98 protein-coding genes and 4 pseudogenes (1 of these 102 running past the window's edge) are annotated in these 115,343 nt (G+C 70.9%); 40 read left to right on the top strand and 62 right to left on the bottom strand.

The window, feature by feature from the left end; all coding sequences use genetic code 11:
- On the top strand, positions 1–601 hold the 3' portion of the coding sequence (locus JIG36_RS40250) for a response regulator transcription factor (RefSeq protein WP_203381724.1). Its footprint begins 50 nt before the window's first position; the window shows 601 of its 651 coding nt (coding positions 51–651); its start codon lies off the left edge, out of view; the stop codon is at positions 599–601.
- A 33-nt stretch (positions 602–634) separates the two neighbouring features.
- On the opposite strand, the gene JIG36_RS40245 is transcribed toward JIG36_RS40250, so the two are convergent.
- Positions 635–1,357, bottom strand: a complete 723-nt coding sequence (locus JIG36_RS40245) for an ABC transporter permease (RefSeq protein ID WP_203381723.1) — start codon at positions 1,355–1,357, stop codon at positions 635–637.
- Between the two features lie 56 nt (positions 1,358–1,413).
- Positions 1,414–2,061, bottom strand: a pseudogene (locus tag JIG36_RS40240) (ABC transporter ATP-binding protein); the annotation flags it as partial.
- Positions 2,062–2,177: 116 nt separating this feature from the next.
- On the opposite strand from JIG36_RS40240, the gene JIG36_RS40235 reads away from it, so the two are divergent.
- From JIG36_RS40235 to JIG36_RS40225, 3 genes are read left to right on the top strand one after another with little or no spacing between them, the layout of a single operon-like run.
- Positions 2,178–3,932 carry a histidinol-phosphatase gene (locus JIG36_RS40235; protein WP_307873104.1) on the top strand — a complete coding sequence of 585 codons (1,755 nt, stop codon included), beginning with the start codon at positions 2,178–2,180 and terminating at the stop codon, positions 3,930–3,932.
- Positions 3,929–4,432, top strand: coding sequence for a hypothetical protein (locus tag JIG36_RS40230; protein WP_203381722.1), 504 nt, complete (start codon positions 3,929–3,931; stop codon positions 4,430–4,432). Before JIG36_RS40235 ends, JIG36_RS40230 begins: the two co-directional genes overlap by 4 nt.
- Positions 4,433–4,453: 21 nt before the next feature.
- A complete protein-coding gene (locus JIG36_RS40225; protein ID WP_307873103.1) occupies positions 4,454–5,386 on the top strand; it encodes a methylenetetrahydrofolate reductase in 933 nt (310 codons plus the stop codon).
- A 69-nt stretch (positions 5,387–5,455) separates the two neighbouring features.
- Here JIG36_RS40225 and JIG36_RS40220 read toward each other — a convergent pair.
- A pseudogene (locus JIG36_RS40220) lies at positions 5,456–6,259 on the bottom strand (aldo/keto reductase); the annotation flags it as partial.
- A 171-nt stretch (positions 6,260–6,430) separates the two neighbouring features.
- Here JIG36_RS40220 and JIG36_RS40215 point away from each other — a divergent pair.
- From JIG36_RS40215 to JIG36_RS40205, 3 genes are all read left to right on the top strand, one after another.
- Positions 6,431–7,099 carry an NADPH-dependent F420 reductase gene (locus tag JIG36_RS40215; protein WP_203381721.1) on the top strand — a complete coding sequence of 223 codons (669 nt, stop codon included), beginning with the start codon at positions 6,431–6,433 and terminating at the stop codon, positions 7,097–7,099.
- A 137-nt stretch (positions 7,100–7,236) separates the two neighbouring features.
- A complete protein-coding gene (locus tag JIG36_RS40210; RefSeq protein ID WP_203381720.1) occupies positions 7,237–7,530 on the top strand; it encodes an MTH1187 family thiamine-binding protein in 294 nt (97 codons plus the stop codon).
- Entirely contained in the window at positions 7,527–8,204 is a 678-nt protein-coding gene (locus tag JIG36_RS40205; protein WP_307873102.1) for an HAD family hydrolase, read from the top strand. Before JIG36_RS40210 ends, JIG36_RS40205 begins: the two co-directional genes overlap by 4 nt.
- Before the next feature lie 172 nt (positions 8,205–8,376).
- On the opposite strand, the gene JIG36_RS40200 is transcribed toward JIG36_RS40205, so the two are convergent.
- From JIG36_RS40200 to recO, 3 genes are all read right to left on the bottom strand, one after another.
- Positions 8,377–8,895, bottom strand: coding sequence for a histidine phosphatase family protein (locus JIG36_RS40200; RefSeq protein WP_203381719.1), 519 nt, complete (start codon positions 8,893–8,895; stop codon positions 8,377–8,379).
- Between the two features lie 109 nt (positions 8,896–9,004).
- Positions 9,005–9,787, bottom strand: coding sequence for an isoprenyl transferase (locus tag JIG36_RS40195; RefSeq protein ID WP_203381718.1), 783 nt, complete (start codon positions 9,785–9,787; stop codon positions 9,005–9,007).
- A complete protein-coding gene (recO, locus tag JIG36_RS40190) occupies positions 9,784–10,560 on the bottom strand; it encodes a DNA repair protein RecO (RefSeq protein WP_203381717.1) in 777 nt (258 codons plus the stop codon). The genes JIG36_RS40195 and recO overlap by 4 nt, the downstream gene beginning before the upstream one ends.
- A 119-nt stretch (positions 10,561–10,679) precedes the next feature.
- On the opposite strand from recO, the gene JIG36_RS40185 reads away from it, so the two are divergent.
- Both JIG36_RS40185 and JIG36_RS40180 read left to right on the top strand, forming a co-directional pair.
- Positions 10,680–11,465: a DUF4097 family beta strand repeat-containing protein gene (locus tag JIG36_RS40185; RefSeq protein ID WP_203381716.1), complete on the top strand. Its 786-nt coding sequence runs from the start codon at positions 10,680–10,682 to the stop codon at positions 11,463–11,465.
- 7 nt (positions 11,466–11,472) lie between these two features.
- Positions 11,473–12,225: a thioesterase family protein gene (locus JIG36_RS40180; RefSeq protein ID WP_203381715.1), complete on the top strand. Its 753-nt coding sequence runs from the start codon at positions 11,473–11,475 to the stop codon at positions 12,223–12,225.
- Here the strand turns inward: JIG36_RS40180 and JIG36_RS40175 are convergent.
- The gene (locus JIG36_RS40175) at positions 12,196–13,638 is read right to left on the bottom strand and encodes an MFS transporter (RefSeq protein ID WP_203381713.1); all 1,443 of its coding nucleotides are present in this window, start codon (positions 13,636–13,638) and stop codon (positions 12,196–12,198) included. The genes JIG36_RS40180 and JIG36_RS40175 overlap by 30 nt on opposite strands.
- 86 nt (positions 13,639–13,724) lie before the next feature.
- Here JIG36_RS40175 and JIG36_RS40170 point away from each other — a divergent pair, with 86 nt between their 5' ends.
- A complete protein-coding gene (locus JIG36_RS40170) occupies positions 13,725–14,687 on the top strand; it encodes an Lrp/AsnC family transcriptional regulator (protein WP_203381711.1) in 963 nt (320 codons plus the stop codon).
- 220 nt (positions 14,688–14,907) lie between these two features.
- On the opposite strand, the gene JIG36_RS40165 is transcribed toward JIG36_RS40170, so the two are convergent.
- The 7 genes and pseudogenes from JIG36_RS40165 to JIG36_RS40135 form a co-directional block, all read right to left on the bottom strand.
- Positions 14,908–16,242, bottom strand: coding sequence for an acyltransferase family protein (locus JIG36_RS40165; RefSeq protein WP_203381710.1), 1,335 nt, complete (start codon positions 16,240–16,242; stop codon positions 14,908–14,910).
- A gap of 119 nt (positions 16,243–16,361) precedes the next feature.
- Positions 16,362–17,330, bottom strand: a complete 969-nt coding sequence (gene era, locus JIG36_RS52755; RefSeq protein ID WP_438870793.1) for a GTPase Era — start codon at positions 17,328–17,330, stop codon at positions 16,362–16,364.
- Between the two features lie 637 nt (positions 17,331–17,967).
- Positions 17,968–18,297, bottom strand: a pseudogene (locus tag JIG36_RS40155) (cytidine deaminase-like protein); the annotation flags it as partial.
- Positions 18,298–18,460: 163 nt separating this feature from the next.
- Positions 18,461–19,840 carry a hemolysin family protein gene (locus tag JIG36_RS40150; RefSeq protein WP_203381708.1) on the bottom strand — a complete coding sequence of 460 codons (1,380 nt, stop codon included), beginning with the start codon at positions 19,838–19,840 and terminating at the stop codon, positions 18,461–18,463.
- On the bottom strand, positions 19,840–20,301 hold the full coding sequence (gene ybeY / locus JIG36_RS40145; protein ID WP_203381706.1) for an rRNA maturation RNase YbeY: 462 nt from the start codon (positions 20,299–20,301) through the stop codon (positions 19,840–19,842). The genes JIG36_RS40150 and ybeY overlap by 1 nt, the downstream gene beginning before the upstream one ends.
- A 22-nt stretch (positions 20,302–20,323) precedes the next feature.
- On the bottom strand, positions 20,324–21,400 hold the full coding sequence (locus tag JIG36_RS40140; protein WP_203381705.1) for a PhoH family protein: 1,077 nt from the start codon (positions 21,398–21,400) through the stop codon (positions 20,324–20,326).
- Positions 21,401–21,540: 140 nt separating this feature from the next.
- Positions 21,541–22,941 (bottom strand): serine hydrolase domain-containing protein, encoded by a 1,401-nt coding sequence (locus tag JIG36_RS40135; protein ID WP_307873101.1) that lies wholly within the window; start codon positions 22,939–22,941, stop codon positions 21,541–21,543.
- Positions 22,942–23,003: 62 nt separating this feature from the next.
- On the opposite strand from JIG36_RS40135, the gene JIG36_RS40130 reads away from it, so the two are divergent.
- On the top strand, positions 23,004–25,376 hold the full coding sequence (locus tag JIG36_RS40130) for a beta-glucosidase family protein (protein ID WP_203381704.1): 2,373 nt from the start codon (positions 23,004–23,006) through the stop codon (positions 25,374–25,376).
- 142 nt (positions 25,377–25,518) lie between these two features.
- Here the strand turns inward: JIG36_RS40130 and JIG36_RS40125 are convergent, their stop codons facing one another.
- Together JIG36_RS40125 and JIG36_RS40120 are read right to left on the bottom strand one after the other, a co-directional pair.
- The gene (locus JIG36_RS40125; RefSeq protein ID WP_203381703.1) at positions 25,519–27,270 is read right to left on the bottom strand and encodes an ABC transporter ATP-binding protein; all 1,752 of its coding nucleotides are present in this window, start codon (positions 27,268–27,270) and stop codon (positions 25,519–25,521) included.
- On the bottom strand, positions 27,267–28,790 hold the full coding sequence (locus tag JIG36_RS40120) for an ABC transporter transmembrane domain-containing protein (RefSeq protein ID WP_203381702.1): 1,524 nt from the start codon (positions 28,788–28,790) through the stop codon (positions 27,267–27,269). Before JIG36_RS40120 ends, JIG36_RS40125 begins: the two co-directional genes overlap by 4 nt.
- 246 nt (positions 28,791–29,036) lie before the next feature.
- Here JIG36_RS40120 and JIG36_RS40115 point away from each other — a divergent pair, with 246 nt between their 5' ends.
- Both JIG36_RS40115 and JIG36_RS40110 read left to right on the top strand, forming a co-directional pair.
- Positions 29,037–29,405, top strand: coding sequence for an S-adenosylmethionine decarboxylase (locus JIG36_RS40115; RefSeq protein WP_203381701.1), 369 nt, complete (start codon positions 29,037–29,039; stop codon positions 29,403–29,405).
- A 3-nt stretch (positions 29,406–29,408) separates the two neighbouring features.
- On the top strand, positions 29,409–30,257 hold the full coding sequence (locus JIG36_RS40110) for a hypothetical protein (RefSeq protein WP_203381700.1): 849 nt from the start codon (positions 29,409–29,411) through the stop codon (positions 30,255–30,257).
- A gap of 121 nt (positions 30,258–30,378) precedes the next feature.
- Here the strand turns inward: JIG36_RS40110 and JIG36_RS40105 are convergent, their stop codons facing one another.
- Entirely contained in the window at positions 30,379–31,101 is a 723-nt protein-coding gene (locus JIG36_RS40105) for a 16S rRNA (uracil(1498)-N(3))-methyltransferase (protein WP_203381699.1), read from the bottom strand.
- Positions 31,102–31,244: 143 nt separating this feature from the next.
- Between JIG36_RS40105 and JIG36_RS40100 the strand changes: the two genes are divergently transcribed.
- On the top strand, positions 31,245–31,943 hold the full coding sequence (locus JIG36_RS40100) for a helix-turn-helix domain-containing protein (RefSeq protein WP_203381698.1): 699 nt from the start codon (positions 31,245–31,247) through the stop codon (positions 31,941–31,943).
- Here JIG36_RS40100 and JIG36_RS40095 read toward each other — a convergent pair.
- Both JIG36_RS40095 and JIG36_RS40090 read right to left on the bottom strand, forming a co-directional pair.
- The gene (locus JIG36_RS40095; RefSeq protein ID WP_203381697.1) at positions 31,934–32,590 is read right to left on the bottom strand and encodes a hypothetical protein; all 657 of its coding nucleotides are present in this window, start codon (positions 32,588–32,590) and stop codon (positions 31,934–31,936) included. The two genes, JIG36_RS40100 and JIG36_RS40095, sit on opposite strands and share 10 nt — an antisense overlap.
- An 18-nt stretch (positions 32,591–32,608) precedes the next feature.
- Positions 32,609–33,067: a carboxymuconolactone decarboxylase family protein gene (locus tag JIG36_RS40090; protein ID WP_203381696.1), complete on the bottom strand. Its 459-nt coding sequence runs from the start codon at positions 33,065–33,067 to the stop codon at positions 32,609–32,611.
- Positions 33,068–33,192: 125 nt separating this feature from the next.
- On the opposite strand from JIG36_RS40090, the gene JIG36_RS40085 reads away from it, so the two are divergent.
- The 3 genes from JIG36_RS40085 (at position 33,193) to JIG36_RS40075 (ending at position 36,857) form a co-directional block, all read left to right on the top strand.
- Positions 33,193–34,002: a sigma-70 family RNA polymerase sigma factor gene (locus tag JIG36_RS40085; RefSeq protein ID WP_203381695.1), complete on the top strand. Its 810-nt coding sequence runs from the start codon at positions 33,193–33,195 to the stop codon at positions 34,000–34,002.
- A gap of 195 nt (positions 34,003–34,197) precedes the next feature.
- The gene (locus JIG36_RS40080) at positions 34,198–35,280 is read left to right on the top strand and encodes a hypothetical protein (protein ID WP_203381694.1); all 1,083 of its coding nucleotides are present in this window, start codon (positions 34,198–34,200) and stop codon (positions 35,278–35,280) included.
- Between the two features lie 341 nt (positions 35,281–35,621).
- Positions 35,622–36,857 (top strand): hypothetical protein, encoded by a 1,236-nt coding sequence (locus tag JIG36_RS40075; protein ID WP_203381693.1) that lies wholly within the window; start codon positions 35,622–35,624, stop codon positions 36,855–36,857.
- A gap of 30 nt (positions 36,858–36,887) precedes the next feature.
- Here JIG36_RS40075 and JIG36_RS40070 read toward each other — a convergent pair whose 3' ends face one another.
- Genes JIG36_RS40070 through JIG36_RS40050 form a run of 5 tightly spaced genes read right to left on the bottom strand, consistent with a single transcriptional unit; the run spans position 36,888 to position 40,973 of the window.
- Positions 36,888–37,847: a quinone oxidoreductase family protein gene (locus JIG36_RS40070; RefSeq protein ID WP_203381692.1), complete on the bottom strand. Its 960-nt coding sequence runs from the start codon at positions 37,845–37,847 to the stop codon at positions 36,888–36,890.
- Positions 37,844–38,206: a hypothetical protein gene (locus JIG36_RS40065; protein WP_203381691.1), complete on the bottom strand. Its 363-nt coding sequence runs from the start codon at positions 38,204–38,206 to the stop codon at positions 37,844–37,846. The genes JIG36_RS40070 and JIG36_RS40065 overlap by 4 nt, the downstream gene beginning before the upstream one ends.
- Entirely contained in the window at positions 38,203–39,075 is an 873-nt protein-coding gene (locus JIG36_RS40060) for a DODA-type extradiol aromatic ring-opening family dioxygenase (protein ID WP_203381690.1), read from the bottom strand. The genes JIG36_RS40065 and JIG36_RS40060 overlap by 4 nt, the downstream gene beginning before the upstream one ends.
- 3 nt (positions 39,076–39,078) lie before the next feature.
- Entirely contained in the window at positions 39,079–39,858 is a 780-nt protein-coding gene (locus JIG36_RS40055; RefSeq protein WP_203381689.1) for a citryl-CoA lyase, read from the bottom strand.
- Positions 39,843–40,973, bottom strand: a complete 1,131-nt coding sequence (locus JIG36_RS40050) for a CaiB/BaiF CoA transferase family protein (RefSeq protein ID WP_203381688.1) — start codon at positions 40,971–40,973, stop codon at positions 39,843–39,845. The genes JIG36_RS40055 and JIG36_RS40050 overlap by 16 nt, the downstream gene beginning before the upstream one ends.
- A 186-nt stretch (positions 40,974–41,159) precedes the next feature.
- On the opposite strand from JIG36_RS40050, the gene JIG36_RS40045 reads away from it, so the two are divergent.
- Genes JIG36_RS40045 through JIG36_RS40035 form a run of 3 tightly spaced genes read left to right on the top strand, consistent with a single transcriptional unit; the run spans position 41,160 to position 43,701 of the window.
- Positions 41,160–42,545, top strand: coding sequence for an amidohydrolase family protein (locus tag JIG36_RS40045; protein ID WP_203381687.1), 1,386 nt, complete (start codon positions 41,160–41,162; stop codon positions 42,543–42,545).
- Between the two features lie 11 nt (positions 42,546–42,556).
- Positions 42,557–43,363: an IclR family transcriptional regulator domain-containing protein gene (locus JIG36_RS40040; RefSeq protein ID WP_203381686.1), complete on the top strand. Its 807-nt coding sequence runs from the start codon at positions 42,557–42,559 to the stop codon at positions 43,361–43,363.
- A 20-nt stretch (positions 43,364–43,383) separates the two neighbouring features.
- On the top strand, positions 43,384–43,701 hold the full coding sequence (locus JIG36_RS40035; RefSeq protein ID WP_203381685.1) for a hypothetical protein: 318 nt from the start codon (positions 43,384–43,386) through the stop codon (positions 43,699–43,701).
- A gap of 3 nt (positions 43,702–43,704) precedes the next feature.
- On the opposite strand, the gene JIG36_RS40030 is transcribed toward JIG36_RS40035, so the two are convergent.
- Positions 43,705–44,256 carry a MarR family winged helix-turn-helix transcriptional regulator gene (locus JIG36_RS40030; protein ID WP_236049186.1) on the bottom strand — a complete coding sequence of 184 codons (552 nt, stop codon included), beginning with the start codon at positions 44,254–44,256 and terminating at the stop codon, positions 43,705–43,707.
- A gap of 95 nt (positions 44,257–44,351) precedes the next feature.
- Between JIG36_RS40030 and JIG36_RS40025 the strand changes: the two genes are divergently transcribed.
- Both JIG36_RS40025 and JIG36_RS40020 read left to right on the top strand, forming a co-directional pair.
- On the top strand, positions 44,352–44,984 hold the full coding sequence (locus JIG36_RS40025; RefSeq protein ID WP_203381683.1) for an FMN-dependent NADH-azoreductase: 633 nt from the start codon (positions 44,352–44,354) through the stop codon (positions 44,982–44,984).
- Between the two features lie 93 nt (positions 44,985–45,077).
- On the top strand, positions 45,078–46,286 hold the full coding sequence (locus JIG36_RS40020) for a DUF4241 domain-containing protein (protein WP_203381682.1): 1,209 nt from the start codon (positions 45,078–45,080) through the stop codon (positions 46,284–46,286).
- Positions 46,287–48,074: 1,788 nt separating this feature from the next.
- Here JIG36_RS40020 and dnaJ read toward each other — a convergent pair.
- Both dnaJ and hrcA read right to left on the bottom strand, forming a co-directional pair.
- Positions 48,075–49,214 (bottom strand): molecular chaperone DnaJ, encoded by a 1,140-nt coding sequence (gene dnaJ / locus JIG36_RS40015; protein ID WP_203381681.1) that lies wholly within the window; start codon positions 49,212–49,214, stop codon positions 48,075–48,077.
- Between the two features lie 17 nt (positions 49,215–49,231).
- Positions 49,232–50,254, bottom strand: a complete 1,023-nt coding sequence (gene hrcA / locus JIG36_RS40010; RefSeq protein WP_203381680.1) for a heat-inducible transcriptional repressor HrcA — start codon at positions 50,252–50,254, stop codon at positions 49,232–49,234.
- Between the two features lie 164 nt (positions 50,255–50,418).
- Here hrcA and JIG36_RS40005 point away from each other — a divergent pair, with 164 nt between their 5' ends.
- Positions 50,419–51,018 (top strand): DUF4870 domain-containing protein, encoded by a 600-nt coding sequence (locus tag JIG36_RS40005; protein WP_203381679.1) that lies wholly within the window; start codon positions 50,419–50,421, stop codon positions 51,016–51,018.
- A gap of 33 nt (positions 51,019–51,051) precedes the next feature.
- On the opposite strand, the gene hemW is transcribed toward JIG36_RS40005, so the two are convergent.
- Entirely contained in the window at positions 51,052–52,254 is a 1,203-nt protein-coding gene (gene hemW, locus JIG36_RS40000) for a radical SAM family heme chaperone HemW (RefSeq protein WP_203381678.1), read from the bottom strand.
- 36 nt (positions 52,255–52,290) lie between these two features.
- On the opposite strand from hemW, the gene JIG36_RS39995 reads away from it, so the two are divergent.
- From JIG36_RS39995 to JIG36_RS39985, 3 genes are all read left to right on the top strand, one after another.
- Entirely contained in the window at positions 52,291–53,052 is a 762-nt protein-coding gene (locus JIG36_RS39995; RefSeq protein WP_203381677.1) for an enoyl-CoA hydratase-related protein, read from the top strand.
- A 59-nt stretch (positions 53,053–53,111) separates the two neighbouring features.
- Positions 53,112–53,978 carry a hypothetical protein gene (locus tag JIG36_RS39990; RefSeq protein WP_203381676.1) on the top strand — a complete coding sequence of 289 codons (867 nt, stop codon included), beginning with the start codon at positions 53,112–53,114 and terminating at the stop codon, positions 53,976–53,978.
- Between the two features lie 139 nt (positions 53,979–54,117).
- Positions 54,118–55,818, top strand: coding sequence for a PAS domain-containing protein (locus JIG36_RS39985; protein WP_203381675.1), 1,701 nt, complete (start codon positions 54,118–54,120; stop codon positions 55,816–55,818).
- Positions 55,819–56,740: 922 nt separating this feature from the next.
- Here the strand turns inward: JIG36_RS39985 and JIG36_RS39980 are convergent.
- The 4 genes from JIG36_RS39980 to JIG36_RS39965 form a co-directional block, all read right to left on the bottom strand.
- Positions 56,741–57,016 (bottom strand): GlsB/YeaQ/YmgE family stress response membrane protein, encoded by a 276-nt coding sequence (locus JIG36_RS39980; RefSeq protein ID WP_202992677.1) that lies wholly within the window; start codon positions 57,014–57,016, stop codon positions 56,741–56,743.
- An 81-nt stretch (positions 57,017–57,097) separates the two neighbouring features.
- Positions 57,098–58,978: a translation elongation factor 4 gene (gene lepA, locus JIG36_RS39975; protein WP_203381674.1), complete on the bottom strand. Its 1,881-nt coding sequence runs from the start codon at positions 58,976–58,978 to the stop codon at positions 57,098–57,100.
- Between the two features lie 381 nt (positions 58,979–59,359).
- Positions 59,360–60,289 carry an MOSC domain-containing protein gene (locus tag JIG36_RS39970; protein ID WP_203381673.1) on the bottom strand — a complete coding sequence of 310 codons (930 nt, stop codon included), beginning with the start codon at positions 60,287–60,289 and terminating at the stop codon, positions 59,360–59,362.
- Between the two features lie 179 nt (positions 60,290–60,468).
- On the bottom strand, positions 60,469–61,002 hold the full coding sequence (locus JIG36_RS39965; protein ID WP_203381672.1) for a DUF4240 domain-containing protein: 534 nt from the start codon (positions 61,000–61,002) through the stop codon (positions 60,469–60,471).
- A 54-nt stretch (positions 61,003–61,056) separates the two neighbouring features.
- On the opposite strand from JIG36_RS39965, the gene JIG36_RS39960 reads away from it, so the two are divergent.
- Together JIG36_RS39960 and rpsT are read left to right on the top strand one after the other, a co-directional pair.
- A complete protein-coding gene (locus JIG36_RS39960) occupies positions 61,057–62,025 on the top strand; it encodes a phosphotransferase family protein (protein ID WP_203381671.1) in 969 nt (322 codons plus the stop codon).
- Between the two features lie 139 nt (positions 62,026–62,164).
- Positions 62,165–62,431, top strand: coding sequence for a 30S ribosomal protein S20 (gene rpsT, locus JIG36_RS39955; RefSeq protein WP_203381670.1), 267 nt, complete (start codon positions 62,165–62,167; stop codon positions 62,429–62,431).
- 473 nt (positions 62,432–62,904) lie between these two features.
- Here the strand turns inward: rpsT and JIG36_RS52750 are convergent, their stop codons facing one another.
- The 5 genes from JIG36_RS52750 to JIG36_RS39930 all read right to left on the bottom strand — a co-directional run bounded on the left by JIG36_RS52750 (position 62,905) and on the right by JIG36_RS39930 (position 68,913).
- The gene (locus JIG36_RS52750) at positions 62,905–63,369 is read right to left on the bottom strand and encodes a hypothetical protein (protein WP_236049162.1); all 465 of its coding nucleotides are present in this window, start codon (positions 63,367–63,369) and stop codon (positions 62,905–62,907) included.
- Positions 63,366–64,349: a DNA polymerase III subunit delta gene (holA, locus tag JIG36_RS39945; RefSeq protein ID WP_203381669.1), complete on the bottom strand. Its 984-nt coding sequence runs from the start codon at positions 64,347–64,349 to the stop codon at positions 63,366–63,368. The genes JIG36_RS52750 and holA overlap by 4 nt, the downstream gene beginning before the upstream one ends.
- A gap of 208 nt (positions 64,350–64,557) precedes the next feature.
- A complete protein-coding gene (locus JIG36_RS39940; RefSeq protein ID WP_236049161.1) occupies positions 64,558–65,292 on the bottom strand; it encodes a GNAT family N-acetyltransferase in 735 nt (244 codons plus the stop codon).
- A 100-nt stretch (positions 65,293–65,392) separates the two neighbouring features.
- On the bottom strand, positions 65,393–68,074 hold the full coding sequence (locus JIG36_RS39935) for a ComEC/Rec2 family competence protein (protein ID WP_236049181.1): 2,682 nt from the start codon (positions 68,072–68,074) through the stop codon (positions 65,393–65,395).
- A gap of 68 nt (positions 68,075–68,142) precedes the next feature.
- On the bottom strand, positions 68,143–68,913 hold the full coding sequence (locus JIG36_RS39930) for a ComEA family DNA-binding protein (protein WP_438870792.1): 771 nt from the start codon (positions 68,911–68,913) through the stop codon (positions 68,143–68,145).
- Between the two features lie 1,003 nt (positions 68,914–69,916).
- Between JIG36_RS39930 and JIG36_RS39925 the strand changes: the two genes are divergently transcribed.
- Entirely contained in the window at positions 69,917–70,666 is a 750-nt protein-coding gene (locus JIG36_RS39925) for a putative protein N(5)-glutamine methyltransferase (RefSeq protein WP_203381861.1), read from the top strand.
- Positions 70,667–70,717: 51 nt separating this feature from the next.
- Positions 70,718–71,803 carry a DUF1444 domain-containing protein gene (locus tag JIG36_RS39920; protein WP_203381666.1) on the top strand — a complete coding sequence of 362 codons (1,086 nt, stop codon included), beginning with the start codon at positions 70,718–70,720 and terminating at the stop codon, positions 71,801–71,803.
- Here JIG36_RS39920 and JIG36_RS39915 read toward each other — a convergent pair.
- The 7 genes from JIG36_RS39915 to pepN all read right to left on the bottom strand — a co-directional run bounded on the left by JIG36_RS39915 (position 71,721) and on the right by pepN (position 78,706).
- Complete coding sequence (locus JIG36_RS39915) at positions 71,721–72,575, bottom strand: DegV family protein (RefSeq protein WP_203381665.1); 855 nt, start codon at positions 72,573–72,575, stop codon at positions 71,721–71,723. The genes JIG36_RS39920 and JIG36_RS39915 overlap by 83 nt on opposite strands.
- A 45-nt stretch (positions 72,576–72,620) precedes the next feature.
- Positions 72,621–73,034 carry a hypothetical protein gene (locus tag JIG36_RS39910; protein WP_203381664.1) on the bottom strand — a complete coding sequence of 138 codons (414 nt, stop codon included), beginning with the start codon at positions 73,032–73,034 and terminating at the stop codon, positions 72,621–72,623.
- Positions 73,035–73,227: 193 nt separating this feature from the next.
- A complete protein-coding gene (locus JIG36_RS39905) occupies positions 73,228–73,857 on the bottom strand; it encodes a histidine phosphatase family protein (RefSeq protein ID WP_203381663.1) in 630 nt (209 codons plus the stop codon).
- Between the two features lie 85 nt (positions 73,858–73,942).
- Positions 73,943–74,332, bottom strand: coding sequence for a ribosome silencing factor (gene rsfS, locus JIG36_RS39900; RefSeq protein WP_203381662.1), 390 nt, complete (start codon positions 74,330–74,332; stop codon positions 73,943–73,945).
- Positions 74,333–74,372: 40 nt separating this feature from the next.
- Complete coding sequence (gene nadD / locus JIG36_RS39895) at positions 74,373–74,978, bottom strand: nicotinate-nucleotide adenylyltransferase (protein WP_307873100.1); 606 nt, start codon at positions 74,976–74,978, stop codon at positions 74,373–74,375.
- Positions 74,979–75,036: 58 nt separating this feature from the next.
- Positions 75,037–76,161: an ATP-binding protein gene (locus JIG36_RS39890; RefSeq protein WP_307873099.1), complete on the bottom strand. Its 1,125-nt coding sequence runs from the start codon at positions 76,159–76,161 to the stop codon at positions 75,037–75,039.
- 49 nt (positions 76,162–76,210) lie between these two features.
- Positions 76,211–78,706: an aminopeptidase N gene (gene pepN / locus JIG36_RS39885; protein ID WP_203381660.1), complete on the bottom strand. Its 2,496-nt coding sequence runs from the start codon at positions 78,704–78,706 to the stop codon at positions 76,211–76,213.
- A 203-nt stretch (positions 78,707–78,909) separates the two neighbouring features.
- Here pepN and trpS point away from each other — a divergent pair, with 203 nt between their 5' ends.
- Positions 78,910–79,872: a tryptophan--tRNA ligase gene (trpS, locus tag JIG36_RS39880; protein ID WP_203381659.1), complete on the top strand. Its 963-nt coding sequence runs from the start codon at positions 78,910–78,912 to the stop codon at positions 79,870–79,872.
- Here trpS and JIG36_RS39875 read toward each other — a convergent pair.
- From JIG36_RS39875 to JIG36_RS39825, 11 genes are all read right to left on the bottom strand, one after another.
- Complete coding sequence (locus JIG36_RS39875; RefSeq protein ID WP_203381658.1) at positions 79,861–80,277, bottom strand: GNAT family N-acetyltransferase; 417 nt, start codon at positions 80,275–80,277, stop codon at positions 79,861–79,863. The genes trpS and JIG36_RS39875 overlap by 12 nt on opposite strands.
- Positions 80,278–80,333: 56 nt before the next feature.
- Positions 80,334–81,830, bottom strand: coding sequence for a GTPase ObgE (gene obgE, locus JIG36_RS39870; protein WP_203381657.1), 1,497 nt, complete (start codon positions 81,828–81,830; stop codon positions 80,334–80,336).
- 72 nt (positions 81,831–81,902) lie between these two features.
- Entirely contained in the window at positions 81,903–82,160 is a 258-nt protein-coding gene (gene rpmA, locus JIG36_RS39865) for a 50S ribosomal protein L27 (protein WP_203381656.1), read from the bottom strand.
- 8 nt (positions 82,161–82,168) lie between these two features.
- Entirely contained in the window at positions 82,169–82,483 is a 315-nt protein-coding gene (rplU, locus tag JIG36_RS39860) for a 50S ribosomal protein L21 (RefSeq protein ID WP_184953202.1), read from the bottom strand.
- 177 nt (positions 82,484–82,660) lie between these two features.
- Positions 82,661–83,197 carry a hypothetical protein gene (locus tag JIG36_RS39855; RefSeq protein WP_203381655.1) on the bottom strand — a complete coding sequence of 179 codons (537 nt, stop codon included), beginning with the start codon at positions 83,195–83,197 and terminating at the stop codon, positions 82,661–82,663.
- A 132-nt stretch (positions 83,198–83,329) separates the two neighbouring features.
- Positions 83,330–86,599, bottom strand: coding sequence for an Rne/Rng family ribonuclease (locus JIG36_RS39850; protein WP_203381654.1), 3,270 nt, complete (start codon positions 86,597–86,599; stop codon positions 83,330–83,332).
- A 154-nt stretch (positions 86,600–86,753) separates the two neighbouring features.
- A complete protein-coding gene (locus JIG36_RS39845) occupies positions 86,754–87,521 on the bottom strand; it encodes a TIGR03936 family radical SAM-associated protein (RefSeq protein WP_203381653.1) in 768 nt (255 codons plus the stop codon).
- 2 nt (positions 87,522–87,523) lie between these two features.
- The gene (locus tag JIG36_RS39840) at positions 87,524–89,467 is read right to left on the bottom strand and encodes a TIGR03960 family B12-binding radical SAM protein (RefSeq protein WP_203381652.1); all 1,944 of its coding nucleotides are present in this window, start codon (positions 89,465–89,467) and stop codon (positions 87,524–87,526) included.
- A 20-nt stretch (positions 89,468–89,487) separates the two neighbouring features.
- The gene (locus JIG36_RS39835; RefSeq protein ID WP_236049160.1) at positions 89,488–89,871 is read right to left on the bottom strand and encodes an STAS domain-containing protein; all 384 of its coding nucleotides are present in this window, start codon (positions 89,869–89,871) and stop codon (positions 89,488–89,490) included.
- Positions 89,871–92,369 carry a SpoIIE family protein phosphatase gene (locus JIG36_RS39830; RefSeq protein ID WP_307873098.1) on the bottom strand — a complete coding sequence of 833 codons (2,499 nt, stop codon included), beginning with the start codon at positions 92,367–92,369 and terminating at the stop codon, positions 89,871–89,873. Before JIG36_RS39830 ends, JIG36_RS39835 begins: the two co-directional genes overlap by 1 nt.
- A gap of 13 nt (positions 92,370–92,382) precedes the next feature.
- Positions 92,383–93,180 carry an alpha/beta fold hydrolase gene (locus tag JIG36_RS39825; RefSeq protein WP_203381651.1) on the bottom strand — a complete coding sequence of 266 codons (798 nt, stop codon included), beginning with the start codon at positions 93,178–93,180 and terminating at the stop codon, positions 92,383–92,385.
- 168 nt (positions 93,181–93,348) lie between these two features.
- Here JIG36_RS39825 and JIG36_RS39820 point away from each other — a divergent pair, with 168 nt between their 5' ends.
- Together JIG36_RS39820 and JIG36_RS39815 are read left to right on the top strand one after the other, a co-directional pair.
- Positions 93,349–94,452 carry a hypothetical protein gene (locus JIG36_RS39820; protein ID WP_203381650.1) on the top strand — a complete coding sequence of 368 codons (1,104 nt, stop codon included), beginning with the start codon at positions 93,349–93,351 and terminating at the stop codon, positions 94,450–94,452.
- A gap of 29 nt (positions 94,453–94,481) precedes the next feature.
- Positions 94,482–95,942, top strand: coding sequence for a cryptochrome/photolyase family protein (locus JIG36_RS39815; RefSeq protein WP_203381649.1), 1,461 nt, complete (start codon positions 94,482–94,484; stop codon positions 95,940–95,942).
- Between the two features lie 3 nt (positions 95,943–95,945).
- On the opposite strand, the gene JIG36_RS39810 is transcribed toward JIG36_RS39815, so the two are convergent.
- The 3 genes and pseudogenes from JIG36_RS39810 to JIG36_RS39800 form a co-directional block, all read right to left on the bottom strand.
- On the bottom strand, positions 95,946–96,620 hold the full coding sequence (locus tag JIG36_RS39810; protein WP_203381648.1) for a lysophospholipid acyltransferase family protein: 675 nt from the start codon (positions 96,618–96,620) through the stop codon (positions 95,946–95,948).
- Between the two features lie 149 nt (positions 96,621–96,769).
- On the bottom strand, positions 96,770–99,889 hold the full coding sequence (gene ileS / locus JIG36_RS39805; RefSeq protein WP_203381647.1) for an isoleucine--tRNA ligase: 3,120 nt from the start codon (positions 99,887–99,889) through the stop codon (positions 96,770–96,772).
- A gap of 212 nt (positions 99,890–100,101) precedes the next feature.
- A pseudogene (locus tag JIG36_RS39800) lies at positions 100,102–101,312 on the bottom strand (alkaline phosphatase D family protein).
- Positions 101,313–101,401: 89 nt separating this feature from the next.
- On the opposite strand from JIG36_RS39800, the gene JIG36_RS54430 reads away from it, so the two are divergent.
- From JIG36_RS54430 to JIG36_RS39780, 4 genes are read left to right on the top strand one after another with little or no spacing between them, the layout of a single operon-like run.
- Entirely contained in the window at positions 101,402–102,403 is a 1,002-nt protein-coding gene (locus JIG36_RS54430) for an ArsR/SmtB family transcription factor (RefSeq protein ID WP_203381646.1), read from the top strand.
- A 29-nt stretch (positions 102,404–102,432) separates the two neighbouring features.
- The gene (locus tag JIG36_RS39790) at positions 102,433–103,410 is read left to right on the top strand and encodes an ABC transporter ATP-binding protein (RefSeq protein WP_236049159.1); all 978 of its coding nucleotides are present in this window, start codon (positions 102,433–102,435) and stop codon (positions 103,408–103,410) included.
- Positions 103,407–104,177, top strand: coding sequence for an ABC transporter permease (locus tag JIG36_RS39785; RefSeq protein ID WP_236049158.1), 771 nt, complete (start codon positions 103,407–103,409; stop codon positions 104,175–104,177). The genes JIG36_RS39790 and JIG36_RS39785 overlap by 4 nt, the downstream gene beginning before the upstream one ends.
- A 49-nt stretch (positions 104,178–104,226) precedes the next feature.
- On the top strand, positions 104,227–105,012 hold the full coding sequence (locus JIG36_RS39780) for an ABC transporter permease (protein ID WP_203381645.1): 786 nt from the start codon (positions 104,227–104,229) through the stop codon (positions 105,010–105,012).
- A gap of 48 nt (positions 105,013–105,060) precedes the next feature.
- Here the strand turns inward: JIG36_RS39780 and ndk are convergent, their stop codons facing one another.
- Positions 105,061–105,489, bottom strand: a complete 429-nt coding sequence (ndk, locus tag JIG36_RS39775) for a nucleoside-diphosphate kinase (protein ID WP_203381644.1) — start codon at positions 105,487–105,489, stop codon at positions 105,061–105,063.
- 128 nt (positions 105,490–105,617) lie between these two features.
- On the opposite strand from ndk, the gene JIG36_RS54835 reads away from it, so the two are divergent.
- The gene (locus tag JIG36_RS54835) at positions 105,618–109,031 is read left to right on the top strand and encodes a VOC family protein (protein WP_438870791.1); all 3,414 of its coding nucleotides are present in this window, start codon (positions 105,618–105,620) and stop codon (positions 109,029–109,031) included.
- Positions 109,032–109,234: 203 nt separating this feature from the next.
- Positions 109,235–109,768 (top strand): GNAT family N-acetyltransferase, encoded by a 534-nt coding sequence (locus JIG36_RS39765; protein WP_203381643.1) that lies wholly within the window; start codon positions 109,235–109,237, stop codon positions 109,766–109,768.
- A 43-nt stretch (positions 109,769–109,811) separates the two neighbouring features.
- Here JIG36_RS39765 and JIG36_RS53675 read toward each other — a convergent pair whose 3' ends face one another.
- From JIG36_RS53675 to JIG36_RS39750, 3 genes are read right to left on the bottom strand one after another with little or no spacing between them, the layout of a single operon-like run.
- Complete coding sequence (locus JIG36_RS53675) at positions 109,812–110,324, bottom strand: DUF4233 domain-containing protein (RefSeq protein WP_203381642.1); 513 nt, start codon at positions 110,322–110,324, stop codon at positions 109,812–109,814.
- Complete coding sequence (locus JIG36_RS39755; RefSeq protein ID WP_203381641.1) at positions 110,321–111,646, bottom strand: bifunctional folylpolyglutamate synthase/dihydrofolate synthase; 1,326 nt, start codon at positions 111,644–111,646, stop codon at positions 110,321–110,323. The genes JIG36_RS53675 and JIG36_RS39755 overlap by 4 nt, the downstream gene beginning before the upstream one ends.
- On the bottom strand, positions 111,643–114,276 hold the full coding sequence (locus tag JIG36_RS39750; RefSeq protein WP_203381640.1) for a valine--tRNA ligase: 2,634 nt from the start codon (positions 114,274–114,276) through the stop codon (positions 111,643–111,645). The genes JIG36_RS39755 and JIG36_RS39750 overlap by 4 nt, the downstream gene beginning before the upstream one ends.
- A 68-nt stretch (positions 114,277–114,344) precedes the next feature.
- Here JIG36_RS39750 and JIG36_RS39745 point away from each other — a divergent pair, with 68 nt between their 5' ends.
- A complete protein-coding gene (locus tag JIG36_RS39745) occupies positions 114,345–114,998 on the top strand; it encodes a hypothetical protein (protein ID WP_203381639.1) in 654 nt (217 codons plus the stop codon).
- Positions 114,999–115,343: the final 345 nt, after the last annotated feature.

The following is a 115,343-nucleotide window of genomic DNA, read 5'->3' as shown; positions in this document are numbered from 1 at the left end:
GATCCGCGCGATCCTCGACAACGACGACGGCATCGAGGTCGTGGCCGAGGCGGCGGACGGGGCGGAGGCGGTCGATCTCGTGCGGCGGCACCGGCCCGCGGTCGTGCTGCTCGACATCCGCATGCCGCGCCGGGACGGGCTGTCGGCCGCGGCCGAGATACGCCGCGTGATGCCGGAGACCGGGGTGCTGATGCTGACCACGTTCGGTGAGGACGAGTACATCGTCAAGGCCATCGCGGCCGGCGCGGCCGGGTTCCTGCTCAAGTCGAGCGACCCGCGCGAGCTGACCGCGGCGATCCGGGCGGTCGCGGCGGGCGCGGCCTACCTGTCGCCGCGGGTCGCGCACCGGGTCATCACCGAGCTGGCCGGGCCGCGTCTCGGCACGGGCGCGCAGGCCCGGTCGCGGGTGGAAGCCCTCACCGACCGGGAGCGCGAGGTGCTGGCCCTGGTCGGCGAGGGACTGTCCAATGCGGAGATCGGGCGGCGGCTCTTCCTGGTCGAGGGCACCGTGAAGGCGTACGTGAGCAGCCTGTTGAGCCGTCTCGGCGTGCGCAACCGCGTGCAGGCGGCGATCGTCGCCTACGAGGCCGGCCTGGTCTAGCGCCCTGTTCCCGGCCGGAGTGAAGGTGAGACGCTAGGCGTCCTTCTTCATCAGCAGCATCCGACCAGCCACCGCGGCCGCGACCGCCCAGGCCGTGAGGATCAGAAGCCCCACGACGGAGCCGTCCCGCAGGAAGTGGTCTCCCGCCACGCCGGGCATGGCGTCGGCGATCCCGTTGAGCACGGCGATGTCGGGCACTTGAAGCAGCGGTGGCACCGCGACGACCAGCATGAGCAGGACGACCAGCGTGACCACCGGCCCGCGGAACGCCGCACCGAGACCGACCGCCAGCACGCCGAGCAACGCCAGGTAGAGCCCGATCTTCGCGGCGGTCGTCAGATCGAGCCCGCCGCCGGAATCCATCAACGACGTGGCCACGGCGGCGCCGGCCACCCCGGCCACCACGCCCGTGACGAACGTGACCGCCGCGACCACCGCGCACTTGGCGAGCAGCAGCCGGCCCCGCGACGGGATCCAGCTCAGCGTGGCCCGGATCGTCCCGGTCGAGAACTCGCTGGTCATCACCAGCATGGCCAGTGCCAGGAACGCCAGCTGCGCGAAACCGAGCGCCATGACCGCGACCGTCCCGGCCGTGGCCGTCCCCTGATCGTCCAGGTCACCGTTGTTGGCGTAGAGCGCGTACTGCCCCGACCCCGCCGCCATCAGCACCAGCGCGGCGACGAGCGCCCACCAGACCGTACGGGTGGTCCAGAGCTTGATCCATTCGGCGCCGATCGCGGCCCGCAGCAGAGTCATCGGAGCGTGGTCCCCTCGGTGAGCTGGTAATAGGCGTCCTCGAGCGAGGCGTGCCCGGCGACGATCTCGTCGAGCGGCGCGTCCGCGATCAGCCGCCCGCGCCCGATGACGATCAGGTGGTCGGCGGTCACCTGCATCTCGCTCAGCAGGTGACTGGAGACGAACACCGTGCGTCCCTCGGCGGCCAGACCGCGCATCAGCCCGCGGATCCAGCGCACGCCGTCCGGGTCGAGCCCGTTCACCGGCTCGTCGAGGATGACCACCGGCGGGTCGCCCAGCAGCGCGCCCGCGATCCCGAGCCGCTGCCCCATGCCCATCGAATAACTCCCGGACCGTTTCCGCGCTGCCCCGGTCAGACCCACCGCCTCGAGCACCTCGTCCACGCGACGCGCCGGGATCCCGTTGCTGCGGGCCATGGCGAGCAGGTGGTTGCGGCCGGTGCGGCCCGGGTGCACGGCCTTGGCCTCGAGCAGAGACCCAACCTTCAAGAGCGGTTTCCCGTACGAGCAATAAGGCCGTCCATTGAGGAGGGCCCGCCCCGAGGTGGGCCGGTCGAGGCCGAGGATCATCCGCATGGTGGTCGACTTGCCGGCGCCGTTGGGCCCGAGGAAGCCGGTGACCCGCCCGGGACGGATCTCCAGATCGAGCCCGTCGACGGCGGTCACCGGGCCGAATCTCTTCGTGAGTTTCTCCAGCGTTATCAGCACGATCAGTGACGCTAGGAGACCACGCAGCGCTCACACCCGACCCGAACGGCAGCCGCCCGTACTGACGAAAGTAAGGCCCGGTACATGCACTGTTGATCTATCACGACGAATGTGTGCCCGAGTACGCATGCATCCATCTGTGGGAGATCACCGATATGGGTCACGGTCACGACCACCATCACGACCACGCGCACGAGTCCGCCGGCGGCGACGTTCCCGCGGCGCTCGACATGAGCATCCCGGACAGCGAACTGTCACCGTCCGACGTCTCGCGTCGTGGCTTCCTGCGGGGCGCCGGCCTGCTGGGCGCCGGCGCGGCCGCCTCCGTGCTGGCCACCCCGACCGCCGCGCAGGCCGCGGGTCTGCCGCACAGCCACGGCCCGGCCGGTGGCGGCACCGAGAAGGGCGGGTTCACCTGGCTCGCGGGTGACCACCACATCCACACCCAGTACAGCTCGGACGCCCAGTACCGGGTGATCGACCAGGCCCGGCACGGCCGCGCGTTCGGGCTCGACTGGGTCGTCATCACCGACCACGGCAGCGTCGCGCACGCGAAGATCGGCGTCGAGAAGGTGAACCCGGACATCCGGGCCACCCGCGAGGAGCTCCGGGACCTGCTGACGTTCCAGGGTCTGGAGTGGAACATCCCGGCCGCCGAGCACGCGACCGTGTTCGTGGCGCCGAGCAAGCACGAGGTCGAGGTTCTGAAGCAGTTCGAGAACAACTACGACGGCAACCTGCTGCCCCCGACCAACACCCCCGAGCAGAACGAGGCCGCCGCGATCGCCGGCATCAAGTTCCTCGGCTCCCAGGTGCGGGCCCGCAAGGTCGAGGCCGCGTTGTTCCTGGCCAACCACCCGGCCCGCCGCGGCATCGACTCGCCGCACGAGATCCGCAACTGGCGCGACGCCGACCCGTCGGTCGCCGTCGGCTTCGAGGGCGCGCCCGGCCACCAGGCCGCCGGCATCCCCGCGCCGAACGGCCGGGGCGGCGCCCGTGGCTACTACGACAACAACCCGTCGGCGGCGTCGTTCCCGGGGTACCCGCTGGAGAGCTACCGCACCTGGGGCGGCTTCGACTGGATGACCTCCACCGTCGGCGGCCTCTGGGACAGCCTGCTCGCCGAGGGCAAGGCCTGGTGGATCACGGTCAACTCGGACTCGCACGTCAACTATCTGGACCAGTCGGACCGGGGCCCCGGCAGCGACTTCGACGCCAACGGCAAGTACAACGACCCGGTCTACACCGGCAAGACGCTGACCACGGCCGGCGACTTCTGGCCCGGTTTCTACGGGCGTACGAACGTGGGCGCCACCTCGTGGGGCTACAAGCAGGTCATGGACGGCCTGCGTGCCGGCCGCGTCTGGGTCGACCACGGCCGCCTGATCAAGAACCTGGACGCCCGGGTCCGGGTCGCCGGCGACCGCCGCGGCGCGACCGGCACCCCGCTCGGCGGCGTGCTGCACGTCAAACGCGGCACCTCGACCGAGATCACCCTCGACATCGACCTGCAGGACGTGCCGAACTGGGCCCAGTTCGTCCCGGTGCTCAAGCGGGTCGACGTCATCGTGGGCACGGTGACCGGCCCGGTCGCCGACAAGGACGCCTTCACCGCCCCGAACACCAAGGTGGTCAAGTCGTTCGAGATCTCCTCGTCGTCCAAGCGCATCTCGCTGACCTACTCGTTCGGCCGCCTCGACAAGCCGTTCTACGTACGCGTCCGGGGCACCGACGGCAACCGCACCCAGCCCGGCCTGATGGGAGCGGCGGTCGACCCGGTGGGCCCGAAGCTGGACGTGGTGGGCGACGCCGACCCGTGGGGTGACCTGTGGTTCTACACCAACCCGATCTGGGTCCTCCCCAAGTGAGTTTGTACCGCCCGGTTTCTCGGAGTCTCGCGGCGACCGGGGTCAGCCTCGGTCACCGCGAGGTCTCCGAGGCCGACCACTGGATCCTCTCGCTCGACCCGGCGCCGGCCCTGGCCTGTACGCATCTGGTGCAGGCGCCGTTCCCGCACGTCGCGGTCAGCGTGGTCTCGTCGTCCTCGTTCGAGACCACGGACGAGCTGCGGGCCGGTGCCGAGGCAGCCGCTTCCGGCAAGTTCGGTCGCGCCGTGATCTTCGCGGGCTCGGCGGAACTGACCGGCCGGCGGACCGTCGCCGAGATCGTCTCGTCGACGGCGATCGACCGGGTCGAGGTGCTCGGCTCGGGCGTGGCCGACGACGACGCGGTGGTGGACACCCGCGATTTCGTACGGCCTCAGTACCGTTCCGGCGACCTCGTTCTGGTGACGATGCCGGCCGCCGGCGGGGTGCTCGTGCCGTTCGAAACGCGGGAACCCACCCCCTGCTGCGCCGACCACGCGTGACCGGTTCTCTACGCTGGGCCCGTGTCACGTAACTCGTTGCAGTCGAAACTCGCCGAAGCTCAGGGCGGGGTGATGCTCTTCAGCATCACCCCGCCCCGTCGCGCCACCGCCCCCGAGCGGGTCAAGGAGATAGCCGAGATCACGGTCGGCCGCCTGGCCGGTCTCGACCTCGACGGCCTGATCCTCTACGACATCGACGACGAGTCGGACCGCAATCCCGAGGAACGCCCGTTCCCCTACCTGCCGACGCTCGACCCCGCGTCGTTCCACACCGACCACCTCGGCGACTGGGACAAGCCGGTGGTCATCTACCGCTGCGTCGGCAAGTACGCCGAGCCCGACCTGCGCGCCTGGCTGGCCTCCTCGGCCGGCTCGGACGACATCCTGACCGTGCTGGTCGGTTCCTCCTCGGGCACCAAGCCGGTGCGGACGTCGCTGCGCCGGGCCCAGCAACTGCACCGCGAGGCCAGCCCCGCCCTCCCGCTGGGCGCCGTCGTGATCAGCGAACGCCACGCCCGCCACGGCGACGAGCACCTGCGCATGCTGACCAAGCAGGAACGCGGTTGCGGCTTCTTCATCTCCCAGGTCGTCTACGACCTCAACGAGACGAAGAACCTGGTCTCCGACTACTTCTACGCCTGCCGCGACGCCGGCATCACCCCGCGCCCGGTCATCTTCACCCTGTCCCTGTGCGGTTCCCCCAAGACGCTGGAGTTCCTGGACTGGCTGGGCGTCGAGGTCCCACCGTGGCTGGCCACCGAGCTGCGCGAGTCATCCGACCCACTCGAGACGTCCCGCCGCGAGTGCCTGTCCATCGCCCGCGACCTGAGGGCGTTCTGCACCCGCCTGGGCATGCCGTTCGGCTTCAACGTCGAAAGCGTCTCCATCCGCAAGGCCGAGATCGAGGCCAGCACCGAACTGGCCCGAGAGATCACCACCCTGCTCCGCTCCTGACCGTCCCGGCTCGGCGTCGCGATGCGGCGCCGAGCTCCGTGGCGCTCGGGCCGGCTGGGCCAGCTCCTTCACTTCCTGATCGGACAGGCGGATCGCACCGGCGGCGATGTTCTGCTCCAGGTGGCGTTCGTCGCCGGTGCCGGGGATGGCCAGCACGTTGTCGCCCTGGTGCAGCGTCCAGGCCAGACGGACCTGGTGCGGGGTGACGCCGTGGGTGGCGGCCACCCGGGCCACAACCCCGTCCACGGCGGAACCGGCGCCGTCCTCACGGTTCGGGCCGGCGATCGCGAAGAACGGGACGAAGGCGATACCGCGCGAGGCCAGGGCGGCCGGCATGTCGGCGTCGCGGCGCAGGTCGAGGGCGAAACTGTTCTGGACGCAGGCGACCGGGGCGATCGTGGCCGCCTCGTCGACCTGCTCCAGGGTGGCGTTGGAGATGCCCAGGTGACGGATCAGGCCTTCTTCCCGCATTGCGGCCAGGGCCGCGAAACGGACGGCGACCGAACCCTCGCGACGGGTCAGGCGCAGGTTCACCAGGTCGAGGCGGTCCACACCCAGACGGCGCAGGTTCTCCTCGACCTGGGCCCGCAGGCGCGCGGGGGTGTCGGCGGTCTCGAACTCGCCCGACGGCAGGATGCCGGGGCCCACCTTCGTGGCGATGAACAGCCCGGGTGCGTACGGGGAAAGGGCTTCTCGGATCAGTTCGGTGGCATACCTCGCCGGGCCGGCGCCGCGGTCGAGGATGCCGCCGGGCGAGACGTAGAAGGCGGCGGTGTCGATGTGGTTCACGCCCAGCTCGACGGCGCGCCTCAAGACCCTTACGGCCACCGTACGGTCGGGGTTCGGGGTCAGGCGCATCGAGCCGAAGCCCATGCGGTTGACGGAATGGTCGCCGAGGGTCCAGGTGCCGGCCGCGTCTGCTGTGATCACTGCGGGAACGCTAACCGCGAGCGGGCCCGGCCGCAGCCCCGCGCGTGATCTGCGAGACAGGCCCCGGGTTGTCAATCACGGAATTCGGGTCGGCGGTGCCGGGTTGTCGCGGTCATGACGACGATCGGATTCATCGGTAGCGGGAACATCGGCGGCACGGTGGCGCGGCTCGCGGTCGCGGCCGGTTACGACGTGGTGATCAGCAATTCCCGTGGTCCGGAAACCCTCAAGGAGTTCGCCGAGGAGCTGGGGCCGAAGGCGCGCGCGGCGACGGCCTCCGAAGCCGCCGCGGCCGGCGACATCGTGGTGGTGAGCGTGCCGTTCAAGGCGTTCGCGCAGCTGCCGGTGGCCGAGCTGGCGGGCAAGGTCGTGCTCGACACGAACAACTACTACCCGCAGCGCGACGGGGCGTTCGAGGCGCTGCAGTCCGGTGAGCTCACCAGCGCGCAGCTCGAGCAGCAGACCCTCGGGACGGCCCACGTGGTCAAGGTCTTCAACAACATCTGGTCGGGTCATCTCGGCGCGCTGACCCGTCCCGCCGGTGCCGCCGACCGGTCGGCCCTGCCGATCGCCGGGGACGACGCGGCGGCCAAGCAGACGGCGACCGAGTTTCTCGACACGATCGGTTACGACACGGTCGACACCGGGTCGCTGGCCGACAGCTGGCGGCAGGAGCCGGGCACTCCCGTCTACGGGCCGCCCTACGGCGCCTATGGCGAGCTGCCGGGCACGCCGGCGAGCGCCGAGAAGATCCGCGAGGCCCTGGCGGCGGCTTCGCGGTGATGGAGCGCGATCCCTTTTCGCGTACGGGAAAGGGCTTGATCTGAGCTCCCACCAGCGGAAACAGATTGTGAGAGCGCTCTCAGACAAGTTATCCACAGGGTTGCCTCACCCGGGGTGACGCCTGGGACGATGGTCCGGTGCTGGTTGCTTTCTCTGTGACGCCCCTCGGGGTGGGCGACTCCGTCGGCGATCTGGTCGCCGAGGCGGTGCGGGTGGTGCGTGCCTCCGGACTGCCCCACCGCACCGACGCGATGTTCACCACCGTCGAGGGCGAGTGGGATGAAGTGATGGCCGTCGTGAAGCAGGCCGTCGACGCGGTGGCGGCCAAGGCGCCGCGGGTCAGCGTCTCCCTCAAGGCCGACGTGCGCCCCGGGGTCACCGACGCGCTCACGGCCAAGGTGGAACACATCGAACGGGCGCTGCGCGAGTGAGACGCCTGGTGATGTGGGACGTCGACTACACCCTGCTGCGCGGCGGCGGGGTGGCGTCGACGGCTTGGCGGGCGGCGTTCTGCGAGCTGACCGGGTTGATCTGGCGCGAGACGCCGGTCTTCGGCGGCCGCACCGACATGGACATCTGCGCCGAGGTCTTCGCGACCCACGGCGTCACCGACTGCACACCCGAGCGGTTCTTCCTGCGCTATGTGGCCGAGGTGCGGCGCACTCAGCATCTGTTCGCCGAGCAGGGTTCGCTGATGCCCGGCGTCCGCGACGTGGTGGCCCGCCTGGGCGGCCATCCGGGCGTGGTGCAGACGCTGGTGACCGGCAACGTGCCCGAGGTGGCGGCGGCCAAGGTGGCGGCGTTCGACCTGGGTGGCGCGTTCGACGCCGAGGTGGGCGGCTACGGCACCGACGACCACGTGCGGGCGACCCTGGTCAAGCGCAGCCTGGAGCGGGCCGAGGCGAAATACGGCGAACGGTTCCAGGCCGTCGTCATCGGCGACACGGTCCACGACGTGACGGCGGCCCTGGCCAACGGGGCCTACGCGGTGGCGGTGGCGACCGGCTCGACCAAGATGGCCGAGCTGGTGCTGGCGGGCGCCCACGCGGTGCTGCCCGATCTGTCCGACGTGGAGGCGACGGTCCGCATCCTCACCGAGTCCTGACCCACCCACCCGCCGCCACGCCGGGAGCGGCAACCCTCACCCGGCCACGCCGGGAGCGGCAGCCCACCCGCCGCCACGCCGGGAGCGGCAACCCTCACCCGGCCACGCCGGGAGCGGCAGCCCACCCGCCGCCACGCCGGGAGCGGCAACCCTCACGCGGCTGCGCCGGGTTTCAGGGGAGGCTAAGCTCGGGCGGGAAACCCGTCCAGCGCAACTCGGGTGGCAGGTGGGTGAGGTCGTTGAAGACGAGCGGCGCCGCGCCCGGGCGGCCCGGGCGCCACTGCAGGACGGTGACGCCGGTGTTGCAGGAGTTCAGGCCGATCCAGCGTGCGGGCGGAGTCTCGAGGGCGGCTCGCAGGAACCACCCGACCTGGAAGTTGTGCGTGATGCACAGCTCGTCGGCCGGCGGGTTGGCGAAGCGGGCGACCATCGCGTCGGCGGCCGCCGGGTCTTCGGACGGGTCGGAGTCGGTCAGCTCTTCGGCCGCCACCACCGGCACACCGCCGGGGAGGGCGGCGGCGACGATCGCGGCCGTCTCAGCGGCTCGGGCCAGCGGGCTGTGGCTGATCCGCGTGATCCCGGCGTCGGCGAGCCGCGCACCCAGCAGCTCGGCCTGACGCCGCCCGGCCGCGGTCAGCCCCGACTCGTCGATCGAGGCCTCGGCGTGCCGCGCCAGCCAGAGCCGATTCATCGTGCGCCTCCCCGCTCAGGTTCGGGATCGCGTCGCGTCACGTCGGGCTCACGGGGTTGGGGATCGCGCCGCCTCACGTCGGGCTCACGGGGTTCGGCATCGCGTCGCGTCACGTCGGGCTCACGGGGTTGGGGATCGCGCCGCCGAAACGGCGGTCGCGACTCGCGTAGAGCTCGCACGCGTACCACAGGTGACGGCGGTCGAAGTCGGGCCAGAGGGTGTCGAGGAAGACCATTTCGGCGTACGCGGACTGCCAGAGCAGGAAGTTCGACGTGCGCTGCTCGCCCGAGGGCCGCAGGAACAGGTCGACCTCGGGAACCTCGGGGTGATAGAGGTATTTCGCGATCGTCTTCTCGTTGACCCGCCCCGGATCGAGCTTGCCGGCAGCGACGTCGCGGGCGATCGCGGCCGTGGCGTCGGCGATCTCGGCCTGGCCGCCGTAGTTCACGCAGAACTGCAGCGTCAGGGTCTTGTTCTTCTTGGACATCTCCTGCGCGGTCTCGAGCTCGGAGATGACGCTCTTCCACAGCCGGCCCCGGCGGCCCGACCACACCACGCGCACGCCCAGGTCGACCAGCTGGTCACGCCGCCGGCGGATGACGTCGCGGTTGAAGCCCATCAGGAACCGCACCTCTTCGGGCGAACGCTTCCAGTTCTCGGTCGAGAAGGCGTACGCGGAAAGGTAGGGAATCCCCAGCTCGATCGCGCCCTCGATGGTGTCGAACAGCGAGTATTCGCCCTGCTCGTGGCCCTTGGTGCGGGACAGGCCGCGCTCCTTGGCCCAGCGGCCGTTGCCGTCCATCACCAGCGCCACGTGCTTGGGCAGCGCGGCCCGGGGCAGCTCGGGCGGGGTGGCGCCGGAGAGATGAGGGGTGGGCGGACGCGGCGTCATGGGTTCTCCCGTCGATCGACCAGCGGCAGCGAGCGCAACGCCCGCTCCATGTGCCATTGCAGGTGGGCGGCGACCAGGCCGCTGCATTCCCGGCGCACCGGCGTCTCGGTGGCGTCGGCCGTCTCCCAGTCGCCGGAGGTCAGCGCCTGCATCAGGCCGAGCGTGGCCGGACTGGGGTGGGCCGCGCCGGGCGGGCGGCAGTCAGGGCAGACCGCGCCCCCGGCCGGAACCGAGAAGGCGGCGTGTTGCCCGGGGGTGCCGCAGACGGCGCACTCGGCGATGGCGGGCGCCCAGCCGGCGACCGACATGGCCCGCAGCAGATAGGCGTCGAGGACCAGGCTGCTGGCGTGTTCGCCGACCGAGAGCGCCTTCATCGCGCCCAGGGTGAGCTGGAACAACCGCAGCGACGGCTCGCGCTCGACCGGGGTAAGCCGCTCGGCGGTCTCGGCGATCGCGCTGGCCGCCGTGTAACGCGGGTAGTCCCCCAGGAACTGTTTGCCATAGAGCGCGACCGCCTCGACCTGGCTCACCGAGTGCAGCGAGCTGCCCACGCCCTCGGGCGAGCCGGCGAGCTGCAGGTCGATGTGACCGAACGGCTCCAGCCGGGCGCCGAAACGCGAGGTGGTGCGGCGTACGCCCCGGGCCACCGCCCGCAGACGGCCGTGGCGCCGGGTGAGCAGGGTGATGATGCGGTCGCTCTCACCGAGCTTCTGCACGCGCAGCACCACCGCGTCGTCGCGGTAGAGGTGGCGGCGGTATCCGGCTGCGGGCACCCCGCCATTCTGCCCCTTCGGCGCGGGCGACCCTGACCCGGATCTCAGGGTCATCTCCGGGGCCGGTCAGTGACAGGACCGATGGTGCCCGGGTGGTAACGGGTCATAGCGTCGTCACCATGACCACGACACTCGCCCGGCGCGCCGGAGTTCTCGCCCTCATCGCCGCGACGGCGGCCACGACCCTGACCGGGTGTGCCGGGGTGGTCGGGGCCAGGCTGACCTTCGACGACACCGAGAAGACCAAGATCACCGACATCAAGCTCGACGGTGGTTCCGGCGACGTCATGATCCGTACGGACGCGGTCTCCGAGACCAGCATCAAGCGGATCGTGCGGGGCAGCGACAACCCGGGTGAGTCGTACCGCCTCGACGGCAGCACGCTGCTCATCGACACGTCGTGCGGGCACAACTGCTCGGTGTCGTACGAAATCGTCGCCCCGGCCGGGGTGAAGGTGGGCGGCGAGCTCCGGTCGGGCGACCTCACGCTCGACTCGATGGGCGACACCGACCTCAAGCTGACCTCGGGTGACGTCAACGTGGTCGACCCGGCCGGCACGGTCAAGGTGCGGGCCACGTCGGGCGACATGCGGGTGGTGAACGCGAAGAAGGCGGTCGAGATCCGGTCGACGTCGGGTGACATCAACGTGATCGACGCGGCCGGCCCGCTGACCCTGAAGGTCACCTCGGGCGACATCACCGCGGCGCTGAGCGCGGCGACGTCGGTGACCGCCGAGACGACCAGCGGCGACGTCCAGGTGCGGGCGCCCCAGGGCAACTACAAGATCACCACGCACACGGGCTCGGGTGACGCCGGCGTGCAGGGCCTGGTCAACGACCCCACCTCCAAGAACGTGCTGAACCTGCGCACCGCCAGTGGGGACGCGCTCATCTTCGCGGCATGATCGGGGCATGAGCTTCTATCTGCCGCTCGGCGACGACGAGTTCCGGCCGACCCGCTCGACCGAGAGCCCCTGGGACACCGAGATGCAGCACGGCGGCCCGCCCGCCGCCCTCCTGGGCCGGGTGCTCACGGTCGAGGGTCTGCGGCTGGCGCGCATCTCGGTGGACTTCCTGGGCCCGATCCCGCGCCGCGACTTCCGGGTCGAGGTCTCGCCGATCAAGCCGGGCCGGCTCACCGCGCTGAACGAGGCCCGCATGCTCGTCGACGGCCGCGTCGCCGTGACCGCCCGCGCCTGGCATCTCGCCCCGGGCCCGAAGCCTCCGGTCGGCACCCCCACCGAGCAGGCCGCCCCGCTCCCCGAGGACGAGAGCAAGTTCCCCGGCATGGAGGACTGGGGTTACGGCCAGTCGATCGAGTGGCGCGTCACCAAGGGCGCCCTCGGCGAGCCCGGCGAGACCCACGTCTGGAGCCGCGTCCGCATGCCCCTGATCGACGGTCACGAGCTCGACGGCCAGGACCGCGCGCTGATCGTGGCCGACTCCGCGAACGGCCTCTCGGCGGTGCTCCCGATGGACCGGTGGCTCTCCATCCCGCCCACCATGACCACGACGCTGCTGCGCCCGGCCACCGGTGACTGGGTCCACCTGGCCGCCCGCACCATCCTCAGCGACGACGGCCTCGGCCTGACCTCGGGCGACCTGCACGACCCGGACGGCGCGATCGGCCAGGTGTCACAGCCCCTGGTGGTCCGGGCCCGATGAACCCAGTGAGGCCGTAGCCCGCCCGGCCCCAGGATCCACGACCGGCGCGGCGGCGGGCCGGCGGAGCAGGACGAGCACCATGATCCCGGCGACCAAGGCGGTTCCGGAGGCGACCACCAGGGTGGCGTTCAGCCCGTCGGCGAACCCGGCCGGCGAGCCGTGCCCGTCGGCGATCCGATCCGTGAAGACGGTCCCGAAGACCGCGACGCCGAGCGCGAGCCCGAGCTGGCGGAACGTGTTGAGCGTCCCGCCGGCCATCCCGCTGCGCTCGCGCGGCACCTCGGCCAGCACCGCCGACGCGTTGGCGGGCAGCACGCAGCCGACGCCGACACCGGCCACGATCAGTCCGGGGATCAGGATCGCGCCCGTGCGGTCGGCGCCGGCCCGGGCCTGCAGCAGGTCACCCGCGGCGATCAGGAGCAGGCCGAGGCCGACGGTCCAACGCGGGGCGATCCGCTGCAGGAACCGGCCCGCGGCCGCGCCGACGACCAGGGAGGCGGCCGCCATCGGGAGGGCGCCGTACAGACCGGCCTCGACCGGGCCCAGGCCGAGCACCTGCTGCAGCCAGACGGTGCTGAACGGCAGGTAGGCGAACGCGGCGGCCTGGGCCAGGAACGCGGCGACGATCAACACAGCGAACGGCGCCCGGCGGAACAGGGCCAGGTCGAGCATCGGGTGGTCGGAGCGGGCCTCGGCGATCAGGAACAGCACCAGGGCGACCAGTCCGGCGGCGAACGCGGCCAGGGTCACGCCATCGGTCCAGCCAGATTCCCCGGCGCGGATCAGGCCGTACGTCACGGCGGCCGCCGCCACGGTGAAGCCGACCGTGCCGGGCAGGTCGAAACGGCCGCCCGAGGGTGCCCGGGACTCGCTCACCCCGCGCGTCGTGAACCAGACCGCGACCAGGCAGATCGGCAGGTTGACCAGGAACACCCAGCGCCAGCCGAAGTGCTCGGTGAGCAGGCCACCGGCCAGCGGACCGGCGGCCGCGGCGGCGCCGTTGACCGCGCCCCAGATGCCGAACGCGACGCCCCGGTCACGACCGTGATAGGTGAAGTTGAGCAGGGCGGCGGTGCACGCGAACATGGCCGCACCGCCGAGGCCCTGCAGGATCCGGGCCGCGATCAGGGCCTGCGCGTTCGGGGCGACCGCGCAGAGCAGCGACGAGACGGCGAAGATGCCGATGCCGATCAGATAGATGCGGCGGCGGCCGAACCGGTCGGCGAGCGAGCCGGCGCCGAGCACCAGGGCGGCCAGGGACAGGGCGTACCCGTCGAGGACCCACTGGAGGTCGGCGTAGTCCGCCCCGAAGTCGTCGGAGATCGCCGGCAGGGCGACGACGACGATCAGGACGTCCACCAGGAGCAGAAAGGTGCCGAGACAGACGGCGATCAAGGGTGACCATCTACGCATGCACCGCAGGATGCTGCCCGCCGCGCTCATCTCCCTAGCCACATCGCCAGTTCCTGCGGATCTCGACTTTCACTACGCTGAGACCGGTGGAAATCGACGATCTTGACCGGCAGGTGACGCACGCCCTGCGGATCAACGGCCGGGCCGGCTACCGCGAGATCGGCACGGTGCTCGGGGTCTCCGACCAGACGGTCGCCCGGCGCTACCGCCGGTTGCGCGCCGAGGCCGGCGTCCGGGTGGTCGGCCTGCCCAACCCCATCGAGCTCGGGTACGAGACCTGGCTGATCCGCCTGCGCGCGGCGCCCGACTCGGCCCTGTCGATCGCCGGCGCGCTGGCCCGCCGCTCCGACACCGGCTGGGTGTCGATCACCTCGGGCGGCACCGAGATCGCCTGCGTCGTGCGGGTGCCGGCCTCGGTCGACCGCGAGACCCTGCTGCTGCAGAAGCTGCCCCGGACCCCGCGGGTGGCCTCGGTCAGCGCGCACTGCGTGATCCACCAGTTCGTCGGCGGGGCGGTCGGCCCCGACCTGCACGACGACGCGCTCACCGCCGAGCAGATCGCGGCGCTGACCCCGGTCCGGCTGGCGGGCGGCGACCGGCCGGCGGCGCGCCTCACCCCCGCCGACGCGCCGCTGCTGGAGGCGCTGGCCTGGGACGGGCGGCTCAGTTACGCGGAACTGACCGCCGCCACCGGCTGGCCGGAATCGACCACCCGCCGCCGGGTGCAGGAGCTGTTCGAGTCCGGGTCGCTCTACACCGACGTCGAGGTCGAGGCGGAGCCGTACGGGTTCCGCGCCCCGGTCCTGCTCTGGCTGACGGTCACCCCGTCCCGGCTGGCTGCGGTCGGGGCGGCGCTGCGCGAGCATGAAGAGATCGTCTTCGCGGCGGCCACCACCGGGCCGACCAACGTGCAGGCCCTCGTGGTCTGCCGGGACATGCCAGAGTTCTACCACTATCTGACCGAGAAGCTGGGCCCGCTGGACGGCGTGGAACGGATCGAGTCGGAACCACTGCTCCGGAACGTCAAGCAACTCGGCACGGTGCGCTGACGTCGCCCGGCGGCGACGCGGGGTCACGGGGTCAGCCGCGGATCGTGTCGGCCCACCCGGTGATTCGGGTCAACCGCGGGTCGTGCCGGCCCGCCCGGTGTGGCGGGTCAACCGCGGGTCGCGCCGGCCCGCCCGGTGTGGCGGGTCAACCGCGGGTCGCGCCGGCCCGCCCGGTGAGGCGGATCAGCTGCGGGTGCGCCGGCCTGCTCGGTGAGGCGGATCAGCTGCGGGTCGCGCCGGCCTGCTCGGTGAGGCGGTTGCTCGCGCCGGCCGGGGCCGGGGAGACGGGGGCCACGCGGCGGGCCCGGCCGGGGATCAGGGCGGGGCGGCGGCCGGCGCTGATGTCCTCGATCCAGCCGACCGCCAGCACGACCACGGCCAGCAGCAGCGACACCACGGCCAGGCGCCAGGTGATGCCGACCCAGCCCTGCACGGGCAGGCCCGTCGCCTCGGCCAGGCGCACCACCGCGATGATCAGCGGGACGTGCCACAGATAGATCGTCAGGGCCCGGGCGTTCAGGACGGTCAGGGCGCGACGCGGGGCCACCCGGGGCGAGATGCCGAGCACGACCAGGATGAACGCGGCCGACCACAAGGCGTTCGCGAGGGGGATGTCGTTGAGGTCGAAGCCGCGCGGACCGGGGTGGGTCACGGCCCAGACCGCGCCGGTCACGCCCAGCACGGCGACCAGCCACCAGCGGTAGCGAGCCAGGGCCGCGCCGCGAACGGGCTCGGGGCGATCATCGTGCGCCGCTCCCGAGCACGAGGGCGAGACGGACGCGGACGAAACGCGCACAGGCGAGCCGGACGCGGCGGGCGCGGACGAAACGCGTACAGCCCGGCAGGAAGAGGCGGGTGCGGGCGAAATGGGTGAAGACGGGCCGGACATGGGCGAGACGGGCGCGGACGGTCCGGACCAACGGCGGGCGGACGAAAGCAGACCCTGCATCGATGACAAACGCGACGACGCGGCGGCCACGGATCGGGTGGCTCGCCTCGGGGAGAGCAGCCCGTCGTGGTGGGCGAACCCCAGCAACCAGGCCCCGCCATAGAGGGCCAGGTCGCGGACGATCAGGTGCGGGGTCACGCCGGCGAACGTGATCGCGGCCAGGGCCACATACGGGAGGGAAAGGGTGGTCAGCGGGAACCGGCGGAACAGGGGCAGCAGCAGCGGAGACAACAGGACGAACCACAGGAAGTCGCGCAAGTACCACATCGCGGCCAGGCCCTGGAGCCAGAAGCCCTCGGCCGGCGGGTCGACGATCGGGAACGCCCACAACAGGACCTGCCAGTCCCAGGCCATGCCGACCGCGAGCATCGCGGGGACGGCGATCGCGGCCAGCACCCACAGCGACGGCAGCAGGCGGTGCAGGCGGCGCTCTACGGCGAACGGGCCATAGCGGTCGAGCGACGCCGCCATCATCGAGCCGGCCAGCGCGAACATCACCGACATGGCCGGGAAGACGATGGTGAGGGCCGCCCAGCCGGTCGAGTGATAGACCACGACCCGGACGGTTGCGGCGGCGCGCAGCAGATCCAGGTACCGGTTTCGCATAGGACTCGTTGTTACCCAGTCGGGACTAAACGCGCAAACCAGCGTGAATTATCCCATAATCGAGGCATTGGCAGGTTTAAATATCCGGCCATCCACCCACAGGAATGGTCCGGGAATGATCAAAAACCCAGTTTACGGAGCTGACGCGGGTCACGCTGCCATTCTTTGGCTACCCGGACATGAAGATCGAGATACACGCGGGTGCCGAGTAATTGCTCGATCTCGCCGCGTGCGTGACTGCCGACCTCTTTCAGCCGGACGCCGCGCGACCCGATCACGATCGATTTCTGGCTGTCCCGCTCGACATAGAGATCCGCATAGATCTTGGTGAGGCCGCCCTCGACCATCATCTCCTCGACGAGCACCGCGATCGAGTGCGGCAGTTCGTCGCGGACGCCCTCGAGCGCCGCCTCGCGGATCAGCTCCGCGATCAGCACCTGCTCGGGCTCGTCGGTCAGCACGTCGTCCGGGTAGAGCTGGGGCGACTCGGGCAGGTGCTTGACCAGCACGTCGACCAGCGTCTGCACCTGGTGTCCCGACACCGCGCTGACCGGGACGATCTCAGCGAAGTCGTAGAGCTCACTCACCGCGAGCAGATGCTTGGCGAGCGTCCCCGGATCGACCAGGTCGACCTTGGTCACCACCGCGATCACCGTCGCCTTGAGCTCGGCCAGTTCCGACGAGATGAACCGGTCGCCGCGCCCGACCGGCTCGTCGGCCGGGAAGCACACACCGATCACGTCGGTCTCGCTCCACACCTCGCGCACGAGATCGTTGAGCCGTTCCCCAAGCAAAGTGCGCGGCCGGTGCAGACCAGGCGTGTCAACCAGCACGAGTTGCGCGTTCTCACGGTGCACAATGCCCCGGATCACGTGCCGCGTCGTCTGCGGCTTGTTCGACGTGATCGCGATCTTCTGCCCGATGATCGCGTTGGTCAGCGTGCTCTTGCCGGCATTCGGCCGCCCGACAAAACACGCGAATCCCGCTCGGTAAACATCATCCTGCGTAACCCGCGCCGCTTCCCGGTGACGGTGAGTGCGTGGCTTGCGCTCACTCTTTCCCGTACGGGAGGAAACCGTCCCGCCAATTTCCTGCCGTTCCGCACCTGCGGTCCGCCCGTCGCGTCCACTTTCCCGCTCAGCGCGCGAACTGCGACCCGGCTCGCTCCCGCTCCGGGAGCTCGCACCCCGGCCACGTTCCGGCCCGTCGCCAACGCCCGCCCGCCGGCCGTCTCCAGCGCCGCGACCGGCAGCACCCGGCCGACCGCTCCCGGCACCGCCACGCCGACCAGCGCCGCCATCCCCCGACCGGCCCCCGGCCGAACTCCCGGTCGCGCTCCCAGCCGCGCCCTCGGCCCGCCGAGCCGCCCGCCGTTCCTGCCGCCGGAGTTCGTTCCGCTCCCCCGCCGTCAGCCGCCGCTCCCCCGAGGGGTTCTGGCCGGCCCCCGAGGAACTCTGGCCGGCCCCTGAGGAACTCCGGCCGGCCCCCGCCGAGCGCGAAGACGATCCGCCCGCGCGCGAGGTCTCCCCCGCCGAGCGTGAGGTGGTGGATCGGCCCCGCGACGAGCCCGCCGGATCGGTGGACTTGCCACGCCCGCGAGAGGCGCCGGAGCTGGTGGACTCGGAACGCCCGCGATCGTCGCTCATGCCGCACCGGTCCCGGACGTCGCGGCGGCCTGCCCACCGATGTCCGACTGAGAAAAGCGGGAAAGCGAGGTGCGGCGCGTCATGCCGTGACCGTGCCGCGGAGCGTCCCGGCCGGGTCGGCCACGTGGATCGGCGACGTCGGCGCCAGGTCGCGCACGGCCGCCTGCCCCGCCTCGTCCAGCCCTTCGGCCTCGGTGACGACCGCGGCCGCCTCGATCAGGGTGGCCCCCGACGAGGCCGCCGACGCGACCGCCAGCTGCAGCGCGCTCAACGTCAGGTGGGGCAGCGAGACCGTCGCCGCCGCGTAGGTGCGGCCGTCCTGGTCGCGGACCGCCGCGCCCTCGGCCGCACCCACCCGGGCGCGTGCGCTCCGGGCCAGGGTGACCAGCTTGGCGTCCTCAGCGGTGAGCGCCGACGCGGCAGAAGCGGCCGAGGCCGAGGCTGAAGCCGGGGCGGAAACGGCGGAGGCCGAGGCTGAAGCCGGGGCGGAAGCGGCCGAGGCCGGAGCCGGGGCGGAAGCGGCCGAGGCCGGAGCCGGGGCGGAAGCGGCCGTAGCGGCGGTCGTGTCGGTCTCAGGCATCAGCGTGCTGTCTTTCCTCGGTCTCGGTGTCGTTCTCGGTCTCGGAGGCTTCGTCCGAGGCGGGTGGTTCGATGCGGCGCACCAGCACCGAGTCGATGCGGTTGCGCCGGCCCGTCGTGCCCTCGGCGATCAGGTGCAGGCCGCCCACGTCGACCTGCGCGCCGGGGATCGGCACCCGGCCCAGCGTCTGGGCCAGCAGGCCACCGACCGTCTCGACCTCGTCGGCGGGCAGTTCGACGCCGAAGATCTCGCCCAGGTCTTCGATCGGCAGGCGGGCCGTGACCCGTACGGCGCCGTCTTCGAGGTGCTCGATGGGCGGGCGTTCCACGTCGTATTCGTCGGTGATCTCGCCGACGATCTCCTCGAGGATGTCCTCGATGGTGACCAGGCCGGCCGTCCCACCGTACTCGTCCACGACGATCACCACGTGACTGCGGGCGGCCTGCATCTCGGAGAGCAGGTCGTCGACCGGCTTCGACTCGGGCACGAACGTCGCCGGACGCATCAGGTCGGCCACCGCCTGCGCGGCCGACGCCGGGTCGCCGTTCTGCGTGCGGCGGATCACGTCTTTGAGGTAGAGCACGCCGAGCACGTCGTCGACGCTGTCGCCGATCACCGGGATGCGCGAGAAACCCGAGCGCAGGAACAGGTAGAGCCCCTGCTGCAGGGTCTTGGGGGCCTCGATCCACACCATCTCGGTGCGCGGCACCATCACCTCGCGGGCGATCGTGTCGCCCAGCGCGAACACCGAGTGGATCATCTCGCGTTCGCCGTGTTCGACGACGCCGCGCTGCTCGGCCAGGTCGACCAGTTCCCGCAGCTCGACCTGGCTGCCGAACGGCCCCTCGGGGAAGCCCTTGCCGGGCGTCACCGCGTTACCGATCAGGATCAGCAGCGACGCCAGCGGGTTGAGGACCTTGCCCAGCCAGCGCACCAGCGGGGCGGCGGCGCGACCCACCGCGTACGCATGCTGGCGCCCGACCGTGCGGGGCGCGACCCCGACCACGACGAAGCTGACCACCGTCATCGTGCCCGCGGTGACCAGCGCCGCCGTCCAGCCGATGCCCCAGCTGTCGACGGCGACCAGCGCGACCAGCGTGGTGGCGGTCAGCTCGGCCAGCAGACGCAGGAGCAGCAGGAGGTTGAGGTGGCGCACCACATCGGAGGCGACCGCGGCCAGGGCCGAGGCGCCGCGCTCACCCTCACGGGCCATCTCGGAGGCCCGCGCCGCCGAGACCGAGCCCAGGGCGGCGTCGGCCATCGAGGCCAGGCCGGCCAGGAAGACCAGCAGGACGGCGAAGACGATCAGTTGCACGTCGGGCAGGCCCGCCGAGGCGGCGGAACCTGCCGCGAGTAGATCGGCGGGCTCCATCAGCGGCCGGCCCGCCAGCTCTGGAGGAGCCTGTTCTGCAGGGCGAACATCTCCCGCTCCTCCTCCGGCTCGGCGTGGTCGTAACCGAGCAGGTGCAGCGCGCCGTGCACGGTCAGCAGGTGCAGCTCGTCGGCGGCCGAATGCCCGGCCGCCGCCGCCTGTTTCGCCGCCACCTCGGGGGCCAGCACGATGTCGCCGAGCAGGGCCGGCTCACCCGTGCCGGCCTCGCCCGGGCCGTGGTCGACGCTGCCCTCGTCCATGGGGAACGCGAGCACGTCGGTGGGGCCGTCACCGCCCATCCAGCGATGGTTCAGCTCGGCCATGTAGTCGATGTCGACGAGCAGGATCGACAGCTCGGCGAGCGGGTTGACCCCCATCTCGTCGAGGGCGTGCCGGGCCACCGCGAGGATCGCGTCGGTGTCGACCTCGACTCCCGACTCGTTGGCGATCTCGATGGACATAGTGGTGCGTTTACCCCTTGTTTCAGCGCCTACGCCCGGATCGGCCACCGCTGGCGGCGCGCCCGGGAACGGCGTGGACGGATTGGGTGGCGGCGCGTTCCTGCTCGTCGTCGTAGCGCGCGTAGGCGTCGACGATCTCGGCGACCAGCCGGTGGCGGACGACGTCGGAGCTGGACAGCTCGGCGAAGTGCACGTCCTCGACATTCTGCAGGATCTCGCGAACGATCTTGAGACCGCTGGTGGTGCCGCCCGGCAGGTCGACCTGGGTGACGTCGCCGGTGACCACGATCTTGGCACCGAACCCGAGCCGGGTCAGGAACATCTTCATCTGCTCGGGAGTCGTGTTCTGCGCCTCGTCGAGAATGATGAACGCGTCGTTGAGCGTGCGACCCCTCATGTAGGCCAGCGGGGCGACCTCGATCGTGCCCGCCGCCATCAGGCGCGGGATCGACTCGGGGTCGAGCATGTCGTGCAGCGCGTCGTAGAGCGGCCGCAGATAAGGGTCGATCTTTTCGTTGAGCGTGCCGGGCAGGAAGCCCAGCCGCTCGCCGGCCTCGACCGCGGGACGCGTCAGGATGATCCGGCTGACCTGCTTGGCCGTCAACGCCTGCACGGCCTTGGCCATCGCCAGATACGTCTTGCCGGTTCCGGCCGGGCCGATGCCGAAGACGATCGTGTTCTCGTCGATGGCGTCGACGTAGCGCTTCTGGCCCAGCGTCTTGGGCCGGATCGTCTTGCCCCGGCGGGACAGGATGTTGAGCGTCAGAACCTCGGCCGGCCGCTCGGCGGTGGCGTCTTCGAGCATGGCGACCGTGCGCCGCACGGAGTCGACGCTGAGCGTCTCACCGCGCTCGATGAGTTCGATCAGCTCGGAGAAGAGGCGTTCGGCGGTGGCGTTGTCCGCCGGGTCGCCGGTGATGGTGATCTCGTTGCCACGGACGTGGACGTCACTGGCGAGAGTTCGCTCGATGAGCCGCAGGATTTCGTCCTTGGCACCCAGCAGGTTCACCATGATCTTCGGGTCGGAAACCGAGATCTTGGTCTGCACCCGCGCCGCGCCGGAGGAGCCCGCGCTGGAAGGGTTCGGCGTACCGGTCATAGGGCGGCCCAGTGGGCCTCCGCCACCTGCTCTCTCACTCTTCGTCGCCCGATCGGACGGCGTACTGAAGGATCGTGCCATCGTATCCGCTCGGCCGCCGCAACGCCGATGCCATTATCGCCGGAAAAGGGACGCCTGGCTCACTCGGCGCCGTCGGATGCGGAACCACCGTCGAAGCCCTGCTGGACGCGGGTCATCCGGTAGGTCGCCCAGTGCATCCGTACGACCTCGCCCGAGTCGTCGCGGGTCAGCCGCAGCAGTTCGCCCGTCTCGCGTCCGCTGACCGTCCGCAGCACGTCGGGCTGCCCGGACAGGGGCTCGAAGACGGCCGGGGGGAAGTCCGGGGGCAGCTCGGTGAGACGCGCCCGCAGGGAGCCGTCGTGCCAGGAGAAGACGAACGGGGTGCCTTCGCTGTACCAGTGACCCAGGATCGACCGGTACTCCCGTGGGGCGGGCGCGGCGATCTTCCACGGGCGGATGTCGGCCGGGTCGAGTTCGACCGCGAGTTTCAGCAGTTCGTGCACGATCTCGTTGATCACCCGCGAGGTGCCGGACGATCCGAGGACGGCCGCCGCGAGCCCGTCCGGAACGCCCTCGCCGCCCCGACGCCCGTACGCGGAAGCCAGGAACCCCGGCATCGCGCCGTCGTGCCCGACGTGGGTGGCCCACTTGCCCTGGGGCTCGATGATCAGGCCCAGCCCGAAGCCGCTCTGCCAGACCGCGTCGTGCGTCACCGTGGCCGGGAAGCGCATCTCGTCGACGGTCGAGGCGGCCAGCACGCGGCCGTGCGGGTCGGCGACCGCCGGGTGGGCCAGGAAGGCGCCCCACGCGGCCATGTCACCGGCGGTGCTCCAGAGCTGCGCGGCCGGGCCGACCCCACCGAGGTCGGTCTGCGGCTCGGGGCGGGCGGCGTCGGACCAGTCGTCGACCAGGTAGCCGACGGCGGCCTGCGGCGGCGGGTTCAGCGTGGTCGCGGTGAGCCCGAGCGGGGCCAGCACCCGGTCGCCGACCACCTCGGTCCAGGAGCCGCCGCGCAGCCGGGCCACGAGCTGGCCGAGCACCGCGAAGCCGAGGTTGGAGTAGTGGTAGCGGCGGGCGTTGGGCAGCACCCGTTCGGCCCGGTCGAGCTGGGCCAGCACCTCGGTGGCGTCGGGTGCCTTCAGCGTGTCCCAGATGTCCCCGTACGGCTCCCGCTGGAACCCGGCCGTGTGCGACAGCAGCCGCCGGATCGTCGCGTCGCCGTGTGCCGGCACGTCGAGGTGCTCGGCGATCGGGTCGTCGAGGTCGAGCAGCCCGTCGTCGCGGCACTGCATCACGAGGACGGCGGTGAACGTCTTGGTGATCGACCCGATCCGGAACCGGGTGTCGGCGCCGAGCGGGTGGACCGGGTTGCCGGAGTCACCGACGGTGAACACCCAGGGCTCGCGGTCGGCGCGGTGCAGCGCCACCGAGAGGGCGGGGACGCGGCCGTCGGCCTGCGCTTTGCGGACGACCCGCTCGTAGCGGGCGGAGGCGGTCACCGGGCGGCCGGGGTCAGGCACTGGTTCTCCATCCCCATGATCTTAAGGTGGCACCGATGGGCCATGAGGATGGGAGCGCTTCCATGACGGATGTCGAGCACCTGCTGACGCAGTTGAGCCTCGACGAGAAGGTCTCGCTGCTGGCCGGGCAGGACTTCTGGTCACTGCCCGCGATCGAGCGGATCGGGCTGCGCTCGCTGGTGATGTCGGACGGGCCGATCGGCGTACGCGGGGTCGGCTGGGCCCCCGACGACCCGTCGATCGCGTTGCCCAGCCCGACCGCGCTGGCGGCGGCGTGGGACGTCGAACTCGCCGAGCGGGCGGGGCGGCTGCTCGGCCAGGAGTCGCGGCGCAAGGGGGTGCACCTGCTCCTCGGGCCCACGGTGAACCTGCAACGCACGCCCCTGGGCGGCCGCCACTTCGAGTGCTACTCGGAGGACCCGCTGCTCAGCGGCGAGATCGCGGTCGGCTTCGTGCGCGGGGTGCAGCGGCACGGCGTCGGCACCACGGTGAAGCACCTGGTGGGCAACGACTTCGAGACCGACCGCATGGAGGTCGACGTCCGGATCGGTGACCGGGCCCTGCGCGAGATCTACCTGGCGCCGTTCGAGCGCGTCGTGCAGGCCGGCGGCTGGGGTGTGATGAGCGCCTACAACAGTGTGAACGGGTTCTCGATGGCCCAGAACGGCCCGATCCAGGACACGATCCTCAAGCAGGAGTGGGGCTTCGACGGGGTGGTGGTCTCGGACTGGCGGGCCGCCCGCTCGACGGTCGGGGCGGCCCGGGGCGGGCTGGACATCGCGATGCCGGCGCTGGAGAACCCCTGGGGCGAGAAGCTGGTTTCCGCCGTACGGGCGGGAGAGGTCCCCGAGGAGATCATCGACGACAAGGTCCGTCGTGTCCTGCTGCTCGCCCAACGGGTCGGCGTGCTCGACGGCGGCCCGGCCGTGACGATCCCGGACGACCTGGACGGCGACACGATCGCGCACGAGGTGGCGGCCCGCTCGTTCGTTCTCGTCCGCAACGAGAACTACACGCTCCCCCTCGAACCGGCCGCCCTCACCAAGGTGGCCGTGATCGGCGCGCTCGCGACCGACGCCCGGGTGCTCGGCGGCGGCAGCGCCCAGGTCTCCCCGCCGCACGTGATCTCGCCGCTGGCCGGCCTGGAGACGGCACTGTCCGGGGTGGACGTCGAGTACGCGATCGGCGCCGACCCGCGCCCGTTCCTGCCCGCCGCCCACGGTCCCGGATGGGCACCGACCACGGTGACCATGGGCGACCACTCGTTCCTGGTCGACCCGGCCGCGGTGCGCTGGATCGGTTCGCTGCCCGGCGGCCTCGACCCGGCCGGCATCGACGAGATCCGCCTGGAGACCACGTTCACGCCCGACACCGCCGGCGAGCACACGTTCGCGGTCTCCGGTTTCGGCACGTTCGAGCTCCGCGTGGGCGACCGACTGCTGTACGAGGGCACGCTGCACCCGCCGGGTGCGACCCGCGCCGACCTGCTGCTCTCCCCACGCGAGCAGCGCGCCACGGTGACGCTCGAAGCCGGCGTGGCAGTCCCGGTCGTGCTGCGCCAGAGCATCGCCCGCGGCATGGCCCACACGGTGTCGACGACCATCGGCCACCGCCCGCCCGGCCCCGACGACGAGGGCATGATCGCCGAGGCGGTGCGCCTGGCGGCCGGCTCCGACGTCGCCGTGATCGTGGTCGGCACCACCGAGCAGACCGAGTCCGAGGGCTTCGACCGCACGTCGCTGGCGCTGCCCGGCCGCCAGGACGAGCTGGTGTCGCGGGTGGCCGCGGCCAATCCCCGTACGGTCGTGGTCGTCAACGCCGGCTCCCCCGTGCTGATGCCGTGGGCCGACGAGGTGGCGGCGACCCTGCTCACCTGGTTCCCCGGTCAGGAAGCGGGCGCGGCGCTGGCCGACGTGCTGCTCGGCGTGGCCGAGCCCGGCGGGCGTCTGCCCACCACGTGGCCGCGCCGCGAGGAGGACTGTCCCGTCTTCGCCATCGAGCCACGGGACGGCGAGGTGGCGTACGGGGAAGGCGTCTTTGTGGGTTATCGGGGCTGGCTGCGCTCCGGGGTGGCGCCGCTCTACGCGTTCGGGCACGGCCTGGGCTACACCACGTGGCAGTACGAGGAAATGGTGGTGACGGAGACCGAGGCCGTGGTGACGCTGACCAACACCGGGGCTCGGGCGGGCCGCGAGGTGGTGCAGCTCTACGTCGGGTCGTCGCCGGTGGATCCGGAGCGGCCGGAGCGCTGGCTGGCCGGTTTCGAGAACGTGGAGGCGCGGCCGGAGGAGACGGTGACGGTACGGATCCCGCTGCCGCCGAGGACGTTCGAGGTCTTCCAGGACGGCGGCTGGGTGCGGCGTACGGGCGAGTACCGCGTGATCGCGGCACACGCGCTGGACGAGCCCCGATTGACGGCCACGCTGGTCGTATAGATCGCGGGCGTTATCCACAATCTCGCTCTGTCCACAGGACAGCCTCCGCCCACCAGCCAAGATCGCCCCCGCGGACGATAATGGCGGTGGGCGGGGGTACCCCCGGTAGGGCGGGCCCCCTGTTTTCCGGCGTTTCCGCAGTTCAGGCGTGTCCCCGCGCCGAGCGTGTCCGGCCCTGCCAAGCCGCCCACAGGGTCGCGTAACGCCCCCCAGCCGCGACCAGAGCATCATGCGTGCCCACTTCCAGCACCACCCCGTGCTCGAGCACCACGATCCGGTCCGCCCCCGCCGCCTGGGTCAGCCGGTGCGCGACCAGCAACGTCGTCCGCCCCTTGGTCGCCGCCAACGCCGACTCCTCCAGCTCGCGCGCCCCCGCACTGCCGGCCTCGGCCGTGGCCTCGTCCAGGATCGCGATCGCCGGGTCCAGCAGCACCAGCCGGGCCAGCGCCAACTGCTGCGCCTGGGCCGCGGTCAGCGGATGGCCGCCCTCGCCGACCACCGTCGCCAAGCCCCCGGGCAGGCAGCGGGCCCAGTCCAGGGCGCCGACCTGTTCCAGGGCGGCCTCCGCGGCCTCGACCGTCGCCCCGGGGGCGGCCAGGCGCAGATCCTCGATGAGCGGGCCGGCGAACACGTGCGACTCCTGGGTGATGATCGCGACGATGCCGGGGGCCAGCTCGTCGACCGGCACACCGCCGACGGCGGCCGTGCCCGAGCGTGGCCGCAGCAGACCGGCCGCGATCGAGGCGACCGTGGTCTTGCCGGCGCCGGTCGAGCCGACCAGCGCGACCCTCTCGCCGGGCGCCACCCGCAGGCTGATGCCGCAGAGCACGGGCACCTGTTCCTCATAGCCGAAGGTGACGGCCCGCAGGGTGAGGTCGGTGCCGGTGGGCGTACGGGTGCCGGTGGGTGCCACCGGGAGCGTGCCGACGCCGACGAGCCGGGCCAGTCCGGCGCCGGCCGCCTGGATCTCGTCGAACGTGAACAGGATCATCGAGACCGGGTTGAACAGGCGATGGAACAGCACCGCGGCGGCAGCGGTCTCGCCGACCGTGACGTTCCCACCGGCCCGTACGGAGAAGAAACCGGCGAACAGGATCGTGGCGAGACCCAGCAGCTCGGCCCGGCTGATCCGGCCCACGAAGCGGGTGAACAGCGAGAACACGCCGACCGACAGGTCGCGGGCGCGGGCCGAGGCGCCGTCGATGGCGTCGAGGTGGCGGCCTTCGAGGCGGTAGGCGTGGACCGTCCGTACGCCCTGCAGGCTCTCCATCAGCAGCTGGGAGCGGGCGCCGACCGCGGCCCGCTCGGCGGCGTAGATGGGGGCCGAGCGGGGCAGGTACCAGCGCAGCGCCAGCAGGTAGGCGGGCATGGCGGCCAGACCGGCCAGACCGAGCCGCCAGTCCAGCCCGAACATGGCGGTCACGCTGAGCACGGCCAGGAACAGCGCCGAGATCACGGTCGGCATGAACTCGGCGGCCGCCGTCCCGACCGCGGCCACGTCGGCGCTGACCCGGGCCAGCAGGTCGCCCCGCCCGGCCCGGTCGAGGGTGTGGGCGGGCAGGCGCAGCGCGGTGCCCACGGTCTCCTCGCGCAGGCTGGCCAGGATGCGTTCGCCAAGGCGGGTCACCAGCGTCGTGGTGGCTCCGGCGGCGACCCCTCCGAGCAGGGCGATCGCCGCGACGAGCACGCCGATCGGCACCAGCGTGGCCGAGGCGGCCCCATCGCGTACGAGGTCGACGAGCATGCCCAGCGCGGTCACCGGCACCACCGACGCACCAGCCGCGCCCAGCCCGGTGGCGACCGTGAACGCGGCCTCGACCCGGCGGGCCCGCAACTGCCCGCACAGCCAGGCCCACGTCTGCCGCGGAGTCGCCACCGGTAAGGCCTGACTCATCGGAGAACCACCGCCCGGTATCCGTCGTCGGTGGCGGCCAGCGACGCGTGCGTGCCGGTGGCCACGATCTCGCCGTCGCGCAGCACGACCACGCGGTCGGTGATCGCGAGCAGCGCCGGGGAGGTGGTGACCAGCAGCGTGCCCAGGGTCGAACCCGGCCCGTGCCGCAGGGCACGGATGCCCCGCGCGATGGCGTGCTCGGTGACCGCGTCGACCGCCGTGGTCGGTTCGTGCAGCACCAGCAGGCGGGGGCGGGCGAGCAGGGCCCGGGCCAGGGCGAGCCGTTGCCGCTGGCCGCCGGAGAGGGCGGCGCCCCGGTCGGCGATGGCGTGGTCGAGTCCGTCGGGATGGGCGGCCACGACGTCGTCGGCCGCGGACGCGCGCAGCACGGCGGGCAGTTCGTCCCCGTCGGCGTCGATCAGGTTGTCGCGGATCGTGCCGCTGAACAGCTCGGGGAGATGCGGCGCGACCAGCACGTCGGGGGAGCCGTCGTCGAGCAGGGCCACCAGTGCTCCGGCGTCGGGTTCGACCACCACACCCACACACTCCCCCCGTACGGGGGAAATCGGGTTGTCACCCGCCGGCGGGTCGGCCGGCACCAGGTCGAGCACCGCCTCGATCCGCTCGGCCGACGCGCGGGACGAGGCGAACCAGCCGGGTGCGGCCGAGAGGGTGGCGAACGGCTCGCCCAGGAAGGCGGCCAGGCCGATCACGGTCACGAGCTCGCCCGCCGAGATCCGGCCGGTCAGCGCGAACCAGCCGGCCAGGATCGCGATGCCACAGGCGACCAGCGTGCTCACCGTGTCCGAGGCGGCCTGGAACCAGCCCAGCGTCTTGGCGGCCCGCATCGTGGCGCCGAGCGACTCCCGGCTGGCCTCGCGGTAGCGGCGGGCGGCGGCGTCCTGGGCACCGATCCCCCGCAACGGCCGCAGCCCGGTGACCAGGTCGGTGGCGAGCGAGGCAGCCCGGCCCGCGATCTCCTGCCGGGCGGTGACCCGCCGCGTGATCCGGGGCGCCGCGCGTTGCAGGCCGATCAGCACCACGGGCGTCCCGATCAGAACCACCAGCCCCAGAGGTACGGAGATCAGGCACAGCCCGACCGCACTGATGGCCGTCGCGACCAGCGCGCCGAACAGGCGGGGCAGATAGTCGAGCAGGTACGACGTGGTGTCGGCGTCGGTGGTGGAGATGGTCAGCACGTCGCCCGTACGGACCTCGGTGCGCGGGTCGAGAACCTTGGCCGCCACCTCGAGCCGCAGGCCGTGGGCCTCGTCGGCGATCGCCCGCATGAGCTGCCGGGCGCCCGTACGGTAGGCGACCGTGAGCACCAGGTAGAGCAGTCCCAGCACGCTCACCCAGCAGATCAGCGTGCCCAGTTCGCGGGTCGCGACCGCCCGGTCGACGATCACGCCGATCAGGATCGGGACCAGCGCCTCGCATCCCTGGTGCACGCCGATGAGCAGACTGCCGGACAGGACCCGGCCGCGGTTGCGGAGCAGAGCCCGCCAGAGGAGGTTCACGCCCGTCGGCGCGCGACCGGAGACGGCACGGTCGCACGGTGGCCTGAATCGACACTCATCGACTACCGACCTTGGCCCGGCAATTGCGTCAGATCAAGGGTCTGTCCCACTCAGTGCACGGACGTCGTCGCTCTTGGTCCACATCTTCGGTAACGCTGTGTGATGATTGCCATTCTCACGGAGCGTAATTTCAGACTACAGTGGGATCCGTCCGGTTCTCCCGATTCGCCCGCTAGGACTCCCCGCATGTCGCTGACGCTCCCGACCTCCACGTACCGTGACCTGGCCCCGACGATCCACCGGCAGCGCCTGGTCGTGGAGGGCTACCCCACGTTCGTGATCACTGACGGGCACATCAAGGACTATCTGAGCAAACTCTCCGTAGTTACCGACATGATCACGCTGATTGATCCGGTGACCCACGTCAGCGACCTCTACGGCTGGGCCGGCTGGATCCACTGGGAGACCTCGGGCGCCCACTTCTATTCGTGGGAGCGACCCGTCTCGTTCTTCAGCGTCGACATCTACACCTGCAAGGCGTTCGACCCGGCCGACGTGGTCGCGTTCACCGAGAACTACTTCCGCACCACCGAGATCGTCGCCAAGGAGTTCTGAGCCGTGGCCTACAACCTCGATCACGCCGAGCTGACCCGCCGCACCGCCGCCGCCCTGGCCGCGCACCCCGCCACCGGCCGCTTCACCGCGCTGGCGGTCGCCTGGGACGACCCCATGGCCGACGTCGCCCGCACGGTCGAACGGCAGGTCTTCGAGGCCGCGTTCGGCAACGACACCGCGACGATGACCGCCGAGTACGGCGACTACGAGCGGCAGAGCCTGTTCTTCCTCGTGCTCGACCGGGACACCGGGCTTCCCGCGGGCGCGGGCCGGGTGATCGAGGGCGGCGGCAAGACCCTGGACGACGCCCCCGACCTGATCGGCCACGACCTGTCGGCCGTCGTCGAGGCGCACGGCCTGCACGACGGCGGCAAGATCTGGGACTTCGCCACGGTCGGGGTGCTGCCCGACTACCGGGGCGGCAAGTCCGGCTTGGCCGTCAGTTCGCTGCTTTACCGCACGTTCCTGCAGGCCGGCAAGCGCGCCGGGGTCAAGCACATCGTGGTGATGCTGGACCACCGGGCCCACCGCAACATGACGTTGCTCGGGGCGCCGCTGGTGGCGATGGCGGGCTCGGAGCCGTTCGAATATCTGGGGTCGGCGTCGACGCGGGCGCTCTACGTGCCGTTCGCCGAGCTGGAACCGGCGATCGCCGAGCAGGGGCGGCGGTTGCGGAGGCCGGTGGGGGCGTTCGAGGGCGAGATCCGGGCGCGGGGGTTGCGGCGGTTGCTGATCCGCCGGGCCGCGGCGCGGGTGTCCGAGCAGGTCGCGACGGGCCAGGGCCTCAACGAACACATCCTGCTGCCGGGCCTGGAACGCCGCCGCTACCGCAGCCTCAAGATCCGCCGCTAGTACTACTCCACCCCACCCACCCGGGGGCTGGCCCAAGCTATCGCACTGTCAAGTCAGCGCGGCCATGTTATCCACAGCGGCGCTCCTCAGCGCCGTGCCTGTGGACAACCGCGAGCCGGCGCTACCAGCGGCCCAGCCGCGTCGAGAGCACCGACAACGCCGCCACACCGGCAGTTGACGTGCGCAACACCTCGCGGCCCAGGCGCACCGGTGTGGCGGATGAGAAGGCCGCCAGCTCGGCGTCACTGATCCCACCTTCGGGACCGACCACCAGCACGATCTCGCCCGACGACGGCAGCGGCACGGTGGTCAGCCGTTCCGTGGCTTCCTCGTGCAGCACGAACGACGACGAAGAGAGGCGCGCGGCCACCTGCTTGGTCGAGACGTCCGGGTCGCCGCCGACGGTTGGGAGCCACGTACGCCGGGCCTGCTTGGCCGCCTCCCGCGCAGTTGCAGCCCACTTGTCGCGCGCCTTGAAACCCCGGTCTCCGCGCCACTGGGTGACCGAACGCGACGCCGCCCACGGCAGGATCTCGTCGACGCCGATCTCGGTCATCGCCTGCACGGCCAGCTCACCCCGGTCGCCCTTGGCGATGCCCTGCACGACCACCAGCCGCGGGTCGGGGGCCGGCTCGGGGGAACGGGAAACGACCGTACCGGAAACCGTGCCTTTGCCGACCGCCTCCACGACACACGTCGCGGAAGCGCCGCGCCCGTCGCTCAGCAGGATCGTCTCGCCGGGGCGGATCCGCTGGACGGTGGCGGCGTGATGCCCCTCGGGCCCGTCGAGCGTGAACGCGTCACCGACGGGCAGGGCGTCGATCAGGAAAAGCGGGGCAGACACCCCCGCACGCTACCGAACCGGTGAGGCGCCGGGGACAACACCACGACCGTCCGCGTCAATGTCACGCCCAACCCGTTCGATGACTCGCGACGTGCGGACGCATGTGCTTAGCCTGGCGGGAAAGACCGGAGGGGGACGGGCTGATGCGGCTGCACGTCGCGGTGTTCGACGACCACGATCTCGTACGGGGAACCCTGGCGGCCGATCCACGCCTGCGGGTGCTCGAGCCCGGTTCGGAAAACCCTTGCGACGTACGGCTTCTGGACCCGCTCGGGGCAGCGCCACCTGACCTCGTACGGGAAATGCTTGCCGACGCCGTGCCCACAGTGGTCCACACGAACGCCGTGGACGCGCGGGCGAAGGTCGCGGCCTGGGCGAGCGGCGCCAACGACGTGGTCGTGAAGGGGCTGGGCGCGACCCACCTGGCCGACACGCTCTGCCGGGCCGTCACCCACCCGTTCCACCTCGGGGCCGGTCTCGCGCAGGCCATCGTCGACGTGACCGGGCGCGACGGCCTGCCGGTCGAGGCCCGCCTGCGCGAGGTGCTGGGCCAGGCCCGGCGCGGACGGCGGCTCACCGCGGCCCTGCAGCAGGCCGGGCTGAGCGGCGAGCGGTACGAGGCGGAGATCCGGGCCCTGCGCGAGACGTTGCGGCAGGCCGGGCTCGACCTGCGTCCCACGCCGGCGGTGCCCCGGCAGCGGGAAGCCCTCGTCCTGTACGCCGAGGGGCACAGCCTGACCGAGATCCAGCAACGGTTGCACGTCAGCGCGGACACGCTGGTCGAGCTGCTGACCCCCGTTCCCGACCGGTTGCGCGCCGACCTGGACGGGTTTCAGCCCTGATCACCCGGCTTCCTGGTGGCCCGGATGCGGGCGATCGCCTCGTCCCACTCGTCGGAGTCTTCGGCGCGGCCGGAGCGTATGTAGAAGTGGTCGGGGTCGGCGACAACGGCCCAGATCAGCGTGGTGACCACGCCGAACGCGACCGCCGTCCCGATACCCTGGGCGAGATCTTCGAACCAGTTGTAGAACGCCGGATACAGCGCGGCCTCGATCTGCGGGATGCGGTCGCCGATGGTGGCCGCGGTCAGCGTGCCGAAATAGTCGCGCAGATATCGGGGCTGGCTGGCGTCGGCGCCGATGGTGATGATCCCGAAGAAGAAGACTCCGATGGCGCCGCCCAGGGCCCAACTGCGCGCCCACCGCACGCCTTTGCGGATCAAGGGCGCCATTCCCGCGTACGCGAGACCGGCCGTTCCCAGGACGATCAGCGTGACCGCTCCCCGCCCGTCCCGGATGAGGGCGGGCGGGATGATGCCGTACTCGTTCTCGATGTCGTGCAGGAGCGCCGTCAGCCGATGCGCGTCGGGCGCGGCCCACCAGACGAGATCGAGAACGCCGGCCGTGATCAGCAGTGCACCGGCCGGCACCATGAGCCAGGCCAGCAGGGTCGCCGTCCGCACCGTGCGGGGCACTTCACTCCCCGTCATGCCCCGGATGTTAGACCCTCACCCCCAGTTCTGTGGGGCCTGCTGCCGGGTCGTGACGTTGATCCGATTGAAGAAGTTGGTCACCGCGATCCACAGCACGATCGCGGCCAGTTGCGGCTCGTCGAAGTGCTTGGCGGCTTCGTCCCAGACCGCGTCCGGTACGGCGTCCGGGTTGTCGGCCATCCGCGTGGCGTGCTCCGAGAGCGCCAGCGCGGCCCGTTCGGCGTCGCTGAACCAGGGCGTCTCCCGCCATACGGCCACAGTGAACAGCCGCTCGTCGGTCTCCCCGTTCTTCCTGGCGTTGCGGGCCCCCGACTCGACACAGGGCGCGCAGCCGTTGATCTGGCTGGCCCGCAGATGCACCAGTTCCAGAATCGCCGGGTCCACCCCCACCGAGTGCGCCGACTTGTAGAGGATGTTGATCGCCTTGACCGACTCCGGCAGAAAGCCGGCCGGGTTCTCCATCCGAGCCTGCATGATTCTGTCCTCCGTGTTTTTCACGGCGGCGCGTCACATCAACGCGCTCTGCTCCGTCAGACAGCCGACGGTTCGCACCGGCCCGATGTGACCGATGTGACGCAGGCCACTACAAGGAGCCCGACATGGAAGAGCGTTTCGAGGCAGCCCGCCCCCGCTTGCGCGCGGTCGCCTACCGCATGCTCGGCTCAACCGCCGAGGCCGAGGACGCCGTACAGGAGGCTTGGCTGCGCCTCAACCGCACCGGCTCCGAGCACATCGACAACGTCGACGCCTGGCTGACCACGGTCGTGGGCCGCGTCTGCCTCGACATGCTGCGCTCCCGGACGTCCCGCCGCGAGACCGCCCTGACCGAGTCCCCCACCGCCCACACCCCCGAGGACGAGGCGTTGCTGGCCGACTCGGTAGGCCTGGCCCTGTTGGTCGTCCTGGAGACCCTGACTCCCGCCGAGCGCTTGGCCTTCGTGCTGCACGACTTGTTCGCGGTCCCGTTCGACGAGGTGGCCCCCATCGTTGGCCGCTCCCCTTCGGCGGCCCGCCAGCTGGCCAGCCGAGCCCGCCGCCGGGTCCGTTCCCAGCCCGCCGACCGTCCCGCCGGCCGCGAAATCGTGGACGCCTTCCTGGCCGCTTCCCGAGACGGCGACTTCGAGACCCTGTTGAGCCTCCTCGACCCCGACGTCCACCTGCGCATGGACGAGCAGTACCTCGACCTGCCGACCGAGATGCACGGAGCCCGAGACGTCGCGCAGTTCTACTTGGGCCGCGCGCAGGGCGCCTACCCGGCCCTCATCAACGGCGAGCTGGGCATCCGGGTCGCCCCCCACGACGACACCATGCTGGTCGTGACCATCACCGTGACCGACGGCCGGATCACAGCCCTGAACGCCGTAACCAACCAAGACCGCCTGCGAGAGCTGGAGATCCTGCCCCTGTAACAGAACCGGTCATCGTTCCTCGATCCACAGACCGGAACCTGTCCTTAACGGCGGATTCGATGATGAATTACGGAGGGAGGGGCAGACGCGAAATCGGCAACGGTCGCAAGTACCGAGCTCCGCCGCCCTGTAATCTGTTGCCCGGGTCGCATATCATCAGCGATAAGGCTATGCGGCGATCATAAGGCGGAAATCGTGGAACACCACACCAAGACGCCCCAATTTGATCTGACTACCGTCAACGCCATTCAATCATTATTCACATCAGGGCCGCCTGATCCATGGGGCCAGAGACTTGTCGCCGACTTCGTCGACCTCATCATCTGGCACGACCAAGTCAAGTGCCCGGTAGCGGTCCCACCCGGCGTTTCCAGCATCGATGACACCACTGCGACACCAAAAATTCTCACTGACCTTCAGCGACGAGATCCAGGCTGGCTCGTATTGGATCTTGCACCATCAGTTGGGCACAGAGTACTCGTGCCCGACCTGCTCGATCCCATTCTGGCGGAGTTCGCGGCTTTCGTGGCCGCCAACGCCCGAGATGTTCGAGGATTTTTGAGTGTGCACGAATCCCGCTGGATAGCAAAGCAGACTCAACACAGATCTGGAGACGCGGGGAGTCATCACGTCTTTGACCTGCCGTCCCTGGTTGCGAACAGGCACACGGAGCGCATTCTGCATAGCATCGGCGCAAGCTCCGAACAGGTGCTCTACCTGGTCGACCTCGTTCTGAAATACCTGATCTACGCCGAACGGGCGAACGGTGGCTATTATCTGACCCACCCGATCCGCGGTAAGCAGTCCTTCGAATTCCTGCATCGATCAGAAGCACCTGCCAACGGCGTACTGAAAACTATCCCGTTCAGACTCGGTCCATCGATCGCGCTTATGGCACGGGGCCGCGATGAGGATTGGTTCACGAGCATGCTGCACGAAGCGCGTGGTCATGTTCGGAGCGAAGGCTTCACCGAACTTCGCTCGCCCGGTTCCGTCAGCCGAGAGTCGCTGCGCGAGCTCAGCGCCAAGCTGAAGCTGCCGGCCAACGTCCGAGGCTATGACCGCCTCGAACGAGCCAGCAGTATTGCGACCGCCGGGACCGGCCTTGTCGGCAGCCTAGTGTCATCCAACATGTGGCCGGCCGTGCTCGGGTCGGCGGTCACCATCGCCACAGAAGTCTGGACCGGACACGTCCCCTCTCGAATCTCACAAGTATCCTGGCTTCAATGGATGTTCGAATGGCCGGTTGAAAAGCAAGCATCATCCAGCGATAAGTGATCACTCTCGCCGATATCTCCGGTTCACAGCTTGGCCGCTAGACGAGATCGCCCCTTCCTGCTATTGACCGCCGCCAAGCGGCGCGTCCCTTATGGTGTCGCCGACTCCCGCAGCGATGGCGAGTTCGAGCGGTCTTGCGAACATGACCAGGGGCCTGAGCGGCAAGCCTGCGGCTTGGCGGGACCAGCCGGCGGTAACGACGGCACATGCTGCTCGTGACGATCACCGTCACCAACGGCCGGGTCACAGCCCTGAACCAGGACCGTCTGCGCGAAATCGAAATCCTGCCGCTGTGACGGAGGGTATTGCCAGTTCAAGGAGGGTGCCGCCAGAGTTTGATCATGGGGACTTGGGGACATCTGTCGGCGCGGCAGTGGAAGCTTCTTCAGCAGGTCGCTGACGGCGATGATCTCAGCGGGCCGGACGGTCTACGGCAACGGATCACGGCCTTGAGCCTGAACAGCAAGCGGCTGGTGCAGTTCAGCCGGCGCGACGACGTGCAGCGGGTGGAGATAACCGCCGCCGGGCGGACCTATCTGAAGAAGGGGCCCCGGCCCACGGGCCTGCCCGACGACGCCGCCCGGCAACGCAAGGCCGACACCGGCCGCCGCGTCGAAGAGGAGCGGCAGCGGGTGGCCCGCGACCTGATCGCGGCGATTCAACGAGCCGGCGGAACCCTTCGCCTGGCCAACCCCGGCCCCGTGTCGCGTGCCTCTCACCGGCAGGCACTCCACTCGGCCGTTCAGTACGGCCTCGTCCCGGACGGTTTCCAGCTCGACCACACCGGCCGCAGCTCAGGCGACCTCATCATGCGACTCGTCCCCGAAGAGGACCCGCTTGCTGCCGATCCGCTGATCGAAGCATCACCTGTGGACAGTTCCGACCTCGCCGGCCTCGGAGCGAACTCCTGCTGCCTGCAGGTGTCCGACGCGCTGTTGCCTCGAGCCATCGATATCTTGCGCCTACTGGCCGAGCAGGCCCGGCCCCACGGTCGTGTTGTTCTGAGCAATGCTTCCGACCATCCCGAGCTCTACCTCGTGATGGAAGGCGATCGCTTCGCGCTGGCTGTCCGGGAGAAGGACGACGGGGCGACGCCGGGGCAGCTGACCCTGGAGATCGGTCGTCCGGGCGAAGACGACTTCCTCAGTTGGTCCGACCACCGACGCACCACGATCGAACGACGGATGCCACGGATCCTCCGAGAATTCGGTTATGCCCGCGCCGCGCGCATCGAAGCCGCCCACGCCGGTGAGGCCATCCGGCCGGAAAGCATCACGGAGCGCCTGGAGCGGGCGGAACAACCCCGCGAACAGCCAGAAGAGCCTCGCGAGCATCCGGCGAGATCGAGAGCGGCGGCCGCACGGCGGGCGAAGGCATTCCAGGAGGCTCTCGGCGCCTGGTCCGCTGCGCAGGAGATTCGGGCGTTCTGCGACGCACTCATGATGGCCGGCGTGCACGACGATCCCGACATCGCCGCCAACCGGGCCCACTGGATCGCATGGGGCCGGGCCGAGGCCGACCGCATCGATCCCTCGCACGGAGAAGGCCTCGCCTACACGCCGTTCGACCAGGAGTAGCCGAGCAGATCCGGCCGGCTCGCTGACCGATCAGAAAGCCAGCACGATCCGGCCGTCGGCCTCTCCAGCCGACTGGCGTGTCCAGCCGGTGGCCACGTCGGCGAACGGCACGACCTCGTGTGTGACGGTGAGGTTGCCCTCGGTGGCGTGGGCGGCCACCACACCGAGGGAGTCGGCCCGCTCGCCCACCGACAGGCCGTTGTTGGTGTAACCCAGGATCTTCAGCGAACCACTGCGCAGCGTTGCCGAGTCCAATGGGGCGGTTGCGCCGGCTGAGCTGCCCAGATTGACCAGGCGGCCGCCGGGACGCAGCACCCGCAGAGCGGCCGCCGCGGGCACGCCGAAGACCGGGTCCAGCACGAGATCAACCAGACCCGCGACCGCCTGCAACCGGGAAGCCAGGGAAACCGGGTCGTCGGACGGCAACAATTGCACGGTCTCCACCGCGCCCAGTGAGCGGGCGCGGTCGAGGGCCGCCGCCGAGCGGGACACCGCTATCACCCGGGATGCGCCGCCGAGCAGGGCCAGCTGGATCGCGGCCTGGCCGACCACCCCGCCGGCTCCGAGCACCACGACCACCTCGCCCGCAGCCAGGCCGCCGGTTCGGGTCAGGGCGGCATGTGCGGCCACCGCCGACAAACCCAGGGCCGCGATCAGGGGCAGGGGCGCCGATGGGGGCAGGGGGACCACATCCACGTACGGGATGACGACCTCGGCGGCCATGCTGCCGTCACCTGGACGCATCCCGGCGGACGTCGCGAACCAGACCGGTGTGCCGTCCTCGCGATGGCCGACTCCCTGCACCCCGGGTACGTACGGGGTCGCGGGTTGTCCGAAGTAGCTTGTGCCCGACGCGCAGAGCAGGTCGAGCGGGGTGATCGGCGCCGCCACGACGCGGATCGGGACCTCGCCCGCGTGGGGGACGGGCGGCCGCCTCTCCTCGATGGACGGCGGGCGACCGCACACCCGCAGCACGGCCGCGGGAATCATGTGGCTATGTCCGGGTAGGGCAGGTTGAAGTGGGCCATCCGGGCACCGTACGCCTTCTGGTACTCCAACGGCTCGGTGTTGTCGCGCTCGAACATGGCGATGAACAGCGTCAGCGTCAGGAACGGGTGGGCGCCCAGCTCGAACAGCTTGACGTGGTCGTGCGCGATCAGCGCCGTACGTTCCTCGTCGGTGAAGCGCAACCACGTGCTGGCCTCACCGGTGAGGCAGTTCAGCACCATGTTCGCGCGCGAGTCCTCCCACCACGTGACCAGTTCGGCCGGCGTGGCGCGGTATCGCTCCACGAGGTCGGGGTCGCGGTCCACTGTGTAGAGGAACTTGTTCAGCAGATACTTGCTCACAGCGAACCTCCGGACGACGAGGAGGGGTACCAGGTGAAGTAGGCCTCCATCGTGTGGAACAGGTCGAGCGTGTCCACGTAATCGGCCTTCGCTCCGGCGCCGGCCACACCCATCATCAGCATGAAATCCATGAACCCGTGGGTGGCGTTGCCGGGCGAGTGCAGGCTGTCCAGGGTCACCTCGCGCAGGCAGTTGTCGAGGTCGCCGGTCGCGATCCACTCGACGGCCCGCCGGTCGAACTCGGGGTCGGGGCCGTGCGGGCCGAACTGCCGGGGGCCGCCCAGCTCGAGCGACAGGTGCCCGGTCCCGATGACCGCCACCCGCAGGTGCGACGGCCACGATTCGACGATGCGCCGGATCGACTCGCCCAGCTTGACGAAGCGGGACGGCTGGGGCAGCGGCGGCGCGAAGATGTTGGTGTAGATCGGCACGATCGGCAGGTCGGCCTCGGGCCGCAGCGTGATGATCGGGCAGGTGATGCTGTGGTCGATGCGCAGCTCGTTGCTGAACGCCAGGTCGAATCCGTCGTCGAGGCCGGCCCGCAGGATGTGCGCCGAGAGGTCTTCCTGGCCCTTGAGCAGCATGCGGGGCAGGCCGAACTCGCGTTCCTCGTTGTACCAGTTGGCGTCGTAGAAGGGCGCCTTGCCGACCAGGAACTGCGGCATGTTGTCGAGCCACAGCTGGTGGAAGTGGTCGGAGCCGACCATCACCAGCACGTCGGGGTTGGCCCGGGTCAGAGTCTCGCGGAAGGCCAGGATCTTGCGGGTCCACTCGTCGGCGAACGGCGGGCGGTCCTCACCCGTCGAAGTCGAGGCGCGGTAGTAGAACGGGTGGTGGGTGGACGCGATGACCGCGACGATGCTGGCCATGCCTCAATCCTTCCGGGGCTCGTAAACGGCATTACGGTCGACGGTGCGATAGATGTCCATGGCGATGGGATTGCGCCGCTCCTCGGCGATCTGGCCGAGCAGCCCGGCCGCCCGCGCCAGCAACGCGAACCCCCGGAGCAGGTCGGTCGGGAGCCCCAGGTCGGCCAGCGCCGCACCGCACACGCCGGCCCCGTTCAAAGGCAACCGCTTCCCGAGTACGGACGGGTGCACGCGCCCGATCGCCTCGAACAACCGCAGATGCGGCCCGCGCAGGCCTTCCTCCTCAGCGATCCGGAGAAGCACCGGCGTACGGGGATCCTGGTCCTTGTGAACGGGATGACCCAGGCCCGGGATGAAACGCTTGGCGGCCTTGGCCTGACGGACCGCCTCCAGAGCGATCACGTCGTAGTCCCGCTCGGTGCCGGCCTCGACCAGGGTCCGGGCGAGAAACTGTCCACAGTCCTCGGTCACGCCCAGGAACCGTGACCCGCCCCCGAGCAGCCCGGCCGCCATCGCGCCCTGCAGCGAATCGGGCGCCGACAGGTAGGTCAGGCGGGCCGCGATCGCCGTCGGCGTGAATCCGTGGTCGGCCAGCGCCACCAGCACCGCCTCGAAGACCCGTACCTCACCGGCCGTGGGACGACGCCCGGCGACCAGCCAGAACGCCAGCTCGCCGAAGCCCACCTTCCCCATCAGGTCGGCCGCGAGGTCTTGCCCCAGCAGCGAGATGGTCTCGGGCGTCGACGTGCCGAGGCCGGTCGGAAACGCTAGCTCCTCAGCCACTTACGGATCTCCTCGCCGTGCTCGTCCAGGCCGGGCGGCGGCAGCTCGTACCGCGGCCGGCTCTCACTGAAGGTGATGGGGTTGCGGATGCCGGGCACGCCGCCGGTGGTGACGACGGGGTCGAGCCCGACCTTCTCGGCGAACGCGACGCCGCCGTCGATCGTGTTGATGGGCGCGCACGGGACGCCGGCCGCGATGAGGTCGGAGAACCATTCGTCCTTCGTACGGCGGGAGAGCCGCTCGACCAGAATGGGGCGGAGTTCTTCCCGGTTGGCCGTGCGGTCCTGGTTGCGCCCGAAGCGTGGGTCGTCGGGCAGACCCGGCAGGTCGAGCACCTGGCACAGCTTGCGGAACTGCCCGTCGTTACCCGCGATCACGATCAGCTCGCCATCGGCGGTCGGCAGTGGTTCGTACGGGAAAAGGCTCGGATGCGCGTTGCCCATGCGGAACGGGATGGTGCCGCCGGCCACGAACCCGCTGGAATGGTTGACCAGCCCGGAGAGCGCGGAGCTGAGCAGGTTGACCTCGACGTGCTGCCCCCGCCCGGTCCGGGTCCGATGGTGCAGGGCGGCCAGGATGCCGATGTTGGCGTGCATGCCGGCCATCACGTCGAAGACCGAGATTCCCGCCCGGTACGGGGATCCGTCCGCGTCTCCGGTGAGGCTCATCAGCCCGGAGATGGCCTGCACCATCAGGTCGTACCCGGGCAGCCCGGCCCCTTCGCCGGTGCCGAAGCCGCTGATGCTCGCGTACACGATCTTCTCGTTCGCGGCGGCCACCGTGTCGTAGTCGAGCCCGAACCGCTTGAGCCCGCCCGGCCGGAAGTTCTCGATCATGATGTCGGCGCGGTGGGCCAGTTCCCGGGCGTCGGCCAGGTCGGCGTCGTTCTTGAGGTCGAGCGCGATCGACCGCTTGTTGCGGTTGATGCCCAGGTAGTACGTCGAGACCCCGTCCCGCACCGGCGGCATCCAGGTGCGGGTGTCGTCGCCGGACGGCCCCTCCACCTTGACCACCGTCGCGCCGAGATCGGCCAGGAGCATCGTCGCGTACGGCCCGGCGAGGATCCGGGAGAAGTCCGCGACCAGCAGGCCGGCGAGTGGGCCGTTCTCAGTCATGCGTACCGCCCGTTCTGCGGACACTCGTCCGCTCGATCAGAGTGCTACGTCGCACCACCCGTGTCAACGGGCGCTTCACACAGCCGAAACAAACTATTGACCCTGCAAGTGGCCGGGAGCACACTGACGCCACTCGGACTGACCGCTGGGCGGACAACAGTCCGGAAATCCAGGAGAGGATGGGCGATGATCTTCCGTAATGGCCTGGTTCTGACGATGGACGACTCGCACACTGTGCTCGAAAACGCCGACGTGCTCATCGTCGACGACAAGATCGCCGAAATCGGGCCGGATCTGACCGCGCCCGACGGTCACGAGGAGATCGACGCCTCCGGCGGCATCCTCATGCCCGGCATGGTCGACACCCACCGGCACATGTGGCAGACCGCGATGCGGGGCTACGGCGCCGACTGGACCCTCACGCAGTACTTCGTCTGGTACTACCTCGAGTCGGGCAAGCACTTCCGGCCCGAGGACATCCATGCCGGCAACCTGCTCGGCGCGCTCGAGGCCATCGACTCCGGCGTGACCACGACCGTCGACTGGTCACACGGCCTGCAGAGCACCGACCACGCCGACGCCGCGGTCGACGCGCTCGAATCAGTGCCGGGCCGCTTCGTCCTCGCGTACGGGAACATCCAACAGGGACCGTGGGAATGGGCGACGTCGCCGCAGTTCCAGGAGTTCTACCGCCGCCGCATCGACGGCGGGAAGCTGGCCGGCTTCCAGATGGCGTTCGACGTCACCGGTGACCCGGCGTTCCCCGAGAAGGCCGCGTTCGAGGTCGCCCGCGAACTGGGCGTCCCGGTCACCACGCACGCCGGGGTGTGGGGCGCGACCAACGACGACGGCATCCGGCTCATGCACGACAGCGGCTTCATGAGCCCGGGCAACGTCTATGTGCACGCGGCCACGCTCTCCAGCGACTCCTACCACCGGATCGCGGCCAGCGGCGGCTCGGTGTCGGTCTCGACCGAGAGCGAGCAGAGCGCGGGACAGGGTTACCCGCCCACCTGGCAGCTGCGCCGGCACGGGATCCCGGTGTCGCTGTCGATGGACACGAGCGTCTGGTGGAGCGGGGACCTGTTCTCGGCGATGCGCACCACGCTCAGCGCCGACCGGGCCCGCGAGCACCTCGAGGCGCACGGCAAGCAGGAGACGGTCACCCACCACCACCTGCGGGCCGAGCAGGTCGTCGACTGGGCCACCCGCGGCGGGGCGAAGGCGCTGGGCATGGACTCCTCGATCGGGGCGCTCACCCCGGGGCGCCAGGCCGACGTCGTACTGATCAAGAATGATGCCTCCCCGGTCATGTTCCCGGTGCTCAACCCGTACGGGCATGTGGTCTTCCAAGCAGCCCGGGGCGACGTGCACACCGTCGTCGTGGACGGCCGGACGGTGAAGCGGGACGGCAAGCTGGTGGACGCCGATCTGGCCGGCGCGCGGACCAAGGTGAACGCCACGATCGACCACCTGCGCGAGACGCTGGGCGAAGAGGCCTGGAAGCAGGGCATGAACCCGGACATCCCCGAGGCCCGGATCCTGCACAACCCGTACCAGTACACCAAGTAGGGTCCCGTTCCATGACCGACATCGGAAGGGGCGCCGGGCCCGACTTCATCGAGGCGCTGGCACGCGGCCTCGACGTCCTGCGCTCATTCCGTCCGGGCACCCCGGCCATGACGCTCAGCGAGATCGCCGGTCAGACCGGGCTCGCGCGGCCCACCGTGCGGCGCATCCTGATCACGCTGGAGGCCCTGGGATACGTGCGGGCCGACGGCCGGGGCTACGCGCTCACGCCGCGGGTGCTCGAGCTCGGGATGGCGTACGTGAACAGCCTGTCGATGTGGGATGTGGCCCGGCCCCACATGGAGAAGCTGGTCGCGCAGACCAACGAGTCGTCCTCGATGGCCCAGCTCGACGGTGACGACATCGTCTATGTGGCCCGGGTCGCCGTCCCGAAGATCGTCACGCTGGCGGTCACCATCGGCACCCGCTTCCCGGCCCCGGCCACCTCGATGGGCAAGGTGCTGCTGGCCGCGCTGCCCGCCGACGACCTGGCCGCGGTGCTGGCCCAGCCGTCCCGCTCGGGCATCACCGCACGCTGGCAGCCCACGCCGGCCGAGCTCGACGCCTCGCTGCGCGAGGTGCGGGCCAAGGGCTGGGCCCTGGCCGACCAGGACCTCGCGCCCGGCATCCGCTCGATCGCCACCGGCGTGCGCGACGGGGACGGCCGGGTGGTGGCCGCGATCAACGTGACCGTCCACGCCGCCGAGACCTCGGTCGAGACCCTGGTCGAGGACCACCTGCCCAAGCTGCTGCGGGCGGCCGCCGACATCAGCCACGACTGGTCATTGACGGCCGCCGTTCCCGCCGTGCGCTCGTCCTGATCCGGTGGCACGCTGATCGCGTGAGGCTCGTGACCGACCTTTTCGACCCCGAACCCGTGCGGTGGGGTCTGCGCGGCGACCCGTGGGTCTGGCGCGCGATGTGCGAGCAGCTCACCGGTCTCGCCCTGCCGCCTTCGGTGGGCGAGGTGGAGAGGCTGCTCCTGGCCACCTTCGACCGCGTGGTCGCGGTCGACCTGGCCACCGAACCGGCGCCCTGGGTGTTCCGCGAGGAGTTCGCCCACGGCGGCATGTCCAGCGGCAGCGTCCACATGGAGATGTGGCGGGCCGAACTGCTCCCGACCCTCGTCGACCGGGCCCGCAGCCGCCTCGACGGCTGAGCCTCAGCACACCGCGTCGGGCGCCGCGCCTTCCCGTTCCCGCTGGTCGGCCGCCTCGATCTCGGCGTCGATGTGCTTGCCGGTGCCCGGCGCGGCGGTCGCGGTGATCTCGTGGGCGATCCGCTGGAGCTGCCGCACCTGGGCCGAGGTCAGGTTGTCGAAGACCAGACGCCGAGCTTCCCGGACGTGTCCCGGCGCGGCCGCCACCAACGCCGCGTATCCCGCCTCGGTCAGCACGGCCTCGGTGCACCGGGACTCACCGGTGCCGCCCGACTGCCGCGTCACATAGCCCTGCTTCTCGAGCCGGCTCACCGCGTGTGACAGCCGCGACAGCGACCCGCCCGCCATGTGCGCCAGGTTGCTCATCTGCACGGCGTGACGCTCGGGCCGCGACAGCGAGCTGAGGATCGAGTATTCGAAGAAGTTGAGCCCCGTGTCGCGCTTGAGCTGGGCCTCGATCGCGCTGGGCAGGGTCATCACCATCGCCATCAGCGTCATCCACGCCGCGCGTTCCTCACTGTCGAGCCAGGGGACCTGCTCGTCCGACGTGTCCATGCTCACGCCGGAAGAATACCGCCTCCACGCACTTGAATGTTCAAGCCGATGGTGTCAGCATCGTCATTGAACATTCAACCCGCTAGGGAGTTGTCATGACCGTTCTGCGCATCGACTCGAGCATCCAGGGCCCCGCCTCGGCCTCGAGCGAGCTGGCCGACATCGCCGAGGCCGAGTGGACCGCCGTCCGCCCGGGCACCGCGTTCGTCCGCCGTCACCTCGCCGCGTCCCCGCTGCCGTCGGAGGCCTGGGCCACCGCCGTGCTCGCCGGCTTCGTGCCCGAGGAGCAGTGGACCGATGAGCAGCGCACGGCCCGCGCGCTGGCCACCCGACTGGCCTCCGAGCTGCGCGACGCCGAGGCCGCGATCCTGGCCCTCCCGCTCTACAACTGGGGCGTCTCGCAGCACGTCAAGACCTGGATGGACCTGGCCATGGCCGGCGGCGAGCAGGGCGAGCCGCTGCTCAAGGACAAGCCGGTCATCGTGCTCACCACCCGCGGCGGCGGCTACAGCGCCGGCACCCCGCGCGAGGGCTGGGACCACAACACCGCCTTCCTGCGCCGCATCGTCGAAGACGTGTGGGGCGCCGATCTGACCCTCATCGAGCGCGAACTGACCCTGGCCGCCGTCACGCCGGCGATGCAGCCGTTCCTCGAGGCGGCCGAGCTGATGAAGAAGGCCGCGCACGAGGCCGCTACGCACGCGGGTCGCACGCTCGCGTCGCGCTGACGCAAAGTTGCCGAATTTCCTCGCAACTGCGGAGTGTTTCGTGTCGGCTACGGGGCGGCGGAACCCCCTCCCACCTGAATAAGATCGCCGCTCATGGAGACCACGTTGGCGGCGGTGTACTGCGAGGGTTGGGACGAGGGCTGGCTGGTCAACCCGCTGACCGACAACGGGGCGGAAGCGCGCGATTCCGCCGGCGAGCCCTACTCGGTAGTCCTGCTCGCCGGCGGGCGCTTACACACCGTATTGAACATCTCGTGGACTGAGGGTTACTGCGCGGTGCTCAAATACGACGAGTCGGGCCAACCCACCGCCACCACCGAGTGGCGCCGGGCCCCTGAGGGCGACCTGTTCCTGCGCGAGTCGACCACCCGCTCCGGCCCCGGCGCCGACGCCGCCCGCCACAAGACCAGCTGGCAGCTCAACGGCTGGCGCTCCGACAGCGTCGAACCGGCCGGCGACCGTGGCGGGCGCAACACCTTCGCCGACGGCGGCTTCTCCGCCCCGCGGCTGCCCATCCCCGCCTTCGGCCGCTGGAACGCCCTGCTCGACCGGGCCGCCCGCATCCACCTCGAGGCCTGCGTCGAGCCGTTCGCCGAGGTCTGCCCGATCCCGCGGGTCACCGACGGCCCGTTCCGGGTGACCGCCGCCGCCCCCGGCCACGGCCTGCCGGCCCGCACCTCCGACGAGCGCCCCTGGCACCCACCGCGCCCGCTGCAGCCCCGCAACCTCGACGCCCTGTTCCGCGAAGGCACCGAACGCACCGTCGGTGACCGCCGCATGCGCATCTCCACCCACGCGGCGGGCAAGCTCAACCTGCCCTCGGGCCGCCTGGTCGCCGCCGACCCGTCCTCCCTCGACTACGGCGAGGAGCCGTTCGCGGTGACGGTCGCCCCCGGCACCTACCCCGCGACGGTCAGCCTGGCCACGTTCACCGACGACCCCGGCCACACCCGCGTGGCCGCCGTCCGCCTCGACATCTCCGACCGCCGCCCCGCCCGCTGGGAGCTGGCCCTGCGCGACGGTCAGGACATGCTCGACCTGGGCTACGGCGAGTTCTTCGGCTTCGGCGTCGACGCCGGCATGGCCTGCTTCACCGACGAGGACAACCGCGAACGCCTGTCCGACGAGTGGCAAGCGTTGACCCTGCGCGACCCCCGCTACACAGTCCTGGCCGACGGCGACATGATCGCCTGGTCCAGCGGCTGGGGCGACGGCTCCTACCCCACGTGGATCGGCCGCGACCACTCAGGCCGCGTCACCACTTTCATCGCCGACATGCTCCTCTTCCCCAGCGACGACTGAGCCTCGCGGTTGCTCTCTCGCCGTCTCCCGCCCTCTTGCTGTCTCCCGCCCTCTCCCCGCCTCTCGCGCTCTCCCCGTCTCTCACGCTCTCCCCGTCTCTCACGCTCTCGCCGTCTCTTCACGCTCACGCCGTCTCTTCACGCTCACGCCGTCTCTTCACGCTCACGCCGTCTCTCGCGCTCTCGCGCTCTCTCGCGCTCTCTCGAAGATCAAATTCAGGACGTCCCGGCTGGGTGGTGGGTGACGGACCGTCGCTCCCGCGGGGGCCTGGGCGGGTTTCGCTGGCCGCTGACGCGTCCAGAACGCAAAACCCACCCAGGCGACGTGCATGAGTGGCAACGCTCAACCCGAACAGCCTGATACGGCCGTTCCCCAGACACCGGACCGCCCTCGGCAGCGACTGTTGAAGCTGCCCCCAAGTCCACTCTTGCCGCTTGGCGCCCGCCCCGCCGATCGCGCGGAAGCGAGGCGAGGTCCAGGTGGTGGCTGCGATCAGCCGCATGGCGTTGTGTTGCACATGGTCGTTTCTCGGACGCCGTCAGTCGCCGCCTGGGCCACGCCACAGCCCCTCGTGATCGGCCGACCCTAGTTAGGCCCGGGCTTCCATCCCACCCGACCTGGAGCGCCGCCCCTCGACCGCCTACCTCCGCCCCCGGTCGGACGCCCCGTCCCCGGTCGGACGCCCTGCCCCGGTTGGACGTCCCAGCCCAGCCGCGGCCGAATGCCCCTGGTTCGGCACCCCCGCCCCAGTCGGACGCCCGGGCCCCGGTTGGACGCCTCGACCCGGTTGGACGGCTCGACCCGGTTAGACACCCCACCCCGGTCACTGGGTGGGGACGAGTACAGCAGCCAGGTACGACACTTTTCGACCGCCATCCACAGACATCGCTTGCCGACCAGCGCGGATTTCAGATCAAGTTCGATCACGGACGCCCGGCCGACAGCACCGATTCCCGACGACAGAACGCCCACGGACGCACGCCACGCCCCGGCTAGACACCCCACCCCGGTCACTGGGTGGGGACGAGTACAGCACCCAGGTACGACACTTTTCCGCCGCCATCCACAGACATCGCCGGCCGATCAGTGCCAAGTTCAGCTCGAGCTCGATCACGAACCCGCGATCAAGAACACCAGCCCACGACGACAGCACAGCGACGAACCCGCGACCGACAACACCAGCCCACGACGACAGCACAGCGACGAACCCGCGACCGCAAACGCCGGCCGACGACAGCACAGCCACCGACCCGCCGACCCGCCGACCCGCCGACCCGCCGACCCGCCGACCCGCCGACCCGCCGACCCGCCGACCCGCCGACAGCATCAGTTCACGACGACGGCACCGCCACGTGCTCGCGACTGGCGATGCCGGCTCGCTACGACGGCACGGTCACGTCCGCGGTGGGCGGGGACGAGGATGACCGCGCAGCGGGCATGGCGCGACCCCTCACGCACGTCGCCGTGGTGGGTTTCGCGTTCTGGACGCGTCAGCGGCCAGCGAAAGCCGCCGCGGTCCCCGCGGGAGCGACGGTCTGTCACCCACCACCCAGCCGGGACATCGGCTCTTGATCTTGTGTGGGCAGATCCGACCCCCGCGGGAGCGACGGTCCGTCACCCACCACCCAGCCGGGACATCCGGCTCTTGATCTTGTGTGTGGGCAGATCCGACCCCCGCGGGAGCGACGGTCCATACCACCCGCCCAGCCGGGACATCGAGACTTTGATCTTGTATGTGGGGTAGATCCGGTCTCCACCACCCAGCCGGATTTTGACGCTGAGAGCGGCTCAGTGGCCGTTGAAGGCGTCTCGCATCCGGCTGAAGAAGCCGCCCTGCTTGCTCAGCTCGGCCACATCCTCGCCGCGGGTCTTGGCGAAATCTCGCAGCATGCGTTCCTGGTCGGCGGAGAGCTTGGTCGGCGTCTTGACGTCGAGGTGCACGAACAAGTCACCGCGGCCCTGGCCCCGCAAGTGGGGCACGCCCTTGCCGCGGATGCGCAGCGTGGACGCGGGCTGGGTGCCGGCCTTGACCTCGATGCCCTCCTCGCTGTCGAGCGTCTTGATCGTGAGGCGGGTGCCGAGGGCGGCCGCGGTCATCGGGAGCGTGACGCGGCAGTGCAGGTCGTCGCCCTTGCGGGAGTAGACGTCGTGCGGGCGCTCGTGGATCTCGACGTAGAGATCGCCGGGGGTGCCGCCGCCGGGGCCGACCTCGCCCTGCTGGGCCAGGCGGATGCGCATGCCGTCCTCGACGCCGGCCGGGATCTTGACCGTGAGCGAGCGGCGGGTGCGGACGCGGCCGTCGCCGGCGCAGGTCGGGCACGGGTGCGGGATGACGGTGCCGTGGCCCTGGCAGGTGGCGCAGGGGCGGGACGAGACGACCTGGCCCAGGAAGGTGCGCTGCACGCTCTGCACCTCGCCCCGGCCGGCGCACGTGTCGCAGGTGGCCAGGTGGGTGCCAGGAGCGGTGCCGGCGCCGGAGCACTGGGTGCAGAGCACGGCGGTGTCGACGGTGATCGGGGCCTCGACGCCGAACGACGTCTCGACGAGGTCGAGTTCGAGGCGCAGGATCGCGTCGGCGCCGGGACGGGTGCGCGGGCGTGGGCCGCGGGCGTTGCCGCCGGCGGCCGTGCCGAAGAACGCGTCCATGATGTCCTGGAAGCCGACGAAGGGGCCGCCCGCGCCGGGGCCGCCGGCGCCGCCGCCACCACCGGGGGCCAGGGGGTCGCCGCCCAGGTCGACGATCTGCCGCTTCTGGTCGTCGGACAGGACCTCGTACGCCGCGTTGATGTCCTTGAACTTCTCGTGCGCTTCCGGGTCGGGGTTGACGTCCGGGTGGTACTGCCGAGCCAGTTTGCGGTAGGCGCGCTTGATCTCGTCGTCGGTGGCTTCCCGGCTCACACCGAGAATGCCGTAGTAGTCCTTGGCCACAGGCTCCGCAATCCTCGTCAGTTTTGTGCTAGAAGGTCGCCCACGTAGCGTGCCACCGCGCGCACGGTCGCGATGGTGCCGGGGTAATCCATCCGGGTGGGACCGAGCACACCGAGCCCACCGACGATCGTCACCCCGGGGCCATAACCTGTGCTGACCACGGATGCCGACCGCAGGTTGTCGATCTTGTTCTCGTCGCCGATCCGGACCCGGGTGGTGCTCGGTTCCAGATCGCCGATCAACTTCAGCAGGATGACCTCTTCCTCGAGGGCCTCGAGGACGGGGCGCAACGTGCCTTGGAAGTCCAGCACGCCCCCACGAGTCAGGTTAGCCGTGCCCGCCAAGGCGAGGCGTTCCTCACTGCGCTCGACGAGCGTCTCGAGCAGCACCGTGGCCAGGCAAGCCATGGTGGCGCGGCGGTCGGGCGAGCAGTCGTCGACCAGGCCCTGCACCAGCGGCGGGGTGTCGGCGAGCTTCTGACCGGCCAGTTTCTCGTTCACGCGGCGGCGCAGGTCGGTGACGTCGTCGGCCGGGACGGGCCCGGGCAGTTCGACCAGGCGCTGCTCGACGCGGCCGGTGTCGGCGATCATCACGAGCATGAGCCGGGTGGTCGAGATGGGGACAAGTTCCAGATGGCGCACGCTCGAGCGGGCCAGTGACGGATATTGCACGACGGCGACCTGGCGGGTCAGCTGGGCGAGCAGCCGGACCGTGCGGTGCACGACGTCGTCGAGGTCGACCGCGCCGATCAGGAAGCGCTCGATGGCGCGGCGCTCGGCCGGGCTGAGCGGCTTGACCTTGGAGAGGCGGTCGACGAACAGGCGGTAGCCGGCGTCGGTGGGCACACGACCGGCGCTGGTGTGCGGCTGCCGGATGTAGCCCTCCTCCTCCAGCACCGCCATGTCGTTACGCACGGTAGCGGGAGAGACGCCGAGCTGGTGGCGCTCGACGAGGGACTTGGAACCGACCGGCTCCTGCGTCTCGACGTAGTCCTCGACGATGGCCCGCAGCACTTCGAGCTTGCGGTCATCCAGACTCATATGACCCCTCCCTCGGTGAACGGAACGACTGGCACTCGCGCGGACAGAGTGCCAGTCTACGTCGCCGCCGACCCGAGCGCGATGATCGAGTGCTCTGTCTATTCCGCGACTCGATCAGCATGTCGCTCTCGACCGCATTGAACTGCGGCTCTACGGTGTCAGCCATGACTGAACCACCTCGCCCGCCCGGTGAAGGTAACCCGCACGACCCCACCGCGCCGTTCAACCCTTATGCGGCTAACGACCCGATCTCGGGTTCGACACCGCCTCCGCCGCCTCCTTATGGGGCGCCGTCGTCAGGCAGCCCGTACGGCGCGCCGTCGTCCGGCGGCCCCGGCTACGGCGCGCCGCCGCCGGGATACGGCAACCCGCCGCCGCAGTACGGCTATCAGCAGCAGCCCGGCGGTTACGGTCCCGGCCCCAACCAGGACGACAAGACCTGGATCATGATCGCCCACTTCGGCGGCGCGCTCGGCGCCCTCGTCGGCGGCGGCCTGTCCGGCTGGATCGTGCCGCTGATCGCCATGCTGGCCAAGGGCAACCAGTCCCCGGCCGTGCGGGCCGAGGCGGTCAAGGCGCTGAACTTCCAGATCGTGTGGTCGGTCGTCACGCTGATCGGCTGGGCCACCGCCTGCGCCGTCATCGGCTTCGTGATCATCCCGATCGCCGCGCTGATCGCCATCATCTTCGGCGTCATCGCCGGCGTGAAGGCCAGCAACAACGAGCCGTACAACTACCCGCTGACCATCAACCTCATCAAGTAGTCCGCGACTGCGCCGGGTACGGGGCCCGGCGCGTCACACCACGTCCCTGATCACGGCGTCGGCCAGCAGACGGCCGCGCAGGGTCAAGGTCAAGATCCCGTCCTCGTACGCGTGCGGGTCGAGCAGCCCGTTCGCGAGTGCCTGCTTGGCGCCGACCTGGTCGACCCGGTCGAGCGCGATGCCCTCGCGCAGCCGCACGCGCAGCATCACGTCCTCGACGTGGCGGTCTTCCGCACTGAGCAGCTCGCGACCCTGGCCGGGCGAGACACCTTCCAAGAGCTTTCCCGCGTACGTAGCAGGGTGCTTGACGTTCCACCAGCGCACCCCGCCGACGTGGCTGTGTGCGCCCGGCCCGAGCCCCCACCAGTCGGCGCCGGTCCAATAGAGCAGGTTGTGCCGGCAACGGGCCTCGTCGCTCGTGGCCCAGTTGGAGACCTCGTACCACCCGAAGCCGGCCTCGCTGAGCGCGGCCTCGGCGGCGAGATAGCGGTCGGCGGCCACGTCGTCGGACGGGTACGGGATCTCCCCGCGCCGCATCCGGCCCGCCATCCGGGTGCCGTCCTCGACGATCAGGGCGTATGCGCTGACGTGGTCGACGCCCGAGTCGACCACCGCCCGCAGCGACCGGGCGAAGTCGTCGGCCGTCTCACCAGGCGTGCCGTAGATCAGGTCGAGGTTGACGTGCTCGAAGCCGGCCTCGCGGGCCTCCCGGGCCGCCTGCGGGGCACGACCCGCGGTGTGTTTGCGGTCGAGGATCCGCAGGACACCGGGCGCGGCCGACTGCATGCCGAGCGAGATCCGGTTGAAGCCGTGCCCGCGGAGGCGGCGCAGGTATTCCGGGTCGACCGACTCGGGGTTGGCCTCGGTCGTGACCTCGGCCCCGGGCGCCAGGCCCCAGGCGTCGTCGATGCCGGCCAGGATGCGCCCGAGGTCGTCCGCCGCGAGCAGGGTCGGCGTGCCGCCGCCGAAGAACACCGTGTCGACTTTCGGCGGTTTGATCACGTTTGTCACGAGTTTGAGCTCCTGCAGCACGGTGTCGGCGTACGTCTCGCGCGACGCGCCGCCGCCCAGCTCGCTGGACGTGTACGTGTTGAAGTCGCAGTAGCCGCACCGGCTCGCGCAGAACGGCACGTGGACGTACACCGCGAATCCGTTTTTTCCGACAGCCGCCGTCGCCGCGGGAGGGAGGGACCCGTCGAGCGGGACGGGTTCACCATCGGGAAGAGCGCCGGCCATCCGTCAAGTGTGCACGCTCCCGGTTAGGGTTCCGCCATGGCTCTGGTCCGTACCGTCACCGACGCCGGGGTGACCACCATGACCCTGGACTCCCCCGCGAACCGCAACGCCCTGTCCACTCCCCTGATGCGTGAGCTGCTCGACGCGCTCACCGAGGCGCTGACCGAATCCTCCGTACGGGCGGTGGTGCTCTCGCACACCGGGCCGGTCTTCTGCTCGGGCGCCGACCTGAAGGAGACCGCCGAGGCCCGCGCGAACGGCCGGGTCCCGGCCGAGATGATCGCCGACGTGCTGGCCGCGCTCTGGGAGTTCCCCAAGCCGGTCGTGGCCCGGATCGCCGGCCCGGCCCGCGCGGGCGGTCTCGGCCTGATCGCGGCGGCCGACATAGCCGTCTGCGCGCGCGAGGCGACCTTCGCGTTCTCCGAGGTGCGCCTGGGCGTGATCCCGGCCGTGATCAGCGCGACCGTGCTGCCCCGCCTGGCCCCGCGCGCGGCCGCCGAGCTCTACCTCACCGGCGACGTCTTCGACGGCAGCCGGGCAGCCGAGATCGGCCTGGTCAGCGCCGCGGTGGAGGCGGACGACCTGGACGACGCCGTACGTCGTTACTGCGACAGCCTGGTGCGGGGCGGCCCGCTCGCGCTCGCCGGGGCCAAACAGCTTCTCCGCCGTACGCCGATCCGCGCCGAACTGGACGAGCTGAGCTCGCGGTCGGCCGGCTACTTCCGTTCGGCCGAGGGCCAGGAAGGAATGGCCGCCCTTCGCGCGAAACGGCCCGCGAACTGGGTCCCGCAAGGGTGACGCTATCCGGGTGACCTCGTTGTCTACTCTTGTCGCCTGAACGAACAACGGACCGGGGAGTGCGGGTGCGGAAAAAACCGATCGTGGCGGCGCTCGCGATTGTCGCGCTCGTCGGTGCGCTCGGTGTGTTCGTCGTCGTCCGCACGTTCTCCGGTGGCCTCAAGCTGCCCACCATCGGCCCGGAGTGCACCGTCCGGGCCGACGGTGAGGTCACCCTCGACTACGTCCAGATGGCCAACGCGGCGACGATCACCGCCGTGGGCCTGCGCAAGGGCATGCCCGAGCGGGCGGTGGTGATCGCCCTGGCCACCGCCTTCCAGGAATCCAAGCTCGAGAACCTCGACGACGGCGACCGCGACTCGGTCGGCCTCTTCCAGCAGCGGCCCAGCCAGGGCTGGGGAACGATCGAGCAGATCAAGGACCCGCGCTACGCGGCCGACAAGTTCTACTCGTCGCTCAAGAAGGTCAAGGGCTACCAGAAGATGCGGGTCACCGACGCCGCGCAGAAGGTGCAGCGGTCGGCCTACCCCAATGCGTACGAGAAATGGGCCGACGAGTCCGCCGTGCTGGCGCGGGCCCTCACCGGTCGCGCGACCTCGGCCGTGGAATGCAGCGTGAGCGGCTCACCGGTGCTGCGCGGCACGGCGGCGGCCGCGGCGCTCATCCAGAGCCTGCGTCTCGACTGGGGCAAGGGCCTGCCCGAGTCGGCGACCGCCAAACAGGACGGCGGGCTCACTGTCAAGGTCAGTAACGCCAGCTCCGGATGGCGATACGCCCACTGGTTGGTGGCTCATGCGTCAGCAACCGGCCTCGAACGGGTACGTTTCGGCGACCGCGAATGGCACGCGCCCGACGGCCGATGGCAGGCGGTGACCGCGGACGGTGGCGCGGTCACCGACCGGGTCGTTGCCGAAGTGTTCAGCTGACTTCCCGTTTCGGCCCTTGTCCGAAACTTCCGGCGCCGTCATCGGTTACCGGCAGTGATGACGAACGATTCGAGTACGCGGTTGCGTAGCGTATACACCGACATGGACAGACAGCTACTGCCCTGGTACGAAGTAACACGTGTCGAGGGCGATCGAATGGATTCTCCTGGGTGCCGGCAGCTGCACGGCGATCATTGTGGGCCTGCGATGGCACCGCCCGGCCCGGATCATGCCGTGGCTGCTGCTCGCGGGCGCGATCGGTGTGCTGGCCATCGGAGACGTTTTTTATGCATTTGACGAGATGGCGGTCGCGACCGGCTTCTACCTGGCGATGTTCGTGCTGGTGGCGGGGGCGTTGCTCCAGTTCACCCAGGGCGGTTCGGTGGTGGTCGACCGGGCCCGGCTGATCGACCTGCTCGCGTTCGCCTGCGCCGCCCTGCTCGTGGTGTGGGTCTTCGTGATCGGCGACAACGGCGCGATGGGCGAGATCCCGGCATCCGACGTGATCGGGTCGTTGCTGCTCATCGCGGTGGCGGTGCGGCTCAACCTGGCGGCCCCGCGCAACGCCTCGGCGATGCTGCTGCTGGCCGGTTCCGTCGGGTTGCTGTGCAGTGACGTGCTGTACCCGCTGTTCCCCGGTGAGGCCGCCGAATCCGGTTACCGTGTGCTCTACGTGACCTGGGGCCTGGCCGCGCTGCACCCGTCGATGGTGCGCCTGACCCAGCCCATGACCCCCCGCACACCCCACTGGCAGGGCCGCTGGGCGGCACTGCTCGGCGCCTCGGTGGCCACCCCGCCGGTCGTGCTGCTGGTCGAGTCGTTGCAGGGCGACGTGCGCGACGGCCTCCCGATCGCCATCGCCGGGGCCATCACGCTGACGCTGACGATCACCCGCCTGGCCGACTCGGTCACCCTCAACAGCCAGGCCCTGGCCCGCGAGCGGGGTCTGCGCGGCGCCAGCGCCGACCTGGTCTCGGCGGCCGACCTCCCCGCGGTCGACGAGGCGGTGCGCAGCGCCGTGGCCGCCCTGATCCCCGGTGACGCCGTACGCCGGGTGGTCTTCGCCCCCGACGACCGCCAGCTGGCCGCCGAGGAGCTTCCGGACGCCCCCGCGGGCCGCCGCCCCCGCAGCTGGTGGGTGGACGTTCCCGCCCCCACTCCGCCCGCGGCTTCGCCCAGTTTCCTGAAGCGTCTCACCAGCGACCGGGAGAGCGACGGCGAGGAGACGACGCTCGTCTGCCCGCTCTGGCTGGAACCCCTGGCCGTGGCCCGGCCCAGCGGCGGCGCACTCGTGCTGACCGGCCGCCGCGACGCGCTCACCGCCGCCCACGACGCGCTCGAGGTGCTGGCCGGGCAGGCCGCGCTCGCCCTCGACCGGATCAGCCTGGTCGAGGCCGTGGGCCGCCGCGACAGCGACCTCTACCTGCGCGCCGTCATCAGCAACACCGCCGACCTGATGCTGGTGCTCGACGAGGACCAGCGCATCCGCTACGCCAGTCCGGCCCTGCACGACCTGCTGGGCGACGACAAGCTCTCACCCCTGGCCACCCTGGAAGACCTCGTCCACCCCGACGACCGCGGCCAGATCCGCCGCGCGTTCACCACCGGCGGCGACGGCACGATGTTCTGCGCGCTGCGCCGCCCCGACCACAGTCAGGCCCTGGTCGAGGCCACCTACCGCGACCTGCGGGCCGACCGCCTGGTCCAGGGCTTCGTGGTGACGATGCGCAACGTGACCGACGCCGGCGACCCGGTCGACCGTCTCCCCCACCGCGACCAGCTCGACGAGCTGCCGGCGTGGATCAACCGGCGGAGCGCCCAGCACAAGTTCCGCTACTGAGCCACGCCGCAGCGTTCCTGAACGTCACTGATGCCGTCCAGGCGCGTGCGATCAGGTGCCGGCGATGCAGGCAGCCGCGGCACAAGCCAGGCGGTTCCGTCACGGAACCGCCTGGGCAACGGCCACCAGGCAGGGCCGGCACAGGTCTGGTCGTCCCAGGCGCGCACCCGCTCCCTGGGTCAGGGGCTAAGTCACGCCCCGGGACCGACAAGAAATCGCGTTGTCCACAGGCCCATGGGGAAGTTGGCCGTGCCGATCTGGGCCTGCGCCGATCCGGGTCTCGGGCCTACGCCGACGCGGGGCCGACCGCGACAATGCGGGCTTATGTCGATATTGCGCCGCTTCGACGTGCTCTGCGGACCAGAAGCCTGCGGCTCGGCGACTTCGCGGGCGGCGGCGATCTCACCGGGCTCACCGAGGAATGCACCGACCGAGCCCTCAACGCGGGTTCACGTCGACATCGCGCCGCTTCGACGTGCTCTGTGGACCAGGCGGCCCGGTTCGAGACCGGGCCACTGGCGAAATGCCGGCCAGGTCGGGTCGGCACACCAGCCCGGGCCGGGCTACTGCCGCGGCCGATCGGTGGGCGGCCGGCCGGAACGCTGGTGTGGGCGGGTGACGTCGGCCACCCCGACCGGGTTTTGCCGTTGGGCGCAACCACTCACTCACGTCGCCGTGGTGGGTTTCGCGTTCTGGACGCGCAGCGGCCAGCGAAAGCCGCCGCGGCCCTCGGCGTGAGCAGCGGTCTGTACCACCCACCCCGCTACGACATCGGCATTTGACCCTTGAATGTGGTCCTTCGGAATTGCTCCCGGAGACGACGAAGCATTGCTCCCGGAGACGACGAAGCGCCGGACCGAAATCGGCCCGGCGCTTCGCGAGTGAATCAGTCAATCAGTCGGCGATCCGTGATCGCCTGCCGTCAGCGGTGGATGCGACGACGACCGCCGTAACCGGCGACCAGAGCCACACCGATCGCGGCCAGCACGACCTGGAACAGGATCTCGATCCAGTCGACACCGGCGGTGTCAGCGACACCGGTCGCGCGGGCCAGCACCGTGCCCAGCAGGGCGGCGACGACACCGATGACCAGGGTCAGCCAGATCGGGATGTTCTGCTTGCCCGGTACGACCAGGCGGCCCAGGGCGCCGATGATGAGACCGACGATGAGGGCGGTGATGATGCCGGTGACAGTCATTGGGGGTTCCTCTCGGGGGCGAAGCATGTGTTGCGTCCGTCGAGCCCCAGAGTTCCCGAGTCACCGAAAACCCAAACCGCCTTATTTTTTGTTTGCTCCCTTGGTGTCCGGAGCGTCAGATGTCGACAGTGCGGCGATGAACGCCTCCTGCGGCACCTCGACGCGGCCGACCATCTTCATCCGCTTCTTGCCCTCTTTCTGCTTCTCGAGCAGCTTGCGCTTACGGCTGATGTCACCGCCGTAGCACTTGGCGAGCACGTCCTTGCGGATGGCGCGGATCGTCTCGCGGGCGATGATGCGGCTGCCGATCGCGGCCTGGATCGGCACCTCGAACTGCTGCCTCGGGATGAGTTTCTGCAGCTTCGAGGCGATGTTGACCCCGTACGAGTAGGCCTTGTCCTTGTGCACGATGGCGCTGAACGCGTCGACCGGCTCGCCGTGCAACAGGATGTCGACCTTGACGAGGTCGGCCACCTGCTCGCCGGAGGGCTCGTAGTCGAGCGACGCGTAACCCTTGGTCTTGCTCTTGAGCTGGTCGAAGAAGTCGAAGATGATCTCGGCGAGGGGCAGCGTGTAGCGCAGTTCGACCCGCTCGGACGAGAGATATTCCATGCCCAGCAGGCTGCCGCGGCGGCTCTGGCAGAGCTCCATGACCGCGCCGACGTACTCGTTGGGCACCAGCACCGTGGCCCGCACGACCGGCTCGTGGATCTCGGCGATCTTGCCTTCGGGGAACTCGCTCGGGTTGGTGACGACCCGCTCGACCGCGTCTTCGGTGTAGACCCGGTAGACCACGTTGGGCGCGGTGGAGATCAGGTCGAGGTTGAACTCCCGCTCCAGCCGCTCGCCGATGATCTCGAGGTGGAGCAGGCCGAGGTAACCGACGCGGAACCCGAAGCCGAGCGCCGCCGACGTCTCGGGCTCGTAGGTCAGCGCGGCGTCGTTGAGCTTGAGCTTGTCGAGTGCGTCACGCAGCGCCGGGTAGTCCGAGCCGTCGATCGGGTAGAGACCCGAGTAGACCATCGGCTTCGGGTCCTTGTAGCCGCCGAGCGCTTCCTTGGCCGGGCGGGCGTTGCCGGTCACGGTGTCACCGACCCGGGACTGACGTACGTCCTTCACACCGGTGATCAGGTAGCCCACCTCGCCGACACCGAGCGCGCCGGCCTTCTCCATCTCGGGCGAGACGACGCCGATCTCGAGCAGCTCGTGCACGGCGCCGGTCGACATCATCTTGATGCGGTCGCGGGCCTCGATGCGGCCGTCGATGACCCGGACGTACGTCACCACGCCGCGATAGACGTCGTAGACCGAGTCGAAAATCATCGCGCGGGCCGGGGCGTCGGCGTCACCGACGGGCGCCTGGAACTGGCGGACGATCTCGTCGAGAAGATGATCGACGCCGACACCGGTCTTGCCGGACACCCGCAGCACGTCGTCGGGCTCGACGCCGATCAGCTTGGCGAGCTCCTCGGCGTACTTCTCGGGCTGCGCCGCCGGTAGGTCGATCTTGTTGAGCACCGGGATGATGTGGAGATCGTTCTCCATCGCCAGATACAGGTTGGCCAGCGTCTGCGCCTCGATGCCCTGCGCGGCGTCGACCAGCAGCACCGCGCCCTCGCAGGCGGCGAGCGACCGGGAGACCTCGTACGTGAAGTCGACGTGCCCCGGGGTGTCGATCATGTTGAGGACCGCGGCCTCGCCCTGCTGGTCGCCCTCGCGCACCACCCAGGGCATGCGGACGGCCTGCGACTTGATCGTGATGCCGCGCTCCCGCTCGATGTCCATGCGGTCGAGGTACTGCGCACGCATCTGACGCGGGTCGACCACACCGGTGATCTGCAGCATGCGGTCGGCCAGCGTCGATTTGCCGTGGTCGATGTGGGCGATGATGCAGAAGTTGCGGATGCGACCGGGGTCGGTGGCACCGATCACGTTCACGCCGGCGTCGAGCGGTCCAGGCACGATCTTCCGTTCTCTTCAGATTGAGATGACACCGGCGAACACGCCGGCGCCATCTATCGTCCCACGCCCGCGACAAAGCCCCACTCACACCCGCACAAGCGCTCCCCAGGCCCGCCCGGATTCGCGCCGCACCACCCCGCGCACGATCCCCGTGACACCCTGAGGGACTTGACGCGCGCCGCCCGCACGCGATCCCCAGCGCCGCCGCCCGGAGTTGCCACACGCCGCCCGCACGCGATTTCCCAGCGGCGCCGCCCGGAGTTGCCACACACCGCCCGCACGCGATTTCCCAGCGGCGCCGCCCGGAGTTGCCGCACGCCGCCCGCACGCGATCCCCCAGCGCCGCCGCACCCCGACCACGCGATTCCCAGCGCTGCTTTTTCAGACCCGTTCGAGCGGCCCGTACGGCGGTGGCGGCATCTCGGCCGTGATCAGGTCACCCGGACGAACCGGCCCACCATGCAGCACGACGGTCATGATGCCGCCCTTGCGGACGAGGTTGCCCTCCTCGTCATAGCCGACCATCTCCTTCAACAGCCCCGGCCGAAGCCCGTTGATCTGCCCGCACGGATTCCGGAGCCCCGCCACCACCAGCGCGGGCCGCGGATCGGCTCCTCGCGCTTCCACGGCCCCGGCTTCGCGCGCCACAGCCGCCCGGACAGCCGCCGCAGCCCGGGCCGTCGGCTCGTCCAGCGTCGCCGCCGTCGCGGCCGCAAGCACCCCGTCGAGCACTCCACTCCCGCTCGCCCCGTCATAACCGGCCAGCCGCCCGTCGCCACCACGCACCCCGGCCACGGAGTCGCCGGCCCCCAACGCGTGGCCGCTCGACGCAGCCCCGGGATCGCCGGCCCCCAGCCTGTGACCGCTCGACGCAGGCGCGGAGTCACCGGCCCCCAACTGGTGGCCGCTCGACGCAGGCGCGGAGTCACCGGCCCCCAACCTGTGACCGCTCGACGCAGGCACGGAGTCACCGGTGGCACGCACGCCGAAGCGCAGGATCGTCCCCACCGGCAGCCCGAGCAGATCGATCCCCCGGGTAGTCACGTTCTCGCCCAGGTTGCCCGCCCGGACCTCGTACCCCTTGGCCCCGACCTCGGTGAACAACTCCTCGTGGATCAGGTGCACCTGCCGCAGGTTCGGCTGGGTCGGATCGGCCCGCACCCGCCCCTGGTGCCGCACGTGCACCCCCGCATGCGAGTCCCCCTCCACCCCGAGCCCCGCCACCAGCACGATCTCGTCGTGCACCGGCTTGGTGAACGAATACACCTCGTTGCGGCTGACCGACGTCACCAGTCCTCGAGCGCTCTCCATGCCCCTGAGTCTCCCGGGCCTCGCCGGTTCCCTCGACCCCGTTTCCCGCCGGCCAAACACGCCCAGGCCGCACAACCCAAGCCGCGCAACCCAAGGCCGCCACCATCACTGCCGGCACCTGAGCCGCCTCGGAGACACGGATCACGCCTCACCCGTGCTGCCTCAGAGAACGGCGCCGATCAGTCGGGCGGGGCCAGGAACAACGCGGACAGCTTGGGCAGACGGCGCTGCATCTCCTCCTCGTTGTCGAAATCCCACAGGTCGGCGGCCTCGGGCCGGGTCACCGGGCGGTCGCCGGCCGGAAACTCCGAGCCCGTGGCCTGTGCATAGGCCTCCGCCGCGATAGACAGCACCTCTTCCGCCTCGAAGACCGCACCGGTGTCGGCCGCGGCCATGATCACGGCCACGTCGGCCAGCGAGTCGGGCGATTTCACCGAGCGGGCCACCGCGTCGCGCCCGTGCGCGATCAGCCAGCCGCGGAAGCTGTCGAAGCCGTCCTCGGAGCAGCCGCCGTTGATCAGATAGGCCGCCGCCCACAGATCCTGCGTGCCGGAGGCGACCATGACCTTGTCGAGATGCCGACCCCAGGCCACGATCTCTTCCGGATCGCGGGTGGCCAGGTCGGCCGCGGCGCGTTTCGCCACGTCGGCGGGCGAGGCGGGCCGTTCGGCGGTCGCCCGGCTGATGACCGCCCAGAAGTCGTCGGTTCTCATGCCGAGGATCCTGCCAGTGGGGTACGACAAAACCCGGGAGGGCAGGATGGGACGGTGCGGTCGATTTCGCTTCCCGAAGTGCCGTACGGCGCTACCGCCGTACGTCCGGAATGGTCCGATCTGCCGGAGAGCCTGCGGCAAGCCGTCGCCGCTCGTCTGGGCGCGCCCGTGGCCGACGTCCGCAGCGCCGGCGGCGGCTTCACCCGGGCCTTCGCCGCGGTCCTCACGACGTCGTCCGGATTGACCGGTTTCGTCAAGGCTGCGCCCCTCAAGGAGCCGACCTCCGACTGGTACGCCCGTGAGGCGTACATCACGTCGCACCTGCCCACGGAGGTGGCCGCACCCCGCCCCCTCTGGACGATGATCGAATCGGACTATTTTGTCCTGTGTCTCGAGGCCGTGAACGGCCACGTACCCGCTCTCCCCTGGTCACCGCCGGAGCTGGAGGCGGCCCTGAACGCCTGGTCGACCGCGGCCGAGGCCCTCGCCACGCCGAGCCGCGACCTGCTCGAGGTCGGCGTGCCGCCGCTGCCCGAGATCCTGCGGGGCGAAATGTCCTGGTGGTCCGAGATAGCGGCAGGCCGCGAGCCCATGCCCCGTACGACTCATGGCACGGTCGCGCCGACCCGGCTGGCTCACCTGGCCCGCCTCGAGCAGGAGCTCCCCGATCTGGCCGCGGGCGACGCGTTCATGCACGGTGACCTGCGGATCGACAACGTCATGATCGATCGCTCGGGCCGCGCCCGCCTCTGCGACTGGACCTGGCCCACCCTGGGCGCACCCTGGTTCGACACGGTGACGCTGCTGGTCACCGCGTTCGCGAGCGGGCTCGACGCCGATGCGTACCTCGCGGACTGGAACGCCCCCACCGAGGGCGTGGACGGCGCCCTGGCCGCGCTGGCCGGATACTGGCTGGTCCGGGCGGACGGCGGGCCCAGCAGCGCGTCGCCGCACAGCCGGCAGCATCAGCGGTTCAGCGGGGAGCAGGCCTTGGCCTGGCTGGCCGACCGCCGCGGATGGTGATTCGGCCTCGTTTTGGCGGCTCGCGGGGGTGCTGGTAGTCTGGTTCATCGCGTGTGGTGAACAGCCCCTGGTGAGAGCCGCGGTGGTGAGCATCCCGCTGAGACCATTTCCGAACACCTAGTCAGGACAAGGCTGTCGCGTGGCGAACATCAAGTCCCAGATCAAGCGCAACCGGCAGAACGAGAAGGCCCGTCTGCGCAACAAGTCGGTCAAGTCGTCGCTGAAGACCGTGATCCGCAAGCTCCACGAGGCGAGCGCGGCCGGCGACACGGAGACCGCGACGACGCTGCTGCGTGACGCCTCTCGTCAGCTGGACAAGGCCGCGAGCAAGGGCGTCATCCACAAGAACCAGGCGGCCAACCGCAAGTCGGCGATCGCCAAGCACGTCGCGTCGCTGTCTGCCTGACCCCAGAGCAGTCCCCAAACCCCGGGCATCGCCGAGCTTCCACAGGCTCGCATCGGTGCCCGGGTTTTGTGCTTCCCGCATGTGAGCGTCAACGCCGGCATCGATCACGGCCATGACCATCACGTGCGGCCTTGTCGAGAGAATCGCACCCCCTTTCCCGTACGGGGGGGGTCAGCCGCGCCCGCCGCACAGCTGCTGGGCTGCACACGAGCGCTGGGCCGTCGCCCGGAACCCGCACCCGGTCGTGCTGCCGTGGGTTATCAGGGCCGCCGTCCACGACCAGCACGAACGCGAGACCCCAACAACCCGACCGACCGGTTCACCAGCACTGAATCAGCCCAGCCGGCCATGTTCAGCAACAGCGCCAAGCATGGCCCGCCACAGAAAGGGCCCATGGCGGCCAGGCCGGACCGCGCTGACGGGCGATCCCCACGCCGCGAACGACACCAACAGCGAGGACCGGCGCCGGAGCGCTATTCGTAGCGGCGCGTCGCGGACTGGCGGAGCCACTGCTGCTGCGCCTCGGCCCGCTCGACCCAGGGCCGCTTGATCGGGGCGCCCTGCTCCCGGCTGACCATCCCCGGCAGGCGGGTCGTCGCCTCGTCGGACGACCGCACCGAACGCTCGGCACCGGCCGTCGGCCGCGCGTGCTCCATCAGCGGCCGCCCGGCCACCGCGACCGCGGGCGGCGGGGTCAGCGCCCCGGCGATCACGTCGTTGAGCTTGACCATGATGGCGACCGTGGCCGGCAGCACGATCACGCCCCACCAGCTCACCAGCTCGGCCAGGGCGAGCAGGATGCCGAGCGCGACCGCCCCTTCGAGGAACACGAAGCAGAGGAACCCGCTGGGCGTCAGGTACTTCAGGCGCAGCATGCGGGCATACAGCGGCCGGTGCCCCACCATCTCGGCCGGCGCGGGCCGGCGGGCCGGGCTCATCGTGCCCCACCCGTGCGGCGGGCGGCGGCCACCGCGAAGACGGCCTGTTCGAGCGCGAACCCACGGTCTTCGGCCCCGCCCTTGACCGCCGCGTTGCATTCGGCGGCCGCACGCATGGCGTCGACCAGTCCCTCGGGTGTCCAGCCCCGGCTGCGTTCCTGGGCGCGCTGGATCTTCCACGCGGGCATGCCGAGCGAGCTGGCCATCTGGTACGGGTTTCCGCGCCCGGCCGAGGCGACCTTCGCCACCGTACGCACCCCGTCCGCGATCGCGTCGGCGATGGGCACCGGGTCGACGCCGACGTGCAGCGCCCACCGCAGCGCCTCGAGCGCCCCCGGCACGTCGCCGATCATGGCCGCGTCGGCCACCGTGAACCCGCTGACCTCGGCCCGGCCCCGGTAGTAACGCGCGACGACCGCCTCGGTGATCTTGCCGTCGGTGTCGGCGAGCAGCTGTGAACAGGCGGCGGCGATCTCCCGCAGGTCGTTCCCGACCGAGGCGAGCAGCGCGGAAGCGGCCGCTTCGTCGCACTTGCCGCCGTTGCGCCGGAACTCGTCACGCACGAACGCGATCCGCTCGCGGTCGCCCTTGAGCTTCGCGGCGGGCACGACGGTGGCGCCGGCCGAGCGCAATCCGTCGGCCAGGGCCTTGCCCTTGGCCCCGCCCAGGTGCGTGACGATCAGCGTGACGTCGGGGTCGGGGTTCTTCGCATAGGCCAACAGGGCCGTGATCAGGTCTTTCTTGGCATCCTGCCCACTGCGGAGCACCAGAACGCGCCGCCCGCCGAAAAGTGACGGGCTCAGCATCTCGGCGACTTCGCCGGCCGTGAGCACGCCCCCCTCGTATTCCCGGACGTCGGCCCCGGGATCCGCGGCCCGCGCGTCGTCGACGGCGGCCGTGACCGCGCGTGCGGCGAGCAGCTCCTCATCGCCTTGGACGAGCAGCAACGGGGCGGGAGGCGCGGTGTTCACGCCCAACATCGTTGCACGAAGGGCTGACGTTTCCGCGAGGCTCACTCCTTAGCGCAGACTTGTGGATCAGGGAATGCGAAAGCAGACATATCGGCGCTGGGCCATGCCTCCGAGCCGCCGCCCGGGCCTCGATCAGGCTGGATGTCTGATCATCCGGACAACACGACTCGATCGGCCATCGACCCGCATCGTCCGGTACAAGTTCTGACTGAACGGGCTAACCCGGGCGTGTCGGCAGCTCCGACGGCACCATCGACCCGATCCAGGCGTCCACCCGGACGCCCCGATGCACCAGCCGCTGCCGCAGCGTCGCCTCGACCCGGAACCCGGCCTTCTCCGCCACCCGCCGCGACGCGTGGTTGCCCACTTCGGCCCGCCATTCGACCAACCCGAGCCCGAGCGTGTCGAACCCCCACCCACACAACGCCCGTACGGCGGCAGTAGCCACGCCCCGCCCCCGAGCAGCCGGGTCCATCCAGTAGCCGATCTGCGCCGCCCCCGCCCGATCAAGCCCGAACCCGACCCGCCCAAGCCGCGAGCCACCGTTCCGCACAGCCGCCGCCCGATCAAAAGCGGCCCCGACCGACAAGCCACCGAACGGCGCAGCCGCCGGATCAAGACCGGACCGCGAACCACCGTCCTGCGCAGCTCCCGCCCGATCAAGACCCGACCCACCCCGCGAGCCTCCGTCGGCGCCGGCCACGGCTTCGCTCTCGACCCGCACATCCCCGTCGGCCGGCTCGATCACGAACTCGGCCCGGCTGCCGTCGTCCCACGCCGCGATCGCCATCTCGCGGACGAAGAACTCGGCGTCGGAGTACTGGTACGGCAGCGGAATCTGCAGGTACTTCTGCACCAGCGGATCGAGCGACACCTCGTACACCCAGGGAATGTCGCTCTCCACGAACGGCCGCAGCCGAACCCCACCCGCCCTGATCGTCACGCGCTCCATCCCCGCATTGTCGATCACAGCTCAGGCCGGCCGGCGCCATGCGGCCTCTACCCACATCCGTGCCCGGCATGGATCGGTCATCACGCGCGAATGCCGCCGATCACGGGGCCGGTGGGTCGCCGCGCGCGACGACGGCCAGACCGCGTCCGGTGGCGACGGCCGCCAGGTCACCCGATTGATCCGTACGCATCACCCGCGCCCCGCCACGGGCCAGCCGCGCCACCAGCGCCCCGTTCGGATGGCCGTAGTCGTTGCCGGCCCCGACCGACACCAGCGCCACCGACGGCCGGATCTCGTCGAGAAACCGCGGCGACTGGTAACTCGACCCATGGTGGGCCACCTTGAGCACGTCGGCCCGGATCGCGCCCGCCCCCAGATGCGCGAGCATGTCCTCCTGCTCCTCGGTCTCGGCGTCGCCCGGCAGCAGCACCGTCCGCCCGTCCACTTCGGCCCGCACCACCAGCGAGTTGTTGTTCGGGTCGGAGTTCGTGCCCCGCAGCGGCTCCACCGGCCCGAGCACGGTCAGGCGCAAATTTCCGATTTCGTACGCCCACCCGGGCCCCACCGCACGCACGACAACCCGGCCCGCGGCGTCGGCCACGGCCGCTCGGCCGGCCGGTGGATCCGGCCAGTCGGGTCCGACCACCGCCCGGACGTCCCGCCCCCGGAACACGCCCGCCACCCCGCCGATGTGATCCACGTGGAAGTGGCTGACCACGAACAGCACCACCTGCCGCACCCCCAGGCGGCGCAGGCAGTGGTCGACGGCGTTCGGCTCGGGCCCGGCGTCGACGACAACCGCGCGCCCGGCCCCCGCCGGCAGGACCACCGCGTCTCCCTGGCCCACCGCGCACGCCACGACCAGCCAGCCCGGGGGTGGCCAGCCCGAGGCGAGAAGCCGTACGGGCAGAGCGCCGAGCACTCCACCCAGCGCCACCACCGTGACCAGCTTGCGGATCAGCGGCCGGCGCGTGGCGAACAGCAACCCCACGGTGATCACCGCGAGCAGCAGGGCCCCGGTGAGCCCGCCCGGCCAGGGCAGCGCACCGGCGGGCACCCGGGCCCCGTAGGTGGCGACCAGCACCAGCCACTGCGCCGGCCAGTGCCCGAGCCAGGCCGCGAACTCGGCCCCCGTCGGCCACACCGGCGAGATGACCGCCGCCGTGACCCCGAGCAGCGTCGCCGGCGCGATCGCCGGGACCGCCAGCAGGTTGGCCGGGATGGCCACGATGCTGATCGTCCCCGACAGCCCCGCGACCACCGGCCCGCAAGCGACCTGCGCCGCCGCCGGCACGGCCAGCGCCTCGGCCGCTCCCGGGGGCCACCCGCGGGCGCGCAACCCGTCCCGCCAGACCGGCGCCAGCAGCAACAACCCCGAGGTGGCCAGCACCGACAACGCGAACCCGATGTCCGAGGCCAGTTCCGGATCGACCAGAACCAGCACGGCCACGCCCGCCGCCAGCGCCGGCAGAGCGACCCGCCGCCGACCCGACGCCAGCCCGATCAACCCGATCGCTCCCATCGCGGCGGCCCGCACCACGCTCGGCGAGGGCCGCGCCAGGATCACGAACCCCACCAGCGTCACCGCACAGATCAGCGCGGTCACGACCGGCCCGGCCCGGGTCCGTCGCACCGCGAACAGCACCACCCCCAGCACGATCGCCACGTTCGCCCCCGACACGGCGTTGAGGTGGGTCATGCCGGTCATCCGGAAGTCCTCCTCGAGCGCCGGATCGAGCCGGCTCGTGTCCCCCACCACCAGCCCCGGGAGCAGCCCACCGGGCAGATCCGGCAACGGTTTACAGGCGCGCTGAAGCCCCGTACGCAGCGTGCCCGCCGCCCGCTGCGCCCACGAGGCCCGCCCCACCAGCACCGGCGCTCCCCGCACGGACGCCACCACAGCCCGCAGATCCCCACCACGCGGCGGCAGGAGCTTTCCCGTGGCGGTGACCCGCTGCCCCGGCAGGAGCCCCAGCCACCCACGGTCGCTTCCCAGCACCAGCGCGCGGGCCGACAACCGCACCCCCGGTTCCCCCTCGGCCCGCACCCCTTTCAGATCGACCGCCACGATGTAGGTGGGCGGCTTCCCCACCACACCCCGAAGAGCCCGCGGATCGTCCCGGATCACGAGGTCCATCCACACCGGATCCCCCGCTTCCACCAGCTCCCGCAGAACCCCCGACTCCCGCACACCCACCCGCACCCCCGTAGCGACCGCGCCACAGGCCACCCCCAGAAGCACGGCCACAAAAACCCAGCGCACACCCCGAACCCACCCCGGCCCACCACCAGCCGGCCCCTCCCCGGCCACGCCACGGCCCCGACGCGCTCCAGCAGTTCCGCGCCCTCCCCGACCTGGCCCCGCTGCACTCGCGCGCCGCCGTTCCCCGAGGCCGACAGACCTTCCCGTACGGTCGAGACCCCAAGTCCGCACGCCCGCGCGACCCGCCGGCGCCGTCTCCACGTGACCCGATGCCGGCTCACGCCCAGTCGCCGCGTCCGGAGTCCCCCGATCGGCCGCACCGCCACCCGGATGCGCGCCGCCCGCAAACGACTGGCCGGCCGCAGCCCAGTCACCGTCCGACCGACTTCCCGGATGCGCGCCGCCCGCGAACGGCTCGCCAGGCTCATCGCCGTCCGGCCGGGTGCGTCTCAGCAGGCCCGCCAGCGCAACCGCGAGAACCGCTGCGCCCGCGCCGAGCAGGATCCCCGAACGCGCGGAGAGATACAGGGCAGCGAGCGCCGAAAGCCAGACCGCGACCGCGAACCCCGCCAGCCGCAGGTCCGGCGGCGCCTCCGACCGGGCCGTCTTCGAGGCGGCCGGGTCCGCGGCGCCAGGGCGGGGCGAGTTCATACCGTGACCAGGTCTTTCAACTGCTCGTACCGGGCGTCGCCGATGCCGTCGACCTTGCGGAGGTCGGTGACGGCCTGGAAACCGCCCTGGGCCTCTCGCGCGTCGAGGATGCGCTGGGCGAGCACAGGGCCCACGCCGGGGAGGGTGTCGAGGTCGGCCAGGGTCGCCGTGTTCAGGTTGACCAGGCCGCCCGCACCGGCGGCGCCCGCGGTCGGGGCGGCCGGGCCGGTCGGGAACACCTGCCCCGGAGAAGGCGTGACGCCGACCATGATCAGTTCGCCGTCCACGACCTTGCGGGCGAGGTTCAGCATCGCCACATCCACACCCGGCTCGGCGCCGCCCGCTGCGGTCAGGGCATCGGCCACGCGGGCGCCGAGGGCCAGCCGGACCAGTCCCGGCTTGCGCACCTTGCCACCGACCGCGACCACGACCTCGGTTGCGGCCGACGCCGAGCCGCGCACCGCCACCGGCTCATCGCCCTGGTCGCCGTCGCTGGTCTCGACCGCGTTCAGGGGTGGCGGCGCGACCGGATCAACACGGGGTCGCGCCCGCCAGGCGAGCACCGCCGCGATGACGATCACGACCGCGGCCACCGCAGCCAGCGCCCGCACACCCCGCCGCCCCGGGTCGAAGGCCGTGATGCCGAACCGCCGCCCACCGTCCCCCGCCCCGCCGAAGGCCCCGGCCGAGCTCAGCCCCGGCGGTTCTTCCGCCTGCTCCACAGTCGACGAGGTGAGGGCGAAACGGTCGCGCTCCGGTTCGAACACGTAACTCTCCGACGGCGGCTCATCCGGCAGACGATCAAACGCATGGGGGTCGTCCCCTTCGGGTCGAACCCACCCCGGCGGCGGCAGCCTCTTCCCCACAGCCGCCGCGAGCGGCTCGGTCTCCGGGATCAGGTCAGCGAGATGAGAGCCGCCGAGCCCGTCCGGCGACACCACGGGATAACCCCCGGTGACCGACCGCACGCCGGCCGCACCCGACGGTTCCGGAGCACTGGACCGCAACGCACCGGCCCGGCCGCCCGCCGCCACCATGTCGGGCGTTGAACGGGAGGCCACCACCAGGGGCGGCGATGCCACAACCGCAGTCGGCGCGGCGGCGGCCCACGGCATGGCAGGAACGGCCTCGGTCATCGGCGGCGCGGTCGTGGTTTGTGCAAGGCCCGCAGCCGACGGCGTGGACCACGGGGAGCCTGGCCGGTAAGCCTCCGGCTCGCCGCCCGGGTCAGCAGAGCCCTCAGCCGGGACCGGCTCGGGTGCAGATGATCCGGGTGGGTGAAACACGGCGCTGGGCGCCGCCTCCAGGTCCACGTCGTCAGGCCAGGCCGAGATGATGTCGGACCACCGCAACGGATCGCCCACCTCCGACAGGTCGCCCAGCCCTTCCGCGTAAGGCGGCGCGGCAGAACCCGGCCCGGACAAAGCGGCGAGATCCGGCCCGGACAAAGCGGCAGAACCCGGCCGGGACAAAACGTCAGAACCCGGCCCGGGCCAAGCGGGAACGCCCGGCCCGGAAGGAGACGGAGCGGGGGCACTCGCGGTGGGGGTGGACGGGGTGGGGAAGGATGGGGCTGCGCGGGAAGCGGCCGGTGCCGGCCGGTCGCGTACCTGATCGGCCAGCACCGACCGCAGCCTTTGCGCCGCGGCGTCGTCGGGGGGTTTCCGCTCTCGCACGACCAGGAAGCTAGGCGAAAACGACGATCTCCGGCCGGCCGCCTGTGGACAGAGGTGCATTGTGGATAACCCGGCGATCATGCCCGGACGTGATATGAGCGATACGGTCGCCAGGCTGCGGGCGGCCGGCTGCGTCTTCGCCGAGGAGGAAGCGGCGATCATCGAATCCGCCGCCCCTGACCTGCGCACTCTCGACGAGATGATCGAGCGCCGGGCCAAGGGCGAACCCCTCGAGCAGGTGGTCGGCTTCGCGGATTTCGCCGGGGTCCGCGTACGGCTGAGGCCCGGCGTCTTCGTGCCCCGCGTTCGCAGCGAGCTTCTCGTCCGCCTGGCCGCCGCCCATCACCCGGACCTGCTCGTGGATCTCTGCTGCGGCTCCGGCGCTCTCGGACTGGCCGTCCGCCGGCTCCGGCCGCACGTGGAACTCCACGCCGCCGACCTCGACCCCACCGCGACGGCCTGCGCCCGCGACAACGGCATCGCCCACGTCCACGAGGGAGACCTCTATGACGCGCTGCCCCACGAACTCCAGGGCCGGGTCGACGTCCTGCTGGCCAACGTCCCGTACGTCGCCACCGCCCACATCCCCCTGCTCCCGGTCGAGGCCCGCGACCACGAACCCGCGATGGCCCTCGACGGCGGCGAGGACGGCCTTGATATCTTTCGCCGAGTCACCGGGAGCGCTCCCAAATGGCTCGCCCCCGGCGGCGTTCTGCTCACCGAAATCACCGAGGCGCAGGAACAACCGGCAATCGAGGCGGTACGGAGATCGGGTCTGGACGCCGAGGTCATCTACGACGAAGATCTCGAAGCGCGAGTCATCCGAGCCCACAAGGAGGAATGACGGCGCACAGCGGATCAAGGGCAAGCGGGACAAGGACGAGGAGGCAACCCGGTGGGCCTACTGCGAAGGCTGAGCCGAGCCAGGCTGGCCTCCCAGGTGATCCGCCGCATGCGCCGGGCCGGCTTTTCCGCCGTACGCTACGACGCCCGCACCTTCCAGGTCCGGTTCACCACAAATGTCCAGAGTGAACCCACCATCCTCGACCTGGCCCCCCTGCTGAATCCCAGAAAAGGCCGCAAAAAGCGGATCCAGGCGTACGTCTCCGGCCTCAGCCCCGACCCCATCCCGGCCACCTGGGAACTCGCCCGCCCCCTGCTCCGCCCGGTTCTGAGAGGCGCCACCCCCGGCAACCCCCTCCACCGACCCGCCCTGCCCTATCTGAACGAATACGTGGTGATCGACCACCCCGAGGCGATGACCTACGTGACCGAGAGTCAACTTCAGACCTGGCACGTACGCCCCCAGGACGTCTTCACCGCGGCCCGCGACAACCTCGAGGCCGTCACCCTCCAGGGCACTCCCACCGAGGTCATCCGTTTCGTGGACGACGGCGACGCGTACTGGACCTCGCATCTCCTCCTCGAACACTGGCTGGGCCGCCTCGAACCCCAGGTCGGCGGCGCCCCCGTCGCGTTCGCCCCCGAGCGCGGCACCCTGCTGATCACCGCCGCCGGCAGCCCGCATCTCCCGGCCCTGTTCGCCCAGGCCGAGGAGATCTATGCCCGGTCGCCGCGACCCATCACCCCGATGGCGTACGTCAGTGACGCCCAGGGGTGCACCGTGCCCTTCACCGCCGGCCCGGACCACCCGCTGCACCACGTCGTCCAACGGGCCGAACGCATCCTGGCCGTCCAGGAGTACACCCGTCAGGCGGCCCACCTCACCGAGCCCGCGGCCGAACTGCTGATCGCCGGCGACGACGCAACCGGCTGGCGCACCACGGTCGTCTGGGACGAGAAGTCCCTGCTCCCGACCGCCGACGAGGTGCGGATCGGCGACCGGACGGTCCCGTGGCCCGATCTCGACCTCGAGCCCGTGCCCGACCTGGAACCGATCAGGTGGAGGGCCGCCGGTGCACCACGATCCCGGCCACCCCGGGACCCACATGCGCCGCCACCACCGCCCCGATCTCGGTGATGTAGCAGTCCCGCAGCCTGTCCCCCAGCCGCATCGCCACCTGGTCGGCGAGCGCGGTCGCACGGTCCTGCGCCTGCAGATGGTGTACGGCGATGTCGGCCTCCCCGTCCCCGGAGGCCTCCACGGCGAGGTCGACCAGTTTGGCCAGCGCCCGTCCGGCCGTACGCACCCGGTCCTTGACCACGATCGCCCCGTCGGACACATGCAGGATCGGCTTGACCGACAGGGCCGTGCCGACCAGCGCCGACGCCGCGTTGATGCGCCCGCCCCGCCGCAGGAACTCGAGCGTGTCGACGTAGAAGAGCGTGCTCACGCGGGCCGCGTGGTCGACGGCCTCATCCCGTACGGAAGCAAGGTCTTGACCTTTGGCGGCGGCGCTCGCGGCGGCCAGGGCGGCGAACCCGAGCCCCATGCCGGTCGTCCCGCTGTCGACCACCTCGACCCGGGACCCGAAGTCGGCCGCGGCCAGCACCGCCGCCTCGTGGGTTCCGGAGAGCTGGGCCGACAGGTGCACCGAGACGATGCCGTCGGCGCCCGCGTCGAGCAGCTTGCGGTAGGCCTCGGCGAACTGGCTCGGGGCGGGCCGCGACGTGCTCACCGCGGCCCGGCGCTCGCCCAGGGCCCGGGCCACCTCGGCCGGCTGGATCTCGATGCCTTCGAGCCCGTCGGTCCCGTTGATCACCACGGTGAGGGGCACGACGGTCAGCTCATACGAGCCGCTGAGTTCGGCGGGCAGGTACGCGGTGGAGTCGGTGACAACCGCGACGGGCATGCGGGCACGGTAGCCGATCGGAACACGCCCAGGTGAGCGCGGGGGTCAGCCCTTCTCGACCGAGGTCACGATGAACGGCACGCCCTGCTGGCAGGTCGACATCATGCCCGGCTCGGAATGGCCGGAGATCTTGACCTTGCTGCCCGCGGCGGCGTCGGCCTTCATCGCCGGGTCGTCGAAGATCAGCAGGTGGGAACCGTTGCTGTCGGTGAGGAGCAGGCAGTTGGGCTCGACCCCGGCGGTCACCGTGCCGGTGATCGTCTGGCCGCCCGCGTTGGGCCGGCCGGACGGGGGTTCGCCCACGGGTCCGCTGGTCTTGGCGCTGGGCACGGGGAGGTCGATCACGTCCGACGCCGAGGGGGCCGGTTCCGGGGCCGCCCCGGTGTCGGCCGTGTTGTTGGCGCAGCCGGCCGTGACGAGCAGAAGGAGCAATACGGCGGGAACGGTACGAGTCACCATGATGCTTGGACGCTACCGGATCATCGACGGTTCCCCGCCGCGGCGAGCCCGATGAGACAGCCGGGCAGGCGCAACAAGACGGCCAAGCCCAGGCAGGCGGCCGGGCGGGCACGACAAGACAGGCAAGCCCAAGCAGCGGCCGGGCAGGCGCGACAAGACGGGCGGGCCCGAGCCGGCGGGCTCGATCAAAGGATCAGACGGGCGGCGGCACCGGCCGGTCGCTGAACGGGCCCACGTTGTAAGCCGCGACCTGCCAGCCCCGCTTGCTGTCGTGGGTCAGCTCGACCCAGTGGCAGTTCTGCAGGGCGCGCAGGGTGCGCAGCTGCTCCAGCGGCCAGCCGAGCAGGTGACCGATGCCCTGGCGGGCGGCGGCGCCGTGGGTGGAGACCACGACCGTGCCACCGGCCGGTGCCTGGGCAGCGGCGTCGAGCAGCGCGTCGGCCACCCGCTTGCCGAGCTCTTCGAGGGTTTCGACGTCACCGCCGACCTCCTGCCCGGCCGTCCAGCGGGCGTGCTGGTCGGGGTGCAGCTGGGCGACCTCGGGCATGGTGAGGCCCTGCCAGGAGCCGAAATAGCGCTCGCGGAGCCGCTTGTCATAGCCGATCGAGATGCCGGTGAGGGCGCCGAGCGCGGCCGCGGTGTCGGCCGCCCGCTTCAGGTCGCTGGAGACGATCACGTCGGGTTTCAGCTTGACCAGCAGCTCGGCGGCGTCGACGGCCTGCTGACGGCCGAGCTGGTTGAGCGCCACGTCGGTCTGCCCCTGGACGCGGTTGGACGCGTTCCAGTCGGTGTTGCCGTGACGCCAGACGATCAGGCGCGTCATGCCATCACCCCGTGCCGCTCGCCCATCACGCGAGCCCGGGTGTGAAGCCCGGCGCTCACGCGAGCCGGGGTGTGGAACGCGGCGCTCACGACGCGTCGGCCTCGGCCATGTCGCGGTCGACGAACGGGATCGACGGGCAGTCCTTCCACAGCTTGTCGAGCGCGTAGAACTCCCGCTCCTCGGCGTGCTGGATGTGGACGACGATGTCGACGTAGTCGAGCAGCACCCACCGCCCCTGGCGCTCGCCCTCACGACGGACGGGCTTCGCCTTTTCGGGGAGGTTGAGCAGCGCTTCCTCGATGGCGTCGACGATCGCGATGACCTGGCGCTCGTTGGACGCGGAGGCGATCACGAAGGCATCGGTGATGTAGAGCTGGTCGCCGACGTCGATCACGACGATGTCCTGCGCCTTCTTGTCGGCGGCGGCCTGCGCGGCCGTCATCGCCAGTTCAAGAGCGCGTTCGGTGACGGGCAAGAGTGTCCCCTCGGTCGGGTGTCTAGGTGCATCAAGCGTCTCACACCGGTGTGACATTTCCCGAGCCCCGATAGAGGCCCCGCTTGTTGATGTATTGCACGACACCGTCGGGCACCAGATACCAGACCGGTTCGCCGGCGGCGACGCGGTCGCGGCAGGCGGTCGACGAGATCGCCATGGCCGGCACCTCGACCAGCGTGACGCTGTCGCGCGGGAGGTGCTCGTCGCTGAGTTCGAACCCCGGACGGGTGACGCCCACGAAGTGCGCCGCGGACAGCATCTCGAGCGCGTCCTTCCAGCTCAGGATGCGGTTGAGCGCGTCCGCGCCGGTGATGAAGAAGAGCGACGCGTCGGCGCCGTAGACCGACCGCATGTCACGCAGGGTGTCGATGGTGTAGGTGGGGCCGTCGCGGTCGATGTCGGCCCGGCTGACGTGGAAGCGCGGGTTGGACGCGGTGGCGATGACCGTCATCAGATAGCGGTCCTCGGCGGGCGAGACCCGGCCCTTCTCGTAGGGCTGGCCGGTGGGCACGAAGACGACCTCGTCGAGGTCGAAGCGGGCCTGCACCTCGCTGGCGGCCACGAGGTGACCGTGATGGATGGGGTCGAACGTCCCACCCATGATCCCGATCCGCCGACCCGACACGAAAGAAGAATAGTCTTCAGTCTGATCAAGGGCGGCGGGCGGGGCGGTCGGATGGAGATCAACCGTCGAGGCGCCTACGGACTGCTGTGAGCAGGTCGTCGGCGGTGAACGGCTTCTCCAGGAGAGCGACCCCGGGGTCAAGCGTGCCCTGAGAGTGCAGGACGGGCTGGGCATAACCGGACATGTAGAGCACCCGCGTGTCCGGCCGGGCGACCACCAGCCGCTCGGCGAGGTCCTTGCCCAGCATCCCGGGCATCACCACGTCACTGAGCAGCAGATCGATCGCACCGTCGTGCCGGGACGCGATCGCCAGCGCCTCGACCCCGCCCTCGGCCGAGATCACGCGGTACCCGGCACCCGACAGGATCCGCCCGGCCACATCACGCAGCCCGGCCTCGTCGTCGACCACCAGCAGCGTCTCCCCGTGCCCACCGGTCGGCACGGCCCCAGGAACGGATGACGACATGTCGGCGACGGACGAGGGAGGCGCCGCCGGCAGCAGCACGGTGACCGTGGTGCCCAGCCCCGGTTCGCTGGTCAGACTCACCTCGCCGCCGGCCTGGGTGACGATGCCATAGACCATGGCCAGGCCCAGCCCGATGCCGTCGCCGCTGGCCTTGGTGGTGAAGAACGGCTCGAACGCGCGGTCGGCGACCTCGGCCGTCATCCCCCGGCCGGAGTCGCACACGCGCAGCCGTACGCGGTCGTGGTGGCCGCCGGTGTCGATCACCAGGTTGCCGCCCGCGGGCATCGCGTCGCGGGCGTTCTGCGCGAGGTTGACCAGCATCTGCTCGATCCGGCCGGGGTCGCAGACGACCGGCGGCACGTCCGGGCCGGGCCGGGCGAGCAGGGTGACGCCCGCGCCGGCGGTCTCACGCAGCCGGGGCTCGAGACCGGCGATCAGGGCGTTGAGGTCGAGCAGCTGCGGGCGGACGACCTCGCGGCGGGCGAAGGCCAGCAGCTGGTGGGTGAGATGGGTGGCCCGCTCGGTGGCCCGGACGACCTGCCGGGCGTCGGAGGCGATCATCCGGACGTCGGGCTGCTCGGACTCGGCTTCCTCGACGACGAAGCTCGCGTAGTTGACGATCACTCCGAGGATGTTGTTGAAGTCGTGGGCGACGCCGCCGGCGAGCTGGCCCAGGCTCTCCAGCCGCTGGTTACGCACATCCTCGGACCACTCCACGCCCCCACCCCCGTAGAGGGAGAGTAACGGGGGAAAGCCGGTCAAAAGGTCAGAAGCGCGCAGCCAGGGCCCGGCGCAGGTCGTCGTCGGCGTCGAGCACGACCCGCCGCAGGATCGGGTCGAGGTTCTCGTCGGCGAGCATGCGGGCGGCCAGCTCACGGGTCTCGGGCTCGACCATCACGCTCGGGTAGGCCGCCGCGGCCGTCCGCTCCGCGCTCATGCCGTTGCGGATCCGCAGCATCTCGGGCATCTCGGCGAAGTACCGGGCCACGTACGGCCGGGTCAGGTCGAGCTGCTCGGCCTGCCAGAAGCCGGAGGCGGTCATCTCGACGAGCCGGTTCGACAGCTTGGCGTCGGAGATGATCGCCGCCCACGCGGCCGCCTTGGCCTCGGCGTCGGGGCGGGCGGCCCGGCAGCGGGCGGCCCACTGCTCGCCGATGGCACTGCGGTCACGCTCGAACTCGGCCTCGATCACGTCGGGGCCGGCCGCGCCCAGCACGGACAGGCGGTAGACGATCAGCCAGCGCAGGTCGGCGTCGACGGCCAGGCCCTCGGGCACCTCGCGGCCGGCCAGCCAGTCGCGCAGGCGGGCGGTGTCGACGGTGGCGCCGATCAGACCCCGGGCCGCGGCGAGCTGACGCGATCCGCCCGGCTCGGAGGCGGTCAGCAGGCGATCGGCGGCCTGCGCGACCAGTTCGAGGGCGGCCGGCCGGGTCTCCGGGGTCGAGTAGCGGTCGACCAGGCTGCGGGTGGCCCGCAGCACGTCCTCGACGATCACGACCTCGGACTCGACCGGCAGCGCGGCCAGCACCAGCGTGACCAGCTCGGCCACCGGGCTCTCGCCGTCGACGACCGCGTCCAGGGTGGCCGCCCACAGCACGGCCCGGGCCAGCGAGTCGCCGAGCAGCGGCAGCATCACCGGCACGGCGGCGGTCGACGCCTCGTCCAGGCGGATCTTCGCGTACGTCAGGTCGCCGTCGTTGAGCAGCAGCAGGTCAGCCACCGGTTCACCGGCGAGTTCGGGCACCTCCGTACGGCCGGTGGCGTCGACCTCCACCTCGACCAGCTTGCGCCGGGTCACCGTGCCGTCGGCGTTGCGGTCCCAGAGGCCGATGCCCAGGTGGTGGGGGCGCAGCGTCGGGTAGCCCTCGAAGGCGGTCTGCTCGATGGCGACCCGCGTGTAGTGGCGGCCGTCGTGCTCGACCGACGTCCGCAGCGTGTTCACCTGGGCCCGGCGCAACCACACGTCGGCCCAGGCGGTCAGGTCGCGCCCGCTCGACTCGGAGAGCGCGCCCAGCAGGTCGGCCAGGGTCGCGTTGCCGAACGCGTGCGCCTCGAAGTGCGCGTTCACGCCGGCCCGGAACGCCTCGTCACCCACCCAGGCGACCAGCTGGCGCAGCACGGCCGCGCCCTTGGCGTACGAGATGCCGTCGAAGTTGAGCAGCGCCTGGTCGGTGTCGGTGACCTCGGCCGGCGCCACCGGGTGGGTGGACGGGTGCTGGTCGGCCCGCAGGCCCCACGCCTTGCGCTGCATCGCGAACGTCGTCCACGTGCCCGGGAAGCGGGTGGCCTCGGCGGTGATGCGGGTGCCCATGTATTCGGCGAACGACTCGTTCAGCCACAGGTCGTCCCACCAGGCCATGGTCACCAGGTCGCCGAACCACATGTGCGCCATCTCGTGTGCGATGACGTTGGCCCGGTGCTCGCGCTCGCTCTCGGTGACCGCCGAGCGGTAGATGAACTCGTCGCGGAAGACCACCAGTCCGGGGTACTCCATCGCGCCGAAGTTGAACTCGGGGGCGAACGCCTGCTGGTAGTGGCCGAACGGATAGCGGATGTCGAAGATCTCGTGGTAGCGGTCGAAGCACTGCTTGGTGACCTCGAAGATCTCGGCCGCCTCGGCCTCGAGCGCGTCGGCCAGAGCGGCCCGCGCGTACAGCGCCAGCGGGATGCCGTCGTGCGAGTCGGTCACCTCGTGGTAGGGCCCGGCGATCAGCGAGCAGAGGTAGGTCGAGATCGGCTTGGTGGCCGCGAACTCCCAGCGCCCGTCGCGCCCCGACAGCAGCGGGCCGTTGGCCGCCACCCGCCAGCTGGTGGGCGCGGTGACGCTGATCCGGTAGGACGCCTTGAGGTCGGGCTGGTCGAACGCGGGCAGGATGCGGCCCGCGTTGTTGATGAACATGTGCTGGTAGATGTAGACCGAACCGTCGGCCGGGTCGACGTATTTGTGCAGGCCCTCGCCGGTGTTCGAATAGCGCATGACGGCCTCGACGGCGAGCTCGTTCTCCTCGGCCAGGCCGGTCAGCTCGATCCGGCCGTCGGCCAGCACCGACTCGGGAAGCGGCGACCCGTTCAGCGTCATCTTGCCGACCGTCACCGGCTCGAACTCGAGGAACGTCGAGGAACCCTCGCGCGCGCCGAACCGCACCACCGTACGGGACCCGAAGGTGTCGCCCTCGGCGGTCAGGTCGAGGTCGACCTCGTACTCGTGGACTTCGACGGTGGCGGCCCGGGCGGTGGCCTCGGCGCGGGTCAAACTCGGCATTCGATCATCATCCGGTATGGCAGAGGGTGGGCGCATCGGCACCCCATTGCTACCATGTCGCCTATGCGCATCGCGAACCTCGCCTGGTGGCTGCCCTGACGGGCGGCTCACCCACGCGCGCAAGACTCACCGCGGCCGCCCCTTCCGGGCGGCCGTTGTCATGTCCGGGAGAGGGCGTCGCCTTCTGCGAAAGAGGACCCGACATGACCCGCCGTCTCACCGGCTTCCAGCCCACCGGCAACCTGCACCTCGGCAACCTGATCGGGGCCATGCGCCCGCTGGTGGCCGCCCAGGACAGACCCTCGATCGCGATGATCGCCGACCTGCACTCGCTCACCATGGAGCACGACCCGGCCCGCGTACGGGACAACACCCTCACCGTGGCCACCGTGCTGCTCGCCGCGGGGGTCGACCCCGGCCGCACCGCGATCATCGCCCAGTCCCAGATTCCCGAGCACACCGAACTGCACTACCTGCTCGAATGCGCGACCGGCTACGGCGAGGCGGCGCGCATGATCCAGTTCAAGGAGAAGTCCCAGGGCAACACCTCGGTGCGGCTCAGCCTGCTCACCTATCCGGTGCTGATGGCGGCCGACATCCTCGTGCACGACACCGGCCAGGTGCCGGTCGGCGACGACCAGAGCCAGCACCTCGAACTCGCCCGTACGATCGCCACCCGGTTCAACGCGCGCTACGGAAAGACCTTCACCGTCCCCGAGGGCATCCGCCCCGAGTCGGCCTCGCGGATCATGGATCTCGCCGACCCGTCCCGCAAGATGAGCAAGAGCTCGCCCTCGGCCGCCGGTCGGATCGGCCTGCTCGACCCGCCCGAGACGATCCGCAAGGTCATCGCACGGGCGGTCACCGACACCGCCGGGGTGGTGCGCCACGACCGCGACAACCAGCCCGGCGTGACCAACCTGCTGGAGATCCTGCGCGCCTGTTCCGATCGGGAGCCCGGCGAGTTCACCTCCTACGGCGCCCTCAAGCGGGAGGTCACCGAGGCCGTCGAGGCGGTGCTGACGCCGGTCCGCGCCCGTTACGCCGAGCTTTCCGAAGACCCTTCCCACGTACGCAAGATTCTCGCCGAGGGGAAGGCCTGGGTGCAGCCGAGGGCCGCGGAGACCGTCCGCCGCGCCCGCGAGGCCATCGGTCTATTGAACTAAGGCTGCCAGGCGCTTCTCCCAGCGGGCGAGCGCCGGATCCGCACTGGGGACGCGGTGGTAGCCGGAGGACTGGAACAGGGCGTTCGCCGTCGGCGAGGAGGCCCCGGCCGTCAGACGCAGGACGGGCCGGCCCGCGGCGAGCGCTTCCTCCTCGATCGCGACGATCATCTGCCGGGCGATGCCCCGCCCTCGGAAGGCCGGCCGCACATAGAGGCGGTTGAGCTCGGCGACTCCGACCGGGGGCAGCGGGCGCCACGCTCCGCAGCCCACGGCCCGGCCGTCGACGACCGCGACGAAGTACGCCGTGCGGTCGTCCGGCGCGAAACCCTGGCCACCCTCGCGCTGCTGGGCCGCGACCAGCGCGCCCAGCTCGGGGTCCAGGGCGGGCCTGGCTTCGATCAACACGTGGTGACCCTAGGCAACCACCCTTGCGGGATGGTTGCGCGCAGCTGGACTACGCCCTATTCGTCGGTGTCGTCCTCATCGGTGACGAGGACGGGCCGGTGAGCGTTCGCCACACTCGTCACGGTGCCGTCGGAGGCCATGTGCAGCAGCTCGTCGTCGGAACGCACCCGGCGCGCCTTGCGGGCGGCCAGACGCTCGGCGGCCGACGGGCGGTGGTCGTCCTCCTCCAGGCGGGAGTCGGTGCCCCGCGGGCCCGAGACGTAGTCGCCGGCGTTGGGCTGCCAGTCGAACTCGCGCTCGCCGATGCGGACCGGGTCGCCGGCGCGGGCGCCCTTCTTGCCCAGCGCGTCCTCGACCCCGATCCGTTCGAGCCGGTCGGCCAGGTAGCCCACGGCCTCGTCGTTGTCGAAGTTGGTCTGCCGGATCCAGCGCTCGATCTTGGGGCCGCGCACCACGAAGACGCCCTCGTCGTCCTGCTCGATCGTGAAGCCGGAGTCGTCGACGGCCTTGGGACGCACGATGACCCGGCTGGGCTCGGGGGCGGGCTTCTCGAGGCGGTGCTGGGCGACCGTCTCGGCCAGCGCGAAGGTCAGCTCTTTCAGGCCCTCGCGGGTGACCGCGCTGACCTCGAAGACGCGGTAGCCGCGGGCCTCGAGGTCGGGACGCACCATCTCGGCCAGGTCGCGCCCGTCCGGGATGTCGATCTTGTTGAGCACGACCAGACGGGGGCGTTCCTCCAGACCCCCGTACGCCGCCAGCTCGGCCTCGATCGCATCGAGGTCGGCCAGCGGGTCGCGCTCGATCTCGGGTGCCGCCGCGTCGAGCACGTGGACCAGCACCGAGGTGCGCTCGATGTGCCGCAGGAACTGCATGCCCAGCCCCTTGCCGGTGGCCGCGCCCGGGATGAGGCCGGGCACGTCGGCGACCGTGAAGGTCTGGTCGCCCGCCTGCACCACGCCGAGGTTGGGCACCAGCGTGGTGAACGGGTAGTCAGCGATCTTGGGCTTGGCCGCGGAGATGACCGAGATCAGCGACGACTTGCCGGCCGACGGGAAGCCGACCAGGCCCACGTCGGCGACGCTCTTGAGCTCGAGCACCACGTCGAGGGCGTCGCCCGGCTCGCCCAGCTCGGCGAAGCCCGGCACCTTGCGGCGGGTGTTGGCCAGCGAGGCGTTGCCCCGGCCGCCGCGGCCACCACCGGCCACCTCGAAGGTGGTGCCGGCGCCGATCAGGTCGGCCAGCACCTCGCCCTCGGCGGTCTGCACGACCGTGCCGTCGGGCACCTTGAGCACCAGGTCTTTGCCGTTGGCGCCGTCCCGGTTGGCGCCGGCGCCACCGCCGCCGTTGGAGGCCTTGACGTGCGGGTGGAAGTGGAAGTCGAGCAGCGTGTGCAGCTGCGGGTCGACCACCAGGGTGATCCCGCCGCCGTGCCCGCCGTTGCCGCCGTCGGGGCCGCCGAGCGGCTTGAACTTCTCGCGGCGCACCGAGACGCAGCCATGCCCGCCGTCACCCGCCTGCAGGTGCAGCGTGACTCGGTCGACGAACGTGGTCACTGCTCAACTCCTAAAACAGCAAAAACAAAGCGGGCCACGGACCCGGAGGTCCGCGGCCCGCTCAGATAAAAACTACTCCGCGGCCGGGACGATGCTGACGGTCTTGCGACCGCGCTTCGTGCCGAACAGCACATTGCCGGTCGCGAGCGCGAACAGCGTGTCGTCGCTGCCACGGCCGACCAGGTCGCCCGGGTGGAACTTCGTGCCGCGCTGGCGGATCAGGATCTCGCCGGCGCTGACCAGCTGGCCACCGAACCGCTTGACACCGAGCCGCTGGGCGGCGGAGTCACGACCGTTGCGGGAGCTGGATGCACCCTTTTTGTGAGCCATGAGTGGTCCTACTTCCCGCTCTTGATGCCGGTGACCTTGATCTTCGTCAGCGGCTGACGGTGCCCCTGGCGCTTGTGGTAACCGGTCTTGTTCTTGAACTTGTGGATCCGGATCTTCGGACCCTTGGTGTGCTCGGCGATCTCGCCGGACACCGTCACCTTGGCAAGCTTGGCCGCGTCGGTCACCAGGTTGTCACCGTCGACGAGGAGGACTGCGGCGAGCGTCAGCGAGTCGCCGGGCACACCCGCGAGCTTCTCGACCTCGATCACGTCGCCCTCGGCAACCTTGTACTGCTTGCCGCCGGTCTTGACGATCGCGTACATCGGACGCGGACTCCCTGAGACTTACGCAGCGTGGATCACTGCTTGGCGGATGAAGCTTGGTCTCGGCACTCGCCTCGAGGGCTCCGGCACGAGAACATGGCGCACAGAAAAGCGCCGTCAGAAAGCGTACTTCATGAGTGGGGCCGATCCCAAACCGGGGCCACACGCAAGCGCAGGTCAGCCCTTGCCGCAGGCCTTGTCCAGCTTGGCGGTCAGTTCGGCCATCTTGTCGGTGTCGAGCTTCTCGATGTCGCCCTCCAGCGCCTTGACCTGCGCACTCGCGTCGGTGAGGGCGGTCTTGAGGGTGACGTCGGTGGTGATCGCGGCCATGTTGGTCAGCGCGAACGAGAAGTTCTGCACGTCACGGGCGATCTTCTCGGCGGCCTGCTGCTTGGCCTCCGCCCCCTTGCTCGCCGCCTCGATCTTCAGCTTGTAGTCGTCGACGAACAGCTTGCCGAAGCTGGTGCTCGTGCGGTCGACCTGAGCGCAGATCTGCTGGGTGTTGCCGGTGAGCGCCGCGTCGGCCGAGGCCGCGAGGGCCGGGTCCGCAGCGGCCGTCGTGGAGGCGGCCGCCGGGCCGCCGGCCACCGCCGGGGTGCCGGCCGTGGCCGCACCGTCGGCGCTGCCCGCGTCATCGGAGCAGGCGGCCGTCAAGGTCAGCGCGGCCAGGGCGGCACACACGGCGAGGCCGGGACGAGGGGAAAAGCGGTGCATGGGGTCGGTCTCCTCGGGAGCGGGGGGAAGAGAGTCCCGAGAGAGTAACCGACATCACGACGGAAGCGGCCCGGTCAGTTAACTTTCTTTACCGAACCGCTCCCCATCGATCGTCACCAGGCGTTCAGGCGGTCAGGGCCGCGTACGCCTCCGAGTGCCGCCCCGCCGCGAACGGCGGCGCCCACCGGCGCCCGCGCCCACGGGCTCGTCGTCGTCCTCGTCATCGTCGTCGTCGGCCGCGTCCGGGTCGTCGGCGCCGGTGAGCCGCATCGGCTCGGCGTCGGCCGCAGGCGAGGCCGCCGGGGCCGCCGCCTCATAGCGGGACAGGTCGTAGCCGCTGATGTCGTAGTCGTCCTCGGGGTCGGCCTTGGTCAGCGCCGACCGACCGGCCGTGACGATGCCCGAACCCGCCACCGGGGGCAGCCCCGCGGTCTCGGCCGCCGGGTCGTCGCCGTCGTGCCGCACCGGGGCGGACGCCTCGGCCACGACCTCGGCCGGGGTCTCGACCTCGGCCTCGACCACGGCCGGCTCGGCGACCGCGGTCTCCCCGCCGCCACCACCGCCACGCCGGCGCCGGGACTTGCCGGCCGCGGGCTGCTGCTGCTGCGCCGGAGCCTGCTCCGTACGCGCCGCCGCCGCGACCGCCTTGACCTGGTTCGCCGCCCCGCCGTTCTGCCGCTTCTCGGGCACCGGCTCGGTGTGGATCAGCACCCCGCGGCCCTTGCAGTGGTCACAGGTCTCGCTGAACGCCTCGAGCAGGCCCGAACCGATCCGCTTGCGGGTCATCTGCACCAGGCCGAGCGAGGTGATCTCGGTGACCTGGTGCTTGGTGCGGTCGCGGCCCAGGCACTCGGTGAGCCGCCGCAGCACCAGCTCGCGGTTGCTCTCGAGCACCATGTCGATGAAGTCGATGACCACGATGCCGCCGAGGTCGCGCAGCCGCAGCTGCCGGACGATCTCCTCCGCCGCCTCGAGGTTGTTGCGGGTCACCGTCTCCTCGAGGTTGCCGCCCGCACCGGTGTACTTACCGGTGTTGACGTCGACCACGGTCATCGCCTCGGTGCGGTCGAAGACCAGGTGGCCGCCCGAGGGCAGGAACACCTTGCGGTCCAGGCCCTTGAGGATCTGCTCGTCGATGCGCTGGTCGGCGAAGACGTCCCCGGTGCCGGTGTAGCGGTGCATCCGCTCCAGCAGGTCGGGCGAGACCGAGTTGAGGTAGTTCTCGAGCTCCCCGTACGCCGAGTCGCCCTGCACCACGAGCTCGCGGAAGTCCTCGTTGAAGAGGTCGCGGACGACGCGGATGACCAGGTCGGGCTCCTCGGAGAGGGCGACCGGCGCGTGGCCCTCGGCCGACTTGCGCTGGATCTCCTCCCACTGCGCCTGCAGCCGCTTGACGTCACGGGCCAGGTCGTCCTCGCTGGCGCCCTCGGCCGCGGTCCGCACGATCACGCCGGCGCCGTCCGGAACAAGCTTCTTGAGGACGTCCCGCAGGCGCTTGCGCTCGTTGTCGGGCAGCTTGCGGCTGATCCCCGAGGCGTTGCCGTTGGGCACGTAGACCAGGTGCCGGCCGGAGAGCGCGATGTGGCTGCTCAGCCGGGCGCCCTTGTGCCCGATCGGGTCCTTGGTGACCTGCACGAGCACCGAGTCGCCGGAGCGCAGCGCCTGCTCGATCGAGCGCGCCCGTCCCTCGAGCCCGGTGGCGTCCCAGTTGACCTCGCCGGCGTAGAGCACCGCGTTGCGGCCCCGGCCGATGTCGACGAACGCCGCCTCCATGCTCGGCAGCACGTTCTGCACCTTGCCGAGGTAGACGTTGCCGACCATGGTGCCGGAGGTGCTGCGCGATACGTAGTGCTCGACCAGGATGCCGTCCTCGAGCACGGCGATCTGGGTGCGGTCGGGCTTCTGCCGCACGACCATCACCCGGTCGACCGCCTCGCGACGGGCCAGGAACTCCGACTCGCTCAGGATCGGCGGGCGGGTGCGGCGCTGCTCACGGCCGTCGCGGCGGCGCTGGCGCTTGGCCTCGAGCCGGGTCGAGCCCGAGACACCCTGCACCTCGTCCGTACGCCGGGGCTCGCGCACCCGCACGACGGTGTGCACGCCGTCCTCGATGCCACCGGTCTCGGCATCGGAGCCCGAGCCCTTGCGGCGCCGGCGGCGACGGCGGCGGGTCACGCCCTCGCCGTCCTCCGACTCGTCCTCGTCCTCGGACTCCTCGTCGGCCGACGCCTCGGCGCCGTCCTCGCCCTCGTCCTGCTCGCCGTCCTCGGCCGGACCCTTGCCCCGGCCGCGGCCACGGCGGCCCCGGCGGCGGCGCCGGCGCCCGGAGGCGCTGTCGTCATCGTCGTCGTTCTCGTCGTCGACACCGTCCTCGACGTCGTCGGCGCTCTCGTCGGCCTCGTCGACCGCTTCCTCGGCGGGCGGGGCCGTCACCTCGGTGTCGGTGGCCTCGGCCTCGGCCGGTTCCTCGGCCGCACCGCGGCGGCGACGCCGGCTGCGGCGGGTGGTCTCGGCCGGCTCCTCGGTGGCGACCGGCAGCTCGGCGACCTCGGCCTCGACCTCGGACAGGGCCGGGGTCTCGGGTGTCTCGGCGGTCACGGGCGGAACGGCGGCGGCGCCCCGGCGGGAGCGACGGGCCGGAGCCGGAGCGGTCTCGGTGGCCTCGGGCGGCATGAACAGCACGGCGGGCGGGAGGGCGGCGGCCCGGCGACCCCGGCGCGGGGCGGGCTTCTCCTCCTCGACGAAGTCGGCGTCCAGCGGGATCACACCGATGATCGGAGTGCCCTCGGCGGTCGCCTCCTCCTCGGTCGTCTCGTCGGAGACGGTGGGCTCCTCGCCCTCGACCAGGGCTTCGACCCGGACCGGCTCGACCGGCGTCTCGGCGGCGGGCGCCTCAGAAGCGGGCGCGAGCGTCTCGGCGGCCGGCTCTTCCACCGCGGCGGCGGGAGCGGCAGCCTTCTTGCGGCGGGTCCGCGTGGCCTTCACCGGCGGAGCGACCTCGGTGCCCTCTTCCGCTTCGGGAGCGGGAGCGGCGGCCGGGGCCGCCTTCTTGCGGGCGCGCGTTGCCTTCTTCACCGGTGTCGCCGGGACCTCGGCAGCGGCCTCCGACGATGCAGCGGCCTCCGGCGAAGCAGCGGCGGCCTCGGACGAGGTGACCGGTGACTCGTGGATGGCCGCGACCGGGTCGGACGGGCTCGCGACCGCGTCCTGCGCGTTCGCGGCCTCGATGGCCTGACCTGGCTCGTCGGCCGGCGCCTCGGGCGGGGGCGCCGCGGCCTTGCGGCGCGGGGCCCGCGTGCGGCGCGCGGGGGTGGTGCTTGCGGCGGTCTCGGGCGGAGTGGAAGCTCCGGCCCCTTCACCGCCCTGTTCTCCCGAATTGTCTCGGGGCTCGTTATCGAGCATGGGGCGCTCTCCAGTTCTGGCGGCCCCGGGCGCGTTTGAGCGCTGCCACGCAGGGTCGCCGCAAGTTTTTCGGTCCCGCCGGGTGAACGGACGGGCTGCCGAAGTCTGTCAACGGACGCCGGCTGCAGCCTGCGCCCTTCCGATGGAGCGTGCCTTACCCCGGAAGGGCCGGCTCACGATCCGCGTCCAACGGATCGACGAGCTCCCCCTGTGCGGTGAGCGTGCCCTGGGCCAGCCGAGTGACCCGAGGGGGCACCGGCGGCTCCAGGCCCGCCGCCACGCGCAGGCCGGAAAGGACGTCATCGGGACGTACGGCGGGCGTCACCTGTCGTACGACAAGGTCGATTATCGCACACGGTGCGCCGTCCGCCTCGGAAGGTACGGCGGACTGGTCGGTCACAGCGATGTGTGTCACTGCCGAACGGGCGTCGAACGAGCGTCGCCCCTGCTTGGTCATGCGCTCGACCAGCACTTCGTCGAGCTCGAGGAAGGCTTTGACCGCCGCCTCGGCCACCGGCGGATCAACCGAGAAAAGTTCGATCCGCCAGCGCGAGGCGTCGATCCGGTCGGCCAGACTGCCCGGACCGGCCACCACGGCCTCGACGATGTCGAGCCCCGGGGAGAGCGCCGCATCGAGAGCCAGGCGCAGCTGCTCGGGGTCGACCTCGGCCTGCAACCCGATCTCGAGGTATTCCGCCTCGCTGCCGACGCCGGTGGGCGCCGCGCTCGCGTACGAAATCTTGGGGTGGGGGTTGAAGCCCTGGGAGAAGGCGATCGGCACCGCCGCCCGCTGCAACCCCCGCTCGAACGCCCGGGCGAAGTCGCGGTGGGAGGTGAACCGCAGCGGGCCCCGCTTGGCATAGCGGAGACGGATGCGCTGGACGACCGGTGCCTGACCGCCCGGTGGCTGATTCTTGGCCATGATCAGACCGGCACCCGCAGGGAGTTCACGGGAGTCAACGGCAGCAGCTTCTTGCCCGTGGGGCCGATCTGGATCTCGGTGTCCATGGACGGGCAGACGCCGCAGTCGAAGCACGGGGTCCACCGGCAGTCGTCCTGCTCATATTCGGACATCGAGTCTTGCCAGTCCTGCCAGAGCCAGTCCTTGTCGAGGCCCGAGTCGAGGTGGTCCCAGGGCAGCACCTCGGCCTGCTCGCGCTCCCGGGTGGTGAACCAGTCGAGGTCGACGCCGAAGCCGGGAAGCACCTCGGCGGCGGACTCGATCCACCGGGCGTACGAGAAGTGCTCGCTCCACCCGTCGAAACGGCCGCCCTTCTCCCAGACCCGGCGGATGACCGCACCCACCCGGCGGTCGCCGCGCGAAAGCAGTCCCTCGATCAGCGACGGCTCGCCGTCGTGGTAGCGGTAACCGATGGCCCGGCCCAGCGACCGGTCGCTGTTGATCTCTTCCTTGAGCATCTTGAGCCGGGCGTCGATGACCTCGGGGCGCTCCATCGGGGCCCACTGGAACGGGGTGTGCGGCTTGGGCACGAACCCGCCGATCGACACCGTGCAGCGGATGTCCTTGGTGCCGGCGGCGATGCGACCAGCCTTGATCACCTCGTGGGCCATGCGGCCGATCTGCAGCACGTCGTCGTCGGTCTCGGTCGGCAGGCCGCACATGAAGTAGAGCTTCACCTGGCGCCAGCCGCTCGAATAGGCGGTGACGACGGTGCGGATCAGGTCTTCCTCGGTCACCATCTTGTTGATGACCTTGCGGATGCGCTCGGAGCCGCCCTCGGGCGCGAAGGTCAGGCCCGTACGGCGGCCGTTCCTCGACAGCTCCTGGGCGAGGTCGATGTTGAACGCGTCGACCCGGGTCGACGGCAGCGACAGCGAGACGTTGGTGCCCTCGTACTGCTCGGCCAGGCCGGAGCACATGTCGCCGATCTCGGAGTGGTCGGCGCTGGAGAGCGAGAGCAGACCGACCTCACGGAAGCCGGAGAACTCGAGGCCCTCCTTGACCATCTGCCCGACCGTGGTGATCGAGCGCTCCCGGACCGGGCGGGTGATCATGCCGGCCTGGCAGAAGCGGCAGCCGCGCGTGCAGCCGCGGAAGATCTCGACCGCGTAGCGCTCGTGGACCGTCTCGGCCAGCGGCACCAGCGGCTTCTTCGGGTAGGGCCAGGCGTCGAGGTCCATGGTCGTGCGCTTGGCCACGCGGAACGGGACGTCGGGCCGGTTGGGCACCACGCGCTGGATGCGGCCGTCGGGCAGGTAGTCGACGTCGTAGAAGCGGGGAACGTAGATGCTCTCGGTGCGGGCGAGGCGCAGCAGCAGCTCGTCGCGGCCGCCGGGGCGGCCCTCGGCCTTCCACTCGCGGATGATGCCGGTGATCTCGAGGACGGCCTCTTCACCGTCGCCCAGCACGGCGGCGTCGATGAAGTCGGCGATCGGCTCGGGGTTGAAACTGGCGTGGCCGCCGGCCAGCACGATGGGATCGTCGTCACCACGGTCGGCGCTGTCCAGCGGGATGCCGGCCAGCTCGAGTGCGGAGAGCATGTTGGTGTAGCCCAGCTCGGTCGCGAACGAGAGCCCGAGCACGTCGAACGCCTTCACCGGGCGGTGCGCGTCGACCGTGAACTGCGGGACGCCGTGCTCCTTCATGAGCGCCTCGAGGTCGGGCCACACCGCATAGGTGCGCTCGGCCAGCACGTCGGGCTGCTCGTTGAGCACCTCGTAGAGGATCTGGACGCCCTGGTTGGGCAGGCCGACCTCGTAGGCGTCGGGATACATCAGCGCCCACCGGACGGTGGTGGCGTCCCAGTCCTTGACGACGGCGCCGAGCTCGCCGCCCACGTACTGGATCGGCTTGCTGACCCGGGGCAGCAGCTGCTCGAGCTGCGGGAAGACGGAACGTACGCTCATGGGCCTCTAGGGTACGCGGGCTAACCCGTGAGATCCGCCGCGGCCCTGTCGAGATCCGTGGCCAGCACGTCCTCACGGAAGGCGCAGAGCTGCAGCGTCATCCGGGCCGCGCCGGTCTCGCCCACCACCAGCCGGGTCGGGATCGCGTGGTCGTCGAGATCACCGATCAGGGCGTCGAGCAGGCGAACCCCGGCGCTGTCGAGGAACGAGACCGTGGTCAGGTCGATCAGCACCTTGCCCGACTTCTGGAGCCGCTGGACGATCGCCTTGCCGATCTCGGGGGCGTTGGCCAGGTCGATCTCACCGGTCAGCGAGACCAGATCCGCGTCGCCGAACGTCGAGAAGGTGACCCAGCGCTCCAACTGCCCCATCGGCACCGGACGCCCGCCGCGCGTGAACTCCATTACGCCTCCCGGCGGCCCCGTCGCATGGTGACCGTGGTGCCGTCGCTGCGGTCGAAGAGCACCTGATCCATCGACTCCCGGATCAGTTGCAGGCCCCGGCCGCGGGACACGTCGGTGACCGGGCCACGCCAGGTGCCCCGATCGGTGACGCGGACCTCGACCGCGTCGTCCGTCACCGTCGCCACGACATCGATCATCCCGAACGGGTCGTCACGATAGCCGTGCTCGATCGCGTTCGCCACCGCCTCGGAACAGGCGAGCAGAACCGCGTCGCGGCACTCCGGTTCGACGTCGTGCGCGACCAGCCAGGCCCGCAGGTCGGCGCGGAGAAGGGCGATCTGCATCCGGTCGGCGCCGATGCTGCGCTCGATGCGTTCCTCGGTGCCGAGCGTCAGGCAGAGCATGCAGACGTCGTCGGTGTGGTCACGGCCGACCAGGGTGTCGGCGAGCCCGGCGGCCAGGCCCTGCAGCGGCGCGTCCCGGCGTCTCGCGTATTCGCGGGCCAGCATCTCGAAGCCCTTGTCGATCGGGCGGGTGCGGCGCTCGATCAGGCCGTCGGTGTAGAGCAGCAGGCGGCTGCCGGCGGGCAGGCGGCGACGGTGCTCGGTGCGGACCCGGTTGCCGGCCTTGGAGCCGAGCGCGGCCGAACGGGCCTGCAGCAGGTATTCCGGTGAGCCGGCCGGTTCCTGCAGCAGCGGGGGCAGGTGACCGGCGCAGGAATAGGCCACCTCGCCGGCGGCCAGGTCGATCTCGACGTAGGCGACCGTGGCCATGCGCGCCGACTCGACCCGCTCGACGAACCGGTCCAGCCCCTCGATCAGTTGCGCCGGGCCGTTCTCGTTCGAGGCCAGGGCGCGGACGGCGCTGCGCAGCTGACCCATCGTGGTGGCCGCCTCGATGCCCCGGCCGACCACGTCGCCGACCACCACGGCCAGCTTGTCCTTGGAGATCAGGAACGCGTCGAACCAGTCACCGCCGACCTCGAGGTCCTGCGTGGCCGCCTGGTAGTGGGTCTCGACGGCGAACCGGTTGTCGCCGCCCGGCAGGTCGCCGGCGAGCAGGCTGCGCTGCAGCGTGCGGGCGATCTGCCTCTCCTGCTCATAGAGCCGGGCGTTCTCGAGCGCGAGCCCGGCCCGGTCGGCCAGCTCGACCAGGAAGGCCCGCTCGGCCGCGGCGCCCCGCCGGTCGGGCGCCATCCGCAGCGCCAGCGTGCCCAGCACCAGCCCGCGGGCGGTCAGCGGCAGCACCGAGCAGTCGAGCTGGTCGGTCTCGGACGGGAAGACGGGCTCGCCGCTCGCCGCCACCTTGCCGAGGCGCTGCAGCAGCAGTTCCTCGTCGGGGCGCGGGCCGCCGCTGTCTTCCACCACCGGTGCCGAGCCGACGTGCAGCCGCACCTCGGCCCAGTCGGCGATCTCGGGCACCACCCGCTCGACCAGGCGTCGGGTGCGTCGCAGCAGCCGGTGCAGCTCGTCGAGCGAGCGGGTGGTCTCGGCCAGGAAGGTCGCCCTCTCCTCACGGCGCCGGGCGTCGTCATAGAGGCGGGCCCGGTCGAGCGCCTGGCCGGCCTGCTGGCCCAGGAGGCGGACGACCCGCAGCTCGCCGTCGGAGAGCAACCGCTCGCCCTTGAAACTGAACGCCAGCACGCCGAGCGTCTCGACCCCGGCCTGGTCGTCGGCCGGGCCGGTGGTCAGCGGCAGCAGCACCACCGTGTTGCGGCCCGAGCGGCGCATGCTGTCGACCAGGTCGGGGAAGTGCTGGCGGGCCTCGGCGACCGAGCCGACCACGTGCAGGTCGCCGCGCTCGGCGACCCGGGCCACGGCCCGCTGCGACGAGCGGGGCATGTCGTCCCAGTTGCCCGTCGTGGGGTCGGTCGAGGCCACCGCATAGATCGTGTCGCGTTCGGGGTCGACCAGATAGATGCTGCTGCTGGCCGCGCCGAAGGCGGACTCCGGGGCGCGGACGACCGCCTCGGCCACCTCGGCCTCGGTCGGCGCGGCGGCCAGGTCGGCCACGATCTGCTGGAGCACCCGGACCCGCCGCTCCGAGGCCTCGGCGATCTGACGCGCCAGCAGCAGTTCCTTCTCGTACTGCCGGCGTTCGGTCGCGTTGAAGACCATGGTGCGGATGGCCTTGGGCCGGCCCTCGTCGTCCCGGCCGAGCACCGAGTTGACCAGCGTGGGCAGCTGGCGGCCGTCGGCGCAGACCACGTCGAAGGCCAGCTCGTGCACCTCGTCCTGCATGCGCAGCAGAGGGGCGTAGTGGGTCTCGTGATAGATCTGCCCGCCCGAGGTGAGCAGGTCGCGGAAGCGCCGGTGGCCGACCAGCTCCCCGCGCGTGAATCCCGTCCAGGACAGGAACGTCTGGTTGACCCGGACGATCGTGCCGTCGGGGAGCGTGGTCAGATACCCGCACGGCGCGTGCTCGTACAGGTCGTCGGGGTCTTCGTCCCAGGGCGGGCGCAACTCCTGCGTCACGTCCGGCCCACCAGAGTCACTCACGGTCCGCCGCTTCTTACAGCCAAGCCTTCATGGCGTTGATCGTTTCTTCCGGTGCGCTCAGATTGGGACAGTGCCCCGTCGCGTTCATCTGGACGAGAGTGCTGCCGGCTGTGTGCTTGTGAACGTAGTCCCCCACGACGGCCGGTGCGATCACGTCGTCGGAGCACTGCAGGATCAGCGCGGGCGTCCGCAGCTTGAGCAGATCGTCGCGGTTGTCGGAGAGGAACGTGACGCGCGCGAACTTCTTCGCGATCTCGGGGTCGGTGCGGCAGAAGCTGTTGGTGAGCTCCTCGCCCAGCTCGGGCCGGTCGGCGTTGCCCATGATGACCGGCGCCATCGTGCTCGACCAGCCGAGGTAGTTGCTGTCGAGCGAGACCAGCAGCGAGTCGATGTCGGCCGCGTCGAAGCCGCCCGTGTAGTCCTCGCCGGGCTCGTTGATGTAGCGCGGCGACGGGCCGATCAGCACCAGGCGGGCGAACCGCTCCGGCTCCTTGATCGCGGCGAGCACACCGATCATCGCGCTCACCGAGTGACCGACGAAGACGACGTCGGTCAGGTCGTGCTCGTGCAGGATCTCGAGGATGTCGTCGGCGTAGCCGTCGAGGGAGGAATAACGGTCGTCGTCGTACGCCGACAGGTCGGACCTGCCGTTGCCGACGTGGTCGAAAAGGACAAGCCGGTGCGAGTCCGCGAAGGCGGGAGCGACCAGGCGCCACATGTTCTGGTCGCAGCCGTACCCGTGGGCGAACACCATCGGCTGACCGGTCGGATTGCCGGTCACGGTGACGGCATTTCTGCGTGTCGTTCTCATGTCCCGGTAACCATACGGCTCCAGAGCGTCTTGCACATCGCCCAGGTTGTCCGGCATTTGTATCCGGAGTCCGGTCTCCGGAAAGGGGCCGAGGGTGGCGCACCGCCTCTAACCTGGGGGTTGACCGCCTCGCCGGGGATCTTGCCCGGCAGTGAAGGAGATCGACGGATGCCCGACCCGCAGCCGGAGGACGTTCAGCCGGCGGACGCGACCCGGTTGGACGACGGTTCGGAACCCTCCACGGTGGACGCGCCGGTGCGCTGGAGCGGCTCGGCGGCCGTCCCCGCGCCGGCCCCGAAGAAGCAGTGGTGGCGACGGAACGAGGCGCCGGAGGCCCCGCCGCCGGAGCCGGAGGAGCCCGACCACTGGGCGACCACGCCCGCCGTCGACCCGTGGGCCGACCAGGACACGCCGTGGGACTCGTTCGCCCACGTGCCGCCCGAAGAGACACCACCCCCGATGCCCCCGACCCGGATCGAAAGGCCGGTCACGCCGCCGCCCCCACCTCCCCCTCCGGCGCCGAAACCGGTGAACCGACCGCCGGTCCCGGCGCCGCAGCCTCCGACCGGCGCCCCGGCCGCGCGCAACGAACCCAAGCTCTCCAAGAAGGAGCGCAAGCGGCTCGAGAAGCAGGCCCGGCAGCAACCGGTCAACCGCCTGGCGATCCAGACGCGCCCGCCGACGGTCCAGGGCCGCCCGATCCCGGCCCCACCGCCGTGGGCGGCTCGCCCGCCGGCCCGCCCGTTGCCGCCCCCGCCGCGCCGCAAGCGCCGCTGGGGCCGCCGCATCGCGCTGCTCGGCCTGATCGGCGTGGTGTGCTGCTGCGGCCTCCCGTTCGCCTGGACGCAGTCCCCGGCCGGTGACCAATATCCGGTGACGGCCGCCCTGCCCGACTCGTTCTCCGACCTGAAGCTGCGCGACACCGAGGACGCCGGCCCGAGCGGGTTCGCCGGCGAATACCGCGACGGCCGCGGCAAGCGGGTCACGGTCTTCGGCGAGACCGGCTTCCGGCTCGCCCCCGGCAGCGACGTGAAGAGCCGCATCGAGCAGGCCGCCGCCGAGTACGGCCTGACCGACGTGCAGTCGTACGACCTGGGTGAGTTCGGCGCCCACGAGCGGTGCGGCGTGGGTCGCGACGGCAACGCCTCGGTGGTTGTCTGCGCCTGGGCCGACCACGGCAGTCTGGCCACCGTGCTGCTGACCCGCCGCTCGATCGCCGACAGCGCCGACCTGGTCGCCCGACTGCGGGAAGAAGTCCTGACTCCGGGTTGATGGGCTGATCAAGCGGGCAGCATGACGGCATGACCCGACGCTGGCTGTTCGCCGATCAGCTCGGCCCCCACTTCCTCGACTCGCCCCGGCAGGAGGCGCTGCTGGTGGAGTCGAAGGCCGTGTTCCGGCGCCGCGCGTTCCACCGGCAGAAGGCCCACCTGATCCTGTCGGCGCTGCGGCACCGGGCCCAGGACGACGGCGTCCGGCTGGTCAAGGCCGACACCTACGCCGAGGCGGTCAAGCAGAAGGTCACCGTCTGCCATCCGACCTCGCGCGCCGCCCGCGCCCTGGTCCACCGCCTGCCCAACGTCGTCGAGGTGCTGCCGCCGCGCGGCTTCGTCACCGCGCCGGCCGACTTCACCGCCTGGGCGCACGGCCGTGACCACCTGCGCATGGAGGACTTCTATCGGGACGCCCGGCAGCGCCACGGCATCCTGATGGACGGCGGCGAACCGGCCGGCGGCAAGTGGAACCTCGACGCCGACAACCGCGAGCCACCGCCCCGCAGCGCCGAGAAGCTGGACGTGCCACCCGCGCCCGCGATCACCGAGGACGAGATCGACGAGGAGGTCCGCGCCGACCTCGACCGGTGGCAGCGCGAGGACGGCATCGAGTTCGTCGGGAACGACGGCCCCCGGCTGTTCCCGGCCACCCGGCGCGAGGCGCTGGCCCGGCTGCGGCATTTCGTCGAGCACCGGCTGCCGCTGTTCGGCCCGTACGAGGACGCGATGCTGGCCGGGGACCCGTGGATGAGCCACAGTCTGCTCAGCGCGTCGATCAACCTGGGGCTGCTGGACCCGCTCGAAGTGGTGGAACGGGCCGAGAAGGCGTACCGGGAAGGCAATGCCCCGCTGGCCAGTGTCGAGGGGTTCGTCCGGCAGATCATCGGATGGCGCGACTTCATCTGGCATCTGTACTGGTATTTCGAGCCGGACTACCGGGCCTCGAACGAGCTGGGCGCGCGCCGGGAGCTGCCGCGCTGGTTCGCCGATCTGGACGCCGACGCGGTCGAGGCCCGCTGCCTGTCCGACGTGCTGGCCGGGGTGCGCGACCACGGCTGGGTGCACCACATTCCGCGGCTCATGGTGCTCGGCAACTACGCGATGCAGCGCGGCTGGCGGCCGGGCGCGATGGCGGACTGGTTCCACCGCAGCTTCGTCGACGGCTACGAGTGGGTGATGACGGCCAACGTGATCGGCATGAGCCAGTTCGCCGACGCGGGGCGGATGAGCACCAAGCCGTACGCGTCGGGCGGCTCCTACATCAACCGCATGAGCGACTACTGCGGTGGCTGCCGCTACGACCCCAAGGTGCGGGTCGGTGACGACGCGTGCCCGTACACGGCCGGCTATTGGGCCTTCCTCGCGCGCAACGAGAAGGCGCTGGCCGGCAACTACCGCATGCGGCAGCCCCTGAACGGCCTGCGCCGGCTGGGCGACGTGGAGGCGCTGGTCGAGCAGGAGAGGGCCCGCGGCTCGCGCGCGCCCTGACCCCTATTCCTTGGCCGGCTTGGCCGGGGCGTAGCGCGGCACGTATTCCTGGCCGGTCAGCTTCTGGATCTCGGCCATGAGCTCGTCGGTGAGCTGACGCAGCGACGTGCGGTCGTCGCCGCGGCCCTCCGGATCGATCGGCTTGCCGAACTTGACGGTGACCACGCCCCGGGCCGGCTTGGGCAGGACCTGGCCGATGGGCTGCACCTTCTCGGTGCCGATCATGCCGACCGGGATGATCGGCACCCCGGCCGCCACCGCCAGCCGGGCCGCACCCGTGCGGCCGCGGTAGAGCCGGCCGTCGGGCGAACGCGTGCCTTCGGGGTAGATGGCGACCGCGTCACCCGCCTTGAGCACCGGGATCGCGCCGTCGAAGGCGGTCAGGGCGGCCCGCCCGCCGCCGCGCTCGACCCGGATCGCGCCGAGGCCGTTCATCAGGGTGCGGTTGAACCAGCCCTTGACCCCGGTGCCGTTGAAGTAGTCCGACTTGGCCCAGAAGGCCAGGTGGCGGGGCTGCGCCGAGCCGAGGAAGAGCTCGTCGGCGACGGAGAGGTGATTGCCGGCGAAGATCACGCCACCGGTCTTGGGGATGTACTCGAGGCCCTCGACTCGTGGGCGCCATCCGAGCATCATCACGTTGCCGACGGTGAGCTTGCCGATCGTGTAGAGCAGCGGCAACTGAGGTTCCTCCGGGGCCAAAGGACATGCGCAAACGTGTGGGGGCGCGGTCAGGTTACCGGAGGGAAACCGGGAAGTCCCTGTCGATCCCGCCGACGGCCCGGACATTCACCGCAGAGGCGGCAAATCTCCGGGCCGAGTAGCTGGTGTCACACGGCCTTGGCGACCCGGACGGTGACCTGGTCGCCGTCGCCGACCTCGCCGGCGAAGCCGTCCTCCCCAGCTTCCGCCAGCGTGAGCAAGGTCGCCAGGGTTTCACCGGCCACGAACTCGCGGTGGGCCTCGACGGCGGCCCGCACCGGCTCGGCGGCCGAGACGACCAGCGCGATGCGGTCCGACACGTCGAGGTCGGCGTCGCGGCGGGCCTGCTGCACCACGCGGATCACGTCGCGGGCCAGGCCCTCGGCCGCGAGCTCGGGCGTCACCGCCGTGTCGAGCACGACCACGCCTCCGCCGGCGGGCAGCGGCGCCGAGTTCTGATCGTCCGCGGCGACCAGCTTGAGCTCGTACTCGCCGTCGGCCAGCGTGATGCCGGCGGCGACCGGGGCGCCGTCGACCAGCTCCCACTCACCCGCCTTGACCGCCTTGATGACCTGCTGCACCTGCTTGCCGACGCGCGGGCCGAGGGCCCGGGGCACGACGGTCAGAACCTGCTCGCAGTAGGCGGCCACGTCGTCGGTGAACACGACCTCCTTGACGTTGACCTCGTCGGCCACCAGGTCGCCGAGGTTCGTCAGGGCCGGGGCGTCGGCGGTGGCCACGGTCAGCTTGGCCAGCGGCAGCCGCACGCGCAGGGCCCGGGCCTTGCGCAGCGACAGGGCGGCCGAGGCCACGTCGCGGATCGCGTCCATCGAGGCGACCAGGTCGTGGTCGGCCGGGAAGGCCGCGGCGTCGGGCCAGTCGGTCAGGTGCACCGAGCGGCCGCCGGTCAGGCCGCGCCAGATCTCCTCGGCGGTCAGCGGGGCGAGCGGGGCCACGACGCGGCACACCGCCTCGAGCACGGTCGCGAGGGTGTCGAACGCGTCGGCATCACCCTCCCAGAACCGGTCACGGGAACGGCGTACGTACCAATTGGTCAGCGCGTCCAGGAAGGACCGGACCGAGGCGGCCGCGCCCGAGATTTCGTAGTCGTCCATCTGGCGCTGCACGTCGGACACGAGCTCGTTCGTCTTGGCGAGCACGTAGCGGTCGAGCAGGTGCGCGGAATTTGTCCGGAATTTCGCCTCATGCGATGACGCGTTGGCGTAAAGCGAGAAGAAGTACCAGACGTTCCACAGCGGCAGGAGCACCTGCCGTACCGAATCCCGGATGGCGACCTCGGTGACCGGCATGTCCCCGCCCCGCAGCACGGGCGACGACATGAGCATCCAGCGCATCGCGTCCGACCCGTACGAGTCGAAGATCTTGTAGACGTCCGGGTAGTTGCGCAGCGACTTGGACATCTTGCGCCCGTCCTCGCCGAGCAGGATGCCGTGGGACAGGCAGTTGCGGAACGCGGGCCGGTCGAACAGCGCCGTGGCCAGCACGTGCATGGTGTAGAACCAGCCGCGGGTCTGCCCGATGTATTCGACGATGAAGTCGCCCGGGTAGTGGTGCTCGAACCAGTCCTTGTTCTCGAACGGGTAGTGCACCTGGGCGAACGGCATCGACCCGCTCTCGAACCAGCAGTCGAGCACCTCGGGCACGCGTCGCATGGTCGACCTGCCGGTCGGGTCGTCCGGGTTGGGGCGGGTCAGCTCATCGACGTACGGGCGGTGCAGGTCTTCGATCGTGACTCCGAAGTCCCGCCGCATCTCCTCGAAGGAGCCGTAGACGTCGACGCGCGGGTAGTTGGGGTCGTCCGACTTCCACACCGGGATCGGCGAGCCCCAGAACCGGTTGCGCGAGATCGACCAGTCGCGGGCGTTGGCCAGCCACTTGCCGAACGAGCCGTCCTTGATGTGGGCCGGCGTCCAGTTGATCTCCTGGTTGAGCTCGACCATGCGGTCGCGGAACTTCGTGACGGCCACGAACCACGACGAGACCGCCTTGTAGACCAGCGGGGTGTCGCAGCGCCAGCAGTGCGGGTAGGAGTGCGTGTAGCCCTCGTGCCGCAGCACGGAGTTCTGGGCCTTCAGATGAGCGATGATCGGCTTGTTGGCCTCGAACACCTGCACGCCCTGCCAGTCGGGCACGAGCGCGGTGAAGCGGGTGTGGTCGTCGACGGTCACCACCGTCGGGATGCCGGCCGCGTTGCAGACGTTCTGGTCGTCCTCACCGAAGGCGGGCGCCTGGTGCACGACACCGGTGCCGTCCTCGTCGCTCACGTAGTCGGCGGCGAGCACCTGGAACGCGTTCGGCCCGCCCTTCTCCACGAGGAAGTCGAACAGCGGGGTGTAGCGGCGTCCGGCCAGCTCGCTGCCCAGGACGGTGCCGACCTGGGTCCAGCCCTCCAGCTCCTTCGCGTACGACGGGACCCGCGACGCGCCCATGATGAGCCGCTTGCCGTCCTTCTCGAGGATCGCGTACTGCAGGGAGGGGCCGACGGCGAGCGCGAGGTTGGAGGGCAGGGTCCACGGCGTGGTGGTCCAGACCGCGATGTCCTCGCCCGTCTCCAGCCGGAACGTGACGGTCAGCGCCGGGTCGGTGCGGTCGCGATAGACGTCGTCCATGCGCGTCTCGGTGTTCGACAGCGGGGTCTCGCACCGGAAGCAGTAGGCCAGCACCCGGAAGCCCTCGTAGACCAGGCCCTTGTCGTGCAGGGTCTTGAACGCCCACATGACCGACTCCATGTAGCTGGGGTCGAGCGTCTTGTAGTCGTCGGAGAAATCCACCCACCGGGCCTGGCGCGTGACGTAGCGCTCCCAGTCCTTGGTGTAGGCGAGCACGGAGCTGCGGCAGGCCTCGTTGAACTTGTCGATGCCGAGCTCGACGATCTGCGCCTTGGTGGTGATGCCGAGCTGCTTCTCGGCCTCGACCTCGGCCGGCAGCCCATGGGTGTCCCAGCCGAAGCGGCGCTCCACGTGCTTGCCCCGCATGGCCTGGTAGCGCGGCACCAGGTCCTTCACATAGCCGGTGAACAGGTGCCCGTAGTGCGGGAGCCCGTTGGCGAAGGGCGGGCCGTCGTAGAAGACGTACTCGTTGCTGCCGTTCTCGCCGGCCGGGCGCTGCTCGACGGACGCTTCGAACGTCTGGTCGGCGGCCCAGTGCTCGAGCACGGCCCGCTCGACGGCGGGCAGGTCGGGGCTGGCCGGCACGCCCGTGGCGTCGGTGTGCTTCGGATAGGCCATCGGTGGAACTCCTCGTAGCAGTCGTCGGACTGCGAGGACGAGCCGTTTCAGCCCGCGGTACCACCTCGCTTGACGGATCTCTCCGCCCGCTCATTCACGGCCGCCGCCACCCGGTTCTACTGAGACCGCCAGGTCCGTTCTTCCGGAAGCTCCCCGGTGATGGCCGGATCGTCGCCTGCGTAGAGACAACGATACCGGCCACCGCACGTGATTTACCGGCGAGGGGCGGGCAGGGTCGTGCTCCAGAGCGACCTGCCCTCGCGGTCGCGCAGGTTGACCGTGAACGCCTTGGTCCCGGCGTCGATCTCCACCTCGCCGAAGTGCTGGAAGCCGTCGGCCGGGGACGTGTTGGCGGCGGGCGGCGCGTTCACGAAGTGGGTCTGCGGGCCGAAGGTGGCGTCCAGGGCGTTCGGGCCGAACGCGCCGGCGTGGGCCGGGCCGGAGACGAACTCCCAGAACGGCGTGAAGTCCTGGACCGCCGCCCGGGCCGGGTCGTAGTGCACCGCCTGCGTGTAGTGCACGTCGGCGGTGAGCAGCACGATGCCGGTGACGCCGCGCCGGTGCGCGGTCCGCAGCACCTGGGCGAACTCCAGCTCGCGGCCCTTCGGCGCGCCCGGGTCGCCCTGGGCCACCCCCTCCTGGGCGGTCGCGCCGTCCGGAACGACCAGGCCCAGCGGCAGGTCGTTGGCGATCACCTTCCAGGTCGCCCGCGACTCGCTCAGCCCCCGGATCAGCCACTCGCGCTGCTCGGCGCCGAGCAGGCCACGGTCCGGGTCGGCGTACGTGTTGCCGTCGTTGACGTCCTTGAACGTGCGCATGTCGAGCACGAAGATGTCGAGCAGCGGCCCGTACGAGATCTTGCGGTGGACCGGCCCGCTCCGCATCGGCGTCGGCACCCACTCGTGGTAGGCCTGCCGGGCCCGCCCGGCCAGCACGTCGACCCGCTTCTCGGTGTAGCGGGCGTCGTCCAGGATCTCCCCCGGGTACCAGTTGTTGGTCACCTCGTGGTCGTCCCACTGGTTGATCTGCGGCACCTCGGCCGCGAACGCGCGGTAGGCCTGGTCGAGCAGGCTGTACGCTCCAGGCTCTCGGCCCGCACGCGGTAGTAGAGCCGCTCCCCCGAGGGCAGCCCGCGCACCGTCAGCTTGCCCGTGAAGTCGGTGTCCGGCGTGACCACGGGCCCGCGCAGGACCCGGGCGCCCCGGAAGTCGGGCCGCTTGCTGACGTGCACCCAGAGCCGTCCCGGCCGGTCCGCGCGGCTCCACAGAACCGCCGAGCCGCCTAAGGGGTCACCGCTCTGGACGCCGTGGGTGAGAACGGGCCGGGAGCCGGCCGACGAGAAGGCGGGCGCCCCACCGGCCAGCCCGGCGACACCACCGGCGACGCCGGCGCGCAGCAGATTCCGTCGTGAGATCGAAGTCATGACTCTGATGCCTATCGATCCCGCATGGCTTGCGGGTAACCGTCCCCTGAACTTCACCCGTCTCAGCTCGGGGCGCTTAGGATTCGGCTGTGATTCGGATCGAGATCGATGAACCGACGCTGTCGCGGACCCGGATCGCCATCAGCCCGCTGGCCGAGGTGTTCTGCAGCCTTGCCCTGCTGCAACGCAACCCCGAGGCGGTGCCGTGGCCCTACGAGGGGTGGGCCCGGCGGGCCCGGGCCATGACCGAGTCCGTCTCGCTCTATCTGTCGCTGCCGTCGGTCTCGCCCGATTTTCTCTGCCCGCCGCCGGTCACGGCCATGCCGACGATCGACGAGCAGCTCGAGCAGGTGCGGGCCACGCCGGCCGAGGTGATCGAGTTCGAGATCGCGAAGCACTACCCCGACGGCGACGTGCTGCCCGGGCTGCGGCCGTTCCTGGACGACCGGCAGGCGGCGCTCGACCGGCTGACCGACGGCGTCCGGGCCTACTGGGACGCGGCGATCGCGCCCTACTGGCCGGGCATGCGGGCCGCGCTCGACGAGGAGGTGCTGCTGCGGGCGCGGGCCCTGGCCGCCGACGGGCCCGACGCGCTGCTGTCCCAGCTGCACGAGCGGGTGCGCTGGGAACGGCCGGTGCTCACCCTGGTCAAGCCGCTCGAGCAGTCGTTCGAGGCGGTCAACCAGCGGCTGCTGCTGGTGCCGCTGATCTTCTCGCGGGGCGCGCTGCTGTGCTCCGGCGACCAGCCCGACCTGATCATGGTCACCTACCAGTCGCGGGGCGCCGCGGTGCTGGCCGAGACGCCGGTCCCGCCGCCGCCCGCCGAGGACGACCGGCTGGCCATCCTGGTCGGGCGCGGGCGGGCCGCCGTGCTGCGGGCGCTGACCGTCCCGGCCACGACGACCGGCCTGTCCACCGCGCTCGGGCTGGCCCCGAGCACGGTCTCGGAACACCTGGCCGGACTGCTCGCGGCCGGGGTGGTGCACCGCCGCCGGGCCGGCCGCCGCGTCCTCTACGGCCTCGAGCCCGCCGGCGTCGCGCTCGTGCGGCTGCTCGGCGAGGATTCGGCCCGCACCGAATTCGTTTCCTAGACCCCGGTCGATTCCCTAGCGTTCCGCGCATGGGGAGCGACTACGCCATCGAGGCGGAAGACTTACGCCGGACCTACAAGGCGCGCACCGGCTGGCTCAAGCCGAAGCGCACCGAGGTCGAGGCGGTCCGCGGGGTGACCTTCACGGTCGGCCGCGGCGAGCTGTTCGGGCTGCTCGGGCCGAACGGCGCCGGCAAGACCACCACCATCAAGCTGCTGAACACCCTGCTCATCCCTACGTCGGGGTCGGCCCGGGTGTGCGGGTTCGACGTCGAGAGCCAGACCCGGGAGGTACGCCGGAGGATCGGCTACGTGTTCGGCGGCGACCGCGGGCTCTACGACCGGCTGTCGGCACTGGACAACCTGCGCTACTTCGCCGAGCTCTACGGGGTGGCGCCGCGCGACCAGAAACGCCGCATCGCCGAACTGCTCGACCTGGTCGGGCTGGCCGGGCGCGAGGGCGAACGGGTCGAGGGCTACTCGCGGGGCATGCGGCAGCGTCTGCACATCGCCCGCGGGCTGCTGCACTCGCCCGACGTGCTGTTCCTCGACGAGCCCTCGATCGGGGTCGACCCGGTGGCCGCGCGCGAGCTGCGGCGCACGGTCGCCGACCTGGCCGCGACCGGGACGACCGTGCTGCTCACGACCCACTACATGGCCGAGGCCGACGAGCTGTGCGACCGGATCGCGGTGATCGCCGACGGGCGGATCCAGGCGCTGGGCACCCCGGCCGAACTGCGGCACCGCGCGGACGGGCGCCGGGTCGTGGAGGTGGAGGCCTACGGGGTGCCCGAGAGCGCGGTGGATGCCTTGCGCGGTCTTCCCGGCGTACGGGAAACCGCAGTTGAAGCCCGTGGAGCCCTCCAGCTGCTGACCGTCCACTCCGACGCGCACGTGGACGTGCAGGGTGACGTGCTGCGGGAACTGGCCGGAATCCGGCTCGGCCGCGTCGACAGCCGGGAGCCGACGCTCGAGGACGCGTACGTCGCGATCGTGAGCGCCGCATGAGCCTCCTCCGAGTGCTCGCGGTGGGCACGCTCATGCACGTCAAACAGCTCAGCCGCTCCCCGTTCGAGATGGCGATCGCCCTGGTCGTGCCGATCGTGCAGGCCACCCTGGCCGTCTATCTGTTCCGGTCCGGCGGCGAACAGCACCGCCTGCTCGAGGCCGCGGTCGGCGCCGGCGTGATGGGCATCTGGTCGTCCGTGCTGTTCGGGTCGGGCGGCGCCATCCAGAGTCAGCGCTGGCTGGGCACCCTCGAAATGATCATGCTGGCGCCGCGCCGGCCGGTCCTCGTCATTCTCCCGATCACGATCGCCACCGGGTTGACGGGCATTTACGCGTTGCTCGCCACGCTGATCTGGGGGCGCTTCCTGTACGGCATCAGGCTCGACTTCGCCCACCCGGTCGCGTTCGTGGTCGCGGCCGTCGTCTGTGTGGTCGCGCTCGGCATGTTCGGGCTGCTGCTGGCGGCCACGTTCGTGCTCATGCGCAACGCGAACGCGCTGGCCAACACGCTCGAATACCCGGTCTGGCTGGTCTCGGGCATGCTCGTGCCGATCACCGTGCTGCCGTCGTGGACCGGGCCGATCGCCGCCGTGCTGCCCACCACCTGGGGCGCGCGGGCGTTACGCGAGGCCACCAGCGGCGGGCCGGTCTGGCCGTCGGTCGGCGTCTGCCTCGGCATCAGCGTGCTCTGCCTGGCCCTCGGTGGGCTCGCCCTCACCTATGTCGAACGCCGCGCCCGCGCCGCCGCGACCTTGGCGCTCGCATGAGCCGGCCCATCGGTATCCACCGGCCCCGCCGCCCCAGGAGGCGAACCGCATGAAGACTCTCCGTCTGATGGGCGTCGGCGGCGTGATCGCCTACCGCGCCCTGTTCAACTGGACGACGCCCGGCATGTTCGTCGGCACGCTGCTGGTCGGGCCGCTGTTCCAGCTGCTGTTCTTCGCCTATCTCGGGCGCCAGCTCCAGGTCGCCGACGACCGGTTCTACATCGTCGGCAACGCCGTGCTCACCGCGTCGCTGGCCTGCGTGTTCGGCGGCACGATGGCGGTCGCCAACGAGCGCCGGTACGGAACGCTGGGCCACGTGCTGCTGTCTCCCCGCAGCCGCACCGCGATCTTCTGGGGGCGGGTCATCCCGTACGCGGGAAACGGGCTCCTGATCGCCGTCGTGACGCTCGGTGTGGGCGCGGCGCTGCTCGGGCTCCGGATTCCGTTCGGCGCTCTGCCCGGGCTGGTGCTGGCCATGGCCGCCGGGTCGCTGGCCTGCGGATTCTTCGGGCTGACGCTGGGCGCGCTCGGGCTGCGGTTCCGCGACGTGTGGGTGGTCTCGAACGTCTCGGTCGCGCTGTTGCTGCTGCTCACGGGCGTGAACGTGCCCGCTTCGGGGCTGCCCGGCTGGATGGTGACGGTCGGTCACTACCTGCCGATCACGCACGCGGCCTCGGCGGCGCGGCAGCTCGCGGCCGGAGACGGACTGACCGCGGCCGCGCCCGCCCTCGGCCAGGAACTGCTGGTCGGAGCGGGTTATGCGGTCGCGGCCGTGGCCCTGCTGAAGATCTTCGAGGGTGAGTCACGCCGGCGGGCGTCGCTCGACGCGCTCTGACCCTGTCCTCGGCTCTTCGCGTTGGTTTCGCGTTGGTTTTCGCGCTGCTCAGAGCTTGGGGAACCAGAGGGCGAGCTCGCGCGCCGCGCTCTCGGGCGAGTCGGAGGCGTGGACCAGGTTCTCGCGGTTCGACAGCGCGAAATCGCCCCGGATCGTGCCGGCGGCCGCCTTGCGGCCGTCGGTCGAGCCGATCATCGCGCGCACCACCTCGATCACCTCGTCGCCGGCGAGCACCAGCGCGACCAGCGGACCCGAGGTCATGAAGTCTTTGAGCGGCGGATAGAACGCCTTCTCGACGTGGTCGGCGTAGTGCTGGTCGGCGAGCGTCGCGTCCATGGTGCGCAGCTCCAGCGCCTCGACCACCAGGCCCTTACGCTCGAACCGGCCGAGGATCTCGCCGAGCAGTCCGCGACGGACCGCGTCAGGCTTGAGGAGCACGAGCGAACGCTCGGTGGGGCTGGACAACGAGTCCTCCATGGGTGCTAAAGGGGCTACGTTCAGCCTATCGGTACCAGGTTTGCGGCGAGCGCCAACGCCGGTACTCCCGCACTTTCGCTCAGACTGAGCCGGGCAATAACCTGACGGGGTAGAGCGGGAGGTCCACATTGGCAAACCAGACCGGACGTCCGATCGCGCCGGCACGGAAGCTGGTCGCGGCGGTCGCGGGCACGATCGCGGTCTTCGTGGTCGCGCTGGGATTCGGCATGTCCAGCCTGGGGGTGGTCATCTTCGGGGTCGCGCTGCTCGGCCTCGCGGTGGCGCTCGGGGTGGTCAATGTGGTGCGCCGAGGAGCCCGGGCCTGGGTCTCCGGCACCGCCGAGGTCCGGTCGATCACGCCGCCACCGGCCACGACGTCGGTCTATGGCCGCGCCCGCATCCAGGCAGTGATCGTCGCACCCGGCCTGCCGACGAGCGAGGTCGAGATCAACGAGTCCCGCATCCCGGTCGTGAAGTGGCCCGAGCCCGGCGACACCCTGCCGATCACGGTCGACGTCGACGACATGCGCCGGGTCAAAATCAACTGGGACGAGGCACCGCCGCGCGAACGGGGCGAAGACCCGCCGCCCCCGCCGGTCGACGACTTCGACGACGAGCCCGACGCCGACCTGCTGGGCGACCTCGAGCCCCCACCGTGGGCAAACCGCGACCGCACGTGGGGCCGAGGCGACGACGACCCACCGCCCCCACCCCCACCCGGCAGCTCCCCGCCGCCGCCTCCGCCCCCGCCGTCCCCTTCCGGCGCGCGTTCCGAGGCGAGCATGGACTCCGAGGAGTATTCGGAGAGCCCCGTGGTGGTCCGCGACACCCCCGCCGGCCCCGTGGTCGAGGGCGAGTTCGTCAACCACGACGAGAAGCCGTCCCCGTTGCCACGCCGGGCCTCGTCCACGGCCGGCGGTCCCGCCTATGCGGCCGACGACCCGTACGCTCCCCCGCCTCCCGCTTCCGCCACCCGGGGTTCCGCTTCGTCCGCCTCCGACGCGCCTTCGCGTCCGGAGGCCGACTTCGACGCCCCTGGCCCGAGGCCACGCGACTACGACACCCCTGGCCCGGAGGCTCGCGACTTCGATCCTCCGCCGCCGGGGGCGTCCGGCTCTGCGGCCTCAGCTTCCGGTTCCGCGACTCCGGGTCCAGGCGCCTCCGACTCCGATAGCTCGGGTTCGAGAGCCCGAGACTTCGAGAGTTCGGGATCCCGCGACTTCGAGGGTCCGGCTTCGGGTGATCGCGACTTCGACGCCCCAGGCGCGGAGGCCCCTGGTTACGCGGCCGCCGGTTCCGGCGCGCCTGGCTCGGCGGCTTCTGGTTCCGCAGGTTCTGGTTCTGGTTCCGCTGCGACCGTCGGCGCGGCCGCCGCTGGAGCTGCCGCCGGCGCGGCGGCGTCGTCCCGCCCGGCCGGCTCCCGTCCGAGCCCGCGCCGCCGGGGCGGCACGGCCACCGCCACCGCCACCGCCGAACCCACCACCGCAACACACTCCTCGTCCGGATACGCGCCGTCCGAGCAGGGTTCGCCGGGATATGCCGCTTCCGGTTACGCAGCCCCCGCCTACGCCTCGTCCGGCCCTCCGAGCCAGCGCGAGCCCCACCCCGACGACGCGCTGGTCACCGACATCCCGCTCGACGACCCACCCCCACCGGCGAGTTCCCCGAGCCCGTACGGGACGCCTCCACCCGCCGCTCCCCCTGGCCCTTCCACCGGCTCTTCCTCTGCGCCGGAGTCAGGCCCGCCGCACCAGCGGCCCGAGCCGACCGTGGCCTCAACCCCGCCGACCCCGTCACCGGTAGGCGACTTCCCCACGGCTCCACAGCCGACAACGCCACCGCCGACCGCTCCTCGGCCGGAGACCGCTCCCCCGTCGGCGACACCCCGGCCCACCGCCCCGGCCCCGTCCGCGCGCAGGGCCCCCGACGACGAGATCGACCTCCCCTTGGACGGCGACCCCGACCCGGCCCCCGAGTCGACCCCCGCCGCAGCCGGTGCCGTAGCCGACGACCTGGTCGCCCCTCCGGTAGAGGACAAGCAGCCCCGCATCCACCCTTCCACCCGTTTCATGTCCAACGCGGCCCATGACGCCACCAGCGCCCGACCCGAGACAACCACCCCCACCCCCCTCGACGACGAGTCGACCCAGCCGCTTCCCGCACCCGAGAAGCACGGCGGCCGTTTCGCCGGGGCCGTGGGCGCCGTAGCCGCCGCAGCCGCAGCCGCCGTCCGAAAGGTCACCCGCCCCGACCACGACGACCCCCCACACCGACGCCCTCCGGCCGACGAGGAGGTGGCCACCGCAGCCGCCCCCGAAGAGCCCGCCCGGGCCGCAGGTTCCGCCGAGGCACCTGCACGTCCCGCCGAGGCGCCGGTGCGGGCCGCGGGTTCCGCCGCGATCCCGCGCGATGTCGACGCCCGCGGTCAGGAACCCGTCACACGCGCCGCCCCCTCCCAGGTGGACACCGCTACCGGCCACCCCGCTCCCGACGCATCGGCAGACTGGCCGGCCGCGGCCGCACCCACCAGCCGGCAGGCCACAGACGAGCCCGGCACTCCGGCTGACTGGCCAAGCAGCAGCGCCCCTTCGGAGGCAAGCGCCACGGCTTCCACGGGAGCAGGGCCGACCGTTGAGGCCGACCCGTTCTTCGAGTCGGCTCTCCTCGACGAGGAAACCTCCACGCGTCTCCCCCGGCCTGCGGCCACCACACCGCCCCTCAGCGAAGCAGCCTCGGCGCAAGGGGCCGCTGCGGCACCTACCGCCGGGGCGGGTCTCGCTGCGGCGGGCGCGCCCGAAACCACAGGCGCGACAGCCGCCGGGGCCACGCCCGAAACCACAAGCGCGACAGCCCCCGGGGCCGCGCCTGCAACCACAAGCGGGACAGCGGCCGGGGATACGCCAGCAACCACAAGCACGACAGCCGCCGGGGACACGCCCACGAGCGCGGCAGGCGGCGCCGCCTCCGCTGGTGGGGCCTCGCGCGGGACGGAGTCGGGCGGAGCGGGTCACCCCAAGCCGTCGCCCGCGGCGGCCGCGCTGGCCGCTGCAGCCGCCGCGGCGGCGGGCCAGGACAGGGGGCCGTGGGCCGACCTGGCCGGCGCCTCCGAGCCGGACGACAGCACCGCCGACGTGATCACGGCCTATCCGAGTGCCCGGCCCGGGCCGGCGGGGGCGATCTACGGGGTCGGGATCACGGTGCTGGTCACCGATCTGGCCCGGTCGGCCGCGTTCTATCGGGACACGCTCGGATTCTTCGAGATCGACGGCGGTGAGGGCAGCGCCGTGCTGGCCTCGGGCGACACCCGCCTGGTCCTGCGGACCGTCACCGGTCTCTCGGCCGACGCCGGCCGCCTGATCTACCTGAACCTGGAAGTCGGCGACGTGGAAGCCGTCTATCAGGAACTGGTTGCCAAGGGCGTCGAGTTCGTCCACCCGCCGCGCCCGGTCAACCGCGGCGACCGCCTGGAACTCTGGTCCGCCACGTTCCGCGACCCCGACGACCACAACATAGCCATCACCCAGTGGCGGGCCATCCGCTGACGAACACGAGAGGGCCGGTCCAAGGGGATCGGCCCTCTCCGTCAACGCCACCACCACAAACAGCGCGCGACCCGAAGCCGGCCGAACGCAGCCAGTCCGCCTCGCAAGAAGGCCTCCGCGAGGCCCACCCGCACGAAGGCCACCCCGCGAGATGGCCGCCCGCGCGAAAGGCCGCCCGTTCGACGCCGCGGGAGAATGGGCGCATGACAGATGCATCGGTTCCGGGGCGTGAGGTGTTGCTCGAGACGGACCGGCTGTGGCTTCGGCCCTGGCGCGTCGCCGAAGCCGCCATTCACCGTGAGCTGTGGACCGAGCGTGATGAGCGGGTGCCTCCGCATCGCCGGATCGACGCGGACGGGCACCCGACGGTCGCGGAACTCGCGGAGCGGATCCGGGCCAACCCGCCTTCGACGACCGGCTTTCTGGCGATCGAGCGTAAGGACGCCGGTGACGTCATCGGCTACTGCGGGCTGATCGAGGGACAAGAAACGCCCGGGGAACCGGAGCTGGCGTTCGAGCTGTTTCGCCGGGCCTGGAACCAGGGGTACGCGACCGAGGCTTCGACCGCGGTTCTGGACTGGGCGAGATCGTCGGGATACGAACGCCTGTGGGCCACGGTCCGGGAGTGGAACACCGCTTCCCGCCGGGTGCTGGCCAAGCTCGGTTTCACCGAGACCGACCGCCGCGAAGCCGATCCGCTCTACGGGACGACCCTGTTCGTCACCAGGAGGCTCTGAAGCACCGAGCACTGTCGAGTCGACGCCGCGTACGTAGAAGGGGCTAGCCCAGAATCGTCCGGCGGACGTAGAGGGCGTAGACCCAGGCCGCGCCGAAGATCAGGCCCAGCGCGGTCAGCGACCAGTGGAAGAAGCCGCCGGCCAGCAGAAGCGCCTGCAGCACGGTCCCCGCCGTCCAGGCCCACGGGCGCCGCATCATGCCCGCGAGCACCACCGCGAACACGGCCAGGAACACCACCGCCGCGATGCCCCAGCCGTCCAGGTCGCCGCCCATGATGCGGATCGGCTGGATGCCGAGCAGCAGCACGATGGCCTCCAGCACGAGCGTCCCCGCGCCCAACCCCCGTACGGCGGCCTGAGGGTTGCGAAGCCCGGACCGCGGACCCGCATCGGAGCCTGGAGCCGGCGACGCCGAGGAATCAGGCGCGGCCGGGGAACCGGACGAGGGCGAGGAATCAGGCGCGGCCAAAGGATCAGGCGCGGATCCGGGCAACGGCGAAGGGGAGGAAGCGGACGGCGAAGAGTCAGGCGACGAGGGCGACGGCGACGAGGTCATCGCTTCAGCAGCTTCCGGGCGTCCGCGACGGTCACGACCGACCCCGTGATGATCACGCCGACACCGCTGAGCTCGCCGGACGTGTCCTCCTCGGCGATCACCACGGCCTCCTCGATCGCGTCCGGCATGTTCTGGGCGACGGTCACCCGGTCTTCGCCGAAGATGTCGGTCGCCACCTGGGCCAGCTCGTCGACCGGCATCGAGCGCGGCGAACTGTTCTGGGTCACCACGATCCGCGCCGCCACCGGCTCGAGCAGGTCGAGCAGACCCGACACGTCCTTGTCACCCAGCACCGCCACCACCGCCACCAGGTGCCGGAACGCGAACTCCTCCTCGAGCGCGCTCACCGTGGCCGCCATGCCGTGCGGGTTGTGCGCGCCGTCGAGCAGAATCGCCGGCGCGCTGCGCACCCTTTCCAGACGCCCGGGCGAGTCGACCTGCGCAAAGCCTTCCCGTACGAGGTCCAGCTCCAGCTGTCTGCCGGGCCCCGCGCCGAGGAAGGCTTCGACGGCCGCGAGCGCCAGAGCCGCGTTCTGCGCCTGGTGCGCCCCGAACAGCGGCAGGAAGATCTCGTCGTACACCCCGCCGAGCCCCTGGAGCGTCAGCACCTGGCCGCCCACGGCCTGGGTCCGCTCGATCACGCCGAACTCGCTGCCCTCACGGGCCAGGGTCGCGCTCATCTCGGCGCAGCGCTCGAGGATGGGCCGCATGGCCTCCTCGGTCTGCAGCGAGGTGATCACGGTGGCGCCCTTGTGGATGATGCCGGCCTTGGCCCAGGCGATGTCTTCGATGGTGTCGCCCAGCCACTCGGTGTGGTCGAGCCCGATCGGCGTCATCACGCAGACACCGGCGTCGATGACGTTGGTCGCGTCCTCCTCGCCGCCGAGCCCCACTTCGACCACGGCGATGTCCACGGGAGCGTCGGCGAAGGCCGCGTACGCCATCGCGGTCGTCATGTCGAAGTAGGTCAGCGACTCGGTGTTGCGCGCGTCGATCAGCTCGGCGAGCGGGGCGACCTCGTCGTACGTGGCCGCGAGCCGCTCCTCGGTGATCGGCTCACCGTCGAGGCTGATCCGTTCGCGGACCGTCTCGAGGTGCGGGCTCGTGTATCGGCCGGTGTGCAGGCCGTGCGCCCGCAGCACCGCGTCGATCATGCGGGCCGTGCTGGTCTTGCCGTTCGTGCCGGTCAGGTGGATCGCCGGGTAGGCCCGCTGGGGGCTGCCGAGCACGTCCATCAGGTCCCGGATCTTCTGCATGTCGAACGCCATGCGGGTGAAGCCGCGCCCGTTCAGCGCGGCCTCAGCCTCTTCGTAGGTGCTCATGCCGTAGGCAACGCGGAGAGGGCGGCGGCAATTCGCGTGAGGTCCGCCTCAGCCGTGGCCAGACGGTCCTTGATCTTCGCCACCACCGGCTCGGGCGCCTTGCCGATGAACGACTCGTTGCCGAGCTTGGCCCGGCACTGGGCCGCTTCCTTCTCGGCCGCGGCCCGGTCCTTCTCGAGGCGGGCCCGCTCGGCCGCGACGTCGATCGTGCCGCGGGTGTCGAGGTCGACCGTGATCGCGCCGGACACCGCGAGCGTGGCCGTGGCCGTGAAGCCTTCGGCCGGCGGATCGAGCCGGGCCAGCGAGCGGATCAGCGGCTCGTGCGTGTCGATGCCGACGTTGCCCAGGCCGGTCAGCGCCGCGGAGACCCGCTGGCTGGGCTTGAGCCCCTGGTCGGAACGGAACCGCCGGACCTCGGTGACCACCTTCTGCAGGGCGGCCAGCTCCTCCTCGGCGGCGTCGTCGATCAGCTCCTTCTCGGCCGCCGGCCACTGGGCCTTCACGATCGTCTCGCCACCGGTGAGCGCGATCCACAGCTCCTCGGTGACGAACGGGATGACCGGGTGCAGCAGGCGCAGCAGCTGGTCGAGCACGTGGCCGAGCACCCGCCGGGTGTTGGCCGCGGCCTGGTCGTCGCCCGAGAGCACCGGCTTGCTGAGCTCGAGGTACCAGTCGCAGACGTCGTCCCACGCGAAGTGGTAGAGCGTGTCGCAGACCTTCGCGTACTCGTACGCCTTGAACTGCTCGTCGACCTCACCGATCACGTGCTGCAGGCGGGACAGGATCCACTTGTCGATCGCCGACAGGTCTTCCGGCGCCGGCAGCGGGCCCTCGACGGTCGCGCCGTTCATCATGGCGAACCGGGTGGCGTTCCACAGCTTGTTGCAGAAGTTGCGCGAGCCCTGGCACCACTCCTCGCTGATCGGCACGTCGGAGCCGGGGTTGGCGCCGCGGGCCAGCGTGAAGCGGGTGGCGTCGGCGCCGTAGCGCTCGATCCAGTCGAGCGGGTCGACGACGTTGCCGAACGACTTCGACATCTTCTTGCCGTGGCCGTCGCGGACCATGCCGTGCAGGTTGACCACGTTGAACGGCTGCACGTCGTCCATCGCGTAGAGCCCGAACATCATCATCCGGGCGACCCAGAAGAACAGGATGTCGTAGCCGGTGACGAGCACGCTGGTCGGATAGAACTTCTGCAGTTCCACAGTCTGCTCGGGCCAGCCCATGGTCGAGAACGGCCACAGCGCCGACGAGAACCAGGTGTCGAGAACATCTTCGTCCTGGGTGTAGCCGGCCGGCGGTTCGTCGTCCGGTCCGACGCAGACGACCTCGCCCGCGGGCCCGTACCAGACCGGGATGCGGTGACCCCACCACAGCTGACGCGAGATGCACCAGTCGTGCATGTTGTCGACCCACGCGAAGTAACGCTTGGACAGCTCGGCCGGCTCGATCGTGACACGACCATCCCGTACGGCGTCTCCGGCCGCCTTGGCCAGCGGGCCCGTGTTGACGAACCACTGCAGCGAGAGCCGCGGCTCCACCGTGGTCTTGCACCGCGAGCAGTGGCCGACCGAATGCACGTAGGGCCGCTTCTCGGCGACGATCCGCCCCTCCTCGCGCAGCGCGGCGACGATGGCGGGGCGGGCCTCGTAGCGGTCGAGGCCCTCGAACGGACCGTGCACGGTGACGACCGCGCGCTCGTCCATCATGGTGATGCTGGGCAGATTGTGCCGCTGGCCGATCTCGAAGTCGTTCGGGTCGTGGGCCGGGGTCACCTTGACCGCGCCGGTGCCGAACGACGGGTCGACGTGCTCGTCGGCCACGATCGGGATGCGCCGCCCGGTGAGCGGCAGCTCGACCTCGGTGCCGATGAGGTGCCGGTAGCGCTCGTCGTCGGGGTGGACGGCCACCGCGGTGTCGCCCAGCATCGTCTCGGCCCGGGTGGTCGCCACGACGATCGCGTTGTCACCGTCGCCGTAGCGGATCGAGACCAGCTCGCCCTCGTCGTCGGTGTGCTCCACCTCGATGTCGCTGAGCGCGGTCAGGCAGCGCGGGCACCAGTTGATGATCCGGTTGGCGCGGTAGATCAGCTCGTCGTCGTACAGCCGCTTGAAGATCGTCTGGACGGCGCGGGACAGCCCCTCGTCCATCGTGAAGCGCTCACGCGACCAGTCCACGGAGTCGCCGAGGCGGCGCATCTGCCCGAGGATGGCGCCACCGGACTGGGCCTTCCACTCCCAGACCTTCTCGACGAACGCCTCACGCCCCAGGTCGTGGCGGGACAGCTGCTGCGCGGCGAGCTGACGCTCCACCACGTTCTGCGTCGCGATGCCGGCGTGGTCCATGCCCGGCAGCCACAGCACCTCGAAACCCTGCATCCGCTTGAGCCGGGACAGGGTGTCTTGAATGGTGTGGTCGAGGGCGTGGCCGACGTGCAGCGAGCCGGTCACGTTGGGCGGCGGGATGACGATCGAGAACGCGGGCTTGTCGCTCGCCGGGTCGGCGGTGAAGTAGCCCTCGGTTACCCACGTCTCGTACCGCCGCTGCTCTACCTCGCCCGGCTGGTACTGGGCGGAGAGGCCGCCGGTGGGCCGGCTGTCGGGGGTGCGGTTCTGGGTCGTCTCGGTCACCCGACAAGTCTACGGATGTCACGCCGGAACCCCGAATTCGCATCGCCCGTGCTTGCTACGCTCCTGCAATGCCCGAGCCCGGCCCCCACCAGATCGACATCGGCACTCCGCCGCCCCACGATGCTTCCGAGTCCGACGAGGTCACCGAGGGTCAGGCCAAACCCAAAACCCGTTTCCCCGTACGCCGTGTGTTGATCGTCGGCGTGCTGGCAATCGCAACGGCGGGCGTGGTGACTCTCGGTTTCACCAGTTGGCGCATCATCGCCCAGAAGGATGCGACGCTGACGACCCCGCAGCAGATCGGGAACCTCGTCATCGACGGCTCGGAAAACGGCGTCACCACGGCCGACTACCTGCAGACGGCCCTGGCCGCCGAGGTCGAGCTCGACCACACGGTCGGCGCCGTCTATCAGGAGACCGGCGAGAAGGACGTGCTGTTCCTCGGCGGCACCGGCCTGATCTGGACGCCGTCACGCGATCTCGAGTCCGCCATGTCCCTGGTCTCCGACAAGGAAGGTTCGGTGACCAATCTCCACGCGGTCGACCCGGGCCCGCTCGACGGCGTCATGAAATGCGGAATCACCAAGACCGCCGACGGCGACCTGACCGTGTGCGGATGGGCCGACCACGGAAGCCTGGCCCTGGCGATGTTCAACAACCGCACCGAGGCCGAGGCCGCTCCCCTGATGCGCCAGATCCGGGACGCCACCGAGACCCGCTAGTCGTTCACGGCCGCGCCCCAACCGGGGGCGCGGCCGTTCTTTCCGCACGGACACGCGCCGGCCCTCACAGCAGAGCCCCGCATTCACAGCGGAACGCCTACGACCTTCTGCCCCGGAACGAGTGTTCGTTTTGCGGAACCTCTACAACTTTCTGCCGCGGAACGAGCATTCGTTTTGCGGGACGCCCACAACCTTCCCCCGCGGGAACGAGCGTTCGTTTTGCAATAACGTCCCACAGCCTCGCCGGCGCGGAATGAGCATTCGTTTTGGAAAGCAACGGCCTCGACACGGAACGAAGGTTCGTTTTGAGGCAGGCGCCGGCCGACGGCGGGTTTCTACCGTGCC

Source organism: Paractinoplanes ovalisporus (assembly GCF_016834655.1).
In the GTDB taxonomy this organism is placed as follows: domain Bacteria; phylum Actinomycetota; class Actinomycetes; order Mycobacteriales; family Micromonosporaceae; genus Actinoplanes; species Actinoplanes ovalisporus.
This window is presented reverse-complemented; position numbering and strand designations above follow the sequence as displayed.

What these genes read in the sequence shown, in the direction of transcription:
- JIG36_RS40245 (WP_203381723.1), bottom strand. Translation starts at nt 1,357, where the DNA reads ATGACTCTGCTGCGGGCCGCGATCGGCGCCGAATGGATCAAGCTCTGG.
- JIG36_RS40215 (WP_203381721.1), top strand. Translation starts at nt 6,431, where the DNA reads ATGACGACGATCGGATTCATCGGTAGCGGGAACATCGGCGGCACGGTG.
- JIG36_RS40200 (WP_203381719.1), bottom strand. Translation starts at nt 8,895, where the DNA reads ATGAATCGGCTCTGGCTGGCGCGGCACGCCGAGGCCTCGATCGACGAG.
- JIG36_RS40195 (WP_203381718.1), bottom strand. Translation starts at nt 9,787, where the DNA reads ATGACGCCGCGTCCGCCCACCCCTCATCTCTCCGGCGCCACCCCGCCC.
- JIG36_RS40185 (WP_203381716.1), top strand. Translation starts at nt 10,680, where the DNA reads ATGACCACGACACTCGCCCGGCGCGCCGGAGTTCTCGCCCTCATCGCC.
- JIG36_RS40180 (WP_203381715.1), top strand. Translation starts at nt 11,473, where the DNA reads ATGAGCTTCTATCTGCCGCTCGGCGACGACGAGTTCCGGCCGACCCGC.
- JIG36_RS40175 (WP_203381713.1), bottom strand. Translation starts at nt 13,638, where the DNA reads ATGCGTAGATGGTCACCCTTGATCGCCGTCTGTCTCGGCACCTTTCTG.
- JIG36_RS40165 (WP_203381710.1), bottom strand. Translation starts at nt 16,242, where the DNA reads ATGCGAAACCGGTACCTGGATCTGCTGCGCGCCGCCGCAACCGTCCGG.
- JIG36_RS40150 (WP_203381708.1), bottom strand. Translation starts at nt 19,840, where the DNA reads ATGGAGCCCGCCGATCTACTCGCGGCAGGTTCCGCCGCCTCGGCGGGC.
- ybeY (WP_203381706.1), bottom strand. Translation starts at nt 20,301, where the DNA reads ATGTCCATCGAGATCGCCAACGAGTCGGGAGTCGAGGTCGACACCGAC.
- JIG36_RS40140 (WP_203381705.1), bottom strand. Translation starts at nt 21,400, where the DNA reads ATGACCGGTACGCCGAACCCTTCCAGCGCGGGCTCCTCCGGCGCGGCG.
- JIG36_RS40130 (WP_203381704.1), top strand. Translation starts at nt 23,004, where the DNA reads ATGACGGATGTCGAGCACCTGCTGACGCAGTTGAGCCTCGACGAGAAG.
- JIG36_RS40125 (WP_203381703.1), bottom strand. Translation starts at nt 27,270, where the DNA reads ATGAGTCAGGCCTTACCGGTGGCGACTCCGCGGCAGACGTGGGCCTGG.
- JIG36_RS40115 (WP_203381701.1), top strand. Translation starts at nt 29,037, where the DNA reads ATGTCGCTGACGCTCCCGACCTCCACGTACCGTGACCTGGCCCCGACG.
- JIG36_RS40100 (WP_203381698.1), top strand. Translation starts at nt 31,245, where the DNA reads ATGCGGCTGCACGTCGCGGTGTTCGACGACCACGATCTCGTACGGGGA.
- JIG36_RS40095 (WP_203381697.1), bottom strand. Translation starts at nt 32,590, where the DNA reads ATGACGGGGAGTGAAGTGCCCCGCACGGTGCGGACGGCGACCCTGCTG.
- JIG36_RS40090 (WP_203381696.1), bottom strand. Translation starts at nt 33,067, where the DNA reads ATGCAGGCTCGGATGGAGAACCCGGCCGGCTTTCTGCCGGAGTCGGTC.
- JIG36_RS40085 (WP_203381695.1), top strand. Translation starts at nt 33,193, where the DNA reads ATGGAAGAGCGTTTCGAGGCAGCCCGCCCCCGCTTGCGCGCGGTCGCC.
- JIG36_RS40075 (WP_203381693.1), top strand. Translation starts at nt 35,622, where the DNA reads ATGGGGACTTGGGGACATCTGTCGGCGCGGCAGTGGAAGCTTCTTCAG.
- JIG36_RS40070 (WP_203381692.1), bottom strand. Translation starts at nt 37,847, where the DNA reads ATGATTCCCGCGGCCGTGCTGCGGGTGTGCGGTCGCCCGCCGTCCATC.
- JIG36_RS40060 (WP_203381690.1), bottom strand. Translation starts at nt 39,075, where the DNA reads ATGGCCAGCATCGTCGCGGTCATCGCGTCCACCCACCACCCGTTCTAC.
- JIG36_RS40050 (WP_203381688.1), bottom strand. Translation starts at nt 40,973, where the DNA reads ATGACTGAGAACGGCCCACTCGCCGGCCTGCTGGTCGCGGACTTCTCC.
- JIG36_RS40045 (WP_203381687.1), top strand. Translation starts at nt 41,160, where the DNA reads ATGATCTTCCGTAATGGCCTGGTTCTGACGATGGACGACTCGCACACT.
- JIG36_RS40040 (WP_203381686.1), top strand. Translation starts at nt 42,557, where the DNA reads ATGACCGACATCGGAAGGGGCGCCGGGCCCGACTTCATCGAGGCGCTG.
- JIG36_RS40030 (WP_236049186.1), bottom strand. Translation starts at nt 44,256, where the DNA reads ATGGACACGTCGGACGAGCAGGTCCCCTGGCTCGACAGTGAGGAACGC.
- JIG36_RS40025 (WP_203381683.1), top strand. Translation starts at nt 44,352, where the DNA reads ATGACCGTTCTGCGCATCGACTCGAGCATCCAGGGCCCCGCCTCGGCC.
- JIG36_RS40020 (WP_203381682.1), top strand. Translation starts at nt 45,078, where the DNA reads ATGGAGACCACGTTGGCGGCGGTGTACTGCGAGGGTTGGGACGAGGGC.
- hrcA (WP_203381680.1), bottom strand. Translation starts at nt 50,254, where the DNA reads ATGAGTCTGGATGACCGCAAGCTCGAAGTGCTGCGGGCCATCGTCGAG.
- JIG36_RS40005 (WP_203381679.1), top strand. Translation starts at nt 50,419, where the DNA reads ATGACTGAACCACCTCGCCCGCCCGGTGAAGGTAACCCGCACGACCCC.
- hemW (WP_203381678.1), bottom strand. Translation starts at nt 52,254, where the DNA reads ATGGCCGGCGCTCTTCCCGATGGTGAACCCGTCCCGCTCGACGGGTCC.
- JIG36_RS39995 (WP_203381677.1), top strand. Translation starts at nt 52,291, where the DNA reads ATGGCTCTGGTCCGTACCGTCACCGACGCCGGGGTGACCACCATGACC.
- JIG36_RS39980 (WP_202992677.1), bottom strand. Translation starts at nt 57,016, where the DNA reads ATGACTGTCACCGGCATCATCACCGCCCTCATCGTCGGTCTCATCATC.
- JIG36_RS39970 (WP_203381673.1), bottom strand. Translation starts at nt 60,289, where the DNA reads ATGGAGAGCGCTCGAGGACTGGTGACGTCGGTCAGCCGCAACGAGGTG.
- JIG36_RS39965 (WP_203381672.1), bottom strand. Translation starts at nt 61,002, where the DNA reads ATGAGAACCGACGACTTCTGGGCGGTCATCAGCCGGGCGACCGCCGAA.
- JIG36_RS52750 (WP_236049162.1), bottom strand. Translation starts at nt 63,369, where the DNA reads ATGAGCCCGGCCCGCCGGCCCGCGCCGGCCGAGATGGTGGGGCACCGG.
- holA (WP_203381669.1), bottom strand. Translation starts at nt 64,349, where the DNA reads ATGTTGGGCGTGAACACCGCGCCTCCCGCCCCGTTGCTGCTCGTCCAA.
- JIG36_RS39940 (WP_236049161.1), bottom strand. Translation starts at nt 65,292, where the DNA reads ATGGAGCGCGTGACGATCAGGGCGGGTGGGGTTCGGCTGCGGCCGTTC.
- JIG36_RS39925 (WP_203381861.1), top strand. Translation starts at nt 69,917, where the DNA reads ATGAGCGATACGGTCGCCAGGCTGCGGGCGGCCGGCTGCGTCTTCGCC.
- JIG36_RS39915 (WP_203381665.1), bottom strand. Translation starts at nt 72,575, where the DNA reads ATGCCCGTCGCGGTTGTCACCGACTCCACCGCGTACCTGCCCGCCGAA.
- JIG36_RS39910 (WP_203381664.1), bottom strand. Translation starts at nt 73,034, where the DNA reads ATGGTGACTCGTACCGTTCCCGCCGTATTGCTCCTTCTGCTCGTCACG.
- JIG36_RS39905 (WP_203381663.1), bottom strand. Translation starts at nt 73,857, where the DNA reads ATGACGCGCCTGATCGTCTGGCGTCACGGCAACACCGACTGGAACGCG.
- pepN (WP_203381660.1), bottom strand. Translation starts at nt 78,706, where the DNA reads ATGCCGAGTTTGACCCGCGCCGAGGCCACCGCCCGGGCCGCCACCGTC.
- trpS (WP_203381659.1), top strand. Translation starts at nt 78,910, where the DNA reads ATGACCCGCCGTCTCACCGGCTTCCAGCCCACCGGCAACCTGCACCTC.
- rpmA (WP_203381656.1), bottom strand. Translation starts at nt 82,160, where the DNA reads ATGGCTCACAAAAAGGGTGCATCCAGCTCCCGCAACGGTCGTGACTCC.
- rplU (WP_184953202.1), bottom strand. Translation starts at nt 82,483, where the DNA reads ATGTACGCGATCGTCAAGACCGGCGGCAAGCAGTACAAGGTTGCCGAG.
- JIG36_RS39855 (WP_203381655.1), bottom strand. Translation starts at nt 83,197, where the DNA reads ATGCACCGCTTTTCCCCTCGTCCCGGCCTCGCCGTGTGTGCCGCCCTG.
- JIG36_RS39850 (WP_203381654.1), bottom strand. Translation starts at nt 86,599, where the DNA reads ATGCTCGATAACGAGCCCCGAGACAATTCGGGAGAACAGGGCGGTGAA.
- JIG36_RS39845 (WP_203381653.1), bottom strand. Translation starts at nt 87,521, where the DNA reads ATGGCCAAGAATCAGCCACCGGGCGGTCAGGCACCGGTCGTCCAGCGC.
- JIG36_RS39840 (WP_203381652.1), bottom strand. Translation starts at nt 89,467, where the DNA reads ATGAGCGTACGTTCCGTCTTCCCGCAGCTCGAGCAGCTGCTGCCCCGG.
- JIG36_RS39835 (WP_236049160.1), bottom strand. Translation starts at nt 89,871, where the DNA reads ATGGAGTTCACGCGCGGCGGGCGTCCGGTGCCGATGGGGCAGTTGGAG.
- JIG36_RS39825 (WP_203381651.1), bottom strand. Translation starts at nt 93,180, where the DNA reads ATGAGAACGACACGCAGAAATGCCGTCACCGTGACCGGCAATCCGACC.
- JIG36_RS39820 (WP_203381650.1), top strand. Translation starts at nt 93,349, where the DNA reads ATGCCCGACCCGCAGCCGGAGGACGTTCAGCCGGCGGACGCGACCCGG.
- JIG36_RS39815 (WP_203381649.1), top strand. Translation starts at nt 94,482, where the DNA reads ATGACCCGACGCTGGCTGTTCGCCGATCAGCTCGGCCCCCACTTCCTC.
- ileS (WP_203381647.1), bottom strand. Translation starts at nt 99,889, where the DNA reads ATGGCCTATCCGAAGCACACCGACGCCACGGGCGTGCCGGCCAGCCCC.
- JIG36_RS39790 (WP_236049159.1), top strand. Translation starts at nt 102,433, where the DNA reads ATGGGGAGCGACTACGCCATCGAGGCGGAAGACTTACGCCGGACCTAC.
- JIG36_RS39785 (WP_236049158.1), top strand. Translation starts at nt 103,407, where the DNA reads ATGAGCCTCCTCCGAGTGCTCGCGGTGGGCACGCTCATGCACGTCAAA.
- JIG36_RS39780 (WP_203381645.1), top strand. Translation starts at nt 104,227, where the DNA reads ATGAAGACTCTCCGTCTGATGGGCGTCGGCGGCGTGATCGCCTACCGC.
- ndk (WP_203381644.1), bottom strand. Translation starts at nt 105,489, where the DNA reads ATGGAGGACTCGTTGTCCAGCCCCACCGAGCGTTCGCTCGTGCTCCTC.
- JIG36_RS39765 (WP_203381643.1), top strand. Translation starts at nt 109,235, where the DNA reads ATGACAGATGCATCGGTTCCGGGGCGTGAGGTGTTGCTCGAGACGGAC.
- JIG36_RS53675 (WP_203381642.1), bottom strand. Translation starts at nt 110,324, where the DNA reads ATGACCTCGTCGCCGTCGCCCTCGTCGCCTGACTCTTCGCCGTCCGCT.
- JIG36_RS39755 (WP_203381641.1), bottom strand. Translation starts at nt 111,646, where the DNA reads ATGAGCACCTACGAAGAGGCTGAGGCCGCGCTGAACGGGCGCGGCTTC.
- JIG36_RS39745 (WP_203381639.1), top strand. Translation starts at nt 114,345, where the DNA reads ATGCCCGAGCCCGGCCCCCACCAGATCGACATCGGCACTCCGCCGCCC.